The organism is Streptomyces sp. NPDC034111, assembly GCF_055575375.1.
The window spans coordinates 1-110,426 of record NZ_JBVIST010000016.1; the positions used below are offsets into that span (position 1 = coordinate 1).

Genomic DNA, 110,426 nt, shown 5'->3' on the forward strand with positions numbered 1-110,426 from the left:
GCCCGCATGGCCCTGCGCGGCGACGGCCGCCACCACGTCTCCCTCGACAAGGTCATCAAGACCATGAAGGACACCGGCGCCGACATGAGCGTCAAATACAAGGAGACCGCCCGCGGCGGCCTCGCCGTCAACATCATCGAGTGCTGAACAGGCTCAGGGCAGCCCACACTCAGGGGGTGTCGGGTTTGCCGGGCAACGGTGGCCTCAGCTTTCCGGTGTGTCGCGGGGTGCGATGCGGTAGTTGAACGCGGCGCCGCCGATGTCGAGTGCGGTGGCGCCGCCGTCGACCGTGAGGACCGCGCCGTTGACGAAGGAGGCGGCGGGTGAGAGCAGCCAGCTGATCGCCTCGGCGACCTCGTGCGGCTCGCCGGGGCGGCCTGCGGGGAGGAGGCGGGTGGCTTCCTCGTACGCGGCATCGGTGCCGCCGTCGGCCAGTCCGGCTTCCTCCGCGAAACGTGCCATGCGGCGGTCGGCCATCTCCGTACGTACCCAGCTGGGGCAGACGATGTTGGCGCGCAGACCGTCCCGGCCGTAGTCGACGGCGAGGGAGCGGCAGAGCTGGAGCAGCGCCGCCTTGGACGTCGCATACGCGGCGTTGGCGTCGCCGTTGCGCAGCGCGGAGACGGAGGCGACGGCGACGACGGAGCCGCGTGCCGCCAAGAGGTGTGGCAGGGCGGCGCGTTGGAGGAGGAAGGGGCCGGTGACATTGGTGGTCATGACGGCCTCCCAGTCCGCCAACGACAGATCACCGACGGAGCCACTGCGGGCGATCCCGGCGTTGAGGACCAGGCCGTCGAGGCGGCCGTACGCGGAGACGGCGGCGTCGACGAGCCCCTGCACCGCCTCGGGGTCGGCGGCATCGGAGGGGTGGGCCAGCGCTCCGGTCTCCTCGGCGAGGCGGTGCAGCGGTTCGGGACGGCGGCCGGAGATCACCACCTGGTGGCCGGCCGCCCGCAGCAGCCGGGCGGTGGCGGCGCCGATGCCCGTCCCGCCGCCCGTCACGATGACAACTCGCTGTGGTGCCATGGTGGTTCAAGCCTCCGAGGGTGGTCTCGTACGTCCCGTACGGGGGACGTTACCGCCTCGCGATCATACGGACGGGCCCGAAGCCCCTCCCGGCGTCAGACCGCCTTGAGTTGACGCTCCGCCGCGTCGACGGTCTGGGTGAGCAGGGTGGCGATGGTCATCGGGCCGACGCCGCCGGGGACCGGGGTGATCAGCGAGGCGCGGGTGCTCGCCGACTCGAAGTCGACATCGCCGACGTTGCCGGGGTTGTAGCCGGCGTCGATGACGACGGCGCCGGGCTTGAGGTGCGCGCCGGTGAGGAAGCGCGGCCGGCCGACGGCGGCGACCAGGACATCGGCCTGCTGGGTGAGCGAGGCGAGGTCGGTGGTGTGGGAGTGGCAGTAGGTGACGGTGGCGTTGCGGCCGAGCAGCAGCATCCCGACGGGCTTGCCGAGGATCGCGCTGCGGCCGACCACGACGGCGTGCTTGCCGGCCAGTTCGACGCCGTAGTGGTCGAGAAGGCGCAGGATGCCGCCCGGTGTGCAGGAGACGAAGCCGTCGGCACCGAAGCTCATCGTGGCGAAGGAGTGGTAGGTGACCCCGTCGACGTCCTTCCCGGGGGCGATGGCCTCGAAGGCGGCTCGTTCGTCGATGCGCGGGCCGACCGGGTGCTGGAGGAGGATGCCGTGCACCTCGGGGTCGTCGGAGAGCGCGGTGAGGGTGTCGACCAGCTCCGCGGTCGTCGTGGCGGCGGGCAGGGCGACGTGCCGGGACCGGATCCCGGCCTTCTCGCAGCGGGCGCGCTTCATGCGTACGTACGTCACCGAGGCGGGGTCGTCGCCCACGAGTACGGTCGCCAGGCACGGGGCCTGGCCGGTCTGCTCGGTGAGGGTCGCCGCGCGCTCCGCGGCCTGTTCGACGAGCCGGCGGGCGAGTGCGCTGCCGTCCATGAGGCGGGCGGTAGGGGCCATCGGATACTCCTGGGCGTCGTGACGGATCGCCCAGGCGCGCGGCACTGACCATGCGTGGCCGAGCCGCTCCCCGGTGGTACTCCACCCAAGCGCCAGTCACGGCTCGCCGCCCACTCTAAACGACGCCGGGGAGCGTCCGGGGGTGTGGGCGGGACGCCTCCCCGGCCGGCGGGTCAGGTGCCGTTTCCGTGGCCCGGTGTGCTGAGCGGCGGTGGGGTGGTGGGGGTGGTGGCCTCCCACTGGCTGAGGATTCCGTCCCAGTCGTGCTGGGCGGCGGTGATGGCGTTGGCGTCCCAGGTGGGCTGGGGGTGCTGCTGTGGGCCCTCGTACATCTGGTGCTCCTGGTAGCCCTGGTAATTCTGGTGGTTCTGATAGCTGGGGTAGCCCGAGTGGTTCTCGTAGTTCTGGTACGGCTGCTGTTTCCAGGCTTCATGCTCGTAGTGCTCCCGTGGGGGCTGTGACGGTCGCTCGCGCCAGGCCAGGTGGGTGGCCTCGGGCTGCGGGGGTGGCTGGAGGGTGGCCATCCGGCGGTGACGGCCCGTACGGTCCGGCGGCGTGGCCGGCGCGGTGTGGCGGCTCTCGGCGGACAGCTGCTGGGCGCGCGCCACGAGGATCCGGACGTCGAGACCGAGTTCGTTGGCGAGGGCGGTGAGGTCAACTCCGGTGTGCCAGCTGCTCATCAGGACCGCGTCGAGCGCCGGGGCCCAGGCGGGTTCGGCGATCGGGGGCACGGTGTGCTGGGACGCGGTGTGCTGGGGCGCGGCTGTCTGGGGCGCGGTGGCGGGGCCGGGGGCGGCCGGGCCCGGGGGGTGAGGGGCGGCCGGGCCTGTCGGGTGGGCCGCGGTCTGCTGTGTGGGGGCCTGCTCCCGCGGCGGTGCCTGCTCGCCCGCGGGAGGCTGCTCGGCCGGCTGGTCGAGCAGGCTCTTGGCGACCGCGCGGGCGTCGTCCTTGCCCACCGTGCGGCGGGCCAGGCGCACTTCGCGTTCGTCCAGGCCGAGAAGGTCCGCCACCACCGCGTCACTGCCCACGGTCACGGCGAAGGCGGCCAGGGTCCGCGATCGGCGGGCCTCGGCCTCGTCGAGGAGTCCCTGCGTCCGGCGGACCTCGTCATCGCTGCTGCAAAACGCCTGTGCGAGCACCGCATGGCGCTCCCACAACTCCCTCGGTTCCATGACTGCGACAACGGTCCTTCGTCCGAATTGGACTGCTTCCCAGCAATAGATCACTGCATGAGGTGATATTCGAGGGAGTTATCCCCTCGCCGCCGGGACGGATGTGCGGGGAGCCGCAAAAATACCCAGTGACCCCAGGCCGGAGGAATCGTTTCTACGTCCATGAGCGCCCCTACCTCCGGCACCGTCGCAGGTCACGGACAGACTTTCCTCCCCGGCCCCGCCGCCACGCCCCGGTGGCTCACCGCGGAGATCACCAGGCAGACACCGGTGTACGCGGCCCTGGTACGGCTGTGGACGGCGCGCGCCGCCACCGTCCCCGGAGTCGCCGACCCCGAGTGGCAGCGGCTGATCTCCTACCACTGCCTGATGGAGGAGACCGAGGCCGCGCTCACCGCCCTCCGGCCGCACCGCGCGCCCGATGTGCTGCCGTCACGCAAACCGATCCCGGCCGCCCGCCCCGCCCCTCTGGACGCCTGAGCCCCCGCACACCGGTCCGTGCCGGTGCCGTGGGCGCCGCCCACGGCCGGCGACCTGAAGCGGCACCCGCCCCGGAGTACCGTTGAGTTGTCGAGATTTCCCGCTGTCCGGCCTCCGCGCCGTCAGCGGCTTTGACCAGCGACGGAGCCCGGGTGAGCGGGACGGATGACACGGACTTCAGCCCGATCGGGGTGATCGGGCGGGTGACCGTGTCGATCCCGACCGACGGGCCGGGTGAGGTGCTGCTGCCGGTGCGCGGCGGAACCGAGGCCTTCGCCGCCTGGTCCCCCACGCCCATCGCCCGGCACACGCAGGTCATCGTGGTGGACCACACCTCGGCGCGGTCGGTGATCGTCGCGCCGCTGCCCGCCACCTGACCGCACCCGGCCAGGGCCGTCCCATGGGCGTGCCCCTTCTCGCCCGGCCGTTCCCGCACCCCGGGGCCGGCCGCAGCGGACCAGGAGCGTACCAATGCTCTTCTGGCATGTTCCGGCGCCGAACGAGGCGCTGTTGATCTCCGGCTCGAAGCGCCGTGCCGGGGACGCCCAATTCCGTATCGTCACGGGTCATGGCTGCTGGGTCATGCCCGTCAGACAGAAGACGAGCGTGCTGTCGCTGTCGCTGCGGGAGGCGGAGATCTCCGAGGACTGCGTCACCCAGCAGGGGATCCGGCTCGCCGTACGGGCGGTGGCCGTGTTCAAGGTCGGTGACGACCCGACGTCGATCGCCAACGCCGCGCGACGGTTCCTGGACGAGCAGGCCACCATGGAAGAGCTGGTGGGGCGGATCTTCGCCGGGCATCTGCGCTCGATCGTCGGCGGACTGACCGTCGAGCAGATCATCCGGGAGCGGGACCGGGTCGCCCAGGAGGTCAAGGACGGCAGCCACTCGGAGATGGAGAAGCTCGGCATCGTCGTCGACGCCCTCCAGATCCAGGAGATCGGTGACACCTCCGGCTACATCACCAATCTCGCCGCCCCGCACGCCGCTGCGGTGGCCAGCGCCGCCCGGATCGCGCAGGCCAAGGCCGACCAGGAAGCGACCGAGCGGGAACAGCAGGCGGCGGCGCTCAAGGCGGAGTACGAGCGGGACACCGCGATCAAGCGGGCCGGCTTCCTCGCCGAGACCGAGCAGTACAACGCCCGCGCCGCCCAGGCCGGCCCGCTGGCCCAGGCCACGGCCTCTCAGGAGGTCATCGAGGAGCAGACCGCGCTGGCCGAGCGGCAGGCCTCGCTCGCCGCCCAGCGCCTGGAGGCCGAGGTGCGCCGCCCCGCGGACGCCGAGGCCTACCGGCTGCGCACGCTGGCGGAGGCACAGCGCGACCAGGTCCGCTTCGAGGCGGACGGCCGCGCGTACGGCGAACGGACCGTCGCCCAGGCCCGGGCGGAAGCGAACAAGGTCCTGGCCGGCTCGCTTCGGAACGGCAACCAGGAGCTGATCGCCGCCAACCGCACCGTGGAGAACCTTCCGGCGCTGGCCGAGGCCGCCGCCGAGGGCATCTCCGGCGCCCGGCTGACCGTGCTCAACGGCACCGACGGCATCAACGAGATCGCCTCCGCCCTCATCGGCCAGGGACTGGCCATCCTCGACACCCTCAAGCAGGCTCCGGGCATGACGACCGGCCCGTCCGGCTCCACGCCTCCCCTGGGTGACGGCGCCGGTTTGCGCCCCCCGAGGATGGCCCGGCTGAAGCAGGAGGGCACCGGCTCCGGGCCGTAGCGGGGCCCCCAGGCGGCCCCAACTCCCGTACCACGGCTGCCCCGGCGGCCCGGTGCGCGGCGCGGTCTCCGGAACATTCCGGCACCGCCAGGTCATGATGCGGTCAGGAGCCGGGAACGGTGCCACGGCAGCGCCGTCCCGGGTGGCAGCAACGACGCAGTGAAGGTGCCTCAGATGTCGAAACCCCCGCTTCCCGACACCGCAACCGCCATGCTGGCCCAGCCCAATCCCGCCGTCATCACCACGCTGCGGCCGGACGGCCAGCCGGTGTCCACGGCCACCTGGTACCTCTGGGAGGACGGCCGGGTGCTGGTCAACATGGACGAGGGCCGCAAGCGGCTGGAGCATGTACGCAACGACCCACGGGTCACCCTCACGGTCCTCGACGAGGGCAACTGGTACACCCATCTCAGCCTCATCGGCCGGGTCGCCGAAATCCGGGACGACACGGAACTGGCCGATATCGACCGGCTGGCACAGCGCTACATCGGGCGGCAGTACCCGCAGCGGGACCGCGGCCGGGTCAGCGCCTGGATCGAGGTCGACCGCTGGCACGGGTGGGGCCGGCTGAAGGACAGCCGCCAGGCCGGGTGAGGAGCCGGCGCCGCGTCAGCCGGCGCTCTTCTGCTGGAGGTAGGCGGCGACATCGGCCACATCGTCGGAGATCTGAAAGAGCCCGTTGATGTCGGCGGTGGCTGTGGCGGCGCCGTTGACCCCGGCGAAGAAGACGTCGAAGCGGCCCTTGCCGGTCTCCAGATAGCCGGCGGTGGTCTCGGCGCCCACGGCCAGCCGGTCGTTGAGCGCATCGCCGCCCGCCGCGGTGCCGGTCTTGGCGAAGACCTTGCCGCGCGACGGGCAGTGGCGGCAGGAGTCCGCCAGCGTCCCGTCGACGCCCAGCAGCGGCAGGGCCTCGCGGAAGCGCCGGGCGTCGGCGGTGTGCTGCCAGTACGTCAGGATCTGTGCCAGGGCCCGCGGGGTGGTCCGGTCGGCCGGATTGCCGCCCCGGCCGTCGGCGAGCTGTACGGCCTTGCGGTCCACCTTCGCGCTGTCCAGGAACGCGGCGAGCACCGGGAATCCGTCATCGCACTCGGTGCTTTTCCTGCTCGTCGCCATCAGACAGATCCCGAGGTTCGCCCCGAGGTTGTGGCTGACCTTGAGGATGAGCTTGGCGTATTCGGCGTACGGCGGGGAGGTGTACCGGGCCACCGCGGGTGCGCCCTGGTAGGAGCGGGGCAGCCGGGCGGCGGGGTTGGGGCCGACGGGGCTCGCGGTGACCTGGACCCCGGCCCGCTTCAGCGCCTCGATCAGGGCGGTCCGGCCGAAGGCGTTCGGGTCCTTGACCGGTGCGATCCGCAGGACGGGCGCGGAGCCCGCGGCGATGGTGCCGGACAGCTGGATCCGGGTGCCGTCGGGGGAGGTTCGCACGGCGACGGCGGTGGGCTCGCCCGCCGCGACGGTGCGGACGGACGAGGTGACCCGGTACGGCGCGACCTTCGGGCGTACCTCCAGGGCGGCGGGCGCACCGGCGGCGCGCCCGGGGGACGTCAGCAGGTCGATGACGTTGTCGTTGATGATCATCGGGGTGGGCGTGGGGTCCAGCGCGGGGTCGGGCCGGAACAACCGTGCGTCGACGATCACTTCACCGCTGACCCGCCGGATCCCCGCGTCACGCACCTGCCGGGCGAGCTGGTCGATGCCGGCCAGCGGGTCCTGCGGGGTGAGGGTGGCACCGGGAACGTCGTTGGCGTAGGTGTGGTCGATGGAGGTGAAGGCCACGGTGCCGTTCTTGCGGGTCCGGCCGCCGAGGGTCAGGTCCCCCTGGGCGACCAGCGCCAGATCGCCCTTGAGCGTGCCGTTACGGCGCCGTCCGACGGCGTACACCGGGGTCACGAAGCGGTGGTCGCCGCCGAGGGTGCGCCAGGTGCCGCTGACGCTGAAGAGTTTGGCCGCGGAGCCGGGGATGAAGAACTGGTCGGCGTAGCGGGAGTGCACCACCTTGCCGGTCCGCGGGTTCTGCTGGAACAGCCCCCACTGGGCGTGCCGGTACGCAGGCTTGCGCATCACCGCCGTGATCCGCGGGTCGAGTTGGCCGCGGACCGGCGGAGGTGACGGGGCCGGCGACGGAGCGGCCTGGACGAGGCCGGTGACGACGGCGCCGACGGCCAGCAGCACGGCCAGACCGCGCGCGGTGCGCCGGGAGATCCTCCGGCGCGTGAGGGAGGGTGACATGCGGACTCCACCGAGGGTGCGTCCCCTCGCGTCACTGCCGCGGGGGACCGGCTGTTGCGGCCTGCGGTGTGTGGCCGCAGCCGGTGTGTGGGGGCATGCAGTGGGCCCGGGACGGTTTCCCGGGCCCACTGGCCGACTGCCTGGCGGGGATCAGAGGAGCCCGAGCAGACCGAGGCCGAGCAGGCCGTCCCGGCCGCGGCCGTCGCCGTCGCGGTACCCGTCGCGGTCGTCACCGTCGCGGTACCCGTCGCGTCCGTAACCGTCGCGCCCGTACCCGTCGCGGCCGTAGCCATCGCGGCCATAGCCGTCGCGGCCGTAACCGTCGCGGCCATATCCGTCGTAGCCGTCGTGACCGCCGTGGCCGGAGCGGCCGTGGCTGTTGTGGTGCCGGTTGTGGCCGCTGTGTCCGATGCGACCGTTGCCGTGGTGGTGCTGGTTGCCGTGGTGGCCCCGGTCGCAGCCGTGCCCGGGGCACAGGGCGCTCTGTGTGCTGCTGGGGGCCGCGGGTGCGGCGGTGGCGGCGCCTGCCGTCGGCACCGCCAGGGCAGCCGCGGTCAGGCCGGCCACTGCGAGGCCGCGAGGGATCGAACGGAGCATGTTTCCACCTTCACTCGACTCTGCAGAAAAGGAATATCTTCTGCAAAGGCGACCATAATGTGACTTTTGTCCATCTACCTGCGACCCGCCGCGGAGTCACTGGAACGCACCACGCACACCGGCGACCTACCCGGGCGGTTCAGGCGCCCGCCGCCCCGTCCTTCGGCAGGCTCTCCAGCAGGCCCCCCAGGGCGTCGGCCACCAGTGCGCAGATCGTGTCGGGGTCGGCGCTCGCCAGCGGTTCCTTGCCGACCACCACACGCATCAAGCCAATTCCCAGCAGCCAGGACAGCGCCAGATCGGCGCGCAGTGCGCCGTTGTCGGACGGGGAGAGCGTGGCGAGCACATCCGCGTACTCCTCCCCCAGCCCGCGCAGCGCCTCCGCGATCTCATCGCTGCCGCCGATGGAGCGCAGACACACCTCCAGCGAGCGGTCGGCGCCCCCGCCTCCGTCGGCCAGCATGCCGCGCAGTGCGACCTCGAACAGCCGCTCGGCGGGGGTGGTCCGCAGCTGCTCCTGCCCGCCGCGCGCCATCACCTCTCCGAACAGGGCCTTCTTCGAACCGAAGTAGCGGAACAGCAGCGCCTGATTGGCTCCGGCCCGGGCGGCGATATCGCGCACCGTCGTCCGCTCGTAACCGCGCTCGGCGAACAGTTCCGATGCGGCATCGAGCAGCCGCAGCCGGGTGCCCTGGGCACTCCGGCGGCGCTGTGTACCCGCCGTGCCGTGCTGGGAGGTCTCCCCCACGTCTCGTCACGCTCCTTTCCGACGGTCCGTCACCATGACGGCCGCAATACGCCGTTGACCACGCCGACATGGCGTCCTACCTTAAGTAAGCAGGTGCTTACACAAGGGAGGCCGCCTTGACCACAGCCGACACAGCACCCCTCTCCTACCCCTTCAATGTTGCCGAGAGCCTTGAGCTGTCCGACGAGTACGAGCGGGTCCGCAATCGCCCGGGACTGCTCAAGGTCCGGATGGCGTACGGCGAACCGGCCTGGCTCGTCACCCGTTACGCCGAAGCCCGCTTCGTCCTCGGCGATCAGCGCTTCAGCCGCGCCGAGGGCGCCCTGCACGACGAGCCCCGGCAGTCCGAGGGCCGCCGCGACAGCGGCATCCTGGGCATGGACCCGCCCGACCACACCCGGCTGCGGACGCTGGTGGCCAAGGCGTTCACCGTCCGTCAGGTCGAAAAGCTCAGGCCGCAGGTCAGAGAGCTGACGAAGGAACTCCTCGACGAACTGGAGGCCGTCGGGCCGCCGGTCGACCTGGTGGACCGTTATGCGCTGCCCATCCCCGTCGCGGTGATCTGCCGGCTGCTCGGCGTACCGGCCGAGGACCGGCCGCGCTTCCGGGTGTGGAGCGACGCCGCGCTGTCGACGAGCTCCCTGACCGCCGAGGAGTTCGATGCCAATCTCGAAGAACTCCGCGGCTATATGCGGCAGTTGATCGAGGAGCACCGGCGGGCCCCGCAGGACGACCTGATGACGGCGCTCATCGATGCCCGCGATGTCGGCGACCGGCTCTCGGAACTCGAACTCGTCGACCTCTGCGTCGGCATCCTGGTCGCCGGGCACGAGACCACCGCCACCCAGATCCCCAACTTCGTCCTCGCCCTCCTGGACCACCCGGGCCAGCTCGCCCTGCTGCGCGAGCGGCCCGAGCTGATCGGCAACGCCGTCGAGGAGTTACTCCGTTTCGTCCCGCTGGGCAGTGGAGCGGGCCAGCCCCGTTACGCCAAGGAGGACATCGAGGTCGGCGGCACGCTGGTGCGGGCCGGCGAACCGGTCCTGGTCGCCGTGGGCGCGGCGAACCGCGATGCGCTGCGCTTCGATGCGCCCGGCACGCTGGACATCGCCCGGTCCGGGAACCAGCACCTCGGCTTCGGCCACGGTGTCCACCACTGCCTGGGCGCCCCGTTGGCCCGTCTGGAGCTCCAGGAGGCGCTCGGCGCCCTGATCGCCCGCTTCCCGAAGCTGCACCTGGCGGGCGATGTGGAGTGGAAGAGCCAGATGCTGGTGCGCGGCCCGCGGGTCATGCCGGTGGGGTGGTGAGCGAGGTGACCTGGAGAGTGGAGATCGATCCGCAGCAGTGCATCGCCTCGGGCTCCTGCGCCGCCATCGCCCCGGATCTCTTCGTCCTCGACGGTGCCCACGCCCGGCCGCTCAACGAGCTGATCGAGGAGGACGAGCGCGCGCTGGACGCGGCCGATGTCTGCCCGGCGATGGCGATCACCGTCCGCGACGGTGAGCGCGTCATCGGCCCCCGTCCGTAGTCCGGCACCGGCCCGTCGCACGGCTGCTGGTGCGGCCGCGCGACGGGCTCCTGCGATCCCCGGTCGGCAGCGCCTCAGCGCCGTCGGGCGTTGCCGAGGGCTCTGCGTACTCCGTAGGCGGCGGCGCCGGCCGCGAGTACGGCGGCGCCGCTGACCACGGACGTCATGGGGAGGGCGAAGGCCAGGGCCAGGCAGCCGGCCAGGCCGAGTACCGGGACGATGCGGGGCGGGCGGTTCTCCGCTGCGGTGAGGGTCAGGGCGGCCGCGTTGGCGACGGCGTAGTAGGCCAGCACGCCGAAGGAGGAGAAGCCGATCGCGGCACGTACGTCAGCGGTCGCGGCGAGGAGCGCCACGACGGTGCCGACCGCGAGTTCGGCGCGGTGCGGCACATGGAAGCGGGGGTGCACGGCGGCGAGCGCATGCGGCAGATGCCGGTCCCTGGCCATCGCCAGGGTCGTACGGGAGACGCCGAGGATCAGCGCGAGCAGCGAGCCCAGCGCCGCCGCTGCGGCACCCGCCCGTACCAGCGGGACCAACGCCGGGGCGCCGGCCGCGCGTACGGCGTCGGCCAGCGGGGCGGCGGCGCCGGCGAGCCGGCCGGGGCCGAGCACCGCCAGCACCGCGACGGCCACCGCCGCGTACACCACCAGCGTGATGCCCAGGGCCAGCGGGATGGCACGGGGGATGGTGCGCGCGGGGTCGCGCACCTCCTCGCCGAGGGTGGCGATCCGCGCGTATCCGGCGAACGCGAAGAACAGCAGTCCGGCCGCCTGGAGCACCCCGCCGACGGTGGCGTCCGCGCCCGGGTCCAGGCGGACCGCCTCGGCCGTGCCGCCGGTCAGACAGACGGTGACCACCGCGGCCAGGACGGCGAGGACCACCGCGACCACGGCCCGGGTGAACCAGGCGGACTTCTGCACCCCCGCGTAGTTCACCGCGGTCAGTGCCACCACGGCCGCCGCGGCCACCGCATGCGCCTGCCCCGGCCATACGTACAGCCCGACGGTGAGCGCCATCGCCGCGCAGGAGGCGGTCTTGCCGATGATGAAGCCCCATCCGGCGAGGTAGCCCCAGAAGGCGCCCAGCCGCTCGCGGCCGTAGACATAGGTGCCGCCCGACGCGGGGTAGCGGGCGGCCAGCCGGGCCGAGGAGGTCGCATTGCAGTACGCGACCACCGCCGCTCCGGCCAGCCCGAGCAGCAGCCCGGAGCCCGCCGCGCGCGCCGCCGGCGCCAGGGCCGCGAAGATCCCCGCGCCGATCATGGCTCCCAGCCCGATCATCACGGCGTCGAAGACCCCCAGCCGCCGCTTCAGCCCACCCTCATGGGCCGGGACCGCCTGCGTCATCGCCCGCTCCTCACCGCAGTCGCCGTCACGGCGCACAGTCTGCCGGGTAGGGCTGCGGCGGCGGCAGGGTCCCCCGCCTACCGCGGCCGGCCGTGGCTCATACGGTCTCCTCCGCGCGGCTCTCCACGTCCTCGATGCCGACGGGACGGCCGGCCCGCGCCCAGCGGACGTACAGACCGGCGGCGATCAGCACGGTGGCGGCCAGCGACAGCACCGGCCAGCCGCGCAGCAGGTTCACCACGAGGGTGAAGGCGACGGCGGCGGCCGCGAGCGCGTTGGTCCAGGCGAGCGCCGGCTTGCGCTCGGTACGGGCGAAGCGGGCCATGGCGACCAGGCCGACCAGGAAGCTGACGAAGACGGCGACGGCGTAGAAGAGGACCAGCTCCTGCTCCTCGCCGGCCGCGGCGCAGATGATCAGGGCTGCGGCGGCCAGGTAGACGACCACCGACCAGTACGGGGTGTGGTGCTTGTTGGTGCGCCCGAGCCACGGCGGCAGGACCCCCGGCGCACCGGCCGTCCCCGCCAGCGCCTTCAGCAGGCCGGGCCCGGCCTGGAAGGACGAGCTGGCGGCGGCGAGCAGCAGCAGGGAGCTGGTCAGCTGGAAGGCCCCGTACAGCCAGCCGGGGCCGACGGCGGCGTGTGCGATATCGGCGATCTGGGTCGAGTCGGTACCGGGGATCCCGATGTGCAGCCGTACGGAGAGTGCGGTGAGCGCGAGGGTCAGACCCCCGACGATGACGAGCAGCAGGGCGAGGGTGCCGCGCCCGAAGCGGCGCCGGTGGGTGTCGTCCAGCTGCCCGAGCTGGGCGATCGCGGTGGAGGGGGCCTCGACCCCGGTGGCCAGGGCCATGGCGACGGGAAACGCGAGGACGACGGCGAGCACGGCGGAGTGGCCGGGGTCGGCGCTCGGGGCGGCGTGGCCCGCTCCGTGCGGCGCGACGAAGCCCTGGACCACCACGGCCACGGAGACCGCGACGAACACCACCGTCATCAGGGCGAACAGCAGCCTGCCGCCGTGCCCGAACCAGGTCAGCCCGGCCACCAGCACCAGCAGTAGGAGGGCCAACGGGACGCGTACCGGGGCGAGTTCGGGGAAGAGGGCGATCACGGCGCTGGCCGCGGCCGAGATCGATATCCCGATGGTGAGGACGAAGTCGACGACCAGCGCGCCGATGGGCAGGAAGGTCCAGCGCGGCCCGAAGGCCCGCCCGGCCGCCGCCGCCGCGCCTCCGCCCTTGGGGAAACGCCGTACCAGCTGCCAGTAGTTGGCGGTGACCACCGCGACCAGCCCCACCACCAGGGACATGGTCGGCAGCAGCAGCGCCAGATCGCCGTGGAGGGCACGCAGTGCGGCCTCGATCGCGTAGGCGACGGACGAGACCGGATCGGCGATCACCGCGAAGGCGAACGCGAAGAACAGCACGGAGCGCCGGGTAGCACGGCCCGTGACCGGCGCGGACACGGTGGAGCCGGAACGAACCCGCCCGGTGAGCGACATAGCGGTGATCCGCCTTTCAGCCATGGTGGCGCAAGTGACGGCGCACCTTGCGCATCACTTCGCCGACCAGGCTTCCCGGCACACCGCCATCAAGGACCGGCCGTGGACCGCCGGTGCGCCGGGGTGCCTACGGTGCCGAGCGCGGTTCCAATGGAGAGAGGAACCCGGCCGCATGCACCCGCGCCCGCCGGTGCGTCGTTGCGGCCTGCCGTCGGCGAGGAGGCCTCAGCCATGACCATCGCGACGCGTCTGCTGACCGCTCTTCCGGCCTCCGATCGTGAGCGTCTGATGGCGCTGGCCGACGAGGTCTATTTCGAGCAGGACACCAGGATCTTCGAGGAGGGCGGCACCGCCGACCGTTTCTGGGTGCTGCGCTCGGGGTCGGTGTCGCTCGACCTCGATGTGCCGGGCCGGCGCCATGTCTCGGTCGCCACGCTCGGGCCCGGCGATCTGCTCGGCTGGTCATGGCTGTTCCCGCCGCACCGTTGGGACTTCGGCGCCGAGGCGTTCAGCCCCGTACGCGCCTATGAATTCGACGGGGCCGCGGTGCGGGCCCTCTGTGAGAGCGAACCCGCCCTCGGCCTCCGGCTGGTCCGTACGATCACCGAAATCCTCGCCGGCCGGCTCCAGGCGACCCGCACCCGGCTGATCGACCAGTACGCGGCCGTCCGGCGGGTCGCTTCGCCCTAGGCCGAGCAGTCGTTCCGGCCTGGCGGGGGCGAGCTGGGGTCCCGCGAGCGCCGGTGGTGCAACGCCCGGGAGTCCCTTGCACCCCGTGCTCCCCAACCCTCCCTTCGGAGGACACAGAACCAGGGGCGCGCACGGGCGCCGGCCCGCCCTCGGCGCCTGCCTGCCTCTTCTGCCCCGCAGGTCACCGGCGTGTCCGCAGGTCCGAGCGGTCGACAAGAGCGGCGACCAGGCCACGGCAGCCACTTTGCGTCATTGATCCAGCGCACTGAGTAATCAACTCATCGCACGGAGAGAGTCCCGCCGACGCCGGGCCGACCGAGTGCCCGGGCCGACCAGGAGGACCAGATGAGCACACTCTCCAAGCGGCGCACCCGGATTGCCCGTACGGCCGCCGCGGTGGCAACAGCGGTGGCCGCCCTGGCACTGCCACTCGGCGCGGGAGCGGCCCATGCCGCCGCCCCGACCGCACCCGGCGCCGACTGGGCGCTGCCACCGGGCGTGATCAAGCTGCAGGACGGCGAGCCCTGCCCGCCCGCGACCCTGTGCCTGTACCGCGACTACGGCAACTCGGGCCCCGCATACGGGATCGGGGCCGGCTTCAACGTCGATCTGCGTACCCTGCCCATGCTCGGCAGCAACGGTCCGACCGCCGCCAACACCGTGTCCTCCTGGGTGAACAACACGGCGAGCTCCGCCGTGCTCGTCGACATCGACACCCAGCAGCTCCGCACGCTCTTCCCCGGCCAGCAGCTCCAGGAGCCGCCGTTCTCGAACGACACCGTCGACGCGGTCGGCTGGCCGGGCTAGCACCGGGACCGCCTTCGCCGAGCGAACCGACCGGGCCGGCCGGCCTCCCCCCTGCCGGCCCGGTGCGGTGCCACTGTCGTACGGCACCGTCAGGGCCGCGGCCGGGCGATGAGGACGGCCACATCGTCGGAGTCGTCCGGATCGCGCAGGGCCTCCAGGAGCCGGTCGCAGGTGTCCTCCAGCGACGGGTCGGGGCGGTCGAGCAGATGGAGCAGAAGGCCCAGCCGCTCGTCGATGGTGTGGTGGCGGGTCTCGACCAGACCGTCGGTGTAGAGGACCAGCTGATCGCCGGGCCGCAGGTCGAAGGTGGTGTCCTCGAACGGGACACCGCCGACGCCGAGGGGTACGCCGGTGGGCAGGTCGAGCAGTTCCGGGGGCCGGCCCACGCGCATCAGCACCGGCGGCAGATGCCCGGCCACGGCGATCCGGCAGAGCGCCTGGTGCGGGTCGTAGACGGCGTAGGCGCAGGTGGCGTACTGCTGAAGATCGGTGGTGATCTTGTCGATGTGCCGCAGCACATCGGTCGGCGGGATGTCGAGGTCGGCCAGGGTGGAGGTGGCGGTGCGCAGCCGTCCCATGGTGGTGGCGGCATTGATACCGCTGCCCATGACGTCGCCCACGACGAGTGCGGTCTTGTCCGCCGTGAGGGGGACGACGTCGAACCAGTCGCCGCCGACCTCGCTGGTGGTTCCGGCGGGCCGGTAGCGGGTGGCAATCTCCAGGCCCCTGCGCTGCGGTGAACGGTCCGGGAGCAGGCTGCGCTGAAGAGTCACGGCGGTGTTGCGCAGGCTCTGGTACAGGCGGGCGTTGTCGATGCACACCGCGGCGCGGTCCGCCAGCTCACCAGCGAGGGTCAGATCGTCCTCGTCGAAAGCCAGCGGATTGCGGGCGCGCATCAGCCCCAGCGCGCCCAGCACCTCGCCGCGCGCGATCAACGGCGTCATGAGGTAGGAGTGGACGCCGGCGCGGCCCAGGAGGGCGGCGGCGTCCAGGTCACGGGCGATGCGCGGCAGGTCCCGCTCGGCGACATGGGACACCAGCACCGGGTGGCCGGTGCGCACGCACTGGGTGACCAGCCGGTCGGCTCCGTAGCTGGTGAGGTGACCGGGCGGATCGGCGGCGCGCTCCGCCTCGCTGGGGTAGGCGGCCTTCACCGCGAGGGCCCGGAAGAGGGCGGGGTGGTCGCCGGCCTCGGTCGGGCGGCGGTCCTCCAGGACGGAGTCCAGCACGTCCACCGTCGCCACGTCGGCGAGCTCGGGCACCGCGACCTCGGCCAGCTCATCGGCGGTGCGCTCCACCTCCAGCGTGGTGCCGATCCGGGCGGAGCCGTCGGCGATCACCGCCAGCCGGTGCCGGGCGCGGGCCGCCGCTTCGTCCGCACGGTGCCGGTCGGTGACGTCGACGACCATGCCGGCCACCCCGAGGACCCGCCCGCCAGGGTCCTCCAGCCGGTAGTAGGAGATCGACCAGGCCCGCTCATGGTCGGGGTCGGCGGGGGTCCGCCCCACGGTGTACTGGTCGACCAGGGGATTTCCGGTCTCCAGGACCTGCCGCAGCGCACCCTCGATCGCGTCGACGTCCAGGAAGGGCAGCACCTCACGGACCGACCGGCCGACATGGTCCTTGGCGGGGACCCCGTTCATCCGCTCCAGCGCCGGGTTGACCGCCAGGTACCGCAGCTCGGTGTCCAGTACGCCGAGCCCGATCGGGGACTGGGAGACCAGCCGCGTGGAGAGCGCCACATCCCGCTCCGCCTGGCGCAGGATCGCCTCGTCGGTGGCGATGCCCAGGGCGTAGACGTCACCCCGGTCGTCCAGCAGCCGCATATTGCGGAACTCCACGAGCCGGGTGCTGCCGTCCTTGTGCCGGATGGGGAAGGCGCCGGCCCAGCTATGGCCGGTCCCCATCACCTCGGTGAACAGCCTGATCACCAGGTCCAGGTGCTGTTCGTGGACCAGCAGCCGCCCCGCGAACTGGCCCAGCGCCTCCTGCGCGGTGTAGCCGAACAGCGCCTCGGCCTGCGGGCTCCACAGCACGATCCGCCCCTCGGCATCCAGGACCACCGCCGCGACACCGAGCAGGTCGAGCAGCCCACTCCGCTGCGGCACACCGGGGAACGCCTGGTCGCCCGCGGCACCGAAGGGGTCGGCTGTACCCATCCCAGGCTCTCCCTCCACCTGTCTCCCGGCGTGCGGCCCCGCCGGCTTCAGGCTCTGACCTGCGACCCTCGCGCTTCGCAGTCCTTCCATCGTCCCCCGCTCCGGCCCGCTTGCGCGCGGCAGACCCATGGATCACGCGGCAGGCCCGTAGATCACACGTCAGCCCCGTAGAGATCACCGGTGTCCCTGGTCGCCGGGCGTGAAGGAGTGCTTACGGTCCTTGGGCGGCCTGAAGATTGCCGGGGACTGTAGGTGCTGGTGCTGTGACCGGGAAGGTTCACCGGGTGGCGGGCGTGGTGGTGGATGACGTCGCGGGGCGGCTGTGGGCGTGCTTCGAAATCATTGGACGCCCTTTGGGTTGGTCGGCGAGCATCCGTAGGTGACAGATGAAGCCGATTACGGGGGACCGTTCACGCGGAGCCCGAAGTGCGTACGTTTTGTCGAGCTGTCCGGCGGGGCGATGTCCGCTTTGCTCGATGGTGACCTGTCCGAAGCCAGCAGGATCGCCGGGGTTTCGCTGACCGAGTACTTCGTGACCGACAGCGCACGGTGGCTATGGCAGTTCCGACTCGACCAGATGGCTGCCGATCCCGGCCAGGCGCGGTGGATGGTGCGACAAGCGCTCGTCGGTGACAAGGGTCTCGTCGTCGGACATGCCGGGTTCCACGGACCGCCTGATGAGGTAGGCATGGTCGAGATCGGCTACTCCGTTGCTCCCGACTTCCGTCGCCAGGGATATGCCCGATCCGCGCTGATCGAGTTGCTCCGCCGGGCAGCGGCCGAAACCGCAGTCACGACTGTGCGGGCGACGATCAGCCCCGACAACGTGGCCTCCCTGGCCACGATCTCGGGCTTCGGCTTCGTTGAGGTCGGAGAGCAGTGGGATGAGGAGGACGGTCGTGAACTCGTCTTCGAGGTTGCTGCCCGCCGGGTTCCACCCGCTTGATGGGAAGGTCCACGGCATAACGCTGGGCTGTGACCGGGGCGTCCGGCGCGGTGGTCACGCTGTGGCAGCGAGTGGGCGCCCGCCCCAGCGGATGCCTTTCTCACTGCGGATGCGGGCGCGTTCGCGGCGTTGAGCGGCCAGGACGTCGGAGTGGCGGGCGTGGGTGTTGCGCCAGCGCAGGTAACGGTGCAGCTCGCGGGTCTGGGCGGTGCGGTTGGGGTGGTGGGAGTTGGCGAGGGTGAACTGCCGCAGCGGTCCGAAGTGCGCTTCGATCGGGTTGGCCCAGGAGGCGTTGGTCGGGGTGAAGCACAGCTCGACCTTGTTCTTCTTCGCCCAGGCGCGGATCTTCGCTCCCTTGTGGGCGGAGAGATTGTCCAGGACACGTAGATCGGGGCGCCGTCCGGGCGTGCGGCGCGGATCGACTTCAGTGCCGTGACGGTGTTGGCCGCCCCTTTGTGGCGACGGTTGACGCCCCACAGGTTGTCGTCGCCGATCGAGTAGCAGCCGATCTCATTGAAGCGGTGGATCACGTCGCGGACGGTGTCCTCGTCGGCCTGGACAAGCTGAGCGATCACCGGCACGCGGTTCCGCTCTCCGCAGCGGCGCGCGCCACGTTGTCGGTGACCTGTCGGGGGATGTCGGCGCCGTATCGGTCCGGTGTCGGCAGGGACTGACACCTTTCGAGAGGTCCGGCCGGGTGACCGCCCGGCAGTGCCTTCGGTATGGGGATGTCTCATGCACGACGTAGTGATCGTGGGCGCAGGCCCGGTCGGTCTCTTCCTCGCCTGCGAGCTCGGCCTCGCGGGCTGCTCCGTGCTGGTACTGGAGAAGGAGTCGGAGTCGGACTCACCATGGCGGACGGAACCGCTCGGCATGCGCGGCCTGTTCGGCTTCTCGGTCGGGGCGTTCTACCGTCGCGGTCTGCTGGACGCGCTGGTGGCAGCATCTTTCGTCCTCGACGGGCGCGACGCCCACACCAAATCTGACGAGCCGTCACCACCGCGTGCGGTGGGCCACTTCGCCGGTATGGTGCTCGATCCGGCCAAGGTCGACATGGCCGCCCTGCCCTTCCGGCTGCCCAGCCCGGCCCCGGACTTCACGATGATCAGCCTTCAGGCGGTCGAGTCGCTGCTGTCCGAGCGCGCGGTCGAACTGGGCGTCGACATCCGGCGCGGCGTCACCGTGGACGCGGTCACGCAGGACGAGGACCACGTGGTCGCGTCCGCGGGTGAGGTCGGCTTCGAGGCGCGCTGGGTCGTCGGCTGCGACGGGGGGCGGAGCGCGGTGCGACGTCTCGCCGGCTTCGATTTCGCGGGCACCGAGCCGGAGTTCACCGGATACACCGTGCTCGGCACGCTCGCCGATCCGGAGAAGCTGCGCCCCGGGATCAATCTGACGCCGACGGGCATGTACGTCCGGATGGCCATCGAGGGGCACATCGCCATGATGGACTTCGACGGCGGCGCGTTCGACCGCTCGCGGCAGCCGACCCGCGACCATCTCCAGACGGTGCTGCGCCGTGTGTCGGGCACCGACGTCACCCTGAGCGACGTCCGGCTCGCCTCCACCTTCACCGACCGGGCCAAGCAGGCGACGACCTACCGACAGGGCCGCGTCCTGCTCGCGGGCGACGCAGCTCATATCCACTCGCCGCTCGGCGGCCAGGGCCTGAACACCGGCATCGGCGACGCCGTGAACCTGGGCTGGAAACTCGCGGCGACCGTGCGGGGGCACGCGCCGGACGGACTCCTCGACACGTACAGCCAGGAGCGCCACCCGATCGGCGCCCAGGTGCTCGACTGGTCGCGCGCCCAGGTGTCGATCATGAGGCCGGACAGGCACGCCCAGGCGATCCAGGGCGTGGTCCGCGACCTGCTCGGCACCCGGGACGGGACGACGTATGTCTTCGGGAGGGTGTCGGGGTCGTCGATCGGCTACGACCTCGGCAGCGGGCATCCGCTGGTGGGCCGTAATGCCCCCAACTTCCGCCTGGGTGACGGAACTTGTCTTGGCGAGCTGATGCGGGACGGACGGGGCGTCGTCCTCGACTTCAGTGCCGATCGCCGCCTGAGCGGCCCGGCGGCGGCCTGGCGGAGCCGACTGCGTCACGTGACCGGGGCGCCGGTGGACGACCTCGGACTGGGCGCCGTACTGGTCCGCCCGGACGGCACCGTCGCGTGGGCCGACGACCACGACTTCGCCGCCGACGAGTTCGAACGAGCAGCCTCCCGGTGGTTCGGCCGCCCGCAAGCCTGAGCGGCCCACCCGCCCTTCACCTGTACCACCTTTCCGCGACCGCCTTTATGGAGCACTCATGACCATCACCCTCCGACCGGGCAGCACCGTCATGTTCACCGGCGACTCGATCACCGACTGCCAACGCCGGGAGAGCGAAGACGGTCTCGGATTCGGCTATCCGCTGCACATCGCGGGCCAGTGGGGACTCCGGCACCCGGACCGACCCGTGACCTGGCTGAACACCGGGATCGGCGGCCACAAGGTGAGTGACCTCGAAGCACGCTGGCAGACGGACGTGCTCGACATACGCCCCGACGTCGTGTCGATCCTCGTCGGCGTGAACGACATGGGCTGGCACACCCTGGACCCCAAGGGCTACGTGATCACGGCCGAGGAGTTCGCCGCGGGCTACGAGCGGCTGCTCGCCCCGCTCGCGGAGGCGGGCACCCAGCTCATCCTCATCGAGCCGTTCCTCCTCCCGGTCGACGGCGTCATCGAGGCCGGTGCCGCGCTCGTCGGCGACAAGGAGCGCAAGGAGTGGCGCACGGACCTGGACCCGAAGATCCAGGTCGTGCGCGAGCTCGCCCGCACCTACGGGGCGCATCTGCTGGCCGCCGACGGCATGTTCGCCGAGTTGGCGGCGACGACCGAGCTGGGGCACTGGTCCGCCGACGGCGTGCATCCGTCGCCGGCCGGCCACGCCGCTCTCGCGGCGGCCTGGCTGCGTCTGGTCGCCTGACCGGCGCGCCGCACCTGGTCATGCCGGACCCCTGGACCCGTCGGGCTGCTCCGGACGGCACACTGGCGGAGCCGTGACCTGCGAAGAACGCGGAGATCGACGTAGCACCCTCGGGCATCCGCCGGGTCAGGACGAATCCGGCCGGTGCGGACCCGTACTGATCAACTGGGCGTCGCGGTCCTCGTCGTCGAGGAACAGCGGAAGGCCGCGGACCCGGATGTGCCGTCGGCGTCCGGGAGATGGCCCAGGAACTCCGACATGTCGTGACGGTACGGCTGCGCCAACCGCTCGATGGCGGGCCGCACCTCGGCGTCCGCGGACCGGAAGGTGACGGGTGCCGGGTCATGGGTCGAGTACATTCGCGAACCCGGCACCGCCCTAGCGGGCGCTGCCGATGTTGCGGTCGGAGCTGGAGCCCTGGAGCATCAGGGTGGTCTCCTCGATGCGGCTGAACCGGCCGTCAGCTGCCAGGTCGGCGAACACGTACACCTCCATGCGCACGCTCGTGCCGTCCTTCTTCGTGATGTGGGCGGTGTGCCGGTCGGCGTACTTGCTGCCGTCGTACAGCTCCTCGTGGACCTCGACGTGACCGTCGGCGACGAGGGTGCGCAGGTGAGCGATGTGCTCCAGGAACGCGGTGCGGTCAGCCCACTCTCCGTCAGTGCGCTGGCGGTACTCCGGGGTGAAGTGGCGGTCGGCGGCCTCCTCCAGGGTGAGGTCGCCGTTGAAGAGCAGGTCGGTCAGGGCGGCCTCGATGCCGGTGCGGGTCATGGGAGTTCCTTTCGAGAGGAGCGGGGTGCGTGCGCTGCGCACGCATCTCCTGGACTGTAGCACCAAGTGCGTGCACCGCGCACGCTATTCTTGAGGGGTGAAGAAGGAAGTAGGACACGAGATCGCGGACGCGCTAGGCATCCTGCTGCGGCGCACCACCCGCACGCAGCTGCACCGGAAGCTGACCGAAGGGATGGGTGAGGCGGTGGACGAACTGACCTACCCCGTGCTCAGCGCACTCGCCCGGACCGGGCCGTGCAGTGCGGCCGGCCTGGCGCCCGACGTGGGGCTCGACCGCTCCGGCGTCACGCGCCGGGCCTCCCGGCTGGAGGATGTCGGCCTCATCCGACGCGAACCGGACCCCGCCGACCGGCGCGCACATCTACTCGTCCTCACCGAGCAGGGCCGGCTCGCCATGGCCGAGCTGCGCGCACGACTGGCCGACCACATCATGGCGAGCCTGTCCTCGTGGCCACCGGGCGAGGCCGAGGCCTTCGCCCGCCAACTGCGCCGCTTCACGCTCGACGGACCGTTCACCTGACGAGCGGACAGGGCATCACGCGACGGGCAAAGTCAGGCACCCACGACGCCGAGGCGGGGCCGGCTCAAGATCCGAAAGAGGTGCCCTCGGTGCCCCTGATACTGCTGTTGTGCGTGGGTTAATTGTTGTGCAGGCGAATAAGAGAGTGGACCGGGGCAGAATTCCTGGGCGACCAGGTCTCTTGGATGGCTGGAAATGCACGGTGGGTACGGAAAAGGCATACAGAAACGCCTGGAAAGCGAATCCGCCGGCTCTGGGTGGGTGAACAGCGGCCTTAACGCGTCAAAAGAGCCGGTCGGTCACGGCTCCCCGGCCGCAGCCGGCCGGCCGATCAGCGCCTTCAGGAAAGCGCTGGTCTCCTCCGGCGGATTCGCCTCCGTACAGAGCCGTTCCATGATCGAGGTGTACTGGTCGACGGACTCCCGCTTGTCCAGATAGACCGCGCCGGTCAGCTGCTCCAGATAGACCTGGTCGGGCAGCTCGGGCTCCCGGAAGCGCAGGATGGTGATCGGGGATCCGGCCACCGCGTTCGCCCCCACGCTGAACGGGGCGATCTGGAGCGTCACATTCGGCAGCTCCACCACCTCCAGCAGGTGCTCCAGCTGTGCGCGCATCACCTCCGGACCGCCGAACGGCCGACGCAGCACCGCCTCGTCCACCACGGCCCACAGCAGGGGCGCCCCCGGACGCGTCAGCAGCTTCTGGCGCTCCATCCGCAGCCCGACCAGCCGGTCGATCTTGGACTCCGGTTCCCGCGGATATCCCAGACGGGTGACCACATACGCGTACGCCTCGGTCTGAAGGAGGCCGGGGAGGAACTGCACTTCGTACGTGCGGATCACCTCCGCGGCCTCTTCGAGGCCGATATGCAGCGCGAACCAGCCTTCGAGGACGTCGTTGTACCGGTGCCACCAGCCAGCGGTGTTGGCCTGCCGGGCCAGCTCGAAGTACGCGGCGCGCCGGGTCGCGTCGAGCTCTCCGTAGAGGGTCAGCAGGTCCGCCACGTCCTGTTCCCTGACGCCGACTTGGCCGCGCTCAAGACGAGTGATCTTGGCGTGCGAGGCCCGGATCGCGTGGCCCGCGTCCTCGCGTGAGATACCGGGCTCGGTGTACGGCCCCGTGGTGGCGGTCATACCAACTCCCGTACGCGCCAGTGCGGATGGACCCGGTGCCTCATCAGGCGACCGTCGGGTCACCCGGTCGTCCGCTCAACGGTTCCTGATGGCAAGCACGTTGGGCGGCTGAGCCGGTCCGGCTCAGTCCACCATCGCGTCGAACTCGCCGTCCTTCACTCCCGCCATGAACGCGGTCAGCTCCGCACGGGTGTAGATCAGGGCGGGGCCCTGCGGATGACGTGAGTTACGGAAGGCGAAGGCGCCGTCCGGAAGCGCGGCAACCTCCACGCAGTTGCCACCGGGGGCGCTGTGCCGGCTCTTCTTCCAGACCACCCCGTCGATCAGGTCGGCCGGCACCCCGTTGTCGAACTGCTGCATCTCGATCCCTCCCTCACTCAGGCATACCCGGCTGACCAGGCATCGTGCGGCTGCGTAATTGCATCCGTACTTACCGATGCAATTACGTTTCCTCAAAACTCTAATTGCAGAGGCAGTTGCAGCACCAGCAGCAGCCCGCAATAGTGGTCCCGAATCACCCGTTCGTGACGCAGGCCTGAAAGGCTCCACGGAGATCGTGATGACACCCCGCCCGGCAGGATCGACAGCCGCCCCCGCACTCCAGGAGCCCGTCAGCCACTGGCTGGCACAGGCCTCGCGCGACGCCCTCCAACCCCACGACCTCCCGGGCCCCACCGGCTACGCCGCCCGCGCTCTGACCGCGGACCAGCGGGCGGCCGGTGAGGCCCGTCGCTTCACCTGGTCCACGTTGAGCGGCTGGGCACTGAGCTCGCTCATCGACAACACGGCGCTGGTCGTCACGGAGTTGCTGAGCAATGCGCTCCGCCACGGACTGGCCAAGCCCCCGGCCCCCACGGTCCCCCTCCGGCCGATCTGGCTGGGTCTGCTGCGGCACGGAGGCCTCGTGGTGTGCACGGTCTGCGACCACAGCGCACAGGTCCCGGTACTGGGAACGCCGGATCACCTCGCCGAGTCCGGCCGCGGGCTGCACCTCGTCAACTGCCTGAGCAGGTCCTGGGGTTGGACCACGCCCACGACCGCCGGCAAAGCCGTCTGGGCGGCGCTCTCCTCCACCGACGAGGACGGCGCGCCTCCCGTGCGGGCATAAGGGTGGACCATCAACTCGCCCGTGCCACCGCCAGGTTGAGTTTCGTCACCCCTGTGACGTACCGCCAAGGGGACGGATCTGCATGCCGGGGCGACGGCGGTGGACGGTCAGGTAGGAGATACCGTCCTTGCCCGCGGTGAAGCTGCGGGTGGAACCGTGCGGGAGCCACAACAGGCTCCCTTCGGTGAGCGGCTGCGGGCCCCCGGCCGTACCGAGGGCGCCGTCACCCGCGACGACGAGCAGGAGAACGTCGAGGTCGGGCTCGGCGTGGGAGTCGATCCGCTCCTCGGGCCGGAGGTGCACGAGATTGGCGTCGAGTTGCCGCCCGGGCTCGGCCAGTCGCCACAGCGCCCCCGCCGGTGCGGGGCTGAGCGCGGCGAGCGCCTTGATGTCGCACAGGGGCTGCGGGACCGGGGCTCCGGTCGCCCCGAAGGGGCCTGGGTGTTCGTCGGCCATCACTTGCACCATTCGATCCGGAACTGTCACTGCACACCACCATCATCCACCCCCGAATTGGAACCTAGCATGCGTATTTGCTAACGTCGCATCGTGCGGCTGACGAAGTTCACCGACCTGGCGCTCCGAGCTGTGATGCGCCTGGCGGTCTCCACCCAGGGCGGATCCATGACCACGCGCGAAGTCGCGGAGGTGATGGACGTGCCCTATGCCCATATGGCGAAGGCGATCACCCGGCTGCAACACCTCGGCGTGGTGGATGCACGACGCGGGCGCGGCGGCGGACTCGAACTGACCGCGCTCGGCCGGCAGGCCTCGGTCGGCTGGCTGGTGCGCGAGCTGGAGGGCGAGGACGAGGTCGTCGCCTGCGAGGGCGATCCGCCGTGCCCGCTGCGCGCCGCCTGCCGGCTGCGCGGCGCCCTGCGCAAGGCGCAGGAGGCTTTCTACGCCACGCTCGATCCGCTGACGGTGGCCGAACTGGTCTCGTCCCCGACCGGACCGGTCCTGATCGGCCTGGTGGGGCGCGATTCCGGGTAACCGGGCGCACTGACGGACCAGGCACGCCGCAACCCCTGGCCACACCCATGCGCTACACCCCCTTCACCTCTCCCCTGATCCCGTCGACCGGCCCCCACGCCTCTAAATGCGAAGATCATTAACTAGTTAGGAGTCGCTGTGCTCTCCGACCAGTCCGCCCCCGTCGTCCGCGCCACCCTCCCCGCCGTCGGAGCCGCCATCGACGAGATCGCCGAGGTCTTCTACCGGAAGCTCTTCGCTGCCCGCCCCGACCTGCTGCGGGATCTCTTCAACCGCGGCAACCAGGCCAACGGGGCACAGAAGAAGGCCTTGGCGGGCTCGATCGCGGCCTTCGCGGGCCTGTTGCTGGACCAGCCCGATGCCCGCCCGGACACGATGCTGGCGCGGATCGCCCACAAGCACGTCTCCCTCGGCATCACCTCCGACCAGTACAAGCTCGTCCACACGCACCTCTTCGACGCGATGGCCGAGGTGCTCGGCGACGCGGTCACCCCCGAGGTGGCCGATGCCTGGGACGAGGTCTACTGGCTGATGGCCAACGCCCTGATCGCCATGGAGGCCCGGCTCTATCAGCAGGCAGGCGGCGCCGAGGGCGAGATCTGGCGGCAGATGGAGATCACCGAGCGGCGCGAGGAGACCGCCGACGTCGTCTCCCTCGTGCTGCGCCCCGCCGACGGCCGGCCCGCCGCGCCCTTCCGCCCGGGCCAGTACGTCAGCGTGCAGACCGAACTGCCCGACGGGGCACGCCAGATCCGTCAGTACAGCCTCTCCTCAGCACCCGGCGGTCCGCAGTGGCGCATCGCCGTCAAGCGGGTCCGGGGCGAGGCCGGGCCCGAGGGGGAGGTCTCCTCCTGGCTGCACCGGAACGCGCGCGTGGGTGACACGCTCACCGTCTCGGCCCCCTGCGGAGACCTGGTACTGCCGGCGGGCGACGGTCCCCTGCTGCTCGCCTCCGCGGGGATCGGCAGCACACCGATGCTGGCCATGCTCGGCCATCTCGTCGCCACCGGATCGACCCGTCCGCTGACCGTCGTGCACGCCGACCGCGGCCCCGCCGACCATGCCCTTCGCGAGGAACAGAGCCGGCTCGTCCAGGCGCTGCCGGACGCGAGGCTGCACCTTTGGTACGAGGAGCCGGGCGAGCAGGCCGCGCACGCGGCGACCGGGTACGCCGACATCGGCGCACTGGAAATTCCCGCGGGCCTCACCGCGTACCTGTGCGGCCCGTTGCCGTTCATGCGCACGGTCCGCGGCGACCTGCTGCGCCGCGGTGTACCGGCCGAGTCGATCCACTACGAGGTCTTCGGCCCGGACCTCTGGCTCGGCCGGTCCTGAACCCGGACGGCCGCGTCACCGAGCGAACGCCGCATGGTGACGCCACGCCGACTCGCCACCGACGGTATGCAACAGCCGGCCTTCGTAGTACGCCAGCGCCGTTGCGGGAAGCGCCGCCGCACGCCCGCTGAGGAGCACGGTCAGGGTGCCCTCGGCAGGCGCCTCCGGGGCGGGCTGCTCATCGATCCGGCACAGTGCCTGGGCGGCCACCGCCCAGGCCGAGCCGTAGAGGACGACCGGTGGCAGACCGCGCCGTTGCAGGGCTGTGCTGATGCGTGCGGCGACGAGTTCGTAATGGGTGCAGCCCAGCACGACGGCCCGCACGTCGGCAGGGGTGCGCTCCGCCGCGGCGGAGATCGCGCGGCCGATGGCCGCCTCGTCCGCGGACTGGACAGCGTCGGAGAGCCCTGGGCACGGCACCTCGGTCACGCTCACCCCGGCTGCGAACTCGTCGATGAGCGCGCGCTGGTAGGGGCTGCCGGTGGTGGCGGGGGTGGCCCAGACGGCGACCGGTCCGCCGCCCGCAGCGGCCGGTTTGATGGCCGGAACCGTGCCGATGACCGGCAGGTTCGGTTCGAGGCGGGCGCGCAGGGCGGGCAGGGCGTGCACGGTGGCGGTGTTGCAGGCGACGATCAGGACGTCCGGACGGTGCGCGGCGGCCGCCTCGGCGACAGTGAGGGCGCGGGCCGTGACGTCCGCCGGAGTGCGTGGTCCCCAGGGCATGCCGTCGGGGTCCGAGGAGAGGACGAGGTCGGCGTCGGGGCGTAGCCGGCGTATTTCGGCGGCCGTCGCCAGCAGTCCGATGCCGACGTCCATGAGCGCGATCTTCACCCGACGACCGCTGGACGGCGCCAGGCCGGCCGCGGCGTACTCCTCATGCCGGCGCGGGAGTTCGTACACGTAACGGGCCGGGATCTTCTGCTCCACGTCGGTCGCCTCCGATGTGCTCGTGTGCCTCAACGTCACTGGCGGCGAGTTTGTAGAGTGAGTGGCCCGGATGACATGGCCAATCGGGGGAGAATGGTATGGCCGAGGGGACACCGTTCCAGGCGGCGGACCGGGCGGGGCGCGCCGGGCGGACGCTGGGGAGCCGGCAGCTCGCCGCCCTGTTGCCCGATCCGGCGGGAATGCGGCCCGCATACCGTCATCTGGCCCAGGCGATCAGCGCGTTGATCCTGGACGGACGGATCGCGTTGCACGTCAGGCTCCCCGCCGAGCGGGAGCTGGCCACCGCGCTGAACACCAGCAGGGCCACCGTCACCGCCGTGTACGACCTGCTGCGCGAGAGCGGCTACGCCCACAGCCGGCAGGGCTCCGGTACCTGGACGGCCCTGCCGGAAGGCTGTACGCCCCACGGCATCACCCGGCTCCTCGGCCCCCAGGACACCGCGATCGACCTGGCCAGGGCCGCCCCTGGGCTGCCGGAAGAGACGCTCGTCGACGCCCTCGGCCAGATCGCCCCGCAGCTGGCCGAGCATGCGCACACCCCCGGCTACCACCCGTACGGCCTTCCGGAACTGCGCGCCGTCATCGCCGAGCGCTTCACCCGGCGGGGCCTGGTGACCGTGCCCGGACAGATCTTGGTGACCTCCGGCGCTCAGCACGCGCTCACGCTGGTCCTGGGGCTGTTGTGTCACCCCGGCGACCGGGTCATGGTCGAGAATCCGTCCTATCCGAACGCTCTGGAGGCCCTCCGCCGCGCCAGGCTCCGTACCGTGTCGGTCCCGGTGACCGATGCCGGCTGGGACAGCGAGATCATGGAATCGACCCTCCGTCAGGCCGTACCCCAACTCGCCTATCTGATACCGGACTTCCACAATCCGACCGGTTGTCTGATGCCCGACGAGGTGCGCGCCCGCTTCCTGCGCGCCGCCCAGCGCTCCGGCACATGGGTGGTCATCGACGAGACGATGACCGATCTCGCCCTCGACGCCCCCGCACCGCCGCCGTGCGCCTCCCATGCCGCCGCCGGTGGGACCGGCCAGGTCATCACCATCGGCTCGATGAGCAAGACCCACTGGGGCGGACTGCGTATCGGCTGGCTGCGCGCCCCCTCGCGGCTGGTGACCGAGCTCGCCGGGCAGCGGGTCGCCACCGACATCGGCGGCTCGGTCGTGGACCAGCTCCTGGCCGTCCACCTCCTGGCCCGCGCCGGGGACGTGCTGCCGCCCCGCCTGGAACGGCTGCGTGAGCAGCGCGCTGTGCTGGCGGCGGCCCTGGCCGAGCACCTGCCGGCGTGGAGCTGGCAACTGCCGCCCGGCGGACTGTCGTTGTGGGTCGATCTGGGTGCGCCCATCGCCGCTTCGCTGGCCGAGCGGGCGCTGGACTACGGGGTGCGGATCGAGGGCGGCGCCGCGTTCGCCACCGACCCCGGCATCTTCGAACAACGCCTGCGCATCCCGTACACCACACCCCCCGACGTCCTGCGCGAGGCCGTGCACCGTATGGCCACCGCGCTCGCCGACGGCCTTCCCCTCGCACCGGCCACCCGACGACCGCACTGGATCGCCTGACGGCTGGGGGCCTACGGGCTTGCCGGGCCGCTACGCCGACGAGGCGGCCGAGCCGCCGGCCGAGCTGCGGAAGGTACGTCGGTAGGTGTGCGGGCTGACGCCGGTGGTGCGTTTGAAGCGGTCGCGGAAGGTGGTGGACGATCCGAAGCCGACCTGGGCGCCGATGCGTTCGACCGAGTGGGCGGTGGTTTCCAGCAGATGCTGGGCCTGGCGGACGCGGGCGCGGTGCAGCCACTGGAGCGGAGTGGTTCCGGTCTGCTCGCTGAAGTGCCGGAGCAGGGTACGGGTGCTCAGTCCGGCGTGCGCGGCGATGTCCGCCAGGGTGTGGTCGCGGGCGACGTTCTCCTGCAACCAGGTCAGCAGGGGTTCGAGGGACGAACCGCGGGGCGAGGGCGGATACTGCTGGACGATGAACTGGGCCTGCCCTCCTTCGCGTTCCAGGGGCATGACGGCCAGCCGGGCGGCGTCGGCGGCGATGGCCGAGCCGTAGTCCCTGCGGATCATGTGCAGACACAGATCCAGGCCGGCGGCCGCCCCCGCGGAGGTCAGGATCTGCCCGTTGTCGACGTACAGCACGTCAGGGTCGACGTCGATGCCCGGGTAGGCCGCGGCCAGTTGGTCCGCGGCGACCCAGTGGGTGGTGACGCGCAGCCCGTCCAGGAGTCCGGCGGCGGCGAGCACGAACGTGCCGACACAGATGGACGCGATACGGGTGCCGTCGGCGGCGGCTTCCTTGAGGGCGCGGCGCACGGCGTCCGGCACCGGCGCGGAGGGGTCGGCCCTACCGGGCACGAGGACCGTGTCCGCATCCCGCAGCGCGTCAAGCCCCCATGACGTACGCAGCGTGAACAGCCCGGCATCGACCTCCGGCTGCTCCGCGGCGACGCGGACCCGGTAGCCGGGGCGGCCGTCGGGGAGCCGGGTCCGTCTGAAGACCTCGATGGGGGTGGACAGGTCGAAGGGGATCACCTGATCCAGGGCGAGGATGACGACGGTGTGCATGGCGGGAATGTATCTGGCCGCCGGATTCTCGCCGAGGGGCAGGCATGGGGGTTGATGGCCGGGATCGCAGGTCGCACTCCGTTGGCGATATCCCGTTGAAGGTTGTCGATCACGCTACTGGGAGCGGGGGTTGGCGATGTCTACCGTCAGTGGTGCCCGAGGGCCCAGACCGGCACCCGCCCCGCCTGCCTGTCCGCGCGGCCACCACCACCGCCCTCACCACACCGACCGAGTTCGGGAATCGAAGCCCATGACGAAGCTCCTCCTCGCCCTGCACGTGCTGGCCGCTCTCATCGCCATCGGCCCCGTGACGGTCGCCGCCAGCATGTTTCCCCCGGCCGTCCGCCGCGCCCAGGCCGCCGCCGGCGACGCCGCCTCGTCCGGGACGGTCCGGCTCCTGCACCGTATCTGCCGGGTCTACGCCGGGATCGGCCTGGTGGTCCCGGTGTTCGGCTTCGCCACCGCCAGCAGCCTGGGCGTACTCGGCGACGGCTGGCTCATCGCCTCGATCGTGCTGGCCGCGGCGGCCGCGGGCGTGCTGGCGCTGCTCGTCCTGCCGCGTCAGGATGCGCTCCTCCAGCAGCTCGACGAGGCGACGGTGCCTGTCGCACGCCGCACCACGGCCCGGCTGGCCATGTTCACCGGGTGCTTCAACGTGCTGTGGGCCACGGTGACGGTACTGATGATCGTCCGCCCCGGTTCGACGACGGGAGCATGACCGTGCAACGCCTCGCCCGGCGCCCGCTGCGGTTCGCCGCGACCACCGAACTGATCACTCTCCTGGTGCTGTTGGCCAACCTGGCCACCGCGCATCTGCCGGCCGTCTCCTCCCTGACCGGGCCCGCCCATGGCTGCGCGTATCTGTTCACCGTCGTCGCCCTCGCCCGCGACCCGCAGCGCACACCCCTCGCGGTCGCCCTGTCACTGCTGCCCGGAATCGGGGGCCTGCTCGCCCTGCGGAGGCTTACCCGGTCCACGACCGGTCCGGCCCCGTCGGAGCGCACATCCCCTCAGGAGCAGCCGAGTCCGGCCAGCCGCAGCACCGCTTCCAACCCGCGGGAGGAGCCGGGCGCGGCCCCCGCCGGCAGCACGTAGGAGCGCAGCCCCGCGCCCGCCGCGCCACCGTCCTTGGCGGGGTGGTCCCCCACCATCAGCGTCTCGGCCGGGTCGACGCCCAATTCGCGGCACGCGTGGTGGAAGAGCAGCGGGTCCGGCTTCTCCGTGTCGTGTTCGTAGGAGTGCACCCAGGAGGAGAAGTAGTGGTCCAGGCCGTGGTGGGCGAAGGTGGCGCGCAGGTCCCAGCCCACATCGCTGACCACGCCGAGGGCCACGCCGTCGCGCCGCAGTCGGGCCAGTGTGGACCCGGTGTCCGCATACGGCACCCAGTGCTCGGGGGCCTTGAGCTGTGCGTAGAGCACGTCGGCGACCGGCGCCAGCTCGGCGACCGAGGAGTACCAGGTGGTGAAGGCGTACCGGTGAGCCTCCGACGACACATCGCGGGCGTGTTGAGCCGCCAGGACGACGGGGTCGGACAGGCCGGCTTCCAGTCCGCTCAGCAGGGTGTCCATCGTCGTGTCGTCCACCGGCTGCGGCAGCGCCGCCCGGATTCTGTCCGCGTACGTTCCGACCTGGAACAGCGTTCCGGAGAAGTCGAAGAGCACGGCTCGGACGGCAGGGGGCCGGTACGGGTCCGGGCCGGGCGTGGCGCGGATCGGACCTTCGGGGCCACAGACAGGTAGGCGACTCATTCGATCTTCCTAGCGCACGCCCGGCCGTGGTGCCAGGCCCCAGGCTCCGGCGGTGGCCGGGTCCGGTAGAGTCACGCTCTTCGGTCGGCGGGAGTCGCCCGGAGTCCCCGAAAGCCGGGCCTTGCGATGCACCGCGACCAGACCGATCGGACCGATCAGACCCACCAGGCCGAGCAGAGCACCCAGTGCACCCAGAGCACCCAGAGCACCGAGAGGCAGCAGACCGAGCGGACTGCTCCCGAGGGCGTGCGGCGTCGGCTTGATGCTGCGTTGGACGGGCTGGCCGAGGCCTTCCGGGGGTGCACTGCGCGGCCCGACGAGAACAACTGTGAGTGCCACTGGGGCAGCGCGGACGAACTCGCGCTGCTGAAGGTGCCGGACGTGGAGCTCGATGCCGACCTGCTGCGGCGGACCTGGCAGGCTGGGGACTGGGACGACCACGGGGCGGTGCTGCGCCGCATCCTGCCGCAGTTCGCCACGGCGCTGGTGGGCGGGCTCGTACGGCGGCCCATATTCGGGATGGCGGAGGTCGGGCGTTCGTTCGCGCGTGGCGACTGGCAGGAGTGGCCGGAGGAGCAGGCCACGGCCGTGTGGAACTTCCTGCATGCCTGGTGGGCCCAGAGTCTTGTCCATCCGGGGAGTGCCGTTCCCGCGCATGAGGTCTTCACGCTGTGTGCAGAGGCCTCCGCCACGGTGACGCCGTGGCTCACCGTCTGGGAAGCGATGGACGATCCGCTCGCCGACCGGCGTCTGGCCGAGGCGGTGGAGGAGTGGGAGTACGAGCTGCTGGGGGACGAACTCCCCTGGGACGCCTGGGAGAAGAAGGACGAGATGCGGGCCGGTCTCGTCTCGTGGCTGGTGCGGTGCGCTCCGGATCGGCTCCGCGGGCTGTCAGCCGCGGAGGAGCTGCTTCAGCGGGTACGGCTGCTCGGCCTGACCGGGCCGGACCGTTGGGACGATCCGCACTGGCCCGGGCACAGGTACTGAGGGCCGGGACCGCGCCGAAGGGGCCCCGCGTCGGCCGATGGGCGCCGGCGTCGCCCGTCGCGTGACCCTCGCGTTCCGCTGCGGAGCCGAAGTGCGACGATGGTCCTGTCATGGATGCGGGGCAGGTTCTCAGGGGGCTACGCGCCGCGGTGTTCGCGGCGGTCTGTGTGCTGCTCGCTGCGCTGGGCCATGTGGCGATGTCGGATGCCACGGTCCCCGCGTGGATGCTGCTCTCGGCCGGGGTGGCGACCGCGGCCGGTGCCTGGTGTTTCGCGGGCCGGGAACGCGGCCCGCTGCTGGTGGGGTTGCTCACCGTCGGCACCCAGGCGGCGCTGCACAGCGCCTTTTCGTTCGGCCAGGCGATGGCGGGCGGCGGCTCAGGTGGACACGGCGAGCGGTTGTCGCTCGTACGGCAGTGGGCGAACGCCTGGATGTGCGGCGCCCAGGAGATGCCGGTCCCGGGCGGTGATGCCGACCGGATGCTGGAGCTGATGCATCGGCAGATGGCGGCCGTGCCGGTGGCCATGCCAGGGTCCATGGCCGGGCACATGCCGGACTCCATGTCCGGGCACATGTCGGGGTCCATGTCCGGGTCCATGTCGGGGATGGCGCATCCGGGTGCCCTTGAGCACGGTGGCGCGGACACCGTGGGCGGGCTGCTGCAACACGGCAGCGCGAGCGGCATGCTGGCGGCCCATCTGCTGGTCGCGCTGCTCAGCGCCTGGTGGCTGTGGGGTGGCGAACGGGCCGCGTTCCGGCTCGTACGGAGTGTGGCGGCCCGGCTGTTCACGCCGCTGGTGTTCGTCCTGCGGAGGGTGCTGCCCGAGGGCCGGCCCGTCGTGCGCGCCCGCCGGCAGGAGCCGCGGCGTGCGGTGCAGAAGCTGCTGCTGGCCCATGCGATGTCGCTGCGGGGTCCGCCGCATGAGCCGGCTGTCGGCTGACAGCACGGTCGAATTCCCGGGCCGAGGGGCATTCTTCCCGGGCGCTGAGCGCTGAGCGCATGCGCCGGGGGTCCCGGCTCGGACTTCACCGGTCGCCGCCGTACGAGGCGGCCGCCGGATCATGCGTAGGACTCCAGAGGACTCCTGAGGACTCCAGATGATCAATCCTGTCCGGATGCCGGTGGCTTCGCTGCCCGCGTCCGACCCCAGCACCACAACAACGGCCGGGACCCCACGCGCCGTCCGGTCAACCGGCCCGTTCGCCGCCCGTGTCGTGCGGCTCTCCGGCCGACCGCAGTGCGGCGAGCAGCGCCTCGACCTCCCCCGGCGCCTCGCCTTCGGGGCGCGCCGTGGCACGGTCGAGGTCCCTTGCCGCGCGATCGACATACGTCGTCAGGGCCCGTGCCCGGGCTTCCCAGCGGCGGCAGTCCCGGCACCCGGCGAGGTGGTCGTCGAGCCGGCGGACGGTGAGGCCGGCGGGCAGTTGCTCTCCGTCGAGCCGGGCGGAGAGGGCCGTGCGGATGCGCGAGCAGTGCATACCGCCATCCTCCCCGAAGCGCGCACCTACGGCGAGGGACGGTCGCGGTATGCGGAATGACGAGGCGGTGACGGGCTGGGCGCTGGCCGCCCGTACCGGTGACGAGCGGGCCGTCGAGCAGTTCGTCAGGGCCACTCAGCTCGATGTGCGGCGCTATGTGACGCATCTCAGCGGTGATCCGCAGGCGACCGACGATCTGGTGCAGGACACCTATGTACGGGCGTTGCGCAGTCTGCCGCGGTTCGAGGGCCGGTCGTCGGCGCGGACCTGGCTGCTGACCATCGCCCGGCGGGTGGTGGCGGACCGGATCCGTTCCCATGCGGTGCGGCCCCGGCTGGCCGCGACCGACGACTGGCAGTCGGCGGCGGAACGGGTACAGCCGCGGGGTGTACCGGGGTTCGACGAGGGCATCGCGCTGGCCGAGCTGCTGTCGGCGCTGGTGCCGGAGCGGCGGGAGGCGTTTGTGCTCACGCAGCTGCTGGGGCTGCCGTATGCGGCGGCCGCCGGGGTGATGGGCTGCCCGGTGGGGACCGTACGGTCCCGGGTGGCGCGGGCCCGGGAGACGCTGGTCGCGCTGCTGACGGATGCCGAGCGGGCCGATGTCGAGCGGGCCGACGCAGAACGGGCGGACGCAGAACGGGCGGGCCGTGAGCGGGCGGACGCCGGACGGGCAGCTGTCCGGCGGACGGTACCGGGCGGGCGGACGCGGGCGCTCGTGGGCGCGGGTGCGTCGGCGGGTGCCGTGGCCTGACGGGCCGTACCTCGGCCTGCGCGGCGAACGGGCTCATGGACGCGCGGTACCCGGTCCATGAGCCCGTTCGCCGTGCGCCGCGGACCGGCTCCGCGGCGAGCGGACCGAGCGGCTGCGGCGCGCCGGACGCGGCCGCCTCACTGACCAGGCCGTACCGCCCTGGCCCGGACGGTCTGTGGCGGGCTGTCGCGGAAGTGGAGGGTGAAGGTGATGCGGTCGCCGGGTGCGAGTGCCGGCGGTGGGCTCAGCATGATGTCCAGGGTGGTCGGGGTCATCCGCAGCGTGCCGCCGGCGGGGACGGTGGCGGACCGGACCATCGCCATGCTCCGGGCGTTCCGGCCGATGTCGACGGTGCGGCCGAGCATCGCCCGGTGCCCGGCGGGGCCGGTGACGCCCGTCAGGACGTCGTCCGCTCCCCCGGTGTTGCGGACGGTGAAGAACGCGGCGGTCGCCTCGGGGCCGGAGGGGCCGGAAGCCCCGGCGGGGATCAGGACCCGGCCCTCGGTGACGCTGAGCTTCGCGGGCGTCCCGGCGTTGCCCGTGGTGGTCCAGACGGTGAGCATGCCGAGGGTGGCGAGGCAGGTGAGCAGGGGTACGGCCACGGCCGCGACGGGCAGCCGGTTCATAGGGTCTCCCAACCGTGCGTGGAGTGGGGGGCGTTGGTGCGGCGGCGGGCCGTGGGCCTTCCCGTGCCGCCGCGCGGTTGCCAGGCGCGCAGTCGCAGGCTGTTGCCGACGACGAGCAGTGAGCTGGCGGACATGGCGGCGGCCGCGAGCATCGGGTTGAGCAGGCCGACGGCGGCGAGCGGCACGGTGACGAGGTTGTAGCCGAACGCCCAGCCGAGGTTGGTGCGGATGGTGCCCAGCGTGCGGCGGGCCAGGCGTACCGCGTCGGCGATGGCCTGGAGGTCTTCGCGTACGAGGGTGACATCGGCGGCACCGATCGCGGCGTCGGTGCCGCTGCCCATGGCGATGCCGAGGTCGGCGAGTGCGAGGGCCGCCGCGTCGTTGACGCCGTCGCCGACGACGGCGACCCGGGCGCCCTGCTCCTTCAGGGTGGTGACGAGGGCGGCCTTGTCCTCGGGGCGGGCCCCGGCGTGGACCTCGGTGATGGCGAGATGGCCGGCCACCGCGCGGGCGGTGGCGGCGCGGTCGCCGGTGGCCAGGACCGGCCGCAGGCCGAGCCGGCGCAGATGCTCGACGGCGCGGTAGCTGTCGGGGCGGAGCGCATCGCCGACGGCGAGCACGGCCTCCGGGGTGCCGTCGACGGTGAGCTGCACCGCGGTGTGACCGGCGCTCTCCGCCGCCCGCACGGCGTCCGCGAGCGGCGCCGGGAGGCCGGTGAGGTCGCCGGGGCGGGCGATCTCCACCTGGCGGTCGCCGACCGTGCCGCGTACGCCGTACCCGGGGGTGGCATGGAAGTCCCGTACGGGAGGCGCGGGTTGAGGTAGGTCCGGGTGGCGGTCGCGGGCGTGGGCGATGATCGCGCGGGCCAGGGGGTGCTCGGAGCCCTGCTCGACGGCGGCGGCCAGGCGCAGGGTTTCGGCGGGGTCGAGGCCGTCGGTGCGGGTGGTGAGGGCGGCGACGCTCATCCGGCCGGTGGTGAGGGTACCGGTCTTGTCGAGGACCACGGTGTCGATGCGGCGAAGTCGTTCCAGCGCCTCCGGTCCGCGGACCAGGATGCCGAGCTGGGCGCCGCGGCCGGTGGCGGCGAGCAGGGCGGTGGGGGTGGCCAGTCCGAGTGCGCAGGGGCAGGCGACGACGAGGACGGCGACCGCGGCGGTGAGGGCGGCCTGCGGGTCGGCCCCGGCGCCGAGCCAGAAGCCGAGGACGGTGACCGAGACGGTCAGCACGGCGGGGACGAACACGGCCGCCACCGCGTCGGCGAGCCGCTGGATCCGGGTCTTGCCGGTCTGGGCCTCCTCCACGAGCCGGGTGATCCGGGCCAGTTGGGTTTCCGCGCCCACCGCATCGGCCCGTACCTCCAGCAGGCCGCCGGAGTTGACCGCTCCGCCGACCACCGCCGAGCCCGGGCCGACCTCGACCGGACGGCTCTCGCCGGTGATCAGGGACAGGTCCAGGGCGGAGCTGCCCTCCAGGACGGTGCCGTCGGTGGCGACGCGTTCGCCGGGGCGTACCAGGAAGCGGTCGCCGGACCGCAGCCGGTCCACCGGGATGCTCCGTTCGCCGTCGGCCGTCCGTACGGTGACGTCCTTGGCGGCGAGTTCGGCCAGCGCGCGCAGCGCGGAGCCGGTGCCGCGCCGGGCCCTGGCCTCCATACGGCGGCCGGCCAGCACGAACAGCGGTACGCCGACGGCGGCTTCGAGGTAGAGGTGCGCGCTGCCGTCGTCCGCGGTGGGCAGCAGGCTGAACGGCATCGTCATACCTGGCGTACCGGCCCCGCCGAAGAAGAGCGCATAGGCCGACCAGGCGAAGGACGCGACGACACCGAGCGAGACCAGGGTGTCCATGGTGGCCGCGCCGTGCCGCAGTCCGCGCAGCGCACGGGCGTGGAAGGGCGCCGCGCCCCAGACGGCGACGGGTGCGGCGAGCACGAAGCACAGCCACTGCCAGTCGCGGAACTGCCAGGCGGGCACCATCGACAGGGCCAGCACGGGGAGCGAGAGCAGCGCGGTGATCAGCAGGCGGTGGCGCTCGGCGGGAGCGTCGTCGTCCTTGGCGTCCGGGCGGCGCTCGGCGGGCCGGGGGGTGTCCTCGGGGGCCGCTTCGGGGGCCTGGGCGGTGAATCCGGCCGCCTCGACGGTGGTGATCAGCTCGCTGACGGAGACCGCGTCGGGGTGCCGGACCGTCGCCCGCCCGGTGGCCAGGTTCACCGAGGCCGCGACGCCGGCCAGCCGGCCGAGCTTCCTCTCGACCCGGCCCACGCAGGCCGCGCAGGTCATTCCGCCGATGGTGAGGGTGGTGGTACGGGAGGGAGCCGGCACCGGGGCGGCCCCCTCCTGGCCGGGCGCCGCGTCGGCCTTCTCCTCGGGCGGGGCCGCGGCGGGCTTCCGTGTCCGGGCGCCGGGCCGGGGGCCGGACTGCGGGTCGGTCATCGCGCCACCGTCCCCTCCGGCGCCGGGCGGGGCGCTCCGGCACCCATGCCGTGCATACCGCCCATGTCCCCGTCGTCGGCCGGTGCGGAGTCTCCCGTACGGGTTCCGCCGGCCGGGTGCAGCCCCGGGGCGACCGGACCGGCGAGGGTACCGGCGGCGTACGACAGAGCGAAGAGCACCGCGAGCAGGGCGATGAAGCCGATGACGGGGCGGGCGGGCAGCAGCCGTTGGACGGTCCGGGGCAGCGAGAGCTGGGGCCGACTACGCTCGGCCGGAGAGCTGGACATCGCCTCATCGTGGCAGGTGCCGGCGGGGCCGAGCGGGCGATCGGGGCGTCTTTGGCGCGTGAGGATTGTCCCGTTCCGCGGCCGGAACCCGGCGGCTCTCCGGCCCGACTAACTGGGTTTGCCCGTGCCGCCGTGCACCGGTGGCATGCCCCGCGTCCCGCCGAATTCCCCGCGGCCGGCGGGAACTCGACGCGCCTGCCGCCCGACCTCTCCAACGCCGTGCCGTCCGCGTGCGGTTGGTCGCAGACCAGCACCGTTGAGGAGGATTCCATGTCCACATCGCCCGAACCCGTCGAGCTGTACGGGCCGGAGTACAAACGCGATCCCTATCCCCTGTACGCCGAGCTGCGGGCGCGCGGTCCCGTCCATCGGGTGCGCTTCCCCAGCGGGGTGTGCGCCTGGCTGGTCACCGGCTACGAGGCCGCGCACCAGGCGCTGACCGACCCCCGGCTGGGCAAGCACCACTCGCGCGGCAACGCGGCCTGGCGGGCCCGCGCCTCGATCATGCCCGAGCCCCAGCACTCCCAGCTCCAGGTGCATCTGCTCCACCAGGACCCGCCCCGGCACACCGAGCTGCGCCGGCTGATCACCGATGCCTTCGCCCCGCAGCGCGTGGCGGCGCTCGCACCCCGCTTCCGGGCGATGGCCGATACGCTGCTCGACGCCCTTCCGGAGCGCGGCGAGGCCGATCTCGTCGAGGCCTTCGCGGCCCGTTTCCCGTTCCAGGTGCTGGCCGAAGTCATCGGCCTGCCCGGGGAGTTCGCGGAGCGCTTCGACCGGGACTGGGGCAAGGTGGTCCAGCCCGTGGGACCCGAGGATCCGGGCCGTCCGGCGTACGAGGCGCGGCTGCGCGGGCTCCAGCAGTACATCGCCGATCTGGTCGTCCACAAGCGCCAGGAGCCCGGCGAGGATCTGCTCTCCCGGCTGGTGGCCGCCCGCGACACGGGGCAGATGGGCCAGGAGGAGCTGGACTCGATGATTTTCCAGCTGCTGGTCGCGGGGCAGGAACCGGTCACCAACCAGATCACCACGGCGCTGGTCACCTTGCTGCGCCACCCCGAGCGCCTCGCCGAGCTGGCCGCCCGCCCCGAGCTGCTGCCCCGCGCGGTCGAGGAACTGCTGCGGTACGACAGCGCCTTCGAGCTGACGACCTGGCGGTTCTTCGCCGAGGACGCCGATCTGCACGGGACCCGGATCCCGGCGGGCGACTCGGTGATCGTGTCACTGTGCGCGGCCAACCGCGACCCCGAGCAGTTCGCCGACGCGGACACCCTCGACTTCGACCGCTCCCCCAACCCCCACCTCGCCTTCGGCCACGGCATCCACTTCTGCCCCGGTGCCGCGCTCGCCCGGATCGAGCTCCAGATCGCCCTGGGTGCGCTGCTCCGGCGGCTGCCGGACCTCAGGCCGGCCGTCCCGGATACGGAACTCCGGTGGATTCCGGCCGTGTTGGCGCGTGGGGTCGACCGGCTGCCGGTCGCCTATGGCGCGGCCGGCGGATGTCCGGTGTCCGGCGGGGCGGTCAGCGCGTGCTGACCAGCCCCCCGCGGCCGCACTCCGGCCCGTCCGCCGACCAGCTGGCCCTGTGCACGGCGGTGCTCGCCACACTCCTGCCGTACCGGCGCGCACTCGACGCCACCCACGGCGATTCCCCCGACGACTTCCCCGGCCAACTGCGGCAGCTGGCCGCCCCGGTGGCGGCGGGCGAGCCGATCCGGTTCACCCTGCCGGGCTTCCCCTGCAAGTCGCCCAACCCCGCCAAGGTGCTGGGGCACCTCCCCGATGAGGGCGAACGGCTGGCGCTGCGCTTCCTGGACGCGCTGTGCGCGCGGATCGAGGCCGTGTATCCGCCCGGCGCCCGGGTGGTCATCTGCTCCGACGGGCATGTCTTCAGCGATCTCATCGGGGTGCCGGACCATGACATCGATGCCTACAGCGACGCGCTGCGCGCCCTGATCCACGCCGAGGGCCTGACCCGGCTGGACGTCTTCGACCTGCGCGAGGTGTACGGGGGCCGGCTCTCGCACGACGACAAGCGGGCGCTGGTCGAGGCGCACCACGCCCCGGCCCTGGAGAGCCTGCGGTCACTGACCCGCAGCGACGAGCCGACGCGCCGGCTGTACCAGGGCATCACCCGGTTCCTGTTCGAGGACACCTCCTCGTTCGCCGGTACCCGCTCGGCGCTTCAGCGCGACTGCCGCCGCCGGGCGTACGGGGTGATGCAGCGCAGCAGCGCCTGGGGTGAGCTGGTCGCCGTGCACCACCCGGGGGCGTTCCGGCTCTCGATCCATCCGCAGCCGCGGGGCTCGGCCAAGTTCGGCATACGGCTGCTGGAAGCGCCCGATGCATGGCTGACGCCCTGGCACTCCTGTGTACTCGAACATCCCGACGGGCGACGGGAGTTGATGCACCGGGCGGATGCCGAACGGCTCGGCCGGCTGGTGCTGCGCGAGGGCCGGCCGAGCCATTTCGTGGCGGGGTGAGGGGGCGGGGCGCCGGGCACCCCGCCCCCTCGGCCGTGTCGTCACCCGTCGCCGGCGGGCAGCGGCTCCCGGTGATCGAAGGCGATCAACGGATCGCCGGTGAGCGGATGTTCGGTCACCGCGGCACGCACTCCGAACACCTCGGCCAGCAGTCGGGGCGTCAGCACCTCGCGCGGCGGTCCTGACGCCACCACCCGGCCGGCGTGCAGCACATGCAGCCGGTCGCACAGGGACGCCGCGGCGTTCAGATCGTGCAGTGAGATCAGCGTGGTGCGGCGCTGGGCGCGCAGCAGCGCGAGCAGTTCGACCTGGTGCCGTACATCGAGGTGGTTGGTGGGCTCGTCCAGCACCAGCACGTCCGGGTCCTGGGCGAACGCCCTTGCCAGCAGCGCACGTTGGCGTTCGCCGCCGGAGAGTGCGGAGAACCGGCGGGTACCCTGTCCGGCCAGCCCCACGGCGGCCAGGGCGCCCGCCACGGTCTCCCGGTCGGCCCGGTCCTCGCCGGCGAAGGCCCGCTTGTAGGGCGTGCGGCCCATCGCCACCACTTCGTGCACGGTCAGCTCGAAGTCGCTGCCGCGCTCCTGCGGCAGCGCGGCGACCTGCCGCGCGGTCTGCCCGGGGGTGAGCGCACGGAGGTCGGTCCCGGCGAGCAGTACCCGCCCCGCGGCGGGCCGCAGATGGCGGTAGACGGTGCGCAGTACGGTGGACTTGCCGCTGCCGTTGGGGCCGACCAGCCCGGCGATCTCCCCTGCCGCGGCCATCAGATGCACCCCGGCCACGACGTTCCGGCCCGCGTAGCCGACGTGCAGATCCTCGATCTCGACGTTCACCGGCCCACCGCCGTCCGCCGGTCCAGGATGAACAGCAGGGCGGGTGCCCCGATCATCGCCGTCACCACGCCGACCGGCAGCTCCTGGGCGTCCATCGCCGTACGGCACACGATGTCGACCACCACCAGCAGCAGCGCGCCGGTGAGCGCGGACAGCGGCAGCAGCCGGCGGTGGTCGCCGCCGATGACCGGCCGGCACAGATGCGGCACCAGCAGGCCCACGAAGCCGATGGCTCCGGAGACCGCGACCAGTACGCCGGTCAGCAGGCTGGTCACCACGAACAGCTCGCGGCGCAGCCGGGTGACGTCCACGCCCACCCCGGCCGCGGTCTCATCACCCATGGTCAGTGCGTTCATGCCCCGGGCCCGCGCCTGGAGGGCGAGCAGCCCGGCGGCGAGCGCGAGCACCGGCGGCCACAGGACGCTCCAGGTGGCCCCGCTCAGGCTCCCCATCAGCCAGAACAGCACGCTGCGGGTCTGCTGCTCATCGCCGGCCTGGAGCACCAGATAGCTGGTGAACCCGGACAGGAACTGCCCGATGCCCACCCCGGCCAGCACCAGGCGCAGCGGCGAGAAGCCGCCACCGCGCCGCGCCAGGCACCACACCAGCGCGAACGAGCCGAGCGCACCGGCGAAGGCGGCCGCGGACAGGCCCAGCCCCAGCACCCCGCCGGCGCTCGCCCCCAGCACGATCGCGGCGACCGCGCCGAGCGAGGCGCCGTTGGAGATGCCCAGCAGATACGGGTCCGCCAGCGGATTGCGCACCAGGGCCTGGGTCGCGGTGCCGACCAGGCCGAGGCCCGCGCCGACCAGTGCCGCCAACAGGGCGCGGGGGACGCGGAGTTGCCACACGATCAGGTCGTCGGTGCCCGGCCGGGGCGGCGCCCCGCCGATCCGGTGGAGCACCACCGACCACACGTGGCCGGGCGGGAGGTCGGTCGGCCCGAGGGAGACGGCGGCGGTCAGGGCGACCGCCAGCGCGAGGCCGAGCCCCAGGGCGAGCAGCCCGGCGCGCGGGGTGCGTGGCCCGGGTTCGGCCGTCTCCGTCCGGTCGCGCGGGTCGTCGAGCACCGCAGCCACTACCGCGCCGCCTTGAAGCGGTCCGGGTGGAGGGTGTGGGCGATCTCCTCGACGGTGTCCGCGTTGCCGACACCGGCGATCGTGGTGCGCTCCGAGGTGATCCGGACGAAGTGCCCCTCGCGCACGGCCGTCAGCCCCTTCGTGGCGGGGAAGCTCTTCAGGAACGCCGCGGCCTGGTCGAACGCCTTCTTGTCGGCGGCCGCATCGCCGCGGTTGCGTACCCCGAGCTGGATCCAGTCCGGGTTCTTGGCGACCACGTCCTCCCACGAGACGGGCTTGAAGTCCCCGTCGCAGCCGTCGAAGACATTGCGTGCCCCGGCCTGGCTGATCACGGCGTTGGCGACCTGCTTGCGGCAGACGGCCATGGGCTGTTTGGTGCCGGCGTCGTAGTCGAAGAAGAAGTACGTGGGCCGCTTCTTCTCCGGGATCCGGCCGACCTCCTTCCGGACCGCTGCGGTCTTCGCGCGCATGCCCGCGACGAGTTCGTCCGCGCGCCGGGAGGTGCCGGTCACCGCGCCCAGCCGCTTGATGTCGGCCTCCACCCCGGACAGATCGCGCTGCGGCTCCTTGGCCATCGGCGCGCAGGCGGTGGACGCCAGATAGACGTGTTTGATCCCGGCCGCACGGAACTCGTCCGGGGTCGGCGCGTCACCCGCCCCGCCCATGTTGTTCATCGAGGCGAAGGTGTCGATATAGAGATCCGCGCCCGAGGCGAGCAGCTTCTCCTTGGGGATGATGTGCTTCCCCAGCACCGGTACCCGCCGCGCCTGTGCGTCGAGTTCACCGGGCAGGGTGCCCTTGCCGGGCGGGAACCCGGTCCCGATGACCCGATCGCCCGCGCCCAGCCGCAGCAGCATCTCCAGGGCGGCGGCATTGCTCGTGACGATCTTGCGGGGCGGGGACGAGAACGTGGTCCTGGCACCCTTGCAGTCGGCGACCTGCACCGGAAACCCGGCACCGCCGCGCCCGGACGCCTCCTGCCCGGTGCCCGGACCGCTGCCCCCTCCGCTGCCGCCGCACGCGGTGGCGGCCAGCGCGACGACCGCCGCCAGACCGCCCAACTTCCGAAGGCGCATGGCGCTCCCAAGGCGCATGGTGCTACTCCCCTACCCGTCACCGGCCGGTCTCCCGGCCTGTTCACCGGCCGGGGACCCGACCGGCGGACCGCGATCACGGCCCGGCACAGGTAGTCGGCCGGACCGGGAGGACGGTTCCGGGCCCGACGGGTCCTTTTCCGGGCAGGTACGGACACGGCGCGGGAGGACACCCCCTGAGGTGACGCGTCACAACGGCACGGCACCGGGAGGTGGTTGACCGGTCACAAGCCGGGCGCGGGCCGGGCTCAGGGCTCGAGTCCGCCGCTGCCCTGGGGTCCGTAGAGGTCGAGCAGGCGGGTGCGGGTGCCGTGCAGCCGGTCGGCGACGGTCTCGGCGACATAGCGGTACATCGCCCGGCCGAGGATGGCGTCGGACTCGCACAGGCCGCGGACGACCGCGGCGTCGAACTCCACCGCGTCCACCGGGCCGACGGTCGCCGCGCCCAGGTGCCACAGGTAGGGCGGGAACAGCCAGGACCAGCCGAGGAGTTCATCGCGTCCGAGGGTCTCCACGACCACCGCCCGGCGGCCGGGGACGTGCTGGTCGAGCGCGACCTGTCCGCTGCGGATGATCCAGAACCGGTCCGCCCGCCGGCCCTCCTCGAAGAGACGGGTGGCGCGTGGCAGGGACACCTCGCGGGCGATCTCGGTCAGCCGCCGGCGCCGGTCGGGCGGCATCGCATCGAACAGGTCCTTCGCTGTGGTCATCTCATCCTCCGTCCGCTGAATGTCTTGCAACATATGCGGTGATTTACGGGGAGGACGGGAACGGCTCGACCGGGCGGGGCGTCCGCCGGCCACGGGGTCAGGTCAGCTGACGCCGCACCAGGTCGTGCAGCCGGCCGCCGGTGTCGGCGAGCAGCTCGGCCGGTGCGCCCTGTTCGACGATCCGGCCGTCCGCCATGACGAGCACACGGTCGGCGTCCATGACCGTGGACAGCCGGTGGGCGATCACCAGCCGGCTGGCGCTGAGTTTGCGGGTGCTGTCGATGACGATGCGCTGGGTCTCGTTGTCCAGGGCGCTGGTGGCCTCGTCGAAGAAGAGGATCCGGGGGCGGCGGATCAGGGCCTGGGCGATCATAAGACGCTGGCGCTGGCCACCGGAGATCGCGCCGCCGCCGGCGATCATGGTGTGCAGCCCCATCGGCATCCGCTTGATGTCCTCGGCCAGGCCGGCCATCTCGGCGGCCGCCCAGGCCTCCTCCTGGCTGAAGGCCTCGGCACCGCAGATGCAGTCCAGGATGGAGCCGGTCAGCGGCTGGGCGTTCTGAAGGACGACGCCGCACTGGCGGCGTACCGCGGCCTGGTCCAGGGCGGCGAGGTCCTGGCCGTCGTAGAGGACGCTGCCCGAGGTCGGCCTGTCGAAGCCGATCAGGAGCCGCAGCAGGGTGGACTTGCCGCAGCCGCTGGGCCCGACGACCGCGACGAACTCGCCGGGCCGGACCTGGAGCGAGACATCGTCGAGGACGAGGGGGCCGTCGTCGGTGTAGCGGAAGGAGAGCTTCTTGGCCTCGATGGCGCCGGAGAGGGTGCCGGGCTGGGCGCTGGCGCCGCGTACTTCCGGCGCCTCGTCCAGTACCGGCTTGATCTGCTCGAACATCGGCAGGGCGGCGGCCGCCGCGATGCAGGCGCCGGTGATCTGGGTGACCGAGGTCAGCAGCATGGTCACCGCGGTGTTGAAGGTGAGGAACGCGCCGGCCGACATGCTGCCGCGGGCCGGGCCGGCCAGCAGCATGAACATGGTGAGTGAGCAGAGCGGCAGATAGACCGCGTTGAGGACGGTGGTCAGGTTCTTGATCCGGCCGGCCTTCTGCTGGAGCTCGCGGGAGCGGGCGAACTCCCTGGCCCAGGCGGCGTACGCAAAGCTCTCGGCGGCGGCGACCCGCAGTTTGGGCAGTCCGCGCAGGGTCTGGAACGCCTGGTTGTTGAGCTTGTTGGTGAGGGTGATCAGCCGTCGCTGCCAGCGCAGCTCCCACAGGCCCATCACCAGGAAGACCACCCCGATGACGAGCAGCATGCCGATCGCGGCGAGCGCCAGCGGCACGCTGTAGACGAGCAGCAGAACGAGGTTCATCGCACCGACCGTCGTGGACTGGACGGCCACCGGGCCGATCCCGGACAGCACCCGCCGGATGGTGCTGATGCCCATCGCGGCGCTCGCCAGCTCGCCGGTGGAGCGTTCGGTGAAGAACTTCGTCGGCAGCCGCAGCAGCCGGTCCCATACGGCCGGCTGCAACGCGCTCTCGATGCGGCCCTCCATCCGCAGCACGGTGAGGTTCTGCAACAGCATGAAGGCGGCCGAGACGATGCTGGTGACGACCACCGCCAGGGAGACCTGGACGATCAGGCTGCGCTCGGCGGCGGGCACGTAGACGCCGAGCACCTTGCCGGTCGCGATCGGGACGAGCGCGCCGAGGCCGACCGTCACCAGTCCGCTCAGGGCCAGGTTGCGGACATCCGTCCGGGTGTCGCGCAGGCTGAAGCGCATCAGCCGCCACATGCTCATCGGCCGGTCCGGCAGCGGGCGGTAGAACATCACGGCGCGCGGTTCGAACTCATCGGCGTTGTCCTTGCCGACGCGGATCCGCAGCCCGGAAGCCGGGTTGACCGCCTCGTAGCGGCCGCGGCGCCACAGCAGCGCCACGGGGGCGCCGGACTTGGCGCGATGCCCCACCAGGGGGCCGGTGTTCGTCCGCCACCAGGGGCCGGTGAGCCGGACCGCGCGGGTGCGGATCCGCGAGCTGACCGCGATCCGCTCCACGGGGGTGACCCGCTCGTTCACCGCGCCGCCCCTCGGGGGTTCGGTGAGCGTGATCCCGGCCGCCTCGGCGACCGCGCGGCAGACCGCGAAGGTGGTGTCGTCGCCGGCCCGGTCCGTGCCGTCGCTGACCCGCCCGGAGCGGTCCTGGCGGCCGATGGACGCCAGCAGGGCCTGGTCGGCGCGTTCACGGACGGCCTCACCGGCTCTGATGCCGGCCGCCGTACGGTCCTCGTGGGCGCGCTCCAGCTGCTCGATCCAGCGGTCGACCGCGGACAGCAGCCGGTACTGCTGATTGACCATCCGCTGCCACAGCTCGGGGTCGACCAGCAGATCCGCGGCCGCCTCGGCACTGTAGGAGGCGCCGTACTGCACACTGCCGGGCGGGACGGGCATCCACAGGATGTCGTCGTCGGCGACCGCGTCATCGCCGGGCCGCCCGTCCAGCGGTGCCTCGAAGAGCACGCCCAGGCTGCGGGCGGTGCCCAGGGCGAAGGCGTGCTCCAGCGGGGAGGGCTGCCCGGCCTGGGTGCCGTACTGCGGGTGGGCCCCGGTGTCGCCGTACTCCCCGTACTCCCCGTAGCCGCCGTAGTCGTACCGGGGCAGTTCGCGCAGCGGGATCCGGCGCAGCTGACAGTCCTGCGAGGGGCGGCCGAGCAGGGTGTGCTGGGGGCCGTCGACCGGGCCGAGCAGCAGGGTGCCCGCTTCGAGGCGGCCGAGGAAGTGCCAGTGGCCCTCCGCGGCGGCGTCGACCGCGAAGAGGTCCAGCGAGCCCCCGGTGACCAGCCACAGCACATACGGCCCCTCCAGGGGGACGCTGCGCAGGCCGGCACAGTCGACGGGTGCGCCGAGGCCGCCCAGCGCGTGGGTCACCGCGTCGGTCTCACCCGGTCCCACGACCGGGGACGGGGACATGCCTGACACGTCAGTGCTCCTTGACCAGTTCGGCGTAGGCGCCCCCGGCGGCGACCAGGTCCTCGTGCCGGCCGCGTTCGACGACCACACCGTGGTCGAGGACCACGATCTCGTCGCTGTCGCGGACGGTGCTCAGCCGGTGGGCGATCACGACGCAGGCGCAGCCGCGCCGCCGCAGGTTGTCCATGATGAGCTGTTCGGTCCGGGCGTCCAGGGCGCTGGTGACCTCGTCGAGGACGAGGATGCTGGGGCGCCTGACCAGTGCGCGGGCGATCTCCAGCCGCTGCCGCTGCCCGCCGGAGAAGTTGCGGCCGTCCTGCTCGACGCGGCTGTGGATGCCGTCGGGGCGCCGGGCGATGACATCGTCGTAGAGCGCGGCGTCCTTGAGGGCGGCGATGACCGCGTCGTCGGGGATCGACGGGTCCCAGAGCGCCACGTTGTCGCGGACCGTGCCCTCGAAGAGGAAGATGTCCTGGTCGACGAAGGAGACCGAGGCGGCCAGCGCGCTGCGGGAGAGGTCCTCCAGACGCTGTCCGTCGATCCGGATCGTGCCCTCCCAGGGGCTGTAGAGGCCGGAGATCAGCCGGGAGACGGTGGACTTGCCGCTGCCGGAGCCGCCGACCAGGGCGACCTGCCGACCGGGGCCGACGGCCAGTGAGAAGCCGGTCAGCAGGGGTTTGTCCAGCGGGCTGTAGCCGAAGGTGATGTCCTCCAGCGTCACATGGCCCGTGAGCCGTCGGGTGTCGGCGTCCGCCCCGGGGCGGGAGTAGAGGGTGTCGGCGGGGAAGGACTCGACGTCCTTGAGGCGGGCCACGTCGGCGGCGAAGTCCTGGATCCGGCCGGCGACCCCGTTGAGCCGGGTGAGGGGTGCGGTGAAGCGGGTCACCAGCGCCTGGAAGGCGACCAGCAGACCGATGGAGATATGGCCCTCGACCGCCCGCAGGCCGCCGATCCACAGGATCAGCGCGCTGTTGAGGGTGGCGAGGGTGGGGGCGACGACGGCCAGCCAGGCGCTCGGCACCCCGAGCCGCTGCTGTACCTCCAGCGTGGTGGCGTGCTGGCCCGCCCAGCGGCGGAAGTAGCCGTTCTCGCCGCCGGTGGCCTTCATCGTCTCAATGAGCTGGAGGCCGGTGTAGGAGGTGTTGGTCAGCCGGGCGGTGTCGGCGCGCAGCTTCGCGGTGTGGGTGGCGCGCAGCCGCACCACGATCCGCATGGCGACGACATTGAGCAGCGCGATCCCCACGCCGATGACGGTCAGTTGGGGGTCGTAGCTCCACAGCAGGACGGCGTAGAGGACGACGACGATGCCGTCGACGCCGGCGGCGGCCAGGTCGCGGGCCAGGGTTTCGGCGACCGCGTCGTTGGACTGGAGCCGCTGCACCAGGTCGGCCGGGCTGCGCTGGGCGAAGAAGGTGACCGGAAGTCTGAGGAGGTGGCGCAGGAAGCGGGCGCTGGTGAGGGTGGAGGAGATGATCCGGCCGCGCAGCAGATTCGCCTGTTGCAGCCCGGTCAGTACGGCGGTCAGCGCGACCATCGCGGCCATCGACGCGAAGAGCGGCCCCAGCAGCGAGGTCTGGTTGCCGATCAGGAACATGTCGATGTACGTACGGCTCAGCGCGGGCACCGCCGCGCCGACCGCGACCAGCAGCAGGCTGGCGAGCAGCGCGGCGAGCAGGGTGCCGGTGGTGCCGCGCATCCGGGCGGGTACGGCGCCCAGCACGCCGGGCTTGCGGCCGCCCTTGCGGAAGGATGCGCCGGGCTCGAAGACCAGGGCGACGCCGGTGAAGCTGGTGTCGAAGTCCTCCATCGGCACGAAGCGGCGGCCCTTGTCGGGGTCGTTGATGTGCACCCCGCGGCGGCCGAGGCGGCGGCCGGCGCCGTCGTAGACGACGTAGTGGTTGAACTCCCAGAAGAGGATGGCCGGTGCCTGGACCTCGGCGAGCGCGGCCGGTTCCATCTGCATGCCCTTGGCCTGGAGACCGTAACTGCGGGCGGCCTTGAGCAGATTGCTGGCGCGGGAGCCGTCGCGGGAGACACCGCAGGCGATCCGCAGCTCCTCCAGCGGCACATGGCGCCCGTAGTGGGCCAGGACCATGGCCAGGGAGGCGGCGCCGCACTCGACGGCCTCCATCTGGAGGACGGTGGGGGTGCGGACGGTCCTGGGCTTCTTCGCCTTGGGAGTGGGCGGCGCCTCCCGCCGGGCACGGCGGCGGGCGCCGGGTGCGGGCTCGGGGCGGTGCCGGCCGCGGCCGGGCGGCGGCAACTGCGCCTGCGGGGCCGCGGAGTCGTTCGGTGCGGTCACGGCAGCAGCCAATCGATCGGGTGCTGCGCGGCGAGGTGGACGGCGCCGCCGGCCAGCGTCATGGACTCGACGGGGTAGGGCGGGCCGTCGGAGGTCGACCAGGCGTAGCCGGACCTGCTGTGCGCGGCGGTGTCGAGCTGCACCAGGACCGCGACGGGCGGGCCGGCCTTCGAGAACTGCTCACCGAGCTGGCTGCTGCCCAGATAGGCGCCGATCCGCTGGCGGGTCTGGGCGGTCCGGCCGACTGCCTTGACCCGGCCGCGCAGGACGCCGTACCGCTGGCTGGGCACGGACTGGACGGTGAGGTCGACGGAGGCGCCGACGGGGACGGTGGCGCCGCTGTCCGCGGGGACGTACAGCGTGGCGGTCAGGGGGTCGCCGGGGTTGGCGACGCGCTCCACGGAGGCGACGTCCGCGCCGGTCGTGACGACGGAGCCGATGGTGGCGACCATCGTGGTCAGCCGGCCGGCGGCGAGGGAACGCACGACGGTGGTGCCCCGGGCGGTACGGACCTTGAGGAGGGGGGCGTTGGCGGCCACCCGCTTGCCTTCTTCGGCGAATACGGCGGTGACCTGGCCCGCGACGGGGCTCTGGAGGAGGTAGCTGCCCTGGCCGTGGGTGAGGATTCCGGGTGCGCTGAGGGTGGACGAGACGGTGCCGGTCACCGCCCAGAAGGCGGCGGCGAGCACGACGAGGACCGTGACGGTCAGCACCAGCCAGCCCTGGGGGCGGGCGAAGCGCACCGGCAGATCTATTTCCTCGGGTGACTGCAGCTTGGAAAGGGCCTGTTGGCGGAACTGCACGACACTCTTCCCTCAACTGCAAAGGTCTGATCAGGCGGGTGATGGCCGGTGCCCCGGGGCCCGGGTCAGGCCAGGCGGGTCCGGGGCACACGGCCCGGCAGGTCGGCAAGGAGGGGACGCCGACGTGCCGTTGTCACCGTTCGGAGCCGGCCGTGCCGCTCAGCGGCACAGGGGGTGGCTCAGAGACCGCTGACGAGGCCCGTGACGGCGCCGGTGTTCACACCGGTGGTCTGCTCGACCAGGCCGGTGGCGTCGCCGACGACACCGGAGACCGGGGCGACGGAGTCAACGGTGCTGGTCGCGGTGCCGAGGACACCGCCGACGAGGCCACCGGACACGTTGTCCAGGTCGGCGTCGGAGATTTCCTGGGTCTGCACCTGGGGGGTGAAGTTCATGATGTTTCCCTTCGGATGAATATCTCGAAAAAGCTGCGGCCGAACCGTCCGGTGAGTGGCCCGGCCACGGCAGCGGGCGCCGGGTCCCGATATCGGGATCCGGCGTGTAACTCCCGCAGTGCGAAGGATCAAAGCATGCAGGCACGTTGTGCTGCTAATCGGACCGGCGCCGATCCGGGCCTCAACACTCCATCGAATTACGTGTCGTGCACGCCCGTCCATGGGTTAGTGGCAGCTTCTTCACAACTCCTTCGGTTTCCTTTCCGTCGAGTCGGTCAAGCCTCGTTCGACGAACACGACATTCCCGCCCCAAACTGCTGCGGCGCAGGTCAGCAAGGGGTTCCCACACCGCAGACAGGGTGCCGACTGGGCATTCGGTGTGCAGATTTCTTGAAGGCCGTCAATTTTTACGGCACCCGTTCACCCGCCCCGCAGGGAGCCAGGGTGCACCCCGCCGGCCCCCCTCCGCCGAATGTTGCAGGAGCTTTGCGCGATTTTTTCACCGCGTCCGATTCGCCCGAACTTCAGGGTCGGTAACGGGCGCCATGCGCGTATTACAGTGAATCATCAGCACTATCCGTACGCCTTTCCGATGCAATCGGATCGACCGGCCCGAGAACGGACATAACCACATAACGGCACGGCGCCCGACTCGACAGAAATGGGCGAATTTACCGCCGGTATCACCCGGTGGCAGCCGGTCCACGGGTGCGGCACCGTGAAGGGACCGGAGGGCCGTCGCACCGGGAAGGAGCCGTACGTTGGAGCCCGTCGAGGCACTGGAGCGGATCGCCTTTCTGCTGGAGCGGCAGGGTGCCGTGACCTATCGCGTCGAGGCGTTCCGTAACGCCGCAGCGGCGATCAGCGGACTGTCCGTGGACGAACTGCACCAACGCGCCGACAGCGGCTCACTCGCGCGCCTCAAGGGGCTCGGGCCGAAAACCACCCGGGTGGTCGAAGAGGCCCTGGCCGGGGTGCGGCCGGTATATCTGGCGCACCTGGAGGACGAGGCGGGCGGCCCGCTGGTGGAGGGAGAGCAGGGTCAGCGGATGCGGCAGGCGCTGCGCGGCGACTGCCATCTGCACTCGGACTGGTCGGACGGCGGCAGCCCGGTCGAGGCGATGGCCCGGGCCGCCCGTGACCTCGGCCATGAGTGGTGCGTACTGACCGACCACTCCCCCCGGCTCACCGTCGCCCGCGGGCTGAGCGCCGACCGGCTGCGGCAGCAGCTGTCGCTGGTCGCGGAGGTGAACGAACAGCTGGCGCCGTTCCGGCTGTTGACCGGGATCGAGTGCGACATCCTCGACGACGGCAGCCTCGACCAGGAGCCGGAGCTGCTGGAACAGCTGGATGTGGTGGTGGCGTCGGTGCACTCCAAACTGCGGATGGACCGGGCGCCGATGACCCGCCGGCTGCTGGCCGCGGTGCGCAATCCGCTCGTGGACGTCCTGGGGCACTGCACCGGGCGGCTGCGCACCCGCAAACCCCGCCCGGAGTCGCAGTTCGACGCCGCAGAGGTGTTCGCGGCCTGCGCCGAGCACCACACGGCGGTGGAGATCAACTGCCGCCCGGAGCGCCTGGACCCCCCGCGCCGGCTGCTGCACGAGGCCCTGGACGCGGGATGCCTCTTCGCCATCGACACCGATGCCCATGCGCCGGGGCAACTGGACTGGCAGATCTACGGCTGTGCCCGCGCCGAGGAGTGCGGCGTACCGGCGGACCGGGTCATCAACACCTGGACGCAACGTCAGCTGGCCACCTGGACCCGGACGGGCCGTACGCCGCGGCGCTGAGCTGTGGCCCGGTCAGGCGGGCGAGGGTGCGGGTGCCGGGGCGACCGCGGGCGTGGCCGGGGTGAGCCGCAGCGCCACGACGTAGGCCACCACCACCGCGACGATCACCAGCGGCATGACGGTGAGTCCGTTGGTGCCCATGAGCAGCGTCGCCAGCAGCACCGACGTCATCGGCAGCCGGAGCATCGCCACCGCCATCGCGCCGACGCCCATCGCGAAGGCCGGAGTGAGCGACAGACCGGGCAGATGGGCCAGGACAACCCCGCCCGCCGCGCCGAGGAACAGCGCCGGGAAGATCGGGCCGCCCCGGAAAGCGCTCAGCGACGCGCAGTACGCCAGGCTCTTGCACAGCACCAGGAGCAGCAGCGCCGGCACCGAGTAGCCGGCGCTGTCCCGGAAGAGCGTGCCCAGCGCCGACTGCCCCGAATAGAGCATCTCGGTGGCGGGCTTGCCGGTGGCCGCGGCGAACCCGACCGCCAGCGCACCGACCACCAGCCCCATCACCACCGTCGCCGGCACCCGATGACGCACCACGTGCGCCTTGAGGACCAGTGCGAGCCGCCGTACACCGGTCGCCAGGAACGCCGCGGCCACCCCGATAACCAGGGCCCAGCCGAACTCCGGCACGGTCGGCCCCGCCGCCTTGGGGATGTCGTGCAGCGCGAGCGAGTACGTACCGAGCCCGGTCCAGTCCCCCAGCCCGGTGAAGATCAGCGCGCCGATACCGGACGCCAGCAGTCCGGGGAGCAGCATCATCCCCAGCATCGGACCAGCCAGCCCGGCCACCTCCATCAGCAGGAACGCGCCCAGGAGCGGGGAGCCGAGCAGCGCGCTGACCGCCGCGAAACTGCCGGCGGCGCCCACCGCGGCGACGGCCTGCTCCGGCATCCCCCGGTTGATCAGCCGTACGGCGCCTACGGACAGCCCGCCGCCGAGGGCGATGAGCGGCGCCTCCGGGCCGAGCACCGCGCCGAAGCTGAGGGAGGCCAGGGCCGCCAGCACAATGCCGGGCAGCGCGGAGAGCGGGGGCGCACCGCTCAGCGCCAGCCCGTCGGCCGGCTCATGGCCGCCGTTGCCCGGCAGCCGGCGGATCGTCAGTCCCACCAGCAGTCCGGCCACCATCAGCATCGGCACCGGCCACCACAGCGGCGTCCCTGCGAAGCCCAGCGCGCGCGGCAGATCGTGGTAGATCAGCGGTTCCAGTTCATGGACCAGCGCGAGAAACCCGAAGGCAACGGCACACACCGGGAAGCCGATCACCGCCGCGATCAGCAGCAGCTTCAGATATCCGCGGGTGCGCACCAGCGCGTAGGGGTCCTGCGGCACACCGGCCGGCGCCTCGCCGACCGGGCCGGTGGGGCCGACCGACATCGCCTCGCCTCCTCGCCGCCGCCAGAAGGAGCCTGCCACGGGCACCGCCGGGCGACGCGCACGACGCGAACGGGAACACCCGAACGCCGCCGCGCCCGCTGGGACGACTCACCCTTGCGAGGCCGCCGCTTCCCTGAGCGCGGTCAGCACCGGGCGGAACAGCGGATGCTCCTCGGCTCCGCGGCGCACCGCGGCGAACACCCGGCGGGTGGGGGCCACCCCGTCGACGGGCCGGACCACCACCCCCGTGAGGTCCATGTCGCGCAGCGCCGAGCGCGGGACGAGGGCCACGCCCGCCGCGGCCGAGGCGAGCGCGACCACAGCGCGGAAGTCGTCGGAGGAGTGCTCCAGGCGGGGCTGGAATCCGGCGTACTCGCAGGCCAGGACGACCACGTCATGGCAGGGGTTGCCCTGGTACGGGCCGATCCAGGGGTCCTCGGCGAGATCGGCGAGGGCCACCTGTGCGGCGTCGGCGAGGCGGTGGCCGGGCGGCAGCACCGCGTCGAACGGCTCGGCGTAGAGCGGCACCCGGGTCAGCCGGGGGTCGTCGGCCCGCGGCGCGCCCCGGTATTCGACGGCCACCGCCACCTCGACCTGCCGGTCGAGGACCATCCGCAGGCTGGCGTCGCCCTCGGCGTCCTGCACCCGGACCCGGATGCCGGGCGCGGAGCGGGCGAGCGCGGTGAGCGCGGGGGCGACGACCAGGCCGATGCCGGTGGCGAAGGCCGCGACGGTCACCGTGCCGGCCTCGCCCGAGCCGTACGCGGCGAGCTCGGACTCGGCGCGCTCCAGCTGGGCGAGGACGGCATTGGCGTGGGTGAGCAGGATGGCGCCCGCGGCGGTCAGCCGGACGCCGCGGGCGCTGCGCTCCACGAGGCGGTGGCCGGTCTCCTGTTCCAGGGCGGCCAGCTGCTGGGAGACCGCCGAGGGCGTGAGATAGAGCGCGGCGGCCGCGGCGGTGACCGTGCGGTGGTCGGCCACCGCACGGAGGATGTGCAGCCGGCGTGCTTCGATCATGTGGCCATTTTCTCAGGCCGGACCGGCAGTGCGCGTCACTCCGCGGCCTCGGCCTCCAGGGCGGCCTTCGCCGCCACGAAGGCGTCCACCGCGCGGTTGACGTCCTCGGTGGAGTGGGCGGCCGACAGCTGTACGCGGATCCGCGCCTGGCCCTGCGGGACGACGGGGTAGGAGAAGCCGATCACATACACCCCGCGCTCCAGCAGCAGCTCCGCCATCCGGGCCGCCCGGGCCGCGTCGCCGATCATCACGGGGGCGATGGCGTGGTCCCCGGGGAGGACGTCAAAGCCCTCCTCGGTCATCCGGGAGCGGAACAGCGCGGTGTTGGCGTGCAGCCGCTCGCGCAGCTCACCGGCCGACTCCAGCAGGTCGAGCACCTTCAGCGAGGCGGCGGCGATCACCGGGGCGAGCGAGTTGGAGAAGAGGTACGGGCGCGAGCGCTGGCGCAGCAGGGCGACGATCTCGGCGCGGGCCGCGACATAGCCGCCGGAGGCGCCGCCGAGGGCCTTCCCGAGGGTGCCGGTGATGATGTCGACGCGGTCCATGACGTCGTGGAGTTCGGGGGTGCCGCGGCCGCCGGGGCCGACGAAGCCGACCGCGTGCGAATCGTCGACCATCACCATGGCGCCGTAGCGCTCGGCCAGGTCACAGATCTCGCCCAGCGGCGCCACATAGCCGTCCATGGAGAAGACGCCGTCGGTGACGATCAGCTTGCGGCCCGCGCCCCCTTCGGACGCCTCCTTCAACTGGCGTTCCAGATCGGCCATGTCGCGGTTGGCGTAGCGGAAGCGGCGGGCCTTGCACAGCCGGATGCCGTCGATGATCGAGGCGTGGTTGAGGGCGTCGGAGATCACCGCGTCGTCCGGACCGAGGAGGGTCTCGAAGACACCGCCGTTGGCGTCGAAGCAGGAGGAGTAGAGGATGGTGTCCTCCTGGCCGAGGAAGCCGGCGATCCGCTGCTCCAGCTCCTTGTGGACCTCCTGGGTGCCGCAGATGAAGCGGACCGAGGCGAGGCCGTAGCCCCAGCGGTCGAGCGCTTCATGGGCGGCCGTGACGACCTCGGGGTGGTCGGCGAGGCCGAGGTAGTTGTTGGCGCAGAAGTTGAGGACCTCACCGGCGGCGCCGCCCGCGGTGACCGCGACGGTGGCGGACTGCGGGGTACCGATGACGCGCTCGGGCTTGTGCAGTCCGGCGGCGCGGATCTCGTCGAGGGTGGTGCGCAGTTCGTCGCGTACGGAGTCATACATGCGGGTGCTCCTTAGGGGTGCGGTGGGCGAGTGAGCCAAAGGGGCGCGCCGGTGTCGAGAGGCCGAGCGCGCGCAGGCCCGACGGAGGAGGGCTGAGCACGGTCGGTCTCTCGACACCGGCTGTTGTGCCCCGGAGGCGAACCGAGCCGCAATCAAACAGCCCAGTCGAGGATGATCTTGCCGCTGCGGCCGCTGGCGGCGTCGTCGAAGGCGGCGTCGAAGTCCTGGTAGGGGTAGCGGCCGGTGATCACGGGCGAGAGGTCGAGCCCGCCTTCGAGCAGGACGGACATCGCGTACCAGGTCTCGAACATCTCCCGGCCGTAGATGCCCTTGATCGTGATCATGGAGGTGACGATCCGGGACCAGTCGACGGGGAAGTCCTCGGCGGGCAGGCCGAGCACGGCGATCCGGCCGCCGTGCGTCATGTTGGCGATCATGTCGCGCATCGCCTCGGGGCGGCCTGACATCTCCAGTCCGATGTCGAAGCCCTCGCGCAGGCCCAGCTCCCGCTGCCCGTCGGCGATGGTCGCCTCGGCGATGTTGAGGGCGAGGCTGACGCCGGTCTTGCGGGCCAGTGCGAGCCGGGCCTCGCTGACGTCGGTGATCATGACGTTGCGGGCGCCGGCGTGCCGGGCGACGGCCGCGGCCATGATGCCGATCGGCCCGGCGCCGGTGATCAGCACGTCCTCGCCGACCAGCGGGAACGACAGCGCGGTGTGCACCGCGTTGCCGAACGGGTCGAAGACGGCGGCGATGTCGAGGTCGACGGGCACCCGGTGCACCCACACGTTGGTGGCGGGCAGTGCCACGTACTCGGCGAAGGCGCCGTCCCGGCCGACGCCGAGGCCGACGGTGGAGCGGCACAGATGGCGGCGGCCGGCCAGACAGTTGCGGCACTTCCCGCAGACCAGATGGCCTTCGCCACTGACCAGGTCGCCGGCCTTGACGTCGGCCACGTCGCGGCCGGTTTCCACCACCTCGCCGACGAATTCATGGCCGAGAATCAACGGGGTGTCCACGGCCTGCTGGGCCCAGCCGTCCCAGGCGCGAATGTGCAGATCCGTGCCGCAGATGCCGGTGCGCAGGACCTTGATCAGTACATCGCCCGGGCCGATTGCCGGTTCCGGCACGTCCATGAGCCGGAGTCCCGGCTCCGCCTTCTGCTTGACCAGTGCCTTCACCGTGGTGGCTCCCGTACGTAACCGTGACCTGCCGGGGGCGCATCTCGGCCACCCGATCTTCGTCAGGAAATCTTCCGTACCTCGGCCGCCGGGTCCATCGAGGTTTTCTTAAATGCGGTCACAGCTGGCCTTTACGCCCGTCCTGCCGCGGGTCCGGGGCGGGCGGACCGGGGAGTGTAGGGAGTCGCAACCGCGAACGTCGGAATTCATCACAGGTTGAGTGCCCATGAGCCTGGGGCGGGCGGCACTACGTAGGACTGGATGCAACCCCACACGGGTGCTGACGCGACGCACCGCGGCCTCCCGTGTGCATCGTTCCTGTGCGTCCCTGGAGGTCAGTGAATTGAGCCACCGACATGTGAACAAGCGGACGGGCGCCATCGCCGGCGCGGCCGTGGTCGCCATCGCGGGCGCCGCGATCCTGCTCCCCAACGCCAATGCGAGCACGGACCAGCCCGCCGCCCTGCGGACCTTCAGCGCCCCTGCGGCCACCCAGGTGGCGACGGCCCTCAAGGCCGATCTCGGGGACCAGGCCGCCGGCTGGTACCTGGACGGTGCGAACGGCCACCTGGTCATGAACGTCCTCTCGGAGGATGACGCGGCGAGCGTGCGGGCCAAGGGCGCCGTCGCCAAGGTCGTGCACAACAGCCTCACCGCCCTCAAGTCCGGTGCCCAGAGCCTGCGGGAGAACGCCTCGGTGCCCGGCACGGCCTGGTCGATCGATCCGAAGACCAACAAGATCGTGGTGCTGGCCGACAAGACGGTCACCGGCGCCAAGATGGCCATGCTCAGCAAGGTGACCGACAAGATGGGCGCCGAGATGGTCACCGTCAAGCGGTCCCGCGGTGAGTTCAAGCGGTTCGACGGCGGAGAGATGGGCGGTGCGGCGAACGGCATCGGGGGCGGCTCGGCGAACGCCAACGGGGGCGGTGCGGCGAACGGCAACAACGGCGGGGCCGCGGGAAGTGCGGCAGGCGGCAACGCGGGCGATGCGGCGGGCAGTTCGGCCGGCGACGACGGGCAGGGGGGCGGCGGTGGCGCAGCCGCCGGGCCGGTCGGCGGCAGTGCCATCTTCGGCGGCAACGCCCGCTGCTCGCTCGGCTTCAACGTCACGGTCAAGGGCGCCCCCGCGTTCCTGACGGCGGGGCACTGCGGCAACGACTCGAAGACCTGGTCGGCGGACCAGGGCGGCGGCCAGCCGCTGGGCACCGTCGCCGACTCCCAGTTCCCGAAGACCGACTTCGCGCTGGTCACCTACGACGACAAGGCCGCCCAGCCGCAGAGCGCGGTCGACCTGGGCAACGGCAGCACGCAGGAGATCACCAAGGCCGCGGAGGCCGCGGTCGGCATGAAGGTGCAGCGGTCCGGCTCCACCACCGGTCTCCACGACGGCACCGTCACCGGCCTGGACGCCACGGTGAACTACGGCAACGGCGATATCGTCAACGGCCTCATACAGACGGATGTCTGCGCGGAGCCCGGCGACAGCGGCGGCGCGATGTTCTCCGGCGACTCGGCCGTCGGACTGACCTCGGGCGGCAGCGGCGACTGCACCCAGGGCGGCGAGACCTTCTTCCAGCCGGTCACCGACGCCCTCGAAGCCACCGGGGCGGAGATCGGCGCCGGGGGCGGCGCGGGCGGCGGCGATGCGGGTGCCGGGGGTGCCGGTGACGCGGGTGCCGGCGGTGCCGGTGACGCGGGTGCCGGAAGTGCCGGTGACGCCGGTGCGGGAAGCGCCGGTGCCGGTGACGCGGGCGCGGGAAGCGCAGGTGCCGGTGACGCAGGTGCGGCGAACGCCGGTGCGGGTGACGCCGGTGCCGGCGCGCAGGACCCGGACGCCCAGGACCCCGGCACGGGCGCGCAGGACCCCACCACGGCCGGCGGTGACCCCCTCAACTGACCACAGGAACAAGGAGATTCGTGCTCCAGTCGGCGGCCCCGTCCACCCCGCAGAGGGGCGGGCGGGGCCGCCGGGTGGTACGGGGCCCCTGAGTATGGCGGAACCATAGCGACCGCCCACGGAGCGGTGCCAGAATTACCGGCCCTACTCCGACCCTTTCCTCAGGGGCACCATGGTGTCGAACGAAGTCGATTCCCATATCCCCGTCTTCCGCGGAGCCGGTCATCTGCTCCGCCTGACAGCCGATCTGGTGCGCAGGCCACGGCGCCGGGAGTGTCCGGAACCGGTGCGGCATCGCGGAGTGGCACAGGGCCGGGAAGGCCTGCCGGTGGTCTGTCTGGTGGCCGGCGACGACCACACCGCACTCGCCAAGGGCATCAGCTACTTCCTCAGCCACGCCGACCCCCGACGGGTGCCGCACGTCCTCTACGACCTCGGAGCCGACTCCGCACCCTCCTCGCCCGACTCCGTCGAGGCGGTACGCCGTACCCTGGAGCACCTGGCGAAGGGCTTCGCCCGCAGCGTCAACGGCAGCGACGGACGGGTCCGTTTCCGCCGCTTCGGCCTGGTCAACTGGCTGACCCAGCTCGGTGCGGACAGCGGCCCCGGCCACCCCGGCCACATCGAGGGCAATGACCACTCCCTGCTCCAGGCCCTGCGGGAGCGGGAGTTCCGGCGCCGGAGGCTGTTCGGCCTGCTGCGCTCGCCGGAGACCGAGCTCGCGGTGGACGGCACGGTGCCGTGGTGGGTCTGGCTGTTCGCGGTCCATGTCTTTCCGCTCGCCTGGTTCCGGATCCGCCGCGGACTGGGCCGCGAGTACCGCTGGCTGCTCAACCAGCCCTATCTCGCACCGCGCGATCCGGGCACCTTCACCGGGTTCGCCGAGCGGCTGACCGCACCCCACAACCAGGTGGAAGACCCGGACCAGTTACGGAAGTTGATGGTCAACGCGTTCCTGGAGGATCTGCGGGTCGCGTTCCGCCGCCGCATCTGGCGGCCCCGTACGGCCCGCCGCACCGCGTACTGCGTGGCGCTGCTGGACGGCATGGGTCCGGACACCTGCGGCCATCAACTGCTCCAGACGATCATCGATGTACGCAATGAGACCGGCGCCTTCGACCCGCTGCTGGTCATCAGCTGCGGCGCCGAGCCGCCCGCCGACGGCACCCAGGTCCGCGCGGACTGGGGACACCGCTCGCTGTGGGAGCTCACCGACCGGCTCTACGGCGGCTGGCGCGAGACCTTCCTGCACCAGGGCCGGGCCCGCAACCGCGCGCCCTGGTACCTGCCGGTCACCGTGCCGCGGCTGATGCCGCCGTCCCATGAGAGCTATGAGCTCACCCGACGGCTGGAGGTCGCCCAGGACGCCCGGCTGCGGATCCCCGAACCGCCGTTATGGGCCCGCCGGACGGCGTCCGTCCTGGCAGCCTGCGCGGTGACCGTCGCGCTGCTGGCCGCGGGCGCACTCGTACTGCGCTCCGAGAGCAACTACCGGCAGGCGCACTGCGGTCTGAGCCGCTTCGACGACGATGCGGCCACCCTGCTCACGGCGGAGACCGGCGAGTGCATCGGGGTGGCGCGGCACGGCTTCACCTTCCACTCCCCCGACCCGTCGCTCAACAAGACGTTGCAGACCATCTACGCCCAGAACACCCGCGCCGAGGAGGCGCACAAGGCGTCGCCGCAGCGCCCCTTCGTCACCCTCGTCCATCTGTCCGCGCTGCTCAGCGTCTCGGGCAAGGCCACCGGCCAGCTCGCCTACGGGCGCGAGGCGTTGCAGGGCGCGGCGAGCGCCCAGTCCCGGCAGCTGCGCAGCACCGGCAGCACCGAACCCATCCTGCGGATCCTCCCCGCCAACGCCGGCTCGGGGATGCGCTTCGGCACACGGGTGGTGGACATCCTGGAACGGCTCCAGCAGCAGGACCCGTCCCTCGTGGGCGTCACCGGACTCGACCAGAGCCGGGAGGCGACCAACCGGACGATCCGGAGACTGACCGCGGCGGGGCTGCCGATGGTGGCCACGACGCTGTCCGCGGACTCCCTGGTGCGGCAGTCACCCATGTACTTCCAGGTGTCGCCGCAGAACACCCGGGAGGCGGATGTCGCCGCGGCCTACGCCGACCACGTCGTGGAGCGGGACGGACGGAAGCCGGCCCGCAAGGTGCGGATCATCGGCTCCGCCGACCCCAGCGACACCTACAGCAAGACCCTCAGCGATGATGTCGCCGCACGCTTCCGGGCCCGTGGATTCGCGGTCGAGAAGGTGTCGTTCACCCCTCCCCCGTCCCCGGGCGAGGAACCCTCCTCGGACGCCCCCGGCCCCGGGGCGGTCGGCCGGCGGAGCTGTTCCTACCGGGGACTGGTGTTCTTCGCGGGGCGTTCGGAGGACTTCGAGTCGCTGCTCGGCGGCATCAGCGAGTCCTGCAACTCGGCCCCGCCCACGCTCATCGGCGGTGACGACGTGGCCCGGCTGGCCGCCGACGCGGACCGCCGGGAGCACTACCCGGGGATCCCGTACGACTTCCTGGACTTCACCCTCGGCTCGGCGCGCTGCGACGGGACCAGCGAGCTGTACGCGGAACTGAGCCGGATCTTCCACGACGAGTGCGCCAAGGTCCCCAACTCCTCGCTGGACGGGCATGCCGCGCTCGGCTTCGACGCCGTCAAGCTGTATGTGAACGCGGTCAAGCAACTGCGCGAGGAGGCCGCGCAGATGCCGCTGACCCCGCAGGCGGTGTGGCATGCGATCAGCGGTGTGCACGGCGACCAGGCGCTCGACGGAGAGAGCGGCATCATCAGCTTCGGCGGCGATGTGGACCGCCAGGTGCCGCTGGACAAGCTGCTGTCGGTACAGCACATCGACGGGGTGGGCCGGCCCACCCAGGCCGGGTTCTGCGGTCGGGTCGGCGGCCGTACCCAGTCGTCGTGGTGTCCGCCGCTGGAACCGGAGAAGGGCCGCTGACCCAGGGCGTCAGGACGAGGTGACGGTGAAGATGCCGCCGTCGGGGTCACGGACGACGGCCTGGTATCCCGCACCGTCGGCGGTGCCGGTCACGGGGGTGACGGTGCCGCCGGCGGCCACCGCGGCGGCCGTCACCTTCTCGATGTCATGGACCGGGAAGTGGACGTGCCAGCGGGGGCGCACCCGGGGGTCCGGGGCCGACTCGACGGCGCCGCCGCGCAGCGTGGCCACGATATGGCTGCCGTCGCGGACGATCACCTGGTCGTGTTCGTAGGTCACATCGCAGCCGCCCGGCTTCTCCGAGGCCCAGTCGAAGACCTCGGCGTAGAAGATGGCGGCCTCGAAGGCATCGCGGGTGCGCAGCTCCAGACAGGCGGGGGCGTTGCCCTGCCCGACCGACCAGGCCAGCGTCTGGCCCTCCCAGAATCCGAAGGAGGCGCCGTCACGGTCGGCGGCGAGGGCGGCGCGCCCGGGGCCGAGCTTGAGGGGGCCGACCGCGACCGTCGCTCCGCGCTCACGGATCTTGTCCGCGGTCTCATCGGCGTTCTCCACCGCGAAGTACGACGTCCAGGCCACCGCGACCCGGTAGCTCTGGGCGAGGGCACCGATACCGGCGACCGGCTCCCCGTCGGCCATGGCGATGGAGAACTCCTCGCCGAGGCTGGCCGGGCGGAAGTGCCACCCCAGGACGGCGGAGTAGAACGCCTGCGCCGCATCCAGGTCAGTGGTGAGCAAACTGACCCAGCACGGAGCGCCCCGTACCGGCGTCGTGGGGCCATGGGCCACCATCATCTGCCTCCTGTCGCTCGCACCCCCTCCCACTGTGCCAGCGACCCAGCGGGGCCGCACCAAGGGCACACCTCGCCCGCAGCGCGGTTGTGCCGGTCTTGATCAGGCTCGATGCTGTAAATACGAACCGGGCTGGGTTGAACCATGAACGCATGGATCGCGGCGGAGCGCGCCGACTTCCGTGGCCCGCTCGACGTCACCAGGGCGGCCACAGCGGTACTGGACGCCCACGACGTGGTCGTCGGGTGGAGCCCGACGGCCCGGCGGCTGCTGGGGTATTCGCCGGAGGAGATCATCGGCCGCCCTCTGGAGACGTTCCTGCCGGCCGCCGACGCGGCCGGTCCCGTGTGGGCCGAACGGCTGCCGGAGGCCTCACTGAGCGGCATCGAGCCCCGTACGGCGCGACACCGCGACGGCCGGCTGCTACGGGTGGCGATCAGCACCTGCCGGCTGAGCCCCGCGCACGGGGGCGTCGCCGGGGCGCCGGCCCGCATCCTCGTGGCGGCGGGGCTGGACGCACAGCAGATGTGGGAGTCCCAGCAGTCGATGCTGGAGGGGCTGGCGACGCAGTCCCCGGTGGCGCTCGGCATCTACGACAGGGACCTCCGGCTGACCTGGGCGAATGCCGCGTTCGTGCGGGAGATCGGGTTGCCGCTGCAAGAGTTCCTCGGCACCCGGGCCGAGGCGCTGTACCCCGACGGGGAGTTCGTGACCGAGGGGTATCCGCGCACGCTCGACGCGGTGATGAACCGGGTCCTGGAGACCGGGGAGCCGGTCCTCGATCTGCACTTCATCGGCCAGCAGCCCTCCGAGCCGGGGCCCGATCACGTCTGGTCCTGCTCCTACTACCGGCTGCTGGATCCCCGTGGGCAGGTGCTCGGGGTGTGCGAGGACACCTTCGACATCACCGACCGCTACCAGGCGCAGCGGCGGCTGAACCTCCTGGTGGCGGCCGGCAGCCGGATCGGCACCACGCTCGATATGGCCGTCACCGCCCGGGAGATGACCGAGGTCACGGTGCCGGACTTCGCCTCCTCGGTCACCGTGGACCTGGTCCGGTCCGTACTGGAGGGCGAGGAGCCGGAGCCGGGCGACGGCACCCTGCCCACCCTCGTCCGGGTCGCCACCCGCTCCGCCGGCGACCCGGCCGCCGCACCGCACAGCCCGTACCGCGTCGAGTACCCGCCGGGCTCGCTCCCGTACCGCAGTCTGTCCTCCGGCGGCATCGTGCGCACGGAGAGCTCCATGGTCGTACCGCTGCGGGCCGGCGGCACCGCGATGGGGCTGGTCACCTTCAGCCGCGGGGCGGAGCCCCCGGTGTTCGACAGGGGCGAGATCGAGCTCGCCGATGAGCTGGTGACCCGTACCGCGGTGTGCCTGGACAACGCCCGCCGCTTCACCCGGGAGCACGCCGCCGCGCTGACCTTGCAGCACCATCTGCTGCCGCAGCATCTGCCCGAGCAGTCCGCGGTCGATCTGGCCTACCGCTATCTGCCCAGCGACGACCGGGGCGGGGTCGGCGGCGACTGGTTCGACGTCGTCGGGCTGTCCGGCACCCGGGTCGGGCTGGTCGTCGGGGACGTGGTCGGCCACGGTCTGCGGGCGGCGGCGACCATGGGGCGGCTGCGGACGACCGTCCGGGCGCTGGCCCGGCTGGATCTCACCCCCGACGAGCTGCTGAGCCGGCTGGACGACCTGGTGGGGCAGCCCGCGGAGGACGGCGCGGCCCCGTCCGGCGCCGACGCCGGTCCGGACGATGTGGCCACCGGCGTGACCTGCCTCTACGCCGTCTATGACCCGGTCTCCCGGCACTGCACCATGGCGCGGGCCGGGCATCTGCCTCCGGCCGTGGTCGACCCCAGGCGCGGCCTGTACTTCCCGGATCTGCCGGCCGGCCCGCCGCTGGGCCTCGGCGGGCTGCCGTTCGAGTCGCTGGAGATCGAGCTGCCGGTGGGCAGTCTGCTCGCGCTGTTCACCGACGGGCTGGTGGAGGCCCGCAACCGGGACGTCGACGAGGGGCTGGAGATCCTGGGCCGGGTGCTGGCCGAGCACCGCCGGCCGCTGGAGGAGCTGTGCGACCGCGCCCTGGAGGAGCTGCTGCCGGACGGACCGGCCGCCGACGACTCGGCGCTGCTGCTGGTGCGCACCCGCGAGCTGGACGTACGGCAGGTGGCGGCGTGGGAGCTGCCCGCCGAACCGGCCGCCGTGGGCAAGGCCCGGGAGCTGGCCACCGGGCAGTTGGCGCAGTGGGGCCTGGCGGAGCTGTCGTACGCGACCGAGCTCGCGGTCAGCGAGCTGGTCACCAATGCCGTACGGCACGCCTCGGGGCCGCTGCACCTGCGGCTGTTGCGTGATCTGACCCTGCTGACCGAGGTCTCGGACACCGGCCACACCTCGCCGCACCTCCGGCACGCCGCCGGCGACGACGAGGGCGGGCGGGGGCTGTTCATCGTCGCGCAGCTGGTGCAGCGCTGGGGCACCCGTTACACGCCGTACGGCAAGACGATCTGGACCGAGCAGGCGTTTCCGCCGCGGTATCCCGGGGCCCCGAGGCCGGTCGGCTGACCGATGGCACGAGAAAAGGCCCTGCGCACGTCGTGCGGGTGTTCGGACACGGTCCCATCATGGAAACAAGCGAGGTCCCGGCGACTCGGCGGGCGCGGACACGAGGAGGACCTGTGACGAGCAATGGCACCGAGGAATCGGCCGCACACCGGCCGGCCGAGCTGTACACCGGCAGCGAACGGCCCTACGACCCGGAAGACCTGGTGAAGGCGTCCGGACGGGAACCCACCCCGCAGACCCTGGAGTGGGCCAGGCGTCTGATCGCAGAGGAAGGGCCCGGCGCCATCGAGCGGTATCTGCCGTGAGTCCTTGTTGAGAACCGCACCCCGTGCCATGGCACGGGGTGCGGTGGCGTACGGAGGTCTGCCGGGATGCGGAAAACCGCTTGCGGCGGCCCGCGACGGTCGGCAAGATCCCCTCGGCCGCTTCCGCGGCGCGCTCCGGACCCCCTGCGACGTTCCTCGCCGCTCCCGGCGCCCGGTGCCTCCCGGCCTCCGGCTCACCGGCCTCCGCTTCTCCGACGCAAGGAATCCCTCACCTCATGACCATCGAACGCGTCTCCCCGCCCGTCCGCGCCGGCGAGCGGGAGACCCTGCGCGGCTTTCTCGACTTCCACCGGACCACGCTCGCGATGAAGGCCGAGGGCCTCTCCGACGAGGAGCTGCGCCGGCAGTCCATGCCGCCCTCCACGCTCTCCCTGCTCGGTCTGGTCCGGCACATGGCCGAGGTGGAGCGCAGCTGGTTCCGCCGGGTGATCAACGGCGAGGACCTGCCCCTGGTCTGGTCGGCCGAGGGCGACTACCAGGCGGCCTACGACGCGAGCGAGGCCACCGGTGCGGAGGCCTTCGCCGCCTGGCAGACGGAGGTCGCCCACTCCCGCCGCATCGAGGAGGCCGCCCCCTCCCTCGACATCACCGGCTACCAGCCCCGCTGGGACGAACATGTCTCGCTGCGCCTCGTCATGCACCACCTCATCCACGAATACGCCCGCCACAACGGCCACGCCGACTTCCTCCGGGAAGGCATCGACGGCGCGGTGGGGGCGTGAACGGGCAGCTGCCTCAGCCCAGTTCGAGGCTGGTCACGCCGTAGGTGAGGTGCTGCTCCGCCGGCGGGACCTGTCCTGTGTACATGCGTACCGTGTGTGACCTGGGGGTCAGGCCGCGGCTCGTGGCCAGGGTATGGGCGGCGCTCCGGGGTTCGGGGATGTCGAGGAAGACCTCGGCCGACGGTTCCACGGAGGCGGTGAGGGCGTCGAACAGCGCCTCGGCGGCCTGCGGGGTCTCGGCGAAGAGCGGGCCGATGCGGTGGCCCGTGTGGGCCGGGCGCAGCACTCCGTAGCCCGCGATCCCGCCGTCGCGGACGTACGCGCGGGCGGTGTGGCCGGGGGCGGTCAGCCAGCGGGTGAGGAAGGCGCGCCGGTCGGCGGGGAAGCAGCGGCGGTCATAGGCGGCGAGCGCGTCGAGATGTGCGCCGGTGACGGCGACGACCTCCGACGGTGGTGGTGTGCCGGGGCCGTTGGGGCGTCCGCCGTAGCGGACGGTCTGGTAGGCGGGGGTGAACCCGGCGCGCCGGTAGGTGGCTTGCTGGGCGGGGACCGCGTCCAGACCGACGGTACGGGCGCCGGCGTGCGGGACGGCGGCGCGCCAGGTGGCGAGGCCCAGGCCCTGGCCGCGGTGGTCGGGGTGGACGAGGTAGTAGCCCAGGAAGGCGTAGGCGGCCGAGTAGTTGACGACGGAGACCGCGGAGACCGGCCGGCCGGCGCGGCGGCCGAGGAAGAAGCCCGCCGGGTCGGTGGGGTGGAAGCAGTCGGTGTCGTCGCGGCCGGGGTTCCACTCCTCGTCGGCGGCCCACCGGGCCACCTGCTGCCAGTCGTCCGCCGAGGCGGTGGTGACGGTGAGGTCGCCTGACGCGGAGGCCTGTCGGGGGGCGTTCGGGCGCGGGTCTTCGATGGTGGGCGGCATACCGGGGTCGTCCCTTCTGGTGGGGGCAGGGGGCGGATGCGGGCATGTCATGGCGTCAAGTACGAGGGTGGGGCGGGCCGTTGAGCGGGCCGGCCCGCCCGTCGTACGGACTGCGGAACTGCCGGTGGAGCAGGGCCGGACTCTAGATCAGGTCCATCGCCGCGACCTCGTCAGGGCGGCCGTAGCTGACCGGGCCCTGAAAGCGGCGGCGGGCGGTGGCGAACCACCACACGGTGGCGATGATCAGCACCACCGCGAGGGCGATGGGCGCGTAGTTGAACGAGGCGGGCGTGATCGGGGACGCCTGCGGCAGCATGAACAGCACATTGCTGATCAGGATCCAGGTCACCGCGATCGCCGCGACGGGCCGTCCGTAGCGGCCGAGGTTCCACGGTCCGGCCTGGAAGTCGTCGAGTCGCAGCCGCAGGAAGATGGGCACGGCGTAGGCGAGGAACAGGCCGACGACATTGACGCTCACCACCGCGGTGAAGGCGGTGTGCGACCACCAGCCGGGCAGCACCAGCACCAGCGGGCAGGCCGCCGCGAGCCATACGGCGTTGACGGGGGTGCGGGTGCGCGCGGAGACCGAGTGCCACCAACGGGAGCCGGGCATCGCGCCGTCCCGGGAGAAGGCGAAGATCTGCCGGGTATTGCTGGTCATGTTGGCGAGGCCGCAGAACAGCATGGCGCCGATAACGATCAACAACAGGAACTTCGCGGTGCTTTGGCCGAGCGCGTCGATGAGAATCTGTACCGGCGGCGCATCGGCACGCGCGGCACTGCCGTAGTCACGGATTGCATACACCAGCGCGAGCATCAGGATCAGCCCGGTGATCGCCGAGCAGGTGATGGCCCGCATGATGCCCCTGGGCGCGTTGACCGTTGCCTTCACGGTTTCTTCGGACATGTGGAAACTGCCGTCGAACCCGGTGAACGTCCAGCTGGTGACCAGCAGTCCCAGCATTCCGCCGTACATCGCGTTGGTGAAGCCGGTGTTGTTGACGAAGTGCGTGGCGAAAGACGGTGATTGATGGTGATCGGGGATGAAGGTCAGCGCGCCGACGATCACCACCATCCCGATCAGCAGCCACCACACGGAAATCCGGTTCAGCAGTGCGACCAGCCGCACGGTATACGTGTTGGCCAGCGCCTGGACGAGCAGGATGGCGGCGGTGATGCCGACGGTCTGCTGCGGCGTCGGCTCATAGGACGGCCACTGCATGGCGAGGAACGCCTGGATGAAGGTGGCGGCCGCGAAGTTGGTGGCCGCCGTACCGCCGACCTGTCCGACGAAGTTCAGCCAGCCCGTGTACCAGGACCAGGCGCCCTGATGCCGCTTGGCCAGCTTGCCGGCCGAGAAGTAGAGCGCGCCGCTGGTCGGGTAGGCGGAGGCGATCTCGCCCATCGCGGCGCCGACGAACAGCACCATGACCGATACCCCGACCCAGCCGAAGATGAGAATCCGCGGGCCGCCGGCATTCATGCCGAATCCGAAGGAGGAAAAGATTCCAGAAATGATGTTGATGATGGTGAAGGAGATGGCGAAATTGTCGAACGCGCGGAACCTGCGGGTGAGTTTCCGCGGATAGCCCATGGCATGCAGCGTGGCATCGTCGTCGAGCTGAACGGGATCTGCCGGGTGGGGAGATTTCGAGCGAGTGGGCGACAGGCGCTCGGACACAACCGAAACCTTTCTGGGGGGACTCGGAGGGGAGAAAAGGCGGGGCGGATCGGTTCGAACGGGCGGAGCGGATGCGGAGGAAGTGTGGAGCAGCTTCCGCTGTTTTCCGCGGCGCCGTATCAGGCTCCGTGCGGAACCGGGAGTCCACAGGAGCGTCTGGCCTTGGTCAATTGCTCCTCGGGATCACCGAATACACTCCAGGGCATACGTGCGGCGTACGGGCCCATGGCCGTGAAGACTTCCCGGGCCTCGAATTCACGTTTCGCCATGAACAGCGCATGGGCCAGATAGGACAGGTCCAGCACCGGTGTGAAGCGGTACGCAGCCACACCGGGGAACCAGTTGTGGTAGATGCCCATCGCAGTGGTGATGCACTGGGGTTGCTCCCATGTCCGGTCGGCGAGCAGGGCGGAGGGGTTGTAGTCCTCGACCAGCGCCACCAGCGGCAGCAGCCGGAGCGGGGAGGTGGCCGGGGCCCGCTGACTCAGGAACGCGGCAACGTCCCAGCTCGCGCTGGAGGAGCCGCCGTAGCGGATGAAGAAGAACGACAGGAAGCGGTGGTGCGCCTCGCGGTGCCACGGGTCGAGCCGCAGGATGTGCGCGAAGAGGTACCACGGACCGGTCGGCGCGGTCAGCAGCCCCTGCGGCGCGGGGTCCTGGGGGCGGTCGAGGCGGGCGAGCGCCAGCTGGGCGACCCAGGGGGTGGGGTCGTCGGGCAGCTCCTTCGCGGCCCGTTCGCAGGCGGACTGCGCTATCCGGGCCAGCGCGCCCTGCCGGCGGTCACCGGCGTCGGCCATGCGCAGGGCCCGCAGCATGGCCACCCGCGCCCAGAGCAACGCGGCCTCCGGGCCGGGCTCTTCGGCCAGCCAGCGCTCGGCCAGGTCCGAGTCGGCCGCCACGGACGCGAGGACGAGCGAGCGGTGGGCCCGCAGCTCGAAGTCGTCCCGGGTCTCCTTCAGCACCTCGTGCGCGCTCAAGTACCGGCCGGCCCTGACGTCCATACATGCCCGCGCCAGGGCCCGGTCATCGGCCGCCGGACTCCACGCGTACTGCCCCTCGAAAGAGCCGGCCGTCATGGTCCCCTCCCGGTCACGAAGGCGTCGTCCCCCACACCGCATTCCAGCCGCGCCGAATTCGGCGGGGATCCCTGCCATCGGTCAAGTGGCAGCGGGGCACACCCTACTCATCATCAACTCATTGCGAAAACAACCGTCTGGAATATCTGCTTCCGCACCTTTTCGTCGCGATGAGATTGAAGAGGAAACTATTTTCCGGCCGATCTCGCAGGAGCCCCCACTTTGTCACTTCCAGGACCCCTGGACACCCCAGGCCATTTATTTGGCATATTCACGTCCACAGGACCCCCACAACTGGAACCCGTCGGGCGATCACCCCTCCGTTTCTCCGGTTTCACCGGCCGATGGGGAGCCGAATCGAAAGTCAGGGAACGGCGGGAGGCGTCCGCACCCGACAGCCGGGAGTCACGACGGCGCCACCCCACCACAGCAACACCCTCCAGGTCCATACCAGTTGACCCGGGAGTAGGAACTCGACCGGTGCACCGAAACTTTCCGGCCAAACCGGCCGGGGGGTTATGCGCTCGCGAACGACGCCGCGGCCGCCCGGACGCACCCCGCGGCGCGCCTACCGGCCCGGTCCCCCCGCATCACAGATTCGCGTCAAGAGCAACCGAAATTAGCGGAAGCTACTTTCCGGAAGCGCGCGATCACATGTAGCGTTCGAGTGGACCGGAGGCCGTGACTTCGCACCACGTCATGGCTGAGCACGGGCATGGGCGCGAACGTTCCCGCGGCACGAACGGAGCGATTGCCCCCGTTGGGCGCACCCGCATCACGAGTGCCTGTTCGCCACCTACGCCTCAACACCGGGCTGTCTCACGATGGTTGCACAGCCCTCAGCACCCTTGAACGTCGAGCACCGCCATGTCTGTCCGTACACGCCTGCTTTGCAAGAGGAATGGGCCCAGATCATGTTTATGAACTCCTCGACGACCCCGCTTGCGTTGCGACCGGACGCCGACTTCGGCCGCGCGGTGACCGCCGGGCCCGGCGAAGGGCCACCCCTGGCGGTCGACCGGCTTCCCGACGGCAAGTGGCAACTGACCCTGCACGACCTGGAACCCGTATCGGTGCACCGGCTGCCCTCGGACGAGGTCCACATCATCCTGGCGCCGCCACGCGAGGACCCACCGCACTCCGGCGGGCCCACCACCGCGTCCGGCCCGCCCCGGCCCGAACCGATCCAGATCGATACCGCGGCCCGGACCGTCTTCATCAGAGGACGCCAACTCGGGCTACCACGGCTGGAATTCGATCTGCTCGCCCACCTTGTGCTGCACCCCCAGCGCGCCTTCACCCGGGAGCAGCTGATGACCGCGGTCTGGCCCAGCTGCCAGTCCAGCACCCGCACCGTCGATGTCCATATCGCCCGGCTGCGCCGGCGCCTGGGACCGGGCTTGCGCGACTCCATCAGCACGGTCTTCGGCATCGGCTACAAGTACCAGCCGCTGCCCTAGGGCCACACCGAAGAGGAGGGCCGGTGGCCGACGGGGACTCGGCCACCGGCCCTCTCGCGCGGAACGGGCCGGCAGCGGGCCCGCTATGTCCCGGCCGGGACGGCGTTGAGGTGGGCCGGGGTGCCGGCGGCGGGTTCCTTGCGGACGAAGGCCCGCCGCAGGGCGTGGTAGGGCTGGTCCGGATCGAAGAAGATGCGGTGCATACGGGCCAGTTCGTGCTCCCGGTAGGCGGCGAGCGGACGCTCCGCCTCGTCCCGCTCCCGCTGGGCCTTCTTCGCGGCGATACGGGTCTGGACCGCGGGCGAGGACGCCAGCCGCCCGGCCAGGTGTGCGGTCTGCGCCGCGAACTCCTGCGGAGCGCAGTCGAGGAGCCGGTCCACCAGCCCGAGCCGCTGGCCGGCCGCCGCGGTGACCGGCAAGGCGCGCCGGGTGAGTTGTGCGGCCACCTCGGCCCCGGCCCGCCCGGGCAGGGTGTACGTCCAGTACTCCGAGCCGTACAGCCCCATCAGCCGGTAGTGGGGGTTGAGCACCACGGCCGAGCGGCACCACACCTCGTCGGCGGCGAGGGCCAGCATCACCCCGCCGGCCGCGGCGTTGCCGCCGAGCGCGGCCACCACCAGCCGGTCGGTGGTGGTCAGCACGGCGTGCACCAGATCGTCGATCGCGTTGATATTGGCCCAGGACTCGGCGGCCGGATCCGCGGCGGCCTCGATGACGTTGAGGTGGATGCCGTTGGAGAAGAAGTCCCGGCGGCCGCCGAGGACCAGCACGGAGGTCGGCCGGGTACAGGCGTGCCGGTAGGCGGCGAGCAGCCGGCGGCAGTGGTCGGTGCTCATCGCGCCGCCGGGGAAGGAGAACTCCAGAAAGCCGGCCGGCCCGTCCTCGCGGTAGCGGATATCGGTCCAGGTGCCGGGGCGGTCGCCGGCCTCGAGCGGGGCCGGGATCTCGGGGAGCGGGGGCAGGGCTTCGCCCAGTGCCAGGGTGGCCGGCAGCTTGAAGGTGCCGGGCTCCCCCGGGCGGCGGGCGGGCCGCAGTTCGGGGATCCAGACCGCGCCGTCGGCCGTCGCCCGGCAGATCGCACCGCTCCGGGTCGCCAGCAGCTCACCGGGCCGGCCGGTCAGGGTGCCCTCCCGGTGGCCACCGTGCAAATACCAGGTACCGCCGAGGAGTTCGTCCCGTACACCGGGCTGGGAATCGGCGGCGCGCAGCTTGCGTACGACGGTGTCGGTGGGGTCGCGGTGCCAGTCGATCCGGCGCAGGTCCTGACGGAACGGCGGCCGGGGGCGGCCGGGGGTGGCGGTGGCCGGCAGGGAGTGCTGCGGCTGCGGGCGGTGGGCGCCGGACGCCACCCGGCCGACGGCCGACAGGACCGCCTCGATCGCCGCATCGGCGATCTCGTTGCGGTAGAGATCGCTCTTGCCGACCTCGGGGACGGTGCACTCGGCCGCGGCCCAGATATCGCCGGCGTCCATCTCGTCGTTGGCCTGGAGGACGGTGACGCCCCACCGGTCCGCCCCCAGGTGCACCGCCCAGTCCACCGAGGACGGGCCGCGGTCGCCGACCGGGCCGGGGTGCACGATCAGGCAGGTGTACGCGGACCACACCTCGCGGGGAACCGCCGTCTTGAGCATCGGCGCCACGATCAGTTCGGGGTCATGGCCGCGTACGACGTCCAGCAGCGGTGTCTCCCGCGTCACCAGCTCGACGCTCACCTGGTGTCCGCTGTCGCAGAGTTCGGCGTGGACGCGTTGTGTCAGGCTGTTGAACGCGCCGGCGATGAGCAGAATGCGCACGGCAGACTCCCCTGGGGTGGGACCGATGAGCGAATGTGCTGATCGTTTCCCGGCCGGGCAGGTCTCCTTTGGGGCCCGCGTGGCAGGTCACCCCATCGGCCGCCTCCGTACGGCGCAATGCACCGGTTCCGGCCATGATCCGGAGGGCCCGTACGGCCGAGTGCGCCGAGCGAACTTCTGATGGTTCGTCACTTGGTTCCCTCGTTGATCACTATGACGGAATCCCGCCAAAGTTGGCGCACCGGTCATGTTTCGCCCCACGCCCGCATTGCCTTTAATTGACATCCACTTGATCATACTTTTACCTTCAGGTGCTGCGGCATCAGCGCAGGTCAGCGCAGGGTGCCCGGCACCTTTCCGCAGTCTTCACCCTTCCCGGAGGTCCTTATGGAGCAGCTCATCAAGAAGATGGCCCAGGACGCCGTCTGGCAGAACTGGCTGGCCGCCAACTCCGCACAGCAGGCGGCGAAGAACGGCTGCATCAGCGCCGCCCCCAAGGCCGGCTGCATCAGCGCCACGCCCAAGGCCGGCTGCATCTCCTGAGCCCCGGCTCGCGGGGTGCCCGGGAGCGGAGCAACGGTGGCGCTTCCCCTGCCGCCGGACCACTCCGCGCCCGGGCGCCCCGCCCGCACCGCCCCACGGGCACCGTTCTCCTAGGGCCTGTCGTTTGGATCAGGCCGGGCTCGCGGGGGCTGGCACGCACATCTGCGGCGTTGTCGTCACTCGCCGACGCTCCGCGTCGACTCCCTCCTCCGCCTTGCAGCTGCACGCACCAGACCCCGCTCCCTGATCCGGCCTGATCCAAACGACAGGCCCTAGCCGTCACGAGGAATCCATGGATGGTCAGCCGACCGCCGAGGTCATCGAGCAGATCCGCGACATACCGATCTACCGCGAGTCGCTGGCGAAGGGGTACTTCCCCGTACTGGACAAGCCGGAGATCGCCCGCGGCTTCCCCGACAACTGGATGACGCCCCGGCTGGCCGCGGCGCTGGAGGCCGGCGAGGCGGAGTACGTCCTGTCCACCGGCACCAACCACGCCCGGATGCAGATCATCCGGCCCCCGTACTTCCTGCTGCGCTCCTACTACCAGCTGTGGAGCGAGCATCCGGACATCGCCGCCACCTGGGAGTCCGGCTGCCGGCGCGTCTCGCTGACCACCGTGCTGGCGACGGAGCACGTCGCCCGGGTCAACGCCGCCCGCAGCGGCGTTCCGCCGAAGCCCGTGCCGACCCTGGACGACCGCCGGCTCGACGACCGCACCTGCTATCTCAACCTCCGGCTCGACCCGGCGCTGTGGGAGCGCGACGAGGTGGTGCGGATGCTCCAGGAGATCGAGCAGGCCCGGCAGAGCCACCCGCACGGCTGGTACCACCTCGACTGCTCCGGATACCACCTGGCGCATCTGGTGCGGAAGGTCGGCGAATGGGGACTGTGGGACGACTTCCCGCCGCCCGCCAGCATCATCCACGCCTACGAATACACCCCGGTGAACGTCCGGCGCTTTCTCCAGCAGCACTTCGCCTGCCCGATCATCGACCTGTTCGGCAGCACCGAGCTCGGCTATCTCTATTACAGCGACCAGCGTGGCACCTACCGGCCGCACCTCGACAAGATGAGCGTGGAACTCCACCCGGTCGCCCCCGGCAGCACGATCCACCAGCTCATCGTCTCCAGCGTGCGCAACCCCTATATGCCGCTGATCCGGTATCGCTCGGGGGACTGCGTCCGCACCCTGGACGGAACGCCGGACCCCGACAAGATCGTCCAATTCTGCGGCCGGGAGAAGGAGTTGCTGAGCACTCCGCACGGACCGGTGGCCCAGGGTGATCTCGACCGGTGCATCGGTGAGGCGTCCTGCCATGTGTTCGTGCACCAATTGCAGCTGACGGGGGATTCCGAGGCGCGGCTGGCGTATACGACTTTCAGCGGTGCCCCCGTCGACACCGCGGAGGCCGCGGCCCTGGAGGAGGGCATCGGTGAACTCACCGGGCTGCGCTGCCGGGTCGAGCACCGCCGTCATATCCCCATCGGGAAGTCGGGAAAGTACGCCTGGCTCGCCGGCCCCGTCTGACCCGCCCCGCCCGCCCGACCTGTAGAGGAGCACTCATGACCGGCCGACCGCCGCTCTCCGCCGACGACCTGAGGGACCTCCTCGGGGAGGCCCTGCACACCGAAGTGGTGAACCATTTCCACGCGAAGAGCACGGACATTCCGCGGGATTTCGTGGTACGGCAGGTCACCGAATGTCTGCGGTACCTCTATCTCGTCTCCCGGCACCGTGAACAGCTCGGCGGGCTGTTCCTGCCGGTCGAGCAGGACATCGACGAGATCTGGCACTACCTCATTCTCCAGACCCGCGAATACCGGGCGCTCTGCGAGGAGCGGCTGCCGGGGCGGTTCTTCATCGAGCACCGCAGCATCGCCTACGAGGACTATCAGCAGGAGCCGGGCCGCGAGCAGGCGCTCGAAGAGGCCCTGCGCTGGATCCCGTTGTACTGCCGGGAATTCGGTCCGTTCGACGAGGGCGCGTTGCCGCACTGGACCATTGTGCGTTTTCTGCACGAGCAGATGGATCTGCCGCTCGCCGACATCTCTGCGCTGGAACCGATGGCAGCGGCATAGCGTGGGTCCGGTACCCCGCACCGCCGGCTCGGACGGAAAGGAATCATGACGGCTCGGAACACCGCGCCGGCCACGCGCGATATCCCGGAACAGCGGCGCATTCTGACGGTTCTGGTCATCTCCCAGGTCCTCAGCGGTGCGGGCCTGGCCGCGGGCATCACCGTCGGCGCGCTGCTCGCGGAGGAGATGCTCGGCTCGACGGGGCTGGCCGGTCTGCCCAGTGCGCTCTTCACCGCCGGGTCCGCGCTCGGCGCGGTCGGCATCGGGCGGATCTGCCGGCGCTGGGGCCGGCGTCCTGGGCTGGCGCTCGGATACGGCGCCGGGTCGCTCGGCAGCCTCGGGGTCGTGGCGGCGGCCGCCGCCGACAGTGCCGTGCTGCTGTTCCTGGGCCTGCTGGTCTACGGGGCCGGCACCGCGACGAACCTGATGGCGCGCTATGCGGGTGCGGATCTGGCCTCCCCCGCGCGGCGCGGCCGTGCGGTGAGCACGGTGCTGTTCGCCACCACGCTCGGCGCGGTGGCCGGTCCCAATCTGGTGTCGGTCACGGGCGGGTGGGCGCACTCCCTCGGCATCCCCCGGCTCGCCGGGCCGTTTCTGCTGGCCGTCGCGGCCTTCGGGGCGGCAGCGGTGGTACTGGCCGCCCTGCTGCGGCCCGATCCGCTGCGGCTCGCCGAGGCGCTGGCCAAGGAGGCGGCCGATCGCCCGGACTCCGGCGAACCGGCCGCCGAGGGAGAGGCCCCGCTGACGGGCCGTCCGTACCGGCGCGGGGTCGTCACCGGCACCACGGTCATGGTCCTCGCCCAGCTCGTGATGATCGCGATCATGACGATGACGCCCGTCCATATGCAGGCGCACGGCCATGACACCCAGGCCGCGGGGCTGGTCATCGCGCTGCACGTAGGAGCGATGTTCCTGCCCTCACCGCTCACAGGTCTGCTGGTCGACCGGATCGGCCGGCAGTGGGTCGCCGCGGCCTGCGGCCCGGTCCTGCTGGCCGCCGGTGTGCTCGCCGCCCTGGCGCCGGCGCACTCCGTTCCCGCGCTCGCCACCGCGCTCGTACTGCTGGGCCTCGGCTGGAACTTCGGGCTGATCAGCGGCACCGCCCTGGTCACCGACGCGCTGCCGCCCGACCGGCGGGCCCGCGTCCAAGGCCTGGTGGACGTCGGGATCTCCCTCGCCGGTGCGACCGGGGGCATGTCCTCGGGGCTGGTCGTCGTCCTCGGCGGATATCCGGTGCTGGCGCTGGCCGGCGGACTCCTCGCGCTGGCGGTCGTACCGGTGGTCGCCTGGTCGGTCCGCCGGCCGCCGCGCGCCGTCGCCGCCGCGGCCGCTCTCAGCGAAACGGACCGGACCTGAACTCCCGTACATGGCAACGGCGGTGACGGCAGCGCAATCCGGGAAATCTTGAAACTTGGCGTCATTTCTCGTTATCACACCGGAAACCTGGATGATGCACTGTAAGGGCAGGTTGTAGTCGCATGGACAGCCAACGGGGGGCACGCATGCGGAAGGACACCGGCACAGCGGGCATAGCACTGCTGCGTCTGTGCCGCCTCCCGCTGATCGCCGTTGCTCTCGTCCTGGCGTTCCTGCTGGGCGCGGCGGCAACGGGCGCCAGTGCCACCACCGCCTTCGCCACATCGGCCTCCTCGAAGCCCACCGGCGCGCCGCCCGCGGCCAAGCCCGGTGACGACGGCAACGAGGAGGAGGAGAAGACCAAGCGCGAGACCGAGCGCGGCCGGCCCCGGACCGTCGTACGCACCAGCCTCGGTGTCCCCCCACACCCCGGCCGTCCGCTGCCGCCGGACGGCACCGGCGACCCCGCATGCCTGGCCGCCGCCGCGAACGCCCGGCCTCCCGGCCACTCCACCAAGGCCGCGTCGACGCCCGCCCAACTCCCCGTACTGCACTGCGTCTTCCGCTGCTGAGCACGGCTGTGGTGGCCTGCCCCACCTGCCGCACTTCGGACCCTTCCGCCACCACCCCCACAGTGGCACCACTCATCAGCAGGAGACCTCCTCGTGGAGACCTTCATTCAGCATGCCCGGGGCCTGATGGCCCGTATCGCCGACCGGCGTGACGAACAGGAAACCTACGGCCGGCTCGCGGCCGGCCAGTCGCCCCTTGCCCTGTTCATCACCTGCTCCGACTCCCGGGTCGTACCGTCCCTGATCACCGGTGCGCGGCCCGGCGAACTCTTCGAACTACGGACGGCCGGCAACGCCGTGCCCGTCTACCGGGAAGACATGGCCGCCTGCGCGGAGGCCGCCACCATCGAGTACGCGATGCGCGTGCTGCGGGTGGCCGACATCGTCGTATGCGGTCACTCGCACTGCGGCGCGGTCGGCGCCAAGGCGCGCGGTGACGACCTGACCGGCGCGCCCGCCGTACGTGACTGGCTGGCGCAGCAGCTCTCCGACCAACTGCCCAAGGACGAGGAGCCGACGGTCTCCGCGGCCGTCCAGCAGCATGTACGCGAACAGGTCGCCCGGCTGCGCGGCTACCCGTGTGTCCAGGAGCGGCTGGCCGCCGGAGAGGTGAATCTGCACGGATGGTTCTACGAAGTGCACACCGGCATGGTCGCCTCACACCATCCGTCCTCCGACCTGTTCCTCCCCCTGTGAAGGCGCAGGCACCCCTCATGAAGCGATTCACCTCCCACTCAACGGCCACCCTGCGGGCCGACTTCACCTCCTCGCTCGTCGTCTTCCTCGTGGCCGTCCCGCTGTGTGTGGGCGTCGCGGTCGCCTCCGGCGTACCGGCCGAACTGGGGCTGGTCACCGGTGTCGTCGGCGGCCTGCTCACCGGTCTGCTCCCCGGCAGCAGCCTTCAGGTCAGCGGCCCGGCCGCGGGCCTGACGGTGCTGGTCTTCGAGGCGGTCAAGGAGTACGGCATCGGCACGCTGGGGGCGCTGGTGCTTGCCGCCGGTGTCCTCCAACTCGCCATGGGCGCACTCAAGTTGGGGCGCTGGTTCCGGGCGATCTCGGTCGCCGTCGTCCAGGGCATGCTGGCCGGCATCGGCCTCGTACTGATCGCCGGACAGCTCTACGCCCTCACGGACGCCAAGGCGCCGGGCAGCGGGCTGGCCAACCTCGGCGGCGTACCGGACCTGGTCGCCGGCACCGTGCGCTCCGGGACCGCGCTGTCCGCGCTCGCCCTCGGCGCCGGCACCATCGCCGTCCTGGTGCTGTGGCCGCGCTGGCGGCGCGCCGCACGGATCCTGCCCGCGCCGCTGGCCGCGGTGGCGCTCGCCACCACCGCGGTATGGGCACTGGACCTGCCGGTCGCCCGCGTCCGGGTCAGCGGGCTGCTGGACGCCATCCAGCCGCCCGGCCTCGCCGACCTGGGCCGGCTCACCGACGTCGGGGTGCTCGGCACGGTCCTCGCGTTCGCGCTGATCGCCTCCGCCGAGTCCCTCTTCAGCGCCGCCGCGGTCGACCGGCTGCACGACGGACCGCGTACGGACTACGACAAGGAGCTGATGGCCCAGGGCGCGGGCAATGCGGTCTGCGGTGTGCTCGGTGCGCTGCCGATGACCGCGGTCATCGTGCGCAGCGCCGCCAATGTGCAGGCGGGCGCGAAGACCAAGGCCTCGCGGGTGCTGCACGGTGTCTGGCTGCTGGTGTTCGCCGCGGCGTTCCCGGCCGCGCTGGGTGTGGTGCCGCTGGCCGCGCTGGCGGGCATCCTCGTCCACGCCGGCTGGAAGCTGCTCCCGCTGCGCGAGCTGGGTCCGCTGTGGCGCGAACACCGCGGTGAGGCCGTGGTGCTGTTCGTCACCGCCCTGGCGATCGTCACGGTCAACATGTTCGAGGGCGTGCTCATCGGTCTGCTGATGGCCGTGGCGAAGACGGCCTGGGAGACCTCCCATGTCCACCTCGACGTCCACACCCCCGACGACGCGGACGAACCGGTGCTGGTACGCGCCGTCGGCAACGCCACCTTCCTGCGGCTGCCCAAGATCCTCGACCAGCTCGACGCGCTGCCCGCGGACCGCGATGTGGAGCTCGACCTGAGCGGGCTGCGCCATCTCGACCACGCCTGTGGCGCGGCGCTGACGAACTGGGCCGAGCAGCACCGCCGCAGCCGGCGGGCGGTGGAGCTGGTGTCCTGACGCCCGGGCCCCTGCCCGCACACCGACCGGTGAGCGGGCAGGGCGGGCTCCCCTCCGCCCGGCACGTCCCCGAACGCGACACCGAGGCCGGGATGATTGCGGCCTCCGCCGTTGTTGAGCGAGGGTCAGGACTGTCACAGGTGACGGCCCCGCCCGGCGCGGTCGCCACGACACCGGCCGGAACCGGCCAACCGGCGAACCCGCCGGCCTTCGCAGAGGGGACGGACAGCATGCCTCTTCAGGGTGAGTACGAGCCGAGCCCGGCGCAGTGGGTGCGCGATCAGGTCGAGCAGTACGAGAGCTCCGGCGGCACCGAGGGCACGACGATGAAAGGGCTGCCCGTCGTCATCCTCACCACCCGTGGCGCCAGGAGCGGCAAGATCCGCAAGACCCCGCTGATGCGGGTGGAGCACTACGGCGCATACGCCGTGGTGGCCTCCCTGGGCGGCGCGCCCAGGCACCCGGTCTGGTACCACAACGTGGTGGCCGATCCCCGGGTGGAGCTCCAGGACGGCCCGGTGCGCCGGGATATGACGGCCCGTGAGGTCGTCGGCGAGGAGAAGGCCCTGTGGTGGGCGCGCGCCGTCGAGGCGTACCCCGATTACGCCGAGTACCAGAAGAAGACGGACCGTCAGATCCCGGTCTTCGTCCTGGAACCGGCGGCCACGGACCACCACTGACGCACGCTGCCCACGCACACCGAAAGCCGTTGACGACACCGGGGCGCCCGCTCCGCCGGACGCCCCCTACAGCGTCACGAGCGTGACCTCGGTCGCCTTGACGCTGGTCCATACGGGCACCCCGTCGGCGAGGCCCAGTTCGAGGGCCGCCGAGGGGGTGATCTCGGCCACCAGGTCGGGGGCCTGCGGTGAGGTGATGAGGAGCCGCAGCCGGCTGCCCGCCGAGGTGATCTCCCGTACGGTCCCCGGCCAGACGTTGCGGGGGCTGCCCGCGGGCTTGTCGAGGTGTACGGACACGGCCTCGGGGGCGATCACTGCCAGGGCCTGGGCGCCCTCGGGGAGCCGGTCGGCGACGATCAGGCGCCCCCCGTCGGCGAGCGCGAGACCGCCGTCGGTGGCGGTGCCCGGCCAGGCGTTACGCCCCAGCATCCGGGCGACCCAGGGTGAGCGCGGATGGCGGGTGACCTCGGCGGGCGGGGCGTCCTGGAGGGCGCGCCCTTCGTCGAGGACGAGGACCCGGTCGGCGAGCGAAACCGCCTCGACGGGGTCATGGGTGACGATCAGACAGACCCCGCCGAAGTCCCCGAGATGGCTGCGCAGGGTGTGGCGGACCTGCCCGCGGGTGGTCTGGTCGAGCGCGGCCAGCGGCTCGTCGAGCAGCAGCAGCCGGGGCCGGGCCGCCAACGCCCGGGCGAGGGCGACGCGTTGGGCCTGTCCGCCGGAGAGCTGGGCGGGCCTGCGGTGGGCGAGGTGGCCGACGCCGAGCCGGTCGAGCCACTGCTGGGCGGCTCGGCGGGCCTCGGCTCGGGGGGTGCCGTGGGCGCGCAGCCCGTAGGCGGTGTTGGTCACGGCGCTCAGATGTGGGAAGAGCGCGCCGTCCTGGGGGACCCAGGCGACACAGCGGCGGTGCGGGGGCAGCGCCGTGACGTCGGTGTCGCCGAGGCGCAGCACGGCGCGGGCGCGGGGGGTGAGTCCGAGCAGGGCGCGCAGCAGGGTGGTCTTCCCGGCTCCGTTGGGGCCGACGACGGCGATGGTGGTGCCCGCTTCGGCGTCCAGGGTCAGCTGGTTGTAGCCGCTGACCTCGGCGTGCAGCGGCCAGCGCGCCCGGTCCGGGGCGGGTGCGGCGGCGGGCCGCTTGACGACGCGCTCCGGGGCGGGCGGTGCCGTCGGCTCACCGTCGGCGGCGCTCCGTACGGTCCGCTCCGCGCGGTCGGTGGCGGCGGCGGACCAGCGGCCGCGCAGACAGAGCAGCACGGCCATCGCGATGACGAGCAGCAGCAGCGAGACCGAGGTGGCGGCCTCGGGCGAGCCCTGGAGCAGCAGATACACCTGGAGCGGCAGGGTCTGGGTGGAGCCGGGCAGATTGCCGGCGAAAGTGATCGTGGCCCCGAATTCGCCGAGCGCCCGGGCCCAGGTCAGTGCGGCGCCGGCGGCGAGGCCGGGGGCGACCATGGGGAGGGTGACGGTGCAGAAGACCCGTACCGGAGAGGCGCCGAGGGAGGCCGCGGTCTCCTCGTAACGGGGGCGCAGCCCGGCGAGCGTGCCCTCCAGGGTGATGACGAGGAAGGGCATCGCGACGAAGGTGGCGGCGACCACCGCGCCCGACGTGTGGAACGGCAGCACGATGCCGAAGGTGCCCTCCAGCCAGGGCCCGAGCAGTCCGCGGCGGCCGAAGCCGAGCAGCAGGGCGACACCGCCGACGGTCGGCGGCAGCACCATCGGCAGCAGCACCAGCGAACGGACCAGCGCCTTGCCGGGGAAGTCGGCCCGGGCCAGCAGCCAGGCCAGTGGTACGCCGAGCAGCAGCGAGAGGCCCAGCGCCCAGAAGGACACCAGCAGCGAGAGGCTGAGCGCTTCAGTGACGCCAGGGCTGGTCAGATGGGTGCCGATCGCGCCCCAGCTGGTCCGCGCGAGGATGCCGACGAGCGGGATCAGCAGGAACGCGATGGCGAGCAGCGCGGGGACGGCCAGCGCGAGCGGCGTACGGGTGCCGGGCACACGGAGCCGGCCGGCCGGGGGCGCGGCGGGGGTGCGGGGGCGTTTCATCGGTGTTCCTGGGATCGGGAGGCGGGGTGACGGCCGTGTACGGGGGCGGGCACGGGGCTGTCCGCTCCCCCCGAGCCGGACAGTCCCGTGCGCGCCGGTCTCCGCTAGGGCTTCTGGAAGCCCGCCTGCTGGAGGATCTGCTGTGCCTCGGGCGTGCTCAGCCACTTCACGAAGGCGGCCGCGGCCTCCGCGTTCTTGGACGTCTTCAGGGTCGCGGCCGGGTAGGAGGCGACGGCGTTCTGGGCGTCGGGGATGTCCACGGCATCGACCTTCTTCGGCGCGGTGGCGGCGTCCGTCCTGTAGACGAGCCCGGCGTCGACCTCACCGAGCTCGACCTTGCTGAGCACGGCGCGGACATTGGGCTCCTGGGAGACCGGCTTGACCGTGAGCTTCTGCGCGTCCAGGACCTGCTTGCTGTAGCGCCCCACCGGCACCTCGGAGGCGGCGAGCACGACCTTCAGCTTGCTGTCGGCGAGGTCCTTCAGGCCCGTGATCTTCTTCGGGTTGCCCTCGCCGGTCGCGATCACCAGGCGGTTCTTCGCGATGACGGTCGGGGTGCCGGCGTCGGCCTTCAGCCCGTCCATGGTCTTGGTGTCGGCGGTGACCAGGGCGTCCGCCGGGGCGCCGTTCTTGACCTGGGCAGCCAGTTCCTGCGAACCGGCGAAGGAGAAGTTCACCTTCGTGCCCCGGTGCTCCTTCTCGTAGAGCGCACCGGCCTTCTTGAAGACGTCGGTCAGCGAGGAGGCGGCCAGCACGGTGAGCTCCGCCTTGGCCGTGCTGCCGCCGGGCTTCGTACCGCCGTCGTCCTGCTTGCCGTCGTCCGTGCCGCAGGCGGCGAGCGGGACGAGGAGGGCGGCCGTGACGAGAGCCGCGGCGGCGCGGCGCCCGGTGAAGAGCTGGGACATGAGGCGGGACTCCTTGTGACGCGGGACGAGGGGGTCGTCCGAGCGGATGGGGAAAGCCGCGCCGTGGACGGGCGACGCCGCTGTGGGGAGGCAGCCGGCGTGCGGACGGTGGGGTCCGGCTGTGGTGCTCCGCGGTATCCGAAGGCGCTGTGGGCGCCACCGCGGGGTCTCAGGTGCGGTCGATATGCACGTTGGTGGACTTCACACGGGCGGTGGCCTGCATGCCGACCTCCAGGCCCAGTTCCTCCACCGCTTCCCGGGTGAGCAGGGAGACCAGGCGGTGCGGACCGGCCTGGATCTCGACCTGGGCTGCGACATCGCCGAGTTTGACGGCGGTGACGATGCCCGGGAAGGCGTTGCGCGCGGAGGTGTACGAGGCGTCGTCCTCACCGGTGCCGTGCTGCGCCACCTCGACGGAGAAAGCGGCCAGATCGCGGCCGTCGATGAGACGGCGGCCGCTGTCGTCGCGGTGGGTCGCGACCTTTCCGGCGTCCGCCCAGCGGCGGGCGGTGTCCGGGCTGACGCCCAGCAGCCGCGCCGCCTGGCCGATCGTGTAGGACTGCATGTGCGACAAGATATGTGCCCATGCCTCGCATCTGCAATCCTTTGGGCGAAGACCTATAGCAGATGCCAGGCACCTCAGAGGAAACGACAAACCGCTCTGTGATGCGCACCCGTAAGGCGGCCAGCAAGGTGGGGAGAGCCCTGTTCCCGCCCCTGAGGTACTGCCATGAGCCTGAGCATCCGCAATCAGCTTTCCGGCACCGTGCGCGCCGTGACCTCCGGCGAGGTCATGGCGACCGTGCGCATCCATCTGGAGGGCGGGCAGGAGCTCACCGCCGCGATCACGCTGGAGGCGGTCAAGGAACTGGGCCTCAAGGAGGGGTCGGCGGTCCGTACGCTGATCAAATCCACCGAGGTCGCGCTCGCCACCGGCCCCGTCGACGGCGTCAGCATCCGTAACCAGCTCCCCGGCACGGTCACCGCCGTCACCACCGGCGGCGCCATGGCCGGTGTCAAGCTCACGGTCGCAGGCGGCGAACTGACCGCGGCAATCACCAAGGACGCGGCCGAGGACCTGGGCCTGACGGCCGGCTCCGAGGTGACCGCACTGATCAAATCGACCGAGATCTCGCTGGCCGCCGACTGAAGGAGCGGGCGGGCGGCCTGGACCGGCTGGGTGGGGACAGCTGGTGGAGGGCAGGCGGCCGGGCAGCCGGCCGGCGTCAGCTGCTCAGGTGGCGGCCGAAGAACTCCAGTACGCGTTGCCAGGCCGCCCCCGCGACCTGTGGGTGGTAGGTGGGCCGGTTCGCGGCGAAGAAGGCGTGCCCGGCGCCCTCGTAGGTGTGGAAGGCGTGGACCTTGCCGTACTTGCGCAGCTCGGCCTCCAGCTGCGCGGTCTCGGCCGGCGACGGGTGCTCGTCCTCGGCGCCGAAGAGGCCGAGCAGCGGGCAGCCCAGGTCCTTGGTGAGGTGGAGGATCGGTTCGACGGCGAGCGGGGAGTCCTTGGGCGGGCGGCCGGCGACATAGGCTCCGTAACAGTCCACGGCGGCCTGTAGATCGAGGCTGCAAGCCGCGAGGAAGGACTGGCGGCCACCGGAGCAGTAGCCGATGGTGCCCACGCGGTGGTTGGAGGAGCTGAGCCCGCGCAGATACCGTGCGGCGCCGGCGACGTCCCCGAGCATGCGGGCGTCGGGGACACCGCCCCGCTCGCGGGCCACGGCGGCCGCCTCCTCCGGGGCGGCGCCGGGTGCCTCACGGCTGTAGAGGTTGGGGCAGACGGCCGCAAAGCCCTCGGCGGCGAACCGTCGGGTGATCTCCTTGGTGGCGCCGTCATAGCCGGGCATGTGGTGGATGACGACCACGCCTCCGAGGGGCCCGGGGACGAGTGGTCGGGCCGCGTAGCCCTCGATCAGGTCGCCGCCGTGGCCGGTGAGGGTGACGGTCTCTGCCAGGAGTGCGTCGTACATGGGTCCTTGTCCTTGTCCTTGCCTCGGTCGACGGAGGTACGGGGACGGGACGACGGAGTGGCGCGTCGTCAAGTTGTGGTGTTGCCCAGATCTTCCTGCGTGGGAAGCGCGTCATACGGCAGGCGCTGCCGGTGGGAGGCCGGCCGATCCAAGCGGTGGCGGCAGGGGCGCGGCGGCCCCAGGCGCCCTTCCGCGATGGCCCACTTGCTTGACGTCAAGAAATTCAATCCCGTACGAGGGGTTCGGCCCGGCCTCCCCCGCCGGCATCCGCGCCGCCGCACGCCGCACCCGCCGGGGCAGCCTGGGGCATCCGAACAGAGCAGTCCACTCCCCCATCGGCCTTACCGCATCACCCTCAGGCCCCACATCCGCGCACATTCATCAGCTTGGGCAAAGATCGAAGCCAACCCGCCACCATGACACAGAAGTTGAGGGCAACGCCGAGCCCCCGAAGTCTGACGTGCGGTCACACGAATTAACCAACGGCGCGATTTTTCACCTTGCGCCCGATTTGTCCCGATGTGAATCTGGTATCCCATTCGTCAAAGGAGTTGATCGCATGGTTACGGATCGCACAGCGCCGGTCGAGACGGCCACCCTGGCCGCCGAGGTCGAGGGACTGCTTGAACCCGCCGAGGCCGACGGCGTCTTCCGCGATACCCGCGAGTGTGGAGGTGCGCTGCTGCTGGCCGCGCTGCTCCTGATCTCGCCGCCCACCCCCCGGCCCAAGACTGACGTTCGCTAAGGCTGAGGGGAAAGCGTTGGCTGAACAGACGCAGGGAGCAGTCCCGTTGAGCGCTGTGATTGCCGATGCCGCAACCGGGGTCGCCCTCGCCCTCAGGGGTGAGGGCGACCCTTATGCGCTGTCCGGCATTCTGCGGCACGAGGATGCGCTGACCCCGGCCGCGGTCCGGGTCCTCGGCGCCGACGCGCTCGCGCCGTACGCCATGGAGCACCGTGCCGCGCCCATCGGCGCGGACGACGAAGCGGTGGTCCGGCAGGCACTCGCGGCCTATCCACCGGGAGCCGATGCCTCGGAGATCTCGGTGTGGAGCTACCGGGGCCTGGTCGAGGCCTCGCACGCATTTCTGGCCGGCGGGCCGCAGCAGTGGCCGCCGGCGCCCGAGGCCGGGACCGGATGGATCGGACGCGACCCCTGGCCCAAGCTGTCGCACCGGGTGTCACAGCTGGCCGCGCTCGCGCTGCCCAAGCTTGCGCCCGGTCTCGCCGAGCTGCTGGCCGCCCGTACCGACGATCTGGCCCGCGGTTTCGTCCGGGCGGTACGCCGCCGGGACTGGCAGCAGGCGGCCGGCCTGGGCCGCTGGCTGGCCCGGCTGCCCGACGTACCGCAGACGCTCGGGCTCGACAGCGGGCTGGCATTCGTCCGGCAGATGGGCGGGGGTGACCCGCGGGTGACGCTGCATGTCGTGGCCGCCCAGCGCTTCTACGGACGGGGTTGGTGACCGCCGCCCACAGCGACCCGGGGCTGCTGGACCGGATGGTCCGCAGCAGCCTGGGGTGGCTGGACGGGGCGCGCGGGCACTTCCGTCTGCCCTCGAACGTGACGACGGACGCCGACCCCAATCTGACCCTCAAGCCCCTCGGTGAACTGGCCGAACTGACCCAGCTGATCGGGGTACTGCATCCGCGGGACGACATCCGGCAGACGGCCCGCGGGCTGTTCGCGTTCGCGTGGAACGAGACCCGGGACGGTGAGCTGTTCGCCGAGCTGATCCGCGGCGAGCCGTTCGCCACCTATCCGGTGGAGCTGTACGGGGTCTTCGCCCAGGCCGGGCTGCGGCACGCCGAGGTCGACGAGCTGGTGCAGACGACCACCCGGCTGCGCGGCTGGCGGGTGGCGCGTGAGGACCACACCCGTACCCTCGGTGTGCTCAACGCCGAGCGGCGCATCGGGCTGCGGCAGCACGCCGACTTCTCCGCCGTGCTGGCGCTGACCGGCCTCGGCCGGCTGCCCGAACCCTGGGCGCTGGACCGCAAGGCGGCCTACGGCGTGACCCATGACGTCTTCCACCTCACCGACTGGGGGCGCAACCGGCAGCGGCTGTCCCCCGAACTCGCCGGCTATCTGCGGCTGTGGCTCCCCTCCTGGCTGGAGAACTGGCTGGAGGAGCAGCTGTGGGACCTGGTGGGCGAGCTGCTGGCCGTGACGGCCTGTCTGCCGAAGGCCCCGTACGATCCGGTGGCCTGGCAGCGGCTGGCCGGTGCGCAGGCGGCCGACGGCAGTGTGCCCGAGATGGGCGCGGCGCCGTCCTCGGGCGACCCGGGCGAGGCCTTCACCGCCTGCTACCACTCCACCCTGGTGACCGCGTTCGCCGCCACCCTCGCCCGGATCGCCGCCGACGAGGCCGAGGCCGGCCCGTCGGGCGGGGACCCGGCGCTGGTGGGCGGGCGGACCCCTTGTGAAAGCGAGAGTGCCCCGTGATCGTGACGGCCGCATCCCCCGCCCTGCTGCACGGTGTCGGCGACCGGGCCCTGTCCTGGCTCGACGACCACCGTGAGCACTTCCGGCTGATGCCCGACGACTTCGCCAACAACGGCGCGGTCGTCGAACGGCTCAAGCCCATCGGGGAGCTGGCGCTCAATATGCAGGTGCTGTTCCGCGAGGGGGTGGCCGGGTCGCGGCAGAAGGCCCGCGCCGGGCAGCTGCTGGACTTCGCCTGGCGGGAGCTGCTGGACGGCGGCAATGTGCTGGCCCGGCTCCAGCACGACGAACCGCTCTCCCCCGTACCGCTGGAGGTCTATGCGACCTTCCACGAGCTGGGGCACCGCCATCCGGGGCTGGAGGCGGCGGTGGAGGTCTGCCGCCACACGGCCACATGGACGGCGCTGGAGATGATGCCCAACCGGCGGCTCGGGGTGCTCAACGCGGAACGCAAGCTGGGGCTCCCGCCCAGCAGCGACTTCGACCAGGCGGTGGCCCGCACCTGGCTGGGACAGCGGCCCGAACCCTGGACGGTGCAGCTGCACATCGCCTACGACATCACCCACACCGTCTTCCACCTCACCAACTGGGGCGAGGCGCCCGAGCGGATCCCGCCGGACATCGCCGACTACCTCACCCGGTACCTGCCGGCCTGGATGGACGACTGGGCGGACCTCGAACACTGGGATCTGCTGGGCGAACTCCTCGTCGTCGACGCCTGTCTGCCGCGGCCCACGCTGGACGCGGCGCTGTGGGAGCGCTACGCGGCCGCGCAGTCGGCCACCGGTGCGATGCCCATCCAGCGCCGGATGCCGCAGGGCGATGCGGCGCGCGTCTTCGACCTGGTGCACCACCCGACCCTGGTCGCCGCGTTCGCCTCCGCGATGGCCACCTCCCGGGCGATGTCCGCCGTCTGATGAGCCCGGAAAGCGGCCCCGCGCTCGCCGACCGCCTCGCGGACGCGGTCACCCGGATCGACGCGCCGGACATCGTGCTCGCCGTCACCCGGCGCGACCGGCGCACCGTGATCTCCGGCGGCTCGGCGCTCGCGCCACCCACCCCGCGCCATGCCCTGCGCTACGAACTGGGCTCGCTGTCCAAGACGTTCACCGTGCTGCTGCTGGCCAACCTGGCCAGGGCCGGGGTGGTGGCCCTGGACGATCCGCTCGCCGCCCATCTGCCGGACCTGCCGCTGCCGCATCCGTACTCGCGGGAGATCACCCTGTGGCATCTGGCCACCCACACCTCGGGGCTGCCGCGGATCCCCACCGATCTGATCGCAGGTGCGCTGCTGCATCCGTACGCGAACGGGTACGCCGGCTACGACACCGAGCGGCTGCTGCGTACCTTCGCCCGCACCCGGCCCCGGAACCGGCCCGGAAGCCGCTGGCGGTACTCCAACTTCGGTCTGGCGCTGCTCGGTCCTGTCATGTCCCGGGCCGCCGGCGCCGACTATCCGGCCCTGCTGACCGACCGCGTACTGCGCCCGCTCGGGCTGGCCGACACCAGTCTTGGCCCCGGGACGACCGGCACCGATGCCATCGGTCACCGCACGAACGGGGTGACGCCGGTGGCCAGCGCCGACATGGGCGCCTTCGTCGCCGCCGGGTCGGTCCGCGCCACCCCCGGCGATCTGCTCTCCTACCTGGAAGCGCACCTCTCCCCCGAGAACACTCCGCTGTCCGGTCCGCTGCGCGATGTGCAGGTGCCGCTGCTGCGCCGCGGCTGGCGGCACCGCAACACCCACACCCTGACGTGGTATCACCACCCCGCCCCGCGCGGGCCGCTGCTCTTCCACGTCGGGGCGACCTTCGGCCAGCAGGCGTTCCTCGGCTACCACCCGGCCACGCACACCGGCCTGGTCGCGCTGGCCACCCGGCGGGGCCGCACCTGCCGGATGATCACCACCGCGTACGAGCTGCTGTACACGCTGGCGGGCGAACCCTCGGTCTGAGCCGGGGCGGCCCCGGCCGGCGGCTGCGGCCGGTCAGAGGTCGCCGGTCAGGATCCGGGCGAGCGAGCCCCCGGGGACCTCCTCGCTGGCCTGGCGGAAGGCCAGCACGTAGGCCTCGTCGCCGATCGCCTCGCGGGCCCGCCGTTCGCACTCCTCGCGGACCGCGCGCAGTTCGGGGGTGCCGCGCTGCGGGTGCCCCACGGTGCGCCAGATGGCCTGGCCGGTGCCGTAGACCCGGGCGGCGGCGGCGCCGTCGCCCTGGGCGGCCACCGCGGCCGCGAGCACGTCGAGGCCGAGCGCGATCCCGAACTTGTCGCCGATGCCGTGTTTGGCGGCGAGCATGGCGCGGGCGTGGCCCGCGGACTCCTCGGGCCGGCCCTGGAACAGCGAGATCAGGGAGAGCTGGTAGTCGGTGTAGGAGCGGGCCCAGTGTTCGCCGAGCTGTACACAGCCACGGCGCAGTTCGGTCGCCTCGGCACGGGCCTCCGCGAGCTTGCCGAGACCGGTGAGCGCGAAGAGCCGTACGAGGTGGCAGCGCAGCCGCCCGGGGGAGTCGAACGGGGCGTCCGGCGGCGGGCCGAGGACCTGGTCCACGACGGTGTGCGCGGACATCGGACGGCCGGCGATCAGGTGGGTGAGGCCGATGAGGTAGCCGGCCTGAAGCACCGCCTCCGCGTCGCCCCCCGCCTGCGCCGCGCGCGAGCACTCCAGGCCCAGGGTCTCCGCCAGCGACAGATCACCCTGGAGGAGTACGGCGATGCCCAGCGCCCACAGCGCCCGGGTGCGGGCCCGGCTCGGGCCGTGGTGGGCGGCGAGGGCCCGGGCCAGGTAGTCGCGGGCCTCGTGCAGATGGCCGCAGCAGCTCCAGAAGAAGCCGATCGCGGCGCTGAGTTCCTGGGCCCGCTGCGGGTCGGTGAGCAGGAGACGGTCCAGGGCGGTGCACAGATCGACATGGGCATCGGCGACCTTGCCGTACCAGCCGACCTGGTCGGGGCCCAGCCAGCCCTGTTCGGCGCGGCGGCCGAAGGTGACGAAGTGGGCGGCGTGCCGGTCCGCGAGGGCGGTGACCTCGCCCAGTTCGCCGAGCCACAGCCGGCCGTACTCGCGCAGGGTGTCGAGCATGCGGTAGCGCCGGCCCTCGCGGGTGAGGACCGATTTGGCGGCCAGCCCGGCCAGCGCGGTGCGTACGCCCTCCTCGGTGAGCGGGCCGCCGGCGCAGACCGCGGCTGCGGACTCCTCGTCGAAGGTGCCGCGGAAGACGGAGAGCCGGGCCCACAGCAGCCGCTCCAGGGGGGTGCACAGCTCATGGCTCCAGCCGATGGCGCAGCGCAGCGTCCGGTGGCGCGGGGGCCGCGGCAGTCCGTCACCGTCGAGGATGTCGAAGCGGGTGGCCAGCCGCTCGGCGACCCGTTCGACCGGGCTGTTCGCCAGTTGGGCGCCGGCCAGTTCCAGGGCCAGCGGGATGCCTTCGAGGCGCCGGCAGATGGTCTCGGCGGCGGCCGCGTGCCGGGGGTCGGTGAGTTGCAGGCCGGGGGCGGCGGCGCCGGCCCGGTCGGTGAACAGGGCCAGTGCGTCGTTGTCGCCGGTGCACGGCAACGGGCCGATCTCGGTGACCCACTCGCCGACGAGGTCGAGCGGCTGCCGGCTGGTGACCAGCACGGTGAGGTGGGGGGCGGCGGTCAGCAGATCGCCGAGCAGGTCTCGGCAGGCGTCGACGAGGTGTTCACAGGAGTCCAGCACCAGCAGCAGCCGTTTGTCGGCGAGCCAGGAGCACAGGGTGGCGGCCGGGCTGCGCGCCGTGTGGTCGGCCAGTCCGACCGCGTCGCAGACGGTGGCCATCAGCAGCCCCTCGCCGTGCAGCGGCCACAGGTCGGCCCAGCAGACCCCGTCGGGGTAGTGCGGCTCCGCGGCGCGCGCGGCCTGTATGGCGATGCGGGTCTTGCCCACGCCACCGGGGCCGGTCAGGGTGATCAGCCGGTGGGCGGTCAACTCCTGGCCGATCTGCCGTAGTTCACTTCGGCGGCCGACGAAACTCGTCGACTCGGGGGGAATGCTGCTTACCACCAGCCCAGTTTGCCCCAGCACCGGCACCGGGTGGCGCATGGTGGCGGATGCGGTGCGAGGCGCGAAGTTGACGCCGCGGGCGCGCGGGCCGCCTCAGGGAGTGACGATGGGGAATGTGGGGTCGGGGGTGCTGAGGAGGCCGAGAAGCTGGTGGAGCGCTCCGGCCTCGGCGTGCGGGGCGGCCTCGGACGGCCCGTGGCCCGCGAGAAGCTCGAGGAGCTGGGGCTTGGTGAGGGTGAGGGTCAGGTCCGGGGTGCGGTCCTCGGACGGGGTGGGGGAACCGGGTGAACTGAGGTAGGTGAGGGCCCCGTTGGACAGGGTGAGCTGCCAGGTCCGGTCCTCGTCGGGGAGGTAGAGGTCGAGGGTGAGCCGGGTGGACCAGGCGCGGGGGCCGTCGACGCGGATCGCGAGCGAGTCGATGAGCTGGTCGACGGTCAGGGCCTGGGCCATCTCGGGGCTGGTGGTGGCCGGCCGTGCCTCGGCGAGGGTGCCGCGCAGTTCCATGGCGCCGGTGAGGTAGAAGTTGCGCCAGGTGCCGTTCTCGCAGCCGTGGCCCAGGTGTTCGTAGACGAGGGCGAGTTCGCGGCGGGCGCGCAGATTCTTCGGATCGGCGAAGACGGCGTGGTTGAGGAGGGTGGCGGCGAACCGCAGATCGCCGTCGGCGGCGTACTGCTTGGCCGCGTCCACGGTCGCCTCGGTGCCTCCCAGGGTGTGCACATAGCGTTTGGCCTGCTCGACCGGTGGGTGCTCCCACAGGTGGGCGGGGTTTCCGTCGAACCAGCCCAGGTAACGCTGGTAGATCGCCTTGACGTTGTGGCTGAGCGAGCCGTAGTAGCCGTGGTTGGCCCATACCTCCGCCAGGCCCGGTGGGAGCCGCAGCTCCTCGGCGATCTCGGGGCCGGTGAGGCCCTCGTTGAGCAGCCGCAGGGTCTGGTCGTGCAGATAGGCGTAGAGATCGCGCTGGTTGGCCAGCAGCGCCTTGATGCGCTCCTTGCCCCAGGTCGGCCAGTGGTGGGAGGCGAAGGCGACCTCCACCTCGTCGCCGAAGAGGGCGAGCGCCTCGCCCAGGTAGTGGGACCAGGCCCGGGTGTCGCGGACGGCGGAGCCGCGCAGCGCGAGGACGTTGTGCATGGTGTGGGTGGCGTTCTCGGCCAGGCAGAGCGCCTGGTGTGCGGGGAAGCAGAAGTTCATCTCGGCAGGTGCCTCGGTGCCCGGGGTGAGCTGGAAGACGATGCGTACGCCGTCGAGGATCTCCTCCTGGCCGGTGCTGGTGATGTCCACGGTCGGCGGGATCAGGGTCATGGTGCCGGTGGAGCGGGCGGCGCCCAGGCCGCAGCCGATCTGGCCGTCCGGGACCTTGGGGAGCTCGGTGCCGTACATGTAGACCGCGCGCCGGTGCCTCGCGGTGCCGGCGTAGACGTTCTCGCTGACCGCGTGCGCCAGGAATCCGCGCGGTGCGAGCACGGGCACGGGGTGGTGGCCGTGCGGCAGTACCCCGCGGGCGCCGCCGAAGTGATCTGCGTGCGAATGGGTATAGACCAGGCCGGTGACCGGGCGATCGCCGCGGTACTTGCGGTAGAGCTCCAGGGCCGCGGCGGCGGTCTCGGCCGAGGCGAGCGGGTCGATGACGATCACCCCGTGATCGCCCTCGACCAGCGTCATATTGGACAGGTCCAGACCACGGGCCTGGTAGATGCCGTCGGTGACCTCGTACAGGCCCTGCCGGCTCACCAGGCGACCCTGGCGCCACAGGCTCTCGTCCGCGGTGTCGGGGCAGTTCTGGGCGAGGAAGGCGTACGCCTCGGCGTCCCAGACCACCCGGCCGTCGTCCATGGTGACCTCGGGTGGATCGAGCGCGGCGATGAAGCCACGGTCGGCGTCGGCGAAGTCTTCGTGATCATCCACGGGCACAGCGGTCACGGGACGCTACCTCTCCGGGGCGGCCGGCGAGGACCAATACCCCATGCAACCGATTTAACCCAATTTGCACGGCTGTCGCATGCGTGGGTACGGGGCACCGGCCCGCCCGGCCGATGGCCGATTCTCGCGGGGCGCGCCGCGGCACCTCTGGGGTCAACGGCGTTACGGGAAGGGCCCGGCAGGGCACAACAACGCAGGTGACATTGCCGCTCCTGGCCTTGACCAGGTCGCGCGGCCCTCCGCACCACCGTCCGGGACCGTCCGGGAGAGGAGGGACACCCTGTCCCCGTACGACGACCGCCCCTTCGGCGAGCTCGCCGAGACCTTCCGGTACCCGACCCCGCCCCTCCCTCGCACCCCGTTCTCCGGGCGACTGCACCCGTGCCCCCGCGGCGCCGTACGGCTGCTCCAGGCCGCCGCGATCGCCGCGCTGGCCTCCGGAATCGCGCTGGCGCACGGTCTGCTCCTCGCGGCCGGGCTGGTGCTGGCCGGCCTGTCAGGACAGCTGTCGGCCGACGGCCGCGACCGGCGCCGGTAGCCCCGCGGGGCACGGGCACCGGCCCGCCCCGGACACAGGGCCGCCGGCCCGCCCGCCCCCGAGGGAGGCGCGCCGGGCCGGCGGCTTGTCCTGCTCAGACACCCCCGTTCTGGGGAGCGCGCGTCAGGTGACGCGGCGGCTCTTCGATGCCACAGCGACACACGTGGCGCCCAGCAGGAACGTCAGGGCACCGATGATGATGTTGTTCAAGATGACACCGGCGTCCGGGCCGGAGCCGACGATCCAGGGCGCAATGATCATCCACACGCCGATCGCGCACATCGCGCCGCTCAGGCCGTACATCCTGTCCGGGGTCACGGTGAACCCGACCGCCAGCAGGGCGATCGCGACACCGAGGATCAGGTTGTGGGTCAGGAGTGCGGGCTGTGCGGCCGCGTAGTGGACGATCCACGGAGAAGCGGCGCAGTACAGGCCGACCAGGAACACCGGTCCGTCGACGAGTACCACGTCACGTCCGCCGAGCACCCGCTCATACCGAGCCTGCATCTCAGTTGCATCGGGGTGACCTGCGAGATCTCCCCTGTGGTGTGAGACGTCGGCCATGCGACTCGCCTCCTTCGTCCGCAAGGCTGGCCGTTTCGCGTGGCATCGGGCCGCGCACCTTTATGATGCGCTTATGTCGCCTTTATGTGTAGATGAGGCGACCGGTGAATTGTGAAGGGTTCCGGTCATCCCCCCGCTCACCTGCGGTCCAGCGCCCGCCCCAGCCCCAGATTCCAGCGCCCGCCCCGTCCGCTCAGCTCGGTGACGGTCAGCGGCGCAACATCCAGCCGCCAGAACGCGTCCGCGGGAACCCGCAGCGCACACACCGCCGCGGCCCGTACGACATCCGGTTCGACGACGGCCAGTACCCGGCCCGCATCCAGAGCCATCCGCGTCAGCCAGTGCGCGATCCGGTCACACAGCTGCCGCAGGGACTCGCCGCCGTGGCCGGCGAAGTCCGGGTCCCCGAGCCAGGCGGAGACCGCGAGCGGGTCGGCGTCGGCGACCTCGGCCAGGGTCCGGCCTCGCCAGCCGCCCATCGCACAGCCCGCCAGCTCCGGCACGGGCAGGGCCGGCACCCCGAGCTCCTCGGCGGTGCGCCGGCACCGGACGGAGGGTGAGGCGAAGACCCGCTCTGCGGCCGGCAGCGCACCGGCGGCGGCCCGGGCACGACGCAGCCCCGCCTCGCTCAGCGGCCCGTCGTCATCGAAGCGCACCTCGCGCTGCGCGTCGCCGGCGGCCGGTGAGATCAACATCACCCGAGTTGTCATGCCCTCTTCTTCCACTCTTCACCGATGCCGACAACTGAGGGTCCGCACAAAGGAGTTGCTTTACGCGCGCGCCGTGTCCTGCGCCTCTCCGCCCCCCATGCAGTCTTGGCCACATGGCCGGATCGCGGTACCTTCCCGATGATATTGACGACGACATGACGGAAGCCGGTGGGAGCCCGGCGCGGTCGCGCCACTGTATGTCCGGTTTTTACCAGCCCAGCAGGGCCAGGGCCGGATGAGCCAGACCCGGCATGTCGTTACGCACTCCACCGCACAGGGACGCGAGTTCCCTCTAACAGGAGGTCATGCCATGGCTCAGCCCATCGCACCCCCGGCAGTCGGCGCCACCACCCCCGCCCCGCTCCCCCTCAAGGCGATCGCGCCCTGGGCGCTGTTCGTCGGCGTCCTGATGCTGGTTCTGCTGTACTTCATCGGCGCCGAGCAGGGCGCCACCTCGCTGCTCTCCGGCACCGACGTCCACGAGTGGGTCCACGACGGGCGCCACCTGCTCGGCTTCCCCTGCCACTGACCGGACGTCGCAGCCATGAACTCCGTCACCGTCAGGACCCTTCTGGTGCGCGGGATGTTCGCCGGTCTGGCCGCCGGTGTCCTCGCCCTCGTCGCCGCCTATCTGCTGGGCGAGCCGAGCGTGGACGCCGCCATCGCGTTCGAGGAAGCACACAGCCACGAACACGAGATGGAGGTCGTCAGCCGCGGCGTGCAGTCCACGGCCGGGCTGGCGACCGGTGTCCTGGTCTACGGCGTGGCCCTGGGCGGGATCGCCGCACTGGCCTTCTGCTTCGCCCTGGGGCGGATCGGCCGGTTCGGAGCCCGCGCCACGGCCGCGCTCATGTCCGCCGCGGCGCTGCTGACCGTCTGCCTCGTACCCTTCCTGAAGTACCCGGCCAATCCGCCGTCCGTCGGTGACCCCGACACCATCGGCAAACGCACCGCGCTGTACTTCCTGATGATGGTGCTCAGCATCCTGCTGGCCGTCGCCGCCACGCTCTTCGGGCGGCGGCTGGCGCCGAAGCTGGGCAACTGGTACGCGACGGTGGCGGCGGGCGCCGCCTTCGTGGTCGCCGTCGGGCTCGCCTACGCGTTCCTGCCGGCCGTCGACGAGGTGCCCGAAGGGTTCTCCGGCACGCTGCTGTGGCAGTTCCGGCTGTCGGCGATCGCCATCCAGCTGGTGCTGTGGACCGCCTTCGGGCTGGTCTTCGGTCACCTCGCGGAGCGCGTCGTTCCGGCGCGGCAGCAGGCCGTAGCGGCCGAGGCGGCACCCGCCGCCTCCTGACACCTGGCGCCTGCCGCCGGGCAGCGCGCACCGCACAGGGCCCGCGAGTGGAATGCTCGCGGGCCCTGTTCATGCGGTCAGGTCTGGCCGGGGATGCCGTCCAGATGCGGCAGATCGTGGTCGAGCCGCTCCCGTTTGGCGCGCAGATAGCGGATGTTCTCCGCCCGGGGCTCCATCAGCAGCGGGACCTGTTCGTCGACCGCGACACCGTGCCGCAGCAGCGCCGCGCGCTTGCGCGGGTTGTTCGACAGCAGCCGTACGGAGCGGACGCCGAGATCCTGGAGCATCTCCGCCGCGACGCGGTATTCCCGGGCGTCGACGGGCAGTCCGAGCGCGATATTCGCCTCGACGGTGTCCAGCCCGTCCTCCTGGAGTTTCATCGCCCGGAGCTTGGCCAACAGCCCTATGCCCCGGCCCTCGTGGCCCTGGAGATAGACCAGAATGCCGCGTCCGGCCGCCACGATCGCGCGCAGCGCGGCGGACAATTGGTCGCCGCATTCGCAGTGCATGGAGCCGAAGGCGTCTCCGGTCAGGCATTCCGAATGCACCCGGGTCAGCGTCCGCTCCCCCGCCACCTCACCGTGCACCAGGGCCACTTGCTCGATACCGCTGCGCAGGTCGAGATAGCCGACCGCGCGGAATTCGCCGTACGTGGTGGGCAGCCGGGCCTCCACCACTCGTTCCACGCCCGGTTTCTGCCCGGCGGCATCATCGAATGCGACAGCCAGGTCGCGGCCGGGGCCGGCATCAATGTCGGGGTCGGTCATGGGCGCGATGGTACCCGCGCGGAGAAACGATCGGCCGAGATCACTCATAAAGGCAACAAGTATGCTGCGAGCCCCATGACCGGCGAGCCGGCGACGAAAGGCGGCAGCACCCACCATGACCGCTGCGGAACAACCGACTGCGCGCGCCGGGCTGTTGCCGGCGGACACCACCGAGGACATACGGGCGCGGCGCCCGGTGATGGCGGTACTGCCGATCGGCAGCTTCGAACAGCACGGCGCTCACCTGCCGCTGACCACCGATACGGTCATCGCCTGCACCATCGCCCGCGAGTTGGCCGCCGCCCACCTCGTACAGCTGCTGCCCCCGCTGACCGTGTCCTGTTCGCAGGAGCACGCGGCATGGCCGGGGACGGTGAGCATTTCGGCGCGGACCCTGTATGCGGTCGTCACGGACATCGCCGATTCGCTGCGCCGGTCCGGCATCGGCACGCTGATTCTGGTCAACGGCCACGGCGGAAATTACGTACTGCGCAATGTGGTTCAGGAATCCGCAGGGAGCGGGGTGCGGATGGCGCTCTTCCCCGGATCGGCCGACTGGGAGGCGGCGCGCACCCGCGCCGGGGTGGAGACGCCCACCCACAGCGATATGCACGCCGGAGAGGTGGAGACCTCCATTCTGCTGGCGGCACACCCCGAATTGGTCAAGGAAGGCTATGAATCAGCGGATTGCACCGCCGATGACCGGAAGCATCTGCTGACGCTGGGAATGTCGGCCTATACCGCCTCCGGGGTCATCGGACAGCCGTCGCTCGCCTCCGCGGCCAAGGGCCGGGAATTGCTGGCCGGACTGGTCGAGGCATTCGGGGAATACACCGCCCTGTTCGGGGCAGCGCAGGCCGGGGGGTGAGGTGCCGATGAGGGGAGTACCGGAGGCCGGGGTGCTGGACACCGCGGCGGCCTGGGAGCGGCTGCGGCGGATCCGTACGGCCGACGAGGCCGTGGCCGCCGAGCTGGTGACCGGTGACGACTGCGGACCGCGCTGGGAGGCACCGGCCTCGCCCGGGGCGCAAGAGCTCGCCGCGCGCTATCTGCCGCTCTGCCTGGCCGGTCCGCGGACCGCGTTCGCACAGCTCGGGCAGAGCCTGGACGGCTTCATCGCGACCCGTACCGGCGACGCCGACTTTGTCACCGGGCCGGCGGACCGCTGTCATCTGCACCGGCTGCGGGCGCTCGCCGATGCGGTGGTCGTCGGGGCCGGAACCGCGACGGCGGACGACCCCCGGCTGACGGTACGCGCCTGTCCGGGCGACAACCCGGTGCGGGTGGTGCTCGACCCGCGGGGCCGGGTTCCGCTGGGCAGTGGGGTGTTCACCGATGGGGCGGCGCCCACGCTGTGGGTGGTGGGGCCGGACGCGGACGCCGTGGACCGGTCCGCCGTGGGCACCGGGGTGGAGGTGCTGGTGCTGCCGGACGTGGCCGCGTTCGCCCCCGCCCGGTTGCTGGCGGCGCTGGCGCGGCGCGGGCTGGGGCGGGTGCTGATCGAGGGCGGCGGGGTCACGGTGTCGCGGTTCCTGCGGGAGGGGGCGCTGGACCGGCTCTACCTCACCGTTGCTCCGGTGCTGCTCGGCGACGGCGTGCCCGGTCTGCGGTTCCCCGGTACGCCGGTGATGCGCGAGGCGCTACGCCCGCCGGTGCGGCGCGCCCTGCTCGGCGAGGACACGCTCTTCGAGCTGGATCTGCGGGCGGGTGGCGGCGGGCTGCCCGGCGGCGCGGCGGACGAGCAGCACCGCGGCGCCCGGGAGGCTCGCGGCGAAGGCGAGCACGCCGTAGACCACGGCGGCGGTGAGGCCCTGGGCGGCGCCCAGACCGGCGGCGCCGAAGGCCCAGGCGGCGACGCCCTCGCGGGGACCCCAGCCGCCGATGTTCAGCGGCAGGGCCATGGCGAGCAGGGCCAGCACCACGAGCGGCACCAGCTCGGCGAGGGGTGCGGTGGCGCCGGCAACCCGGGCCGCCAGGACGAACATCGCGAGGTAGCCGGCCAGGACCACCGCTGACGAGAGCGCGACGCCGGGCCAGACACCGCGGCCGAGCAGACCCTGCCGGACCTCGGCCAGCATCGTGCGCAGGGCGCGTTCGGCGCGCGAGGCGCCCCGGTGCCGCCGCAGCCACCCCGCGGCCGCGAGCAGCAGCACCGCCGCCGCGGCCGCGGACAGGGCGACGCCCGGCGAGGTGAGGACGTGCGCGACGGGGGCCAGGACCGGTGACGGCCGGACGAGCAGCACCGCCGCCCCGGCGACGAGCAGGACCAGCTGGCCCGCGGTGCGCTCCAGTATCACCGCGCGGACACCCCGGCCGAGGTCGCCGGCGGAGCGGCCGTGCCGTACCGCGCGGTGTACGTCACCCAGGACGCCGCCGGGCAGTGCCGCGTTGAGGAACAGCGACCGGTAGTAGTCCGCCACGGCCGGCCACAGCGGGAGCCGCAGGCCCAGCCCGCGGGCCACCAAGGACCACCGCCAGGCGCTGCACACCGTGGTCAGCAGTCCGATCCCGAGCGCCGCCAGCAGCGTGCCGGCGTCGATACGGCGCAGCCCGTCCAGGAAGGCGGCGGATCCCAGATGCCAGAACAGCGCCACCAGGATGGCCGCGCCCGCGAGCGTCCGCAGCCAGGCCGACCGGTTGGGCCGGTTCACCGCCCGTCCCCGGGCAGCGCCAGCAGATCGGTGTGGTGCACCGCGACGGCCAACTCCCCCGCCGCGCACTCCGCCAGCCGTCGGCGCAGATACCCGGCGGCCTCCGCCGCGAGCCGGGGGCGCTGGGCCTGCGCGGCGCCGACCCAGCCGTCCAGCCATTCGGCGATCAGCGCGGACTCCGCACAACCCAGCCGCCAGGGGCTGGGCTTCACCTGGACCGTCGCGCCCCGCCGTGCGAACGCCGCGACGGCCGCCTCGATCGCGTCCGGGCCGAGCAGGGCCCGGCCCCGGTCGGTGCGCCGCTGATGCTCGTTGAAGGCGGTGACCAGTTCGTCGTCGAGCGGATCGGCCGGGGTCAGCTCGACCCGCCCGGCGACGGAGAGCGCCAACAGCGCCGGGACGCCGGCCCGGGTACAGGTCTCGGCCAGCGCCTCCACCTCCTCGACGGTGAGCAGATCGAGCAGCGCCGAGGCGGTGACCAGCGAGGTGCCGGCGAGGTCGTCGGCGGTGAGGCCGGCCAGATCACCGCACTCGGTCGTGGCGGTGACGGGCGCGCCGTCGGCGGCCGTCGTCGGCATCCGTCCTACGGCGTGTGCGAGCAGGTCGGGGTCGTGGTCATGGAGGATCCAGCGCTGGGGGCCGGGCAGCCGGACGGCGAGCCAGCGTGCCATCGAGCCGGTGCCACAGCCCAGGTCGCGGATCACCAGGCCGGGCGGGCGACCGGCCGGTCCCGGCGGTGCTGACAGCCACGCGCGCAGCGGGCGCAGCAGCTCGGGTGCGCGGGCCGCGGCATCGGCGCGCTCGCGCAACTCCAGCCAGCGCGGGGCGAATCGGGGGCTGCCCACTGCGTTCACCGGGCGCTCCGGGGTTCGTTGCGAAGCCGTTCCAGCGCTCCGGCCAGACTGTGCGACGTCATCTCCCACTCCTCCAGCATGGCACGCCGGCCGCGCGCCGATGTCCTGAGCCGGTCGCGTAGTTGCGGATCGCCGAGCCAGTTGCGCAGCGCACCGGCCAGCGCGTCCGGTGGCCCGGACGGTACGAGAAGGCCCGGCAGGGTGCCGTCGGGGGCCTGCCCGAGGGCTTCCGGTACCCCGTCGACAGCGGTCGCCAGTACCGGGATTCCGCGTGCCAGCGCCTCGGTGACGACCATGCCGTACGTCTCGGCGTACGAGGGCAGCACCAGCAGGTCGGCGGCCGCATAGCGGGCGGCCAGCTCCGCGCCGGCCAGCGGTCCGGCGAAGACGGTACGGTCGCCGAGCCCGGACTCCGCGACGCGGCGCCGGAGTTGGTCCACATAGCCGGGGTCGCGGCCGGGCCCGCCGACGAAAGTGCAGGTCCAGGGCAGGTCGGTGACGGTCGCCAGGGCCTCGGTCAGCCGGTGCTGTCCCTTGCGCGGGGTGAGTGCGGCCACGCAGAGCAGCCCGCCGGCGCCGTCGGTACCGGGCGCGAGCGGCGCGGGGTCGGCCCCCGGTCTCGCCACGTGGATGCGCCCGGCGGCCAGCCCGTGGTGGGCGGCGATCCGGGCGGCGGCCCACTCGCTGGTGGTCACCACGGCCTGCACGGCATGCAGGGTGCGGCGTTCACGGGCATCCAGCTCCGCCGCCACCCCGGGGTCGAGCCCGGTCTCGTCGGCCAGCGGCAGATGCACCAGCACGGCGAGCCGCAGCCGTTCGGTCTCGGGGACGACGATGTCGGGCACCCCGCAGCCGACCAGTCCGTCGAGCAGGACCACCGCGCCGTCGGGCAGCGCCGCCAGCCGTTGTGCCAGCCCGGCGCCGTCGGCGGGTTCCGGCCGCGGCCAGCTCCCGGGCAGGGCGTACGGGCGCACCCGCCACCCCGCCGCCGGAAGGTCGCGGCACACCCGCAGGTCGTAGCTGTTGCCCCCGCTGGGCGCCGTCCGGTCGTGCACACCACCGGGCAGCATGAAGTGCACCAGCCGTGGGGCCGCCTGGCCGGTGCCGGACGGTGTCACAGAGCGCGCTCGTAGGTCGCCCAGGCGATATGCGATTCATGCAACGTGACCGATATGCCGGACAGTTCGCGGGCGCCCTCGCCGAGATTGCCGGCGTGTACGCGGTCGGCGAGCCGGTCGGCGATGACCTTGGCCAGGGCCTCGGTCGAGGTGTTGATCCCGGCGAAGGCGGGCTCGTCATCGAGGTTGCGGTAGTTCAACTCGCCGACGACTACGCCGAGTTCCTGGGTGGCCAGACCGATGTCGACGACGATGTTGTCGGCGTCGAGCTCCGCGCGGCGGAAGGTGGCGTCCACAATGAAGGTCGCGCCGTGCAGACGCTGCGCGGGTCCGAAAACGGCGCCGCGGAAGCTGTGCGCGACCATCAGGTGATCGCGGACGGTGATGCTGAACACGGGTGCCCTCCGGTGTGATGTCGGTCTCACCGACGAGGTCGGTGACGGTGTGGGTGATGGGGTCGAGGGCCGCTCCGGGCGGCCGCCCGCGCGGTCTACGAGCCGTCCGGGGGCCCGTACCGGATGCGGTGGCACAGCGCCGGCAGCTCTCCGGAGGCGAGCCGGGGCAGCACCGACGGCAGGTCCTCGAAGGCGGATTCGCCGGTGATCAGCGCGTCGAAGGCGGGGTCGGCGAGGAGTTCGAGGGCGAGCGTGAGCCGGTCGGCGAAGGTGCGGCCGGCCCGCGCGGCCGGCGAGAGAGCGCCCACCTGGCTGCTGCGGACGGTCAGCCGGCGGGAGTGGAAGGCCTCCCCCAGCGGCAGGCTGATCCGCCGGTCGCCGTACCAGCTCAGCTCGATGACGGTGCCCTCCGGGGCGAGCAGTCCGAGCGAGCGCGCCAGCCCCTCCTCGGTGGCACTGGCGTGCACGACGAGGTCGCAGTCGCCCAACGCCTCCTCGGGCAGGGCGAAGTCGACGCCCAGTGCCTCGGCGGTGGCCGCGCGGGCCGGGTCGGCGTCGACCAACTGCACCCGGACCGCGGGGTAGCGGGCGAGCAGGGCGGCGACGCTGCACCCGACCATGCCCGCGCCGACCACCGCGATCCGGTCTCCGACCAGCGGAGCGGCGTCCCACAGGGCGTTCACCGCGGTCTCCACCGTGCCCGCGAGCACCGCGCGCCCTGCGGGTACCGAGTCCGGCACGGGGGTCACCGCGCTCGCCGGGACGACATAGTGCGTCTGGTGCGGATAGAGGCAGAAGACCGTGCGGCCGCGCAGTGCGGGCGGCCCTTCTTCGACGACACCGACGCTGAGGTAGCCGTACTTGACCGGTGCGGGGAAGTCGCCGTCCTGGAACGGCGCCCGCATCAAGCGGTGCTGGCTCTCCGGCACACCGCCGCGGAAGACCAGCGTCTCGGTGCCGCGGCTCACCCCCGAGCAGACCGTGCGCACCAGTACCTCGTCGGGACCGGGGTCGGGCAGCGTCATAGTACGGATTCCGCCCCGACCTGGAGCGCTTAGCCAAAAGGCACAAGCGGCGCGCGGCATCGGGATCCTCCTGGACGCTACGGCGAGGGTTCGTTGATGCTGGGGATCATGAGGACGCCGTCACCATACGCGGCGCCCCTCGACTCCGCCACAGTCCAGGGAGGTCAGGTGGCCGTACAAGGGCATTACGTCATAAGTCCGTTCACGCCGGACACCACGGCGGGCATGGGCGTTCAGCTGCTCGTACTGGAGGTGCTGTGCCGGGCCGCCGGTCTGGGCACCACGGGGTGGCTGACGGGATTCGCGTTCGCGGTGGTCACCTGGGTGGTGCTCACCTACGCGCTGCACCGGTCCTGGACCGGGGCGTTCGGCCCGGCCAACCGCGTCACGCTGGCCCGGACGATCCTGGTCGGCGGGGTGACCGCACTGGTGGCGGACTCCTTCGAGCGGCGGCCGCCGGTCACGGTGCTGATCGCGCTGGCCACCGTCGCGCTGACCCTGGACGCGGTCGACGGGCAGGTGGCCCGGCGCACGGGTACGGCGACTCCGCTGGGGGCGCGCTTCGACATGGAGGTCGACGCCTTCCTCATCCTCGTGCTCTGCGTCTACCTCGCGATGCCGCTGGGCGCCTGGGTGCTGGCCATCGGCCTGATGCGGTACGCCTTCGTCGCGGCGTCATGGGTGCTGCCGTGGCTGCGCGGTGCGCTGCCGCACAGCATGGCCCGTAAGACGGTGGCGGCGCTGCAAGGCATCGTGCTGGTGGTGGCCGGTGCCGGGATCGTGCCACGGGCGCCGGCTGCGGCCGCGGTGGCCGTGGCGCTGGCGCTGCTCGTGTGGTCGTTCGGGCGGGACATCGCCTGGCTGTGGCGGGTCAGGGAGCGGTCCGGCGGGGCGCCGACGGGCTGCGGCGCGGTCGTACCCAGCTCCCCCGCCGCGTTGAACAGGGACCGCCTGCCCTCGGAGAACTGAAGTGCCGGCGAGCAGTGTCTCGGCGGCGCCTGTTCCGTCGGCTGGGCAGACCCGCGAACCTCGACATCTGAGGCCGGGGGGACCTAGGTCCCCGCGTGCCGGCCCAGGTAGACGACCAGCGCGAGGAAGACCAGCACCAGATTCGTGACGACGAAGTACAGCAGCAGCTGGCGCCAGGGGCTGCGGCGGGGCGCCGGGTGGACGAGCAGCACCGCGCCGGTCAGCCGCGCCAGTTGGGTGCCCGGACGGACCGCGGTCGTACGGGAGCGGCGGACTCCGCAGCGCGGCGAGGTGCGCGGGCGGGCGGCGTGATCGGGGCAGCCGCGGCGGTGTCCGCGGGTCGTGCGCAGCGGCCCGCGTCCCGGCGGGCGGCCCCGGCAGGGGCGGGTGGCGCCCGGCCCGGAGGGCGTGGGTATGCAGGTGCGTGAGCGGACCGCCCGCCAGGGCGGCGGTCCCTTACGCCGGGGAACGCCGGACATCCGCGCTCACCCGGTTCCGGCCGTCGACGACCCGGCCGCGGCCCGGCAGAGCGGACTGCGGTCATCGTTCACGTCCCGCTGCTGCGCCCCTGCGCCGTCCGCGCCGCGCGCTCCCGATTCCCCTGCCGACTCGGCGAAACCGCCCACGCATATCCTCCGCGTCCAGGCCGTACAGCCCTCGCGTCGTCTGTTGAATTGCGGAATTCTGCAACTGTAGACGACGGGGGCGGGCGAGCTGAATGGCCGTGGGCGAACCGGTGGCCGGTGCCGGCGCCGGGCGGGTGGCGGGAACCGTCCTCGCACGGCCACCTTCCGGTGGACAGTCCCGCTTTCGTCCTCCCATAGTGACGCGCATGACTTCACTGGTACGCCATGTCACCATCGACTGCTCCGACGCCTACCGCCTGGCGCGCTTCTGGGCAGAGGTCCTGGACGGGTCGCTGGCCGAGGACGACCTGCCGGGGGATCCGGAGGCCACCGTGACGTCCGCGGGCGCAGCGCTGCTGTTTCTCTCCGTGCCCGATGCCAAGTCCGTGAAGAACCGGGTGCATCTGGACCTCCAGCCGCAGGACCGCAGCCGGGACGAGGAGGTCGAGCGGCTGCTGGCGCTCGGCGCGAGCCTGGTGGCCGACCACCGCCGGCCCGACGGGACGGGGTGGGCGGTGCTGGCCGACATCGAGGGCAATGAGTTCTGTGTGGAGCGCAGCGCGGCGGAGCGGGCGGGCTGAGCCGACGCCGCCTCAGTCCTGCGGGGCGCGGGCGGCTTCGATGCGTTCCTGTGCTTCGGCCAGGTCCTCCTCGGTGGGGGCGTCGTCCTGGGTGAGGCGGCGCCGCCAGTAGCCGGTGAAGTCGATCTGCCGCTTGTCGATGCCGCGTTCCTCGACCAGATGGCGGCGCAGCGTACGCACCGTGCCGGCCTCGCCGGCCAGCCAGGCGAAGACCCGGCCGGCCGGGAAGGACAGGGCGCGGACGGCCGCCGGCAGGGCGTCGCCGCGGCCGGGCGGGACGCCGTCGCGGTGCACCCAGTGCACGGTGAGATCGGCCCGGGTGGTGAAGGGCTGTTCCTCCGCCGCATCGGCCACTTCGACGCAGGCGAGCGCGCGGGCTCCGGGCGGCAGCGCCTCGACCAGCGAGCCGATGGCCGGCAGCGCCGTCTCGTCGCCGGCCAGCAGCAGCCAGTCGGCGGTGTCCAGTGGCAGCGGCCGGGCGTAGACCGCGGCCGGGCCGTAACGGGCGAGGGTGTCGCCGACGGCGGCGGAGGCCGCCCACCGGGTCGCCGGACCGCTGTCCGGACCGGGCGTCGCTGCGCCGTCGTGCAGCACGAAGTCGATGGTGAGCCGCTGCCGTACGGGGTCGTAGGAGCGCACCGTATAGCTGCGCATCCACGGCCGTTCGTCCTCGGGGAGGGCGAGGAACGCCTGGTACCAGCGCATCGCATCGCCGTCGGCGGGCTCGTCGGGCAGCCGCGGTGCGGACTGTCCCGACTTGGGGAACAGCAGCTTGAGCTGCTGGTCGGGCCAGGTGGGGAAGGCGTCGAGGCCGTCCCCCGCGAAGTCGATCCGGACCATGTGCGGGGTGATCCGCCGTACGTCGGTGACGTGGATCAGCGCGACGGGCACATCCGTCATCGGGTCCTCCTTGAAGGGGAAGTGGGGGAAGGGGGGCCGGCGTTGCGGAGCAGCGGGTCTGCCGCTTACCGGGCTTACGCCGGGGGCGGCTGGAGGTAGCGCCGTAGGTGACGGGCCGTCAGAGTGTCGCCGGTGGCGACGAGTTCGGCGGGGGTGCCGGTGAAGACCACCTGTCCGCCGTCCTGGCCGGCGCCGGGGCCGAGGTCGATCAGCCAGTCGGCATGGGCCATCACGGCCTGGTGATGCTCGATGACGATGACCGTGTTGCCGTCGTCGACCAGGCGGTCGAGCAGGCCGAGGAGCTGGTCGACATCGGCGAGGTGGAGTCCGGTGGTGGGCTCGTCGAGGAGGTAGACGGCACCCTTCTCCGCCATGTGGAGGGCGAGTTTGAGGCGCTGGCGTTCGCCGCCGGAGAGGGTGGTGAGCGGCTGCCCCAGTCCGAGGTAGCCCAGTCCCACCTCCGCGAGCCGGTCGAGGACAGTGCGGGCCTGCCCGGTCGGGAAGAACTCCCGGGCCTCGGCCACCGACATCGCGAGGACCTCGCTGATGTTCTTGCCGCGCAGGGTGTAGGTGAGCACCTTGGGGGTGAAGCGCTTGCCTTCGCACTCCTCGCAGACCGAGGCGACACCGGCCATCATCGCGAGGTCGGTGTAGACCAGCCCGATGCCCTTGCAGGTGGGGCAGGCTCCTTCGGAGTTGGCGCTGAACAGGGCGGCCTTGACGCCGTTGGCCTTGGCGAAGGCGGTACGGACCGGGCCGAGCAGCCCGGTGTAGGTGGCCGGGTTGGAGCGCCGGGAGCCGCGGATGGCGGACTGGTCGGCGACGATCACGCCGTCCCGACGCGCCAGGGAGCCATGGATCAGACTGCTCTTGCCGGAGCCTGCCACTCCGGTGACCACGGTGAGCACCCCGAGCGGGAGGTCGACGCTGACGTCCTTGAGGTTGTGGGTGTTCGCCCCGCTGATCGAGAGCTGTCCGACGGGCGTGCGGACCGTCTCGCGCAGCCGGGCGCGGTGGTCGAGATGGCGTCCGGTCAGGGTGCCGGAGGCGCGCAGGCCCGGCACGTCGCCGGTGTAACAGAGCCGTCCGCCGTCCGGTCCGGCTCCCGGGCCGAGGTCGACGACATGGTCGGCGATCGCGATGGTCTCGGGCTTGTGCTCGACGACCAGGACGGTGTTGCCCTTGTCGCGCAGCCGGCGCAGCAGCGTGTTCATCCGCTGGATGTCGTGCGGGTGCAGTCCGGTGGTCGGCTCGTCGAAGACATAGGTGACGTCGGTGAGGCTGGAGCCGAGGTGCCGGACCATCTTCACCCGCTGGGCCTCGCCGCCGGAGAGCGTGGCGGATTCCCGGTCCAGGCTGAGATAGCCCAGGCCGATCTCGACCAGCGAATCGAGGGTGTGGCAGAGCGTGGCGACCAGCGGGGCCACGGTCCCCCGCGCGTGGCTGACGCCACCGTACGCGCGGGCGGTGCCCCCAGGATCGTCGAGGGTGCGGACGAAGCCGGCCAGCTCGCTGATCTGCATCGCGGAGCAGGCGGCGATATTGCGGCCGGCGATACGGGAGCCGAGCGCGGCGGGGTTGAGGCGGGCGCCGCCGCACGCCCCGCAGGCGGTGAAGGTCACCGCCCGGTCGACGAAGGCGCGGATATGCGGCTGGAGGGATTCCCGGTCCTTGGCGAGAAAGCTCCGCCGTACCCGTACGAGCAGCCCCTCGTAGGTGAGGGTGGAGGTGCCCCGCTTGATTTTGGTGGCGGGCTTGTGGAGGAAATCCTCCCACTGGGCGGGGGTGTAGTCCTTCAGTTGGGTGTCGGGGTCGAAGAATCCGGAGTGCGCGAGGGTCTGCCAGTACCACGAGCCGACGGTGAAGCCGGGGGCGGTGATCGCGCCCTCGTTGAGGGAGAGGCGGGTGTCCACGAGCGCGTCGACATCGATCGTCGAGACCCGGCCCAGCCCTTCGCACTCCTGGCACATGCCCTCGGCGCTGTTGAAGCTGAAGGCGCTGGAGGTACCGGCGTACGGGGTGCCCAGGCGGCTGAAGATGATCCGCAGCATGGTGTGGGCATCGGTCGCGGTGCCGACCGTGGAACGTGAGTTGGCGCCCATCCGCTCCTGGTCGACGACGATCGCCGCGCTGAGATTGCGCAGCGCGTCGACCTCGGGACGGCTCCGGCTCGGCATGAAGGACTGGACGAAGGCGGTATAGGTCTCGTTGATCAGCCGCTGCGATTCGGCCGCGATGGTGCCGAAGACCAGGGAGGACTTCCCGGAGCCGGAGACGCCGGTGAAGACCGTGAGCCGGCGCTTGGGAATGTCCAGGGAGATACCGGCGAGGTTGTTCTCCCGGGCGCCGCGGACCTCGATCACGTCATGACTGTCCGCTGCGGATATCTCCCCGTTCCCCGCCCCGCCGCACTGCTCGGCCCCCATGTCCACGGCCCACCCCTCCTGATATCTTTACGCCGTAAAGAGTTAGCTCGGCGACGTTACTTTATGCCGTAAGGAGACTGCAAGTGGTCGTATTCGCCGGACAGGGCGACGCCCGCCGTTCGATGTCGCTGCTCTGGCGCGCGGAGCGGCCCGATGGGAGAGCCGCGCGCCAGTGGCCCGGCCCCAAACCGGCGCTGAGCGTCGAGGCGATCGTCGAGGCCGGGATCGCGGTCGCCGACGCCGAGGGCATGGCGG

106 protein-coding genes, 3 pseudogenes and 1 riboswitch (1 of these 110 running past the window's edge) are annotated in these 110,426 nt (G+C 71.9%); of the genes and pseudogenes, 53 read left to right on the plus strand and 56 right to left on the minus strand.

The features are described from left to right. Positions 1-147: L-serine ammonia-lyase, iron-sulfur-dependent, subunit alpha (locus tag ACZ55A_RS27805; RefSeq protein WP_468841591.1), on the plus strand; the 147-nt coding region annotated here is incomplete at its 5' end. 57 nt (positions 148-204) lie between these two features. Here the strand turns inward: ACZ55A_RS27805 and ACZ55A_RS27810 are convergent. The 3 genes from ACZ55A_RS27810 to ACZ55A_RS27820 all read right to left on the minus strand — a co-directional run bounded on the left by ACZ55A_RS27810 (position 205) and on the right by ACZ55A_RS27820 (position 3,148). Further along, complete coding sequence (locus ACZ55A_RS27810) at positions 205-1,026, minus strand: SDR family NAD(P)-dependent oxidoreductase (RefSeq protein ID WP_468845482.1); 822 nt, start codon at positions 1,024-1,026, stop codon at positions 205-207. Between the two features lie 95 nt (positions 1,027-1,121). Further along, entirely contained in the window at positions 1,122-1,976 is an 855-nt protein-coding gene (locus tag ACZ55A_RS27815; RefSeq protein ID WP_468845484.1) for a bifunctional 5,10-methylenetetrahydrofolate dehydrogenase/5,10-methenyltetrahydrofolate cyclohydrolase, read from the minus strand. A 21-nt stretch (positions 1,977-1,997) separates the two neighbouring features. Continuing rightward, positions 1,998-2,086: riboswitch (ZMP/ZTP riboswitch) on the minus strand. 63 nt (positions 2,087-2,149) lie between these two features. Next, positions 2,150-3,148: a hypothetical protein gene (locus ACZ55A_RS27820; RefSeq protein WP_468845486.1), complete on the minus strand. Its 999-nt coding sequence runs from the start codon at positions 3,146-3,148 to the stop codon at positions 2,150-2,152. 162 nt (positions 3,149-3,310) lie between these two features. Between ACZ55A_RS27820 and ACZ55A_RS27825 the strand changes: the two genes are divergently transcribed. The 4 genes from ACZ55A_RS27825 to ACZ55A_RS27840 all read left to right on the plus strand — a co-directional run bounded on the left by ACZ55A_RS27825 (position 3,311) and on the right by ACZ55A_RS27840 (position 5,941). Further along, the gene (locus ACZ55A_RS27825; protein WP_468845488.1) at positions 3,311-3,628 is read left to right on the plus strand and encodes a hypothetical protein; all 318 of its coding nucleotides are present in this window, start codon (positions 3,311-3,313) and stop codon (positions 3,626-3,628) included. 152 nt (positions 3,629-3,780) lie between these two features. Beyond that, positions 3,781-4,005: a hypothetical protein gene (locus tag ACZ55A_RS27830; protein WP_468845490.1), complete on the plus strand. Its 225-nt coding sequence runs from the start codon at positions 3,781-3,783 to the stop codon at positions 4,003-4,005. 94 nt (positions 4,006-4,099) lie between these two features. Further along, the gene (locus ACZ55A_RS27835) at positions 4,100-5,347 is read left to right on the plus strand and encodes an SPFH domain-containing protein (protein WP_468845492.1); all 1,248 of its coding nucleotides are present in this window, start codon (positions 4,100-4,102) and stop codon (positions 5,345-5,347) included. A 174-nt stretch (positions 5,348-5,521) separates the two neighbouring features. After that, positions 5,522-5,941, plus strand: a complete 420-nt coding sequence (locus tag ACZ55A_RS27840; protein WP_468845495.1) for a PPOX class F420-dependent oxidoreductase — start codon at positions 5,522-5,524, stop codon at positions 5,939-5,941. A gap of 15 nt (positions 5,942-5,956) precedes the next feature. Here ACZ55A_RS27840 and dacB read toward each other — a convergent pair whose 3' ends face one another. From dacB to ACZ55A_RS27855, 3 genes are all read right to left on the minus strand, one after another. Beyond that, a complete protein-coding gene (dacB, locus tag ACZ55A_RS27845) occupies positions 5,957-7,576 on the minus strand; it encodes a D-alanyl-D-alanine carboxypeptidase/D-alanyl-D-alanine endopeptidase (RefSeq protein WP_468845497.1) in 1,620 nt (539 codons plus the stop codon). Positions 7,577-7,726: 150 nt separating this feature from the next. Further along, positions 7,727-8,173, minus strand: a complete 447-nt coding sequence (locus ACZ55A_RS27850) for a hypothetical protein (protein WP_468845500.1) — start codon at positions 8,171-8,173, stop codon at positions 7,727-7,729. 139 nt (positions 8,174-8,312) lie between these two features. Beyond that, a complete protein-coding gene (locus ACZ55A_RS27855) occupies positions 8,313-8,921 on the minus strand; it encodes a TetR/AcrR family transcriptional regulator (RefSeq protein WP_468845502.1) in 609 nt (202 codons plus the stop codon). 116 nt (positions 8,922-9,037) lie between these two features. Here ACZ55A_RS27855 and ACZ55A_RS27860 point away from each other — a divergent pair, with 116 nt between their 5' ends. Next, positions 9,038-10,228, plus strand: a complete 1,191-nt coding sequence (locus tag ACZ55A_RS27860; protein ID WP_468845504.1) for a cytochrome P450 — start codon at positions 9,038-9,040, stop codon at positions 10,226-10,228. 5 nt (positions 10,229-10,233) lie between these two features. Next, positions 10,234-10,449, plus strand: a complete 216-nt coding sequence (locus ACZ55A_RS27865; RefSeq protein ID WP_468845506.1) for a ferredoxin — start codon at positions 10,234-10,236, stop codon at positions 10,447-10,449. A 74-nt stretch (positions 10,450-10,523) separates the two neighbouring features. On the opposite strand, the gene ACZ55A_RS27870 is transcribed toward ACZ55A_RS27865, so the two are convergent. Further along, the gene (locus tag ACZ55A_RS27870; RefSeq protein ID WP_468845508.1) at positions 10,524-11,795 is read right to left on the minus strand and encodes an APC family permease; all 1,272 of its coding nucleotides are present in this window, start codon (positions 11,793-11,795) and stop codon (positions 10,524-10,526) included. A 97-nt stretch (positions 11,796-11,892) separates the two neighbouring features. Further along, a complete protein-coding gene (locus ACZ55A_RS27875) occupies positions 11,893-13,218 on the minus strand; it encodes an amino acid permease (RefSeq protein ID WP_468845511.1) in 1,326 nt (441 codons plus the stop codon). Between the two features lie 306 nt (positions 13,219-13,524). Here ACZ55A_RS27875 and ACZ55A_RS27880 point away from each other — a divergent pair, with 306 nt between their 5' ends. After that, positions 13,525-13,983 (plus strand): cyclic nucleotide-binding domain-containing protein, encoded by a 459-nt coding sequence (locus ACZ55A_RS27880; RefSeq protein WP_468845513.1) that lies wholly within the window; start codon positions 13,525-13,527, stop codon positions 13,981-13,983. A gap of 345 nt (positions 13,984-14,328) precedes the next feature. Beyond that, complete coding sequence (locus tag ACZ55A_RS27885; protein WP_468845516.1) at positions 14,329-14,790, plus strand: peptidase inhibitor family I36 protein; 462 nt, start codon at positions 14,329-14,331, stop codon at positions 14,788-14,790. 89 nt (positions 14,791-14,879) lie between these two features. Here ACZ55A_RS27885 and ACZ55A_RS27890 read toward each other — a convergent pair whose 3' ends face one another. Then, complete coding sequence (locus tag ACZ55A_RS27890) at positions 14,880-16,949, minus strand: SpoIIE family protein phosphatase (RefSeq protein WP_468845520.1); 2,070 nt, start codon at positions 16,947-16,949, stop codon at positions 14,880-14,882. 460 nt (positions 16,950-17,409) lie between these two features. Here ACZ55A_RS27890 and ACZ55A_RS27895 point away from each other — a divergent pair, with 460 nt between their 5' ends. Continuing rightward, positions 17,410-17,895: a GNAT family N-acetyltransferase gene (locus tag ACZ55A_RS27895; protein ID WP_468845887.1), complete on the plus strand. Its 486-nt coding sequence runs from the start codon at positions 17,410-17,412 to the stop codon at positions 17,893-17,895. Positions 17,896-17,949: 54 nt separating this feature from the next. Here the strand turns inward: ACZ55A_RS27895 and ACZ55A_RS27900 are convergent. Continuing rightward, a pseudogene (locus tag ACZ55A_RS27900) lies at positions 17,950-18,401 on the minus strand (transposase); the annotation flags it as partial. A 229-nt stretch (positions 18,402-18,630) separates the two neighbouring features. On the opposite strand from ACZ55A_RS27900, the gene ACZ55A_RS27905 reads away from it, so the two are divergent. Together ACZ55A_RS27905 and ACZ55A_RS27910 are read left to right on the plus strand one after the other, a co-directional pair. After that, complete coding sequence (locus tag ACZ55A_RS27905; RefSeq protein WP_468845522.1) at positions 18,631-20,151, plus strand: FAD-dependent monooxygenase; 1,521 nt, start codon at positions 18,631-18,633, stop codon at positions 20,149-20,151. 58 nt (positions 20,152-20,209) lie between these two features. Beyond that, on the plus strand, positions 20,210-20,872 hold the full coding sequence (locus ACZ55A_RS27910) for an SGNH/GDSL hydrolase family protein (protein WP_468845525.1): 663 nt from the start codon (positions 20,210-20,212) through the stop codon (positions 20,870-20,872). A gap of 161 nt (positions 20,873-21,033) precedes the next feature. Here ACZ55A_RS27910 and ACZ55A_RS27915 read toward each other — a convergent pair whose 3' ends face one another. Both ACZ55A_RS27915 and ACZ55A_RS27920 read right to left on the minus strand, forming a co-directional pair. Then, positions 21,034-21,231: a hypothetical protein gene (locus ACZ55A_RS27915; RefSeq protein WP_468845528.1), complete on the minus strand. Its 198-nt coding sequence runs from the start codon at positions 21,229-21,231 to the stop codon at positions 21,034-21,036. Positions 21,232-21,250: 19 nt separating this feature from the next. Then, a complete protein-coding gene (locus ACZ55A_RS27920; protein WP_468845530.1) occupies positions 21,251-21,643 on the minus strand; it encodes a nuclear transport factor 2 family protein in 393 nt (130 codons plus the stop codon). Positions 21,644-21,740: 97 nt separating this feature from the next. Between ACZ55A_RS27920 and ACZ55A_RS27925 the strand changes: the two genes are divergently transcribed. Continuing rightward, entirely contained in the window at positions 21,741-22,184 is a 444-nt protein-coding gene (locus ACZ55A_RS27925) for a MarR family winged helix-turn-helix transcriptional regulator (protein WP_468845533.1), read from the plus strand. Between the two features lie 299 nt (positions 22,185-22,483). Here ACZ55A_RS27925 and ACZ55A_RS27930 read toward each other — a convergent pair whose 3' ends face one another. After that, the gene (locus ACZ55A_RS27930) at positions 22,484-23,317 is read right to left on the minus strand and encodes a DUF5753 domain-containing protein (protein ID WP_468845536.1); all 834 of its coding nucleotides are present in this window, start codon (positions 23,315-23,317) and stop codon (positions 22,484-22,486) included. Between the two features lie 123 nt (positions 23,318-23,440). After that, entirely contained in the window at positions 23,441-23,677 is a 237-nt protein-coding gene (locus ACZ55A_RS27935; protein ID WP_468845539.1) for a DUF397 domain-containing protein, read from the minus strand. Positions 23,678-23,876: 199 nt separating this feature from the next. Between ACZ55A_RS27935 and ACZ55A_RS27940 the strand changes: the two genes are divergently transcribed. Further along, entirely contained in the window at positions 23,877-24,425 is a 549-nt protein-coding gene (locus ACZ55A_RS27940; protein ID WP_468845542.1) for an ATP-binding protein, read from the plus strand. A gap of 45 nt (positions 24,426-24,470) precedes the next feature. Here ACZ55A_RS27940 and ACZ55A_RS27945 read toward each other — a convergent pair whose 3' ends face one another. Continuing rightward, the gene (locus ACZ55A_RS27945) at positions 24,471-24,881 is read right to left on the minus strand and encodes a hypothetical protein (protein ID WP_468845544.1); all 411 of its coding nucleotides are present in this window, start codon (positions 24,879-24,881) and stop codon (positions 24,471-24,473) included. A gap of 93 nt (positions 24,882-24,974) precedes the next feature. Between ACZ55A_RS27945 and ACZ55A_RS27950 the strand changes: the two genes are divergently transcribed. Both ACZ55A_RS27950 and ACZ55A_RS27955 read left to right on the plus strand, forming a co-directional pair. Next, positions 24,975-25,418, plus strand: a complete 444-nt coding sequence (locus tag ACZ55A_RS27950; RefSeq protein ID WP_468845546.1) for an RrF2 family transcriptional regulator — start codon at positions 24,975-24,977, stop codon at positions 25,416-25,418. A 138-nt stretch (positions 25,419-25,556) separates the two neighbouring features. After that, positions 25,557-26,753 (plus strand): globin domain-containing protein, encoded by a 1,197-nt coding sequence (locus ACZ55A_RS27955; RefSeq protein ID WP_468845549.1) that lies wholly within the window; start codon positions 25,557-25,559, stop codon positions 26,751-26,753. A 15-nt stretch (positions 26,754-26,768) separates the two neighbouring features. Here the strand turns inward: ACZ55A_RS27955 and ACZ55A_RS27960 are convergent, their stop codons facing one another. Further along, positions 26,769-27,569 (minus strand): glutamate racemase, encoded by an 801-nt coding sequence (locus ACZ55A_RS27960; RefSeq protein ID WP_468845890.1) that lies wholly within the window; start codon positions 27,567-27,569, stop codon positions 26,769-26,771. 209 nt (positions 27,570-27,778) lie between these two features. On the opposite strand from ACZ55A_RS27960, the gene yczR reads away from it, so the two are divergent. Further along, positions 27,779-29,266 carry a MocR-like transcription factor YczR gene (yczR, locus tag ACZ55A_RS27965; RefSeq protein ID WP_468845551.1) on the plus strand — a complete coding sequence of 496 codons (1,488 nt, stop codon included), beginning with the start codon at positions 27,779-27,781 and terminating at the stop codon, positions 29,264-29,266. A 30-nt stretch (positions 29,267-29,296) separates the two neighbouring features. Here the strand turns inward: yczR and ACZ55A_RS27970 are convergent, their stop codons facing one another. Then, positions 29,297-30,268, minus strand: coding sequence for a GlxA family transcriptional regulator (locus tag ACZ55A_RS27970; protein ID WP_468845553.1), 972 nt, complete (start codon positions 30,266-30,268; stop codon positions 29,297-29,299). Positions 30,269-30,518: 250 nt separating this feature from the next. Here ACZ55A_RS27970 and ACZ55A_RS27975 point away from each other — a divergent pair, with 250 nt between their 5' ends. Both ACZ55A_RS27975 and ACZ55A_RS27980 read left to right on the plus strand, forming a co-directional pair. Continuing rightward, positions 30,519-30,986 carry a DUF2269 family protein gene (locus tag ACZ55A_RS27975; RefSeq protein ID WP_468845555.1) on the plus strand — a complete coding sequence of 156 codons (468 nt, stop codon included), beginning with the start codon at positions 30,519-30,521 and terminating at the stop codon, positions 30,984-30,986. Beyond that, positions 30,983-31,363: a hypothetical protein gene (locus tag ACZ55A_RS27980; RefSeq protein ID WP_468845557.1), complete on the plus strand. Its 381-nt coding sequence runs from the start codon at positions 30,983-30,985 to the stop codon at positions 31,361-31,363. The genes ACZ55A_RS27975 and ACZ55A_RS27980 overlap by 4 nt, the downstream gene beginning before the upstream one ends. On the opposite strand, the gene ACZ55A_RS27985 is transcribed toward ACZ55A_RS27980, so the two are convergent. Then, positions 31,279-32,016, minus strand: coding sequence for an HAD family hydrolase (locus ACZ55A_RS27985; protein WP_468845559.1), 738 nt, complete (start codon positions 32,014-32,016; stop codon positions 31,279-31,281). The two genes, ACZ55A_RS27980 and ACZ55A_RS27985, sit on opposite strands and share 85 nt — an antisense overlap. Positions 32,017-32,142: 126 nt before the next feature. Between ACZ55A_RS27985 and ACZ55A_RS27990 the strand changes: the two genes are divergently transcribed. Beyond that, positions 32,143-33,003: a hypothetical protein gene (locus tag ACZ55A_RS27990; protein WP_468845562.1), complete on the plus strand. Its 861-nt coding sequence runs from the start codon at positions 32,143-32,145 to the stop codon at positions 33,001-33,003. Between the two features lie 110 nt (positions 33,004-33,113). Next, a complete protein-coding gene (locus ACZ55A_RS27995) occupies positions 33,114-33,944 on the plus strand; it encodes a PE-PGRS family protein (protein WP_468845565.1) in 831 nt (276 codons plus the stop codon). A gap of 247 nt (positions 33,945-34,191) precedes the next feature. On the opposite strand, the gene ACZ55A_RS28000 is transcribed toward ACZ55A_RS27995, so the two are convergent. Continuing rightward, the gene (locus ACZ55A_RS28000; protein WP_468845568.1) at positions 34,192-34,482 is read right to left on the minus strand and encodes a zf-HC2 domain-containing protein; all 291 of its coding nucleotides are present in this window, start codon (positions 34,480-34,482) and stop codon (positions 34,192-34,194) included. Positions 34,483-34,531: 49 nt separating this feature from the next. Here ACZ55A_RS28000 and ACZ55A_RS28005 point away from each other — a divergent pair. Continuing rightward, a pseudogene (locus ACZ55A_RS28005) lies at positions 34,532-35,083 on the plus strand (sigma-70 family RNA polymerase sigma factor); the annotation flags it as partial. A 287-nt stretch (positions 35,084-35,370) separates the two neighbouring features. Here the strand turns inward: ACZ55A_RS28005 and ACZ55A_RS28010 are convergent. The 3 genes from ACZ55A_RS28010 to ACZ55A_RS28020 all read right to left on the minus strand — a co-directional run bounded on the left by ACZ55A_RS28010 (position 35,371) and on the right by ACZ55A_RS28020 (position 38,575). After that, positions 35,371-35,859 (minus strand): copper chaperone PCu(A)C, encoded by a 489-nt coding sequence (locus ACZ55A_RS28010; protein ID WP_468845571.1) that lies wholly within the window; start codon positions 35,857-35,859, stop codon positions 35,371-35,373. Next, complete coding sequence (locus ACZ55A_RS28015; protein ID WP_468845893.1) at positions 35,856-38,135, minus strand: heavy metal translocating P-type ATPase; 2,280 nt, start codon at positions 38,133-38,135, stop codon at positions 35,856-35,858. The genes ACZ55A_RS28010 and ACZ55A_RS28015 overlap by 4 nt, the downstream gene beginning before the upstream one ends. Positions 38,136-38,284: 149 nt before the next feature. Further along, positions 38,285-38,575 carry a hypothetical protein gene (locus ACZ55A_RS28020; protein ID WP_468845573.1) on the minus strand — a complete coding sequence of 97 codons (291 nt, stop codon included), beginning with the start codon at positions 38,573-38,575 and terminating at the stop codon, positions 38,285-38,287. A gap of 270 nt (positions 38,576-38,845) precedes the next feature. Here ACZ55A_RS28020 and ACZ55A_RS28025 point away from each other — a divergent pair, with 270 nt between their 5' ends. After that, entirely contained in the window at positions 38,846-40,111 is a 1,266-nt protein-coding gene (locus tag ACZ55A_RS28025) for a cytochrome P450 family protein (RefSeq protein ID WP_468845575.1), read from the plus strand. Beyond that, positions 40,108-41,058, plus strand: a complete 951-nt coding sequence (locus ACZ55A_RS28030; RefSeq protein ID WP_468845896.1) for an L-tyrosine/L-tryptophan isonitrile synthase family protein — start codon at positions 40,108-40,110, stop codon at positions 41,056-41,058. Before ACZ55A_RS28025 ends, ACZ55A_RS28030 begins: the two co-directional genes overlap by 4 nt. Before the next feature lie 41 nt (positions 41,059-41,099). Here ACZ55A_RS28030 and ACZ55A_RS28035 read toward each other — a convergent pair whose 3' ends face one another. The 8 genes from ACZ55A_RS28035 to ACZ55A_RS28070 form a co-directional block, all read right to left on the minus strand. Then, positions 41,100-41,888 carry an ABC transporter ATP-binding protein gene (locus ACZ55A_RS28035; RefSeq protein WP_468845577.1) on the minus strand — a complete coding sequence of 263 codons (789 nt, stop codon included), beginning with the start codon at positions 41,886-41,888 and terminating at the stop codon, positions 41,100-41,102. Further along, positions 41,885-42,958: a FecCD family ABC transporter permease gene (locus ACZ55A_RS28040; protein WP_468845898.1), complete on the minus strand. Its 1,074-nt coding sequence runs from the start codon at positions 42,956-42,958 to the stop codon at positions 41,885-41,887. Before ACZ55A_RS28040 ends, ACZ55A_RS28035 begins: the two co-directional genes overlap by 4 nt. 8 nt (positions 42,959-42,966) lie before the next feature. Continuing rightward, positions 42,967-44,061: an ABC transporter substrate-binding protein gene (locus ACZ55A_RS28045; RefSeq protein WP_468845580.1), complete on the minus strand. Its 1,095-nt coding sequence runs from the start codon at positions 44,059-44,061 to the stop codon at positions 42,967-42,969. Between the two features lie 248 nt (positions 44,062-44,309). Continuing rightward, complete coding sequence (locus ACZ55A_RS28050; RefSeq protein WP_468845582.1) at positions 44,310-44,771, minus strand: cyclic nucleotide-binding domain-containing protein; 462 nt, start codon at positions 44,769-44,771, stop codon at positions 44,310-44,312. A gap of 97 nt (positions 44,772-44,868) precedes the next feature. Continuing rightward, complete coding sequence (locus ACZ55A_RS28055) at positions 44,869-47,736, minus strand: NHLP bacteriocin export ABC transporter permease/ATPase subunit (protein WP_468845901.1); 2,868 nt, start codon at positions 47,734-47,736, stop codon at positions 44,869-44,871. Between the two features lie 10 nt (positions 47,737-47,746). Next, positions 47,747-50,038: an NHLP family bacteriocin export ABC transporter peptidase/permease/ATPase subunit gene (locus tag ACZ55A_RS28060; protein WP_468845584.1), complete on the minus strand. Its 2,292-nt coding sequence runs from the start codon at positions 50,036-50,038 to the stop codon at positions 47,747-47,749. Continuing rightward, the gene (locus ACZ55A_RS28065) at positions 50,035-50,841 is read right to left on the minus strand and encodes a hypothetical protein (RefSeq protein ID WP_468845587.1); all 807 of its coding nucleotides are present in this window, start codon (positions 50,839-50,841) and stop codon (positions 50,035-50,037) included. Before ACZ55A_RS28065 ends, ACZ55A_RS28060 begins: the two co-directional genes overlap by 4 nt. 179 nt (positions 50,842-51,020) lie before the next feature. Continuing rightward, positions 51,021-51,236: a type A2 lantipeptide gene (locus ACZ55A_RS28070; protein WP_468845589.1), complete on the minus strand. Its 216-nt coding sequence runs from the start codon at positions 51,234-51,236 to the stop codon at positions 51,021-51,023. Positions 51,237-51,997: 761 nt separating this feature from the next. Between ACZ55A_RS28070 and ACZ55A_RS28075 the strand changes: the two genes are divergently transcribed. Beyond that, a complete protein-coding gene (locus ACZ55A_RS28075; protein ID WP_468845591.1) occupies positions 51,998-53,029 on the plus strand; it encodes a PHP domain-containing protein in 1,032 nt (343 codons plus the stop codon). A 12-nt stretch (positions 53,030-53,041) separates the two neighbouring features. On the opposite strand, the gene ACZ55A_RS28080 is transcribed toward ACZ55A_RS28075, so the two are convergent. The 4 genes from ACZ55A_RS28080 to tdh form a co-directional block, all read right to left on the minus strand. Continuing rightward, positions 53,042-54,400, minus strand: coding sequence for a chloride channel protein (locus ACZ55A_RS28080; RefSeq protein ID WP_468845593.1), 1,359 nt, complete (start codon positions 54,398-54,400; stop codon positions 53,042-53,044). Positions 54,401-54,508: 108 nt separating this feature from the next. Beyond that, positions 54,509-55,417: a LysR family transcriptional regulator gene (locus tag ACZ55A_RS28085; RefSeq protein ID WP_468845595.1), complete on the minus strand. Its 909-nt coding sequence runs from the start codon at positions 55,415-55,417 to the stop codon at positions 54,509-54,511. Positions 55,418-55,452: 35 nt separating this feature from the next. Then, the gene (locus ACZ55A_RS28090; protein WP_468845598.1) at positions 55,453-56,664 is read right to left on the minus strand and encodes a glycine C-acetyltransferase; all 1,212 of its coding nucleotides are present in this window, start codon (positions 56,662-56,664) and stop codon (positions 55,453-55,455) included. Positions 56,665-56,816: 152 nt separating this feature from the next. Continuing rightward, positions 56,817-57,845, minus strand: coding sequence for an L-threonine 3-dehydrogenase (gene tdh / locus ACZ55A_RS28095; RefSeq protein WP_468845600.1), 1,029 nt, complete (start codon positions 57,843-57,845; stop codon positions 56,817-56,819). Positions 57,846-58,203: 358 nt separating this feature from the next. Between tdh and ACZ55A_RS28100 the strand changes: the two genes are divergently transcribed. Together ACZ55A_RS28100 and ACZ55A_RS28105 are read left to right on the plus strand one after the other, a co-directional pair. After that, positions 58,204-59,745 carry a S1 family peptidase gene (locus tag ACZ55A_RS28100; protein WP_468845603.1) on the plus strand — a complete coding sequence of 514 codons (1,542 nt, stop codon included), beginning with the start codon at positions 58,204-58,206 and terminating at the stop codon, positions 59,743-59,745. Positions 59,746-59,917: 172 nt separating this feature from the next. Next, complete coding sequence (locus ACZ55A_RS28105) at positions 59,918-62,707, plus strand: ABC transporter substrate-binding protein (protein ID WP_468845606.1); 2,790 nt, start codon at positions 59,918-59,920, stop codon at positions 62,705-62,707. Between the two features lie 9 nt (positions 62,708-62,716). On the opposite strand, the gene ACZ55A_RS28110 is transcribed toward ACZ55A_RS28105, so the two are convergent. Continuing rightward, on the minus strand, positions 62,717-63,496 hold the full coding sequence (locus ACZ55A_RS28110) for a VOC family protein (RefSeq protein WP_468845904.1): 780 nt from the start codon (positions 63,494-63,496) through the stop codon (positions 62,717-62,719). A gap of 144 nt (positions 63,497-63,640) precedes the next feature. On the opposite strand from ACZ55A_RS28110, the gene ACZ55A_RS28115 reads away from it, so the two are divergent. The 3 genes from ACZ55A_RS28115 (at position 63,641) to ACZ55A_RS28125 (ending at position 67,109) form a co-directional block, all read left to right on the plus strand. Beyond that, positions 63,641-66,061, plus strand: a complete 2,421-nt coding sequence (locus ACZ55A_RS28115) for a SpoIIE family protein phosphatase (protein WP_468845609.1) — start codon at positions 63,641-63,643, stop codon at positions 66,059-66,061. A 113-nt stretch (positions 66,062-66,174) separates the two neighbouring features. Further along, complete coding sequence (locus ACZ55A_RS28120; protein WP_468845612.1) at positions 66,175-66,366, plus strand: hypothetical protein; 192 nt, start codon at positions 66,175-66,177, stop codon at positions 66,364-66,366. A gap of 236 nt (positions 66,367-66,602) precedes the next feature. Continuing rightward, positions 66,603-67,109 (plus strand): DinB family protein, encoded by a 507-nt coding sequence (locus tag ACZ55A_RS28125; protein ID WP_468845615.1) that lies wholly within the window; start codon positions 66,603-66,605, stop codon positions 67,107-67,109. Between the two features lie 13 nt (positions 67,110-67,122). Here the strand turns inward: ACZ55A_RS28125 and ACZ55A_RS28130 are convergent, their stop codons facing one another. The 3 genes from ACZ55A_RS28130 to ACZ55A_RS28140 form a co-directional block, all read right to left on the minus strand. Continuing rightward, complete coding sequence (locus tag ACZ55A_RS28130; protein ID WP_468845618.1) at positions 67,123-68,025, minus strand: GNAT family N-acetyltransferase; 903 nt, start codon at positions 68,023-68,025, stop codon at positions 67,123-67,125. Positions 68,026-68,167: 142 nt separating this feature from the next. Then, on the minus strand, positions 68,168-69,619 hold the full coding sequence (locus ACZ55A_RS28135) for an amino acid permease (RefSeq protein WP_468845907.1): 1,452 nt from the start codon (positions 69,617-69,619) through the stop codon (positions 68,168-68,170). A 206-nt stretch (positions 69,620-69,825) separates the two neighbouring features. Next, entirely contained in the window at positions 69,826-70,782 is a 957-nt protein-coding gene (locus ACZ55A_RS28140) for a hypothetical protein (RefSeq protein ID WP_468845620.1), read from the minus strand. A 914-nt stretch (positions 70,783-71,696) separates the two neighbouring features. Between ACZ55A_RS28140 and ACZ55A_RS28145 the strand changes: the two genes are divergently transcribed. Further along, entirely contained in the window at positions 71,697-72,242 is a 546-nt protein-coding gene (locus ACZ55A_RS28145) for a winged helix-turn-helix domain-containing protein (protein WP_468845623.1), read from the plus strand. Positions 72,243-72,325: 83 nt separating this feature from the next. On the opposite strand, the gene ACZ55A_RS28150 is transcribed toward ACZ55A_RS28145, so the two are convergent. Next, on the minus strand, positions 72,326-74,035 hold the full coding sequence (locus ACZ55A_RS28150; protein ID WP_468845625.1) for an enoyl-CoA hydratase-related protein: 1,710 nt from the start codon (positions 74,033-74,035) through the stop codon (positions 72,326-72,328). Between the two features lie 387 nt (positions 74,036-74,422). Here ACZ55A_RS28150 and ACZ55A_RS28155 point away from each other — a divergent pair, with 387 nt between their 5' ends. The 8 genes from ACZ55A_RS28155 (at position 74,423) to ACZ55A_RS28190 (ending at position 81,451) form a co-directional block, all read left to right on the plus strand. Continuing rightward, positions 74,423-74,578, plus strand: a complete 156-nt coding sequence (locus tag ACZ55A_RS28155) for a hypothetical protein (protein WP_468845627.1) — start codon at positions 74,423-74,425, stop codon at positions 74,576-74,578. Between the two features lie 292 nt (positions 74,579-74,870). Continuing rightward, complete coding sequence (locus tag ACZ55A_RS28160) at positions 74,871-76,109, plus strand: hypothetical protein (protein ID WP_468845629.1); 1,239 nt, start codon at positions 74,871-74,873, stop codon at positions 76,107-76,109. Positions 76,110-76,144: 35 nt separating this feature from the next. After that, the gene (locus ACZ55A_RS28165) at positions 76,145-76,660 is read left to right on the plus strand and encodes a glycine-rich domain-containing protein (RefSeq protein ID WP_468845631.1); all 516 of its coding nucleotides are present in this window, start codon (positions 76,145-76,147) and stop codon (positions 76,658-76,660) included. 45 nt (positions 76,661-76,705) lie between these two features. Beyond that, the gene (locus ACZ55A_RS28170) at positions 76,706-78,016 is read left to right on the plus strand and encodes an MFS transporter (protein WP_468845633.1); all 1,311 of its coding nucleotides are present in this window, start codon (positions 76,706-76,708) and stop codon (positions 78,014-78,016) included. Positions 78,017-78,162: 146 nt separating this feature from the next. Beyond that, entirely contained in the window at positions 78,163-78,588 is a 426-nt protein-coding gene (locus ACZ55A_RS28175) for a hypothetical protein (RefSeq protein ID WP_468845636.1), read from the plus strand. Between the two features lie 93 nt (positions 78,589-78,681). Continuing rightward, positions 78,682-79,284, plus strand: a complete 603-nt coding sequence (locus ACZ55A_RS28180) for a carbonic anhydrase (RefSeq protein WP_468845638.1) — start codon at positions 78,682-78,684, stop codon at positions 79,282-79,284. A gap of 17 nt (positions 79,285-79,301) precedes the next feature. After that, positions 79,302-80,771 carry a SulP family inorganic anion transporter gene (locus ACZ55A_RS28185; RefSeq protein WP_468845640.1) on the plus strand — a complete coding sequence of 490 codons (1,470 nt, stop codon included), beginning with the start codon at positions 79,302-79,304 and terminating at the stop codon, positions 80,769-80,771. 230 nt (positions 80,772-81,001) lie between these two features. Then, the gene (locus tag ACZ55A_RS28190; RefSeq protein WP_468845643.1) at positions 81,002-81,451 is read left to right on the plus strand and encodes a nitroreductase family deazaflavin-dependent oxidoreductase; all 450 of its coding nucleotides are present in this window, start codon (positions 81,002-81,004) and stop codon (positions 81,449-81,451) included. A 66-nt stretch (positions 81,452-81,517) separates the two neighbouring features. Here the strand turns inward: ACZ55A_RS28190 and ACZ55A_RS28195 are convergent, their stop codons facing one another. From ACZ55A_RS28195 to ACZ55A_RS28205, 3 genes are all read right to left on the minus strand, one after another. Next, a complete protein-coding gene (locus ACZ55A_RS28195; RefSeq protein WP_468845646.1) occupies positions 81,518-83,497 on the minus strand; it encodes an ABC transporter permease in 1,980 nt (659 codons plus the stop codon). Positions 83,498-83,601: 104 nt separating this feature from the next. Then, positions 83,602-84,402: a molybdate ABC transporter substrate-binding protein gene (gene modA / locus ACZ55A_RS28200; protein ID WP_468845648.1), complete on the minus strand. Its 801-nt coding sequence runs from the start codon at positions 84,400-84,402 to the stop codon at positions 83,602-83,604. Positions 84,403-84,571: 169 nt separating this feature from the next. Beyond that, entirely contained in the window at positions 84,572-84,967 is a 396-nt protein-coding gene (locus ACZ55A_RS28205) for a TOBE domain-containing protein (protein WP_468845651.1), read from the minus strand. 165 nt (positions 84,968-85,132) lie between these two features. Between ACZ55A_RS28205 and ACZ55A_RS28210 the strand changes: the two genes are divergently transcribed. Then, positions 85,133-85,552: a TOBE domain-containing protein gene (locus ACZ55A_RS28210; RefSeq protein ID WP_468845653.1), complete on the plus strand. Its 420-nt coding sequence runs from the start codon at positions 85,133-85,135 to the stop codon at positions 85,550-85,552. Positions 85,553-85,628: 76 nt separating this feature from the next. Here ACZ55A_RS28210 and ACZ55A_RS28215 read toward each other — a convergent pair whose 3' ends face one another. Beyond that, on the minus strand, positions 85,629-86,372 hold the full coding sequence (locus tag ACZ55A_RS28215) for a dienelactone hydrolase family protein (protein WP_468845655.1): 744 nt from the start codon (positions 86,370-86,372) through the stop codon (positions 85,629-85,631). A 559-nt stretch (positions 86,373-86,931) separates the two neighbouring features. Here ACZ55A_RS28215 and ACZ55A_RS28220 point away from each other — a divergent pair. From ACZ55A_RS28220 to ACZ55A_RS28240, 5 genes are read left to right on the plus strand one after another with little or no spacing between them, the layout of a single operon-like run. Beyond that, positions 86,932-87,117 carry a hypothetical protein gene (locus ACZ55A_RS28220; RefSeq protein WP_030411128.1) on the plus strand — a complete coding sequence of 62 codons (186 nt, stop codon included), beginning with the start codon at positions 86,932-86,934 and terminating at the stop codon, positions 87,115-87,117. Between the two features lie 55 nt (positions 87,118-87,172). Continuing rightward, positions 87,173-87,835, plus strand: a complete 663-nt coding sequence (locus ACZ55A_RS28225; protein WP_468845910.1) for a hypothetical protein — start codon at positions 87,173-87,175, stop codon at positions 87,833-87,835. Continuing rightward, positions 87,832-88,815, plus strand: a complete 984-nt coding sequence (locus ACZ55A_RS28230) for a DUF6895 family protein (RefSeq protein WP_468845658.1) — start codon at positions 87,832-87,834, stop codon at positions 88,813-88,815. The genes ACZ55A_RS28225 and ACZ55A_RS28230 overlap by 4 nt, the downstream gene beginning before the upstream one ends. Beyond that, the gene (locus ACZ55A_RS28235) at positions 88,812-89,732 is read left to right on the plus strand and encodes a DUF6895 family protein (RefSeq protein ID WP_468845660.1); all 921 of its coding nucleotides are present in this window, start codon (positions 88,812-88,814) and stop codon (positions 89,730-89,732) included. Before ACZ55A_RS28230 ends, ACZ55A_RS28235 begins: the two co-directional genes overlap by 4 nt. Continuing rightward, positions 89,732-90,769 carry a serine hydrolase domain-containing protein gene (locus tag ACZ55A_RS28240; RefSeq protein WP_468845663.1) on the plus strand — a complete coding sequence of 346 codons (1,038 nt, stop codon included), beginning with the start codon at positions 89,732-89,734 and terminating at the stop codon, positions 90,767-90,769. The genes ACZ55A_RS28235 and ACZ55A_RS28240 overlap by 1 nt, the downstream gene beginning before the upstream one ends. A 33-nt stretch (positions 90,770-90,802) precedes the next feature. On the opposite strand, the gene ACZ55A_RS28245 is transcribed toward ACZ55A_RS28240, so the two are convergent. Further along, complete coding sequence (locus ACZ55A_RS28245; RefSeq protein WP_468845665.1) at positions 90,803-92,833, minus strand: ATP-binding protein; 2,031 nt, start codon at positions 92,831-92,833, stop codon at positions 90,803-90,805. 93 nt (positions 92,834-92,926) lie between these two features. Then, positions 92,927-94,753, minus strand: a complete 1,827-nt coding sequence (locus ACZ55A_RS28250) for an alkyl/aryl-sulfatase (RefSeq protein WP_468845667.1) — start codon at positions 94,751-94,753, stop codon at positions 92,927-92,929. A 79-nt stretch (positions 94,754-94,832) separates the two neighbouring features. Here ACZ55A_RS28250 and ACZ55A_RS28255 point away from each other — a divergent pair, with 79 nt between their 5' ends. Beyond that, complete coding sequence (locus tag ACZ55A_RS28255; RefSeq protein WP_468845669.1) at positions 94,833-95,291, plus strand: hypothetical protein; 459 nt, start codon at positions 94,833-94,835, stop codon at positions 95,289-95,291. Positions 95,292-95,414: 123 nt separating this feature from the next. On the opposite strand, the gene ACZ55A_RS28260 is transcribed toward ACZ55A_RS28255, so the two are convergent. Both ACZ55A_RS28260 and ACZ55A_RS28265 read right to left on the minus strand, forming a co-directional pair. Further along, the gene (locus ACZ55A_RS28260; RefSeq protein WP_468845672.1) at positions 95,415-95,855 is read right to left on the minus strand and encodes an SPW repeat protein; all 441 of its coding nucleotides are present in this window, start codon (positions 95,853-95,855) and stop codon (positions 95,415-95,417) included. Positions 95,856-95,992: 137 nt separating this feature from the next. After that, entirely contained in the window at positions 95,993-96,565 is a 573-nt protein-coding gene (locus ACZ55A_RS28265) for a histidine phosphatase family protein (protein ID WP_468845674.1), read from the minus strand. A 310-nt stretch (positions 96,566-96,875) separates the two neighbouring features. Here ACZ55A_RS28265 and ACZ55A_RS28270 point away from each other — a divergent pair, with 310 nt between their 5' ends. Together ACZ55A_RS28270 and ACZ55A_RS28275 are read left to right on the plus strand one after the other, a co-directional pair. Beyond that, entirely contained in the window at positions 96,876-97,094 is a 219-nt protein-coding gene (locus ACZ55A_RS28270; protein ID WP_468845677.1) for a CbtB domain-containing protein, read from the plus strand. Between the two features lie 15 nt (positions 97,095-97,109). Then, a complete protein-coding gene (locus ACZ55A_RS28275; RefSeq protein ID WP_468845680.1) occupies positions 97,110-97,859 on the plus strand; it encodes a CbtA family protein in 750 nt (249 codons plus the stop codon). A 77-nt stretch (positions 97,860-97,936) separates the two neighbouring features. Here ACZ55A_RS28275 and ribA read toward each other — a convergent pair whose 3' ends face one another. Next, positions 97,937-98,545, minus strand: a complete 609-nt coding sequence (gene ribA / locus ACZ55A_RS28280) for a GTP cyclohydrolase II (protein WP_468845912.1) — start codon at positions 98,543-98,545, stop codon at positions 97,937-97,939. A gap of 196 nt (positions 98,546-98,741) precedes the next feature. Here ribA and ACZ55A_RS28285 point away from each other — a divergent pair, with 196 nt between their 5' ends. Both ACZ55A_RS28285 and ACZ55A_RS28290 read left to right on the plus strand, forming a co-directional pair. Continuing rightward, on the plus strand, positions 98,742-99,494 hold the full coding sequence (locus tag ACZ55A_RS28285) for a creatininase family protein (protein WP_468845682.1): 753 nt from the start codon (positions 98,742-98,744) through the stop codon (positions 99,492-99,494). A gap of 7 nt (positions 99,495-99,501) precedes the next feature. After that, positions 99,502-100,164: pseudogene (locus ACZ55A_RS28290) on the plus strand (RibD family protein); the annotation flags it as partial. A gap of 102 nt (positions 100,165-100,266) precedes the next feature. On the opposite strand, the gene ACZ55A_RS28295 reads toward ACZ55A_RS28290, so the two are convergent. From ACZ55A_RS28295 to ACZ55A_RS28315, 5 genes are all read right to left on the minus strand, one after another. Next, on the minus strand, positions 100,267-101,277 hold the full coding sequence (locus ACZ55A_RS28295) for a lysylphosphatidylglycerol synthase transmembrane domain-containing protein (protein WP_468845685.1): 1,011 nt from the start codon (positions 101,275-101,277) through the stop codon (positions 100,267-100,269). Beyond that, the gene (locus ACZ55A_RS28300; protein ID WP_468845687.1) at positions 101,274-102,131 is read right to left on the minus strand and encodes a class I SAM-dependent methyltransferase; all 858 of its coding nucleotides are present in this window, start codon (positions 102,129-102,131) and stop codon (positions 101,274-101,276) included. Before ACZ55A_RS28300 ends, ACZ55A_RS28295 begins: the two co-directional genes overlap by 4 nt. Further along, positions 102,128-103,201: a glycosyltransferase family 4 protein gene (locus tag ACZ55A_RS28305; RefSeq protein ID WP_468845915.1), complete on the minus strand. Its 1,074-nt coding sequence runs from the start codon at positions 103,199-103,201 to the stop codon at positions 102,128-102,130. The genes ACZ55A_RS28300 and ACZ55A_RS28305 overlap by 4 nt, the downstream gene beginning before the upstream one ends. Positions 103,202-103,245: 44 nt before the next feature. Then, complete coding sequence (locus ACZ55A_RS28310) at positions 103,246-103,644, minus strand: 6-pyruvoyl trahydropterin synthase family protein (RefSeq protein WP_468845690.1); 399 nt, start codon at positions 103,642-103,644, stop codon at positions 103,246-103,248. A 95-nt stretch (positions 103,645-103,739) separates the two neighbouring features. Then, positions 103,740-104,729, minus strand: a complete 990-nt coding sequence (locus ACZ55A_RS28315) for a zinc-dependent alcohol dehydrogenase (protein WP_468845692.1) — start codon at positions 104,727-104,729, stop codon at positions 103,740-103,742. 165 nt (positions 104,730-104,894) lie between these two features. Here ACZ55A_RS28315 and ACZ55A_RS28320 point away from each other — a divergent pair, with 165 nt between their 5' ends. Next, complete coding sequence (locus ACZ55A_RS28320) at positions 104,895-105,638, plus strand: CDP-alcohol phosphatidyltransferase family protein (protein WP_468845694.1); 744 nt, start codon at positions 104,895-104,897, stop codon at positions 105,636-105,638. An 83-nt stretch (positions 105,639-105,721) separates the two neighbouring features. Here the strand turns inward: ACZ55A_RS28320 and ACZ55A_RS28325 are convergent, their stop codons facing one another. Continuing rightward, positions 105,722-106,117 (minus strand): DUF6126 family protein, encoded by a 396-nt coding sequence (locus ACZ55A_RS28325; protein WP_468845697.1) that lies wholly within the window; start codon positions 106,115-106,117, stop codon positions 105,722-105,724. A gap of 353 nt (positions 106,118-106,470) precedes the next feature. Between ACZ55A_RS28325 and ACZ55A_RS28330 the strand changes: the two genes are divergently transcribed. Next, positions 106,471-106,845: a VOC family protein gene (locus ACZ55A_RS28330; RefSeq protein WP_468845699.1), complete on the plus strand. Its 375-nt coding sequence runs from the start codon at positions 106,471-106,473 to the stop codon at positions 106,843-106,845. 12 nt (positions 106,846-106,857) lie between these two features. Here ACZ55A_RS28330 and ACZ55A_RS28335 read toward each other — a convergent pair whose 3' ends face one another. Continuing rightward, positions 106,858-107,745 (minus strand): siderophore-interacting protein, encoded by an 888-nt coding sequence (locus ACZ55A_RS28335; RefSeq protein WP_468845701.1) that lies wholly within the window; start codon positions 107,743-107,745, stop codon positions 106,858-106,860. A 74-nt stretch (positions 107,746-107,819) separates the two neighbouring features. Then, complete coding sequence (locus tag ACZ55A_RS28340) at positions 107,820-110,171, minus strand: ATP-binding cassette domain-containing protein (protein ID WP_468845918.1); 2,352 nt, start codon at positions 110,169-110,171, stop codon at positions 107,820-107,822. Positions 110,172-110,254: 83 nt separating this feature from the next. On the opposite strand from ACZ55A_RS28340, the gene ACZ55A_RS28345 reads away from it, so the two are divergent. Further along, positions 110,255-110,426 carry the start of a TetR/AcrR family transcriptional regulator gene (locus tag ACZ55A_RS28345; protein WP_468845704.1) on the plus strand. 629 nt of this gene lie beyond the right edge of the window, so only the first 172 of its 801 coding nucleotides appear in the window; it begins with the start codon at positions 110,255-110,257; the stop codon falls past the right edge of the window.

Coding starts and splice junctions, on each gene's coding strand:
- ACZ55A_RS27810 (WP_468845482.1), bottom strand. CDS start 1,026: ATGGCACCACAGCGAGTTGTCATCGTGACGGGCGGCGGGACGGGCATC.
- ACZ55A_RS27815 (WP_468845484.1), bottom strand. CDS start 1,976: ATGGCCCCTACCGCCCGCCTCATGGACGGCAGCGCACTCGCCCGCCGG.
- ACZ55A_RS27820 (WP_468845486.1), bottom strand. CDS start 3,148: ATGGAACCGAGGGAGTTGTGGGAGCGCCATGCGGTGCTCGCACAGGCG.
- ACZ55A_RS27825 (WP_468845488.1), top strand. CDS start 3,311: ATGAGCGCCCCTACCTCCGGCACCGTCGCAGGTCACGGACAGACTTTC.
- ACZ55A_RS27835 (WP_468845492.1), top strand. CDS start 4,100: ATGCTCTTCTGGCATGTTCCGGCGCCGAACGAGGCGCTGTTGATCTCC.
- ACZ55A_RS27840 (WP_468845495.1), top strand. CDS start 5,522: ATGTCGAAACCCCCGCTTCCCGACACCGCAACCGCCATGCTGGCCCAG.
- dacB (WP_468845497.1), bottom strand. CDS start 7,576: ATGTCACCCTCCCTCACGCGCCGGAGGATCTCCCGGCGCACCGCGCGC.
- ACZ55A_RS27850 (WP_468845500.1), bottom strand. CDS start 8,173: ATGCTCCGTTCGATCCCTCGCGGCCTCGCAGTGGCCGGCCTGACCGCG.
- ACZ55A_RS27870 (WP_468845508.1), bottom strand. CDS start 11,795: ATGACGCAGGCGGTCCCGGCCCATGAGGGTGGGCTGAAGCGGCGGCTG.
- ACZ55A_RS27880 (WP_468845513.1), top strand. CDS start 13,525: ATGACCATCGCGACGCGTCTGCTGACCGCTCTTCCGGCCTCCGATCGT.
- ACZ55A_RS27885 (WP_468845516.1), top strand. CDS start 14,329: ATGAGCACACTCTCCAAGCGGCGCACCCGGATTGCCCGTACGGCCGCC.
- ACZ55A_RS27890 (WP_468845520.1), bottom strand. CDS start 16,949: ATGGGTACAGCCGACCCCTTCGGTGCCGCGGGCGACCAGGCGTTCCCC.
- ACZ55A_RS27895 (WP_468845887.1), top strand. CDS start 17,410: ATGTCCGCTTTGCTCGATGGTGACCTGTCCGAAGCCAGCAGGATCGCC.
- ACZ55A_RS27905 (WP_468845522.1), top strand. CDS start 18,631: ATGCACGACGTAGTGATCGTGGGCGCAGGCCCGGTCGGTCTCTTCCTC.
- ACZ55A_RS27910 (WP_468845525.1), top strand. CDS start 20,210: ATGACCATCACCCTCCGACCGGGCAGCACCGTCATGTTCACCGGCGAC.
- ACZ55A_RS27915 (WP_468845528.1), bottom strand. CDS start 21,231: ATGTACTCGACCCATGACCCGGCACCCGTCACCTTCCGGTCCGCGGAC.
- ACZ55A_RS27920 (WP_468845530.1), bottom strand. CDS start 21,643: ATGACCCGCACCGGCATCGAGGCCGCCCTGACCGACCTGCTCTTCAAC.
- ACZ55A_RS27930 (WP_468845536.1), bottom strand. CDS start 23,317: ATGACCGCCACCACGGGGCCGTACACCGAGCCCGGTATCTCACGCGAG.
- ACZ55A_RS27935 (WP_468845539.1), bottom strand. CDS start 23,677: ATGCAGCAGTTCGACAACGGGGTGCCGGCCGACCTGATCGACGGGGTG.
- ACZ55A_RS27940 (WP_468845542.1), top strand. CDS start 23,877: ATGACACCCCGCCCGGCAGGATCGACAGCCGCCCCCGCACTCCAGGAG.
- ACZ55A_RS27945 (WP_468845544.1), bottom strand. CDS start 24,881: ATGGCCGACGAACACCCAGGCCCCTTCGGGGCGACCGGAGCCCCGGTC.
- ACZ55A_RS27960 (WP_468845890.1), bottom strand. CDS start 27,569: ATGGACGTCGGCATCGGACTGCTGGCGACGGCCGCCGAAATACGCCGG.
- yczR (WP_468845551.1), top strand. CDS start 27,779: ATGGCCGAGGGGACACCGTTCCAGGCGGCGGACCGGGCGGGGCGCGCC.
- ACZ55A_RS27970 (WP_468845553.1), bottom strand. CDS start 30,268: ATGCACACCGTCGTCATCCTCGCCCTGGATCAGGTGATCCCCTTCGAC.
- ACZ55A_RS27975 (WP_468845555.1), top strand. CDS start 30,519: ATGACGAAGCTCCTCCTCGCCCTGCACGTGCTGGCCGCTCTCATCGCC.
- ACZ55A_RS27980 (WP_468845557.1), top strand. CDS start 30,983: ATGACCGTGCAACGCCTCGCCCGGCGCCCGCTGCGGTTCGCCGCGACC.
- ACZ55A_RS27985 (WP_468845559.1), bottom strand. CDS start 32,016: ATGAGTCGCCTACCTGTCTGTGGCCCCGAAGGTCCGATCCGCGCCACG.
- ACZ55A_RS27990 (WP_468845562.1), top strand. CDS start 32,143: ATGCACCGCGACCAGACCGATCGGACCGATCAGACCCACCAGGCCGAG.
- ACZ55A_RS27995 (WP_468845565.1), top strand. CDS start 33,114: ATGGATGCGGGGCAGGTTCTCAGGGGGCTACGCGCCGCGGTGTTCGCG.
- ACZ55A_RS28000 (WP_468845568.1), bottom strand. CDS start 34,482: ATGCACTGCTCGCGCATCCGCACGGCCCTCTCCGCCCGGCTCGACGGA.
- ACZ55A_RS28010 (WP_468845571.1), bottom strand. CDS start 35,859: ATGAACCGGCTGCCCGTCGCGGCCGTGGCCGTACCCCTGCTCACCTGC.
- ACZ55A_RS28015 (WP_468845893.1), bottom strand. CDS start 38,135: ATGACCTGCGCGGCCTGCGTGGGCCGGGTCGAGAGGAAGCTCGGCCGG.
- ACZ55A_RS28020 (WP_468845573.1), bottom strand. CDS start 38,575: ATGTCCAGCTCTCCGGCCGAGCGTAGTCGGCCCCAGCTCTCGCTGCCC.
- ACZ55A_RS28025 (WP_468845575.1), top strand. CDS start 38,846: ATGTCCACATCGCCCGAACCCGTCGAGCTGTACGGGCCGGAGTACAAA.
- ACZ55A_RS28045 (WP_468845580.1), bottom strand. CDS start 44,061: ATGCGCCTTGGGAGCGCCATGCGCCTTCGGAAGTTGGGCGGTCTGGCG.
- ACZ55A_RS28050 (WP_468845582.1), bottom strand. CDS start 44,771: ATGACCACAGCGAAGGACCTGTTCGATGCGATGCCGCCCGACCGGCGC.
- ACZ55A_RS28055 (WP_468845901.1), bottom strand. CDS start 47,736: ATGTCCCCGTCCCCGGTCGTGGGACCGGGTGAGACCGACGCGGTGACC.
- ACZ55A_RS28070 (WP_468845589.1), bottom strand. CDS start 51,236: ATGAACTTCACCCCCCAGGTGCAGACCCAGGAAATCTCCGACGCCGAC.
- ACZ55A_RS28080 (WP_468845593.1), bottom strand. CDS start 54,400: ATGTCGGTCGGCCCCACCGGCCCGGTCGGCGAGGCGCCGGCCGGTGTG.
- ACZ55A_RS28085 (WP_468845595.1), bottom strand. CDS start 55,417: ATGATCGAAGCACGCCGGCTGCACATCCTCCGTGCGGTGGCCGACCAC.
- ACZ55A_RS28090 (WP_468845598.1), bottom strand. CDS start 56,664: ATGTATGACTCCGTACGCGACGAACTGCGCACCACCCTCGACGAGATC.
- ACZ55A_RS28105 (WP_468845606.1), top strand. CDS start 59,918: ATGGTGTCGAACGAAGTCGATTCCCATATCCCCGTCTTCCGCGGAGCC.
- ACZ55A_RS28110 (WP_468845904.1), bottom strand. CDS start 63,496: ATGGTGGCCCATGGCCCCACGACGCCGGTACGGGGCGCTCCGTGCTGG.
- ACZ55A_RS28115 (WP_468845609.1), top strand. CDS start 63,641: ATGAACGCATGGATCGCGGCGGAGCGCGCCGACTTCCGTGGCCCGCTC.
- ACZ55A_RS28125 (WP_468845615.1), top strand. CDS start 66,603: ATGACCATCGAACGCGTCTCCCCGCCCGTCCGCGCCGGCGAGCGGGAG.
- ACZ55A_RS28130 (WP_468845618.1), bottom strand. CDS start 68,025: ATGCCGCCCACCATCGAAGACCCGCGCCCGAACGCCCCCCGACAGGCC.
- ACZ55A_RS28135 (WP_468845907.1), bottom strand. CDS start 69,619: ATGGGCTATCCGCGGAAACTCACCCGCAGGTTCCGCGCGTTCGACAAT.
- ACZ55A_RS28140 (WP_468845620.1), bottom strand. CDS start 70,782: ATGACGGCCGGCTCTTTCGAGGGGCAGTACGCGTGGAGTCCGGCGGCC.
- ACZ55A_RS28145 (WP_468845623.1), top strand. CDS start 71,697: ATGTTTATGAACTCCTCGACGACCCCGCTTGCGTTGCGACCGGACGCC.
- ACZ55A_RS28155 (WP_468845627.1), top strand. CDS start 74,423: ATGGAGCAGCTCATCAAGAAGATGGCCCAGGACGCCGTCTGGCAGAAC.
- ACZ55A_RS28160 (WP_468845629.1), top strand. CDS start 74,871: ATGGATGGTCAGCCGACCGCCGAGGTCATCGAGCAGATCCGCGACATA.
- ACZ55A_RS28165 (WP_468845631.1), top strand. CDS start 76,145: ATGACCGGCCGACCGCCGCTCTCCGCCGACGACCTGAGGGACCTCCTC.
- ACZ55A_RS28170 (WP_468845633.1), top strand. CDS start 76,706: ATGACGGCTCGGAACACCGCGCCGGCCACGCGCGATATCCCGGAACAG.
- ACZ55A_RS28175 (WP_468845636.1), top strand. CDS start 78,163: ATGCGGAAGGACACCGGCACAGCGGGCATAGCACTGCTGCGTCTGTGC.
- ACZ55A_RS28185 (WP_468845640.1), top strand. CDS start 79,302: ATGAAGCGATTCACCTCCCACTCAACGGCCACCCTGCGGGCCGACTTC.
- ACZ55A_RS28190 (WP_468845643.1), top strand. CDS start 81,002: ATGCCTCTTCAGGGTGAGTACGAGCCGAGCCCGGCGCAGTGGGTGCGC.
- ACZ55A_RS28195 (WP_468845646.1), bottom strand. CDS start 83,497: ATGAAACGCCCCCGCACCCCCGCCGCGCCCCCGGCCGGCCGGCTCCGT.
- modA (WP_468845648.1), bottom strand. CDS start 84,402: ATGTCCCAGCTCTTCACCGGGCGCCGCGCCGCCGCGGCTCTCGTCACG.
- ACZ55A_RS28205 (WP_468845651.1), bottom strand. CDS start 84,967: ATGCAGTCCTACACGATCGGCCAGGCGGCGCGGCTGCTGGGCGTCAGC.
- ACZ55A_RS28210 (WP_468845653.1), top strand. CDS start 85,133: ATGAGCCTGAGCATCCGCAATCAGCTTTCCGGCACCGTGCGCGCCGTG.
- ACZ55A_RS28215 (WP_468845655.1), bottom strand. CDS start 86,372: ATGTACGACGCACTCCTGGCAGAGACCGTCACCCTCACCGGCCACGGC.
- ACZ55A_RS28220 (WP_030411128.1), top strand. CDS start 86,932: ATGGTTACGGATCGCACAGCGCCGGTCGAGACGGCCACCCTGGCCGCC.
- ACZ55A_RS28240 (WP_468845663.1), top strand. CDS start 89,732: ATGAGCCCGGAAAGCGGCCCCGCGCTCGCCGACCGCCTCGCGGACGCG.
- ACZ55A_RS28255 (WP_468845669.1), top strand. CDS start 94,833: ATGCGTGGGTACGGGGCACCGGCCCGCCCGGCCGATGGCCGATTCTCG.
- ACZ55A_RS28260 (WP_468845672.1), bottom strand. CDS start 95,855: ATGGCCGACGTCTCACACCACAGGGGAGATCTCGCAGGTCACCCCGAT.
- ACZ55A_RS28265 (WP_468845674.1), bottom strand. CDS start 96,565: ATGACAACTCGGGTGATGTTGATCTCACCGGCCGCCGGCGACGCGCAG.
- ACZ55A_RS28270 (WP_468845677.1), top strand. CDS start 96,876: ATGGCTCAGCCCATCGCACCCCCGGCAGTCGGCGCCACCACCCCCGCC.
- ACZ55A_RS28275 (WP_468845680.1), top strand. CDS start 97,110: ATGAACTCCGTCACCGTCAGGACCCTTCTGGTGCGCGGGATGTTCGCC.
- ACZ55A_RS28285 (WP_468845682.1), top strand. CDS start 98,742: ATGACCGCTGCGGAACAACCGACTGCGCGCGCCGGGCTGTTGCCGGCG.
- ACZ55A_RS28305 (WP_468845915.1), bottom strand. CDS start 103,201: ATGCTGCCCGGTGGTGTGCACGACCGGACGGCGCCCAGCGGGGGCAAC.
- ACZ55A_RS28315 (WP_468845692.1), bottom strand. CDS start 104,729: ATGCCGCGCGCCGCTTGTGCCTTTTGGCTAAGCGCTCCAGGTCGGGGC.
- ACZ55A_RS28320 (WP_468845694.1), top strand. CDS start 104,895: ATGGGCGTTCAGCTGCTCGTACTGGAGGTGCTGTGCCGGGCCGCCGGT.
- ACZ55A_RS28325 (WP_468845697.1), bottom strand. CDS start 106,117: ATGTCCGGCGTTCCCCGGCGTAAGGGACCGCCGCCCTGGCGGGCGGTC.
- ACZ55A_RS28330 (WP_468845699.1), top strand. CDS start 106,471: ATGACTTCACTGGTACGCCATGTCACCATCGACTGCTCCGACGCCTAC.
- ACZ55A_RS28335 (WP_468845701.1), bottom strand. CDS start 107,745: ATGACGGATGTGCCCGTCGCGCTGATCCACGTCACCGACGTACGGCGG.
- ACZ55A_RS28340 (WP_468845918.1), bottom strand. CDS start 110,171: ATGGGGGCCGAGCAGTGCGGCGGGGCGGGGAACGGGGAGATATCCGCA.